This is a genomic window from Streptomyces sp. NPDC059373, from assembly GCF_042751495.1.
Taxonomy (GTDB): Bacteria; Actinomycetota; Actinomycetes; order Streptomycetales; family Streptomycetaceae; genus Actinacidiphila.
Genome location: NZ_JBHYXC010000022.1, coordinates 1 through 111,413, shown reverse-complemented (window position 1 = coordinate 111,413; position 111,413 = coordinate 1). Strand labels below are relative to the sequence as shown.

Annotated in this window: 107 protein-coding genes, 1 tRNA gene and 1 pseudogene (1 of these 109 running past the window's edge); 52 read left to right on the top strand and 57 right to left on the bottom strand. The window is 70.6% G+C overall.

Annotation, left to right across the window (positions count from 1 at the left end; all coding sequences use genetic code 11):
* The 6 genes from ACFXJ5_RS26355 to ACFXJ5_RS26330 form a co-directional block, all read left to right on the top strand.
* A protein-coding gene (locus ACFXJ5_RS26355; RefSeq protein WP_384635821.1) for an extracellular solute-binding protein crosses the window boundary here: on the top strand, positions 1 to 900 show its 3' portion. Its footprint begins 384 nt before the window's first position; only the last 900 of its 1,284 coding nucleotides appear in the window; its start codon lies off the left edge, out of view; it ends in the stop codon at positions 898 to 900.
* 44 nt (positions 901 to 944) lie between these two features.
* Positions 945 to 1,967, top strand: coding sequence for a carbohydrate ABC transporter permease (locus ACFXJ5_RS26350; RefSeq protein ID WP_384635819.1), 1,023 nt, complete (start codon positions 945 to 947; stop codon positions 1,965 to 1,967).
* 44 nt (positions 1,968 to 2,011) lie between these two features.
* A complete protein-coding gene (locus ACFXJ5_RS26345; RefSeq protein WP_384635899.1) occupies positions 2,012 to 2,782 on the top strand; it encodes a carbohydrate ABC transporter permease in 771 nt (256 codons plus the stop codon).
* A complete protein-coding gene (locus ACFXJ5_RS26340) occupies positions 2,779 to 4,266 on the top strand; it encodes a glycoside hydrolase family 3 protein (RefSeq protein ID WP_384635816.1) in 1,488 nt (495 codons plus the stop codon). Before ACFXJ5_RS26345 ends, ACFXJ5_RS26340 begins: the two co-directional genes overlap by 4 nt.
* Before the next feature lie 30 nt (positions 4,267 to 4,296).
* Positions 4,297 to 5,367, top strand: a complete 1,071-nt coding sequence (locus ACFXJ5_RS26335; RefSeq protein WP_384635813.1) for an SIS domain-containing protein — start codon at positions 4,297 to 4,299, stop codon at positions 5,365 to 5,367.
* Positions 5,368 to 5,751: 384 nt separating this feature from the next.
* Complete coding sequence (locus ACFXJ5_RS26330) at positions 5,752 to 7,212, top strand: sensor histidine kinase (RefSeq protein ID WP_384635810.1); 1,461 nt, start codon at positions 5,752 to 5,754, stop codon at positions 7,210 to 7,212.
* A gap of 127 nt (positions 7,213 to 7,339) precedes the next feature.
* On the opposite strand, the gene ACFXJ5_RS26325 is transcribed toward ACFXJ5_RS26330, so the two are convergent.
* Both ACFXJ5_RS26325 and ACFXJ5_RS26320 read right to left on the bottom strand, forming a co-directional pair.
* The gene (locus ACFXJ5_RS26325) at positions 7,340 to 7,597 is read right to left on the bottom strand and encodes a WhiB family transcriptional regulator (protein ID WP_018563321.1); all 258 of its coding nucleotides are present in this window, start codon (positions 7,595 to 7,597) and stop codon (positions 7,340 to 7,342) included.
* Positions 7,598 to 7,917: 320 nt separating this feature from the next.
* A complete protein-coding gene (locus tag ACFXJ5_RS26320) occupies positions 7,918 to 8,889 on the bottom strand; it encodes a diacylglycerol/lipid kinase family protein (protein ID WP_384635807.1) in 972 nt (323 codons plus the stop codon).
* A gap of 92 nt (positions 8,890 to 8,981) precedes the next feature.
* Here ACFXJ5_RS26320 and ACFXJ5_RS26315 point away from each other — a divergent pair, with 92 nt between their 5' ends.
* On the top strand, positions 8,982 to 9,401 hold the full coding sequence (locus tag ACFXJ5_RS26315; RefSeq protein ID WP_384635805.1) for a hypothetical protein: 420 nt from the start codon (positions 8,982 to 8,984) through the stop codon (positions 9,399 to 9,401).
* 27 nt (positions 9,402 to 9,428) lie between these two features.
* On the opposite strand, the gene ACFXJ5_RS26310 is transcribed toward ACFXJ5_RS26315, so the two are convergent.
* The 5 genes from ACFXJ5_RS26310 to ACFXJ5_RS26290 form a co-directional block, all read right to left on the bottom strand.
* Entirely contained in the window at positions 9,429 to 10,343 is a 915-nt protein-coding gene (locus ACFXJ5_RS26310; protein ID WP_384635803.1) for an RNA polymerase sigma factor SigF, read from the bottom strand.
* Positions 10,344 to 10,443: 100 nt separating this feature from the next.
* Positions 10,444 to 10,857, bottom strand: coding sequence for an anti-sigma regulatory factor (locus tag ACFXJ5_RS26305; protein WP_384635800.1), 414 nt, complete (start codon positions 10,855 to 10,857; stop codon positions 10,444 to 10,446).
* Between the two features lie 171 nt (positions 10,858 to 11,028).
* Positions 11,029 to 11,538 carry a GNAT family N-acetyltransferase gene (locus tag ACFXJ5_RS26300; protein ID WP_384635797.1) on the bottom strand — a complete coding sequence of 170 codons (510 nt, stop codon included), beginning with the start codon at positions 11,536 to 11,538 and terminating at the stop codon, positions 11,029 to 11,031.
* Between the two features lie 17 nt (positions 11,539 to 11,555).
* Positions 11,556 to 12,449: a 1-aminocyclopropane-1-carboxylate deaminase/D-cysteine desulfhydrase gene (locus tag ACFXJ5_RS26295; protein ID WP_384635795.1), complete on the bottom strand. Its 894-nt coding sequence runs from the start codon at positions 12,447 to 12,449 to the stop codon at positions 11,556 to 11,558.
* Between the two features lie 10 nt (positions 12,450 to 12,459).
* Positions 12,460 to 13,950 carry a hypothetical protein gene (locus tag ACFXJ5_RS26290; protein WP_384635792.1) on the bottom strand — a complete coding sequence of 497 codons (1,491 nt, stop codon included), beginning with the start codon at positions 13,948 to 13,950 and terminating at the stop codon, positions 12,460 to 12,462.
* A gap of 129 nt (positions 13,951 to 14,079) precedes the next feature.
* Between ACFXJ5_RS26290 and ACFXJ5_RS26285 the strand changes: the two genes are divergently transcribed.
* Both ACFXJ5_RS26285 and ACFXJ5_RS26280 read left to right on the top strand, forming a co-directional pair.
* Entirely contained in the window at positions 14,080 to 14,568 is a 489-nt protein-coding gene (locus tag ACFXJ5_RS26285; protein ID WP_384635789.1) for a BlaI/MecI/CopY family transcriptional regulator, read from the top strand.
* Entirely contained in the window at positions 14,565 to 15,482 is a 918-nt protein-coding gene (locus ACFXJ5_RS26280; protein WP_384635786.1) for a M48 family metalloprotease, read from the top strand. The genes ACFXJ5_RS26285 and ACFXJ5_RS26280 overlap by 4 nt, the downstream gene beginning before the upstream one ends.
* A gap of 15 nt (positions 15,483 to 15,497) precedes the next feature.
* On the opposite strand, the gene ACFXJ5_RS26275 is transcribed toward ACFXJ5_RS26280, so the two are convergent.
* Positions 15,498 to 16,082: a TIGR03086 family metal-binding protein gene (locus ACFXJ5_RS26275; protein ID WP_384635783.1), complete on the bottom strand. Its 585-nt coding sequence runs from the start codon at positions 16,080 to 16,082 to the stop codon at positions 15,498 to 15,500.
* Positions 16,083 to 16,122: 40 nt separating this feature from the next.
* On the opposite strand from ACFXJ5_RS26275, the gene ACFXJ5_RS26270 reads away from it, so the two are divergent.
* Positions 16,123 to 16,254 (top strand): hypothetical protein, encoded by a 132-nt coding sequence (locus ACFXJ5_RS26270; protein ID WP_384635781.1) that lies wholly within the window; start codon positions 16,123 to 16,125, stop codon positions 16,252 to 16,254.
* Positions 16,255 to 16,258: 4 nt separating this feature from the next.
* On the opposite strand, the gene ACFXJ5_RS26265 is transcribed toward ACFXJ5_RS26270, so the two are convergent.
* Positions 16,259 to 17,551: an RNA polymerase sigma factor gene (locus ACFXJ5_RS26265; RefSeq protein WP_384635778.1), complete on the bottom strand. Its 1,293-nt coding sequence runs from the start codon at positions 17,549 to 17,551 to the stop codon at positions 16,259 to 16,261.
* 54 nt (positions 17,552 to 17,605) lie between these two features.
* The gene (locus tag ACFXJ5_RS26260) at positions 17,606 to 17,965 is read right to left on the bottom strand and encodes a YciI family protein (protein WP_384635775.1); all 360 of its coding nucleotides are present in this window, start codon (positions 17,963 to 17,965) and stop codon (positions 17,606 to 17,608) included.
* Between the two features lie 169 nt (positions 17,966 to 18,134).
* On the opposite strand from ACFXJ5_RS26260, the gene ACFXJ5_RS26255 reads away from it, so the two are divergent.
* Together ACFXJ5_RS26255 and ACFXJ5_RS26250 are read left to right on the top strand one after the other, a co-directional pair.
* Positions 18,135 to 19,082, top strand: coding sequence for a ribose-phosphate diphosphokinase (locus ACFXJ5_RS26255; protein ID WP_384635772.1), 948 nt, complete (start codon positions 18,135 to 18,137; stop codon positions 19,080 to 19,082).
* A 118-nt stretch (positions 19,083 to 19,200) separates the two neighbouring features.
* Positions 19,201 to 19,596 carry a YciI family protein gene (locus ACFXJ5_RS26250; protein ID WP_384635768.1) on the top strand — a complete coding sequence of 132 codons (396 nt, stop codon included), beginning with the start codon at positions 19,201 to 19,203 and terminating at the stop codon, positions 19,594 to 19,596.
* A gap of 2 nt (positions 19,597 to 19,598) precedes the next feature.
* On the opposite strand, the gene ACFXJ5_RS26245 is transcribed toward ACFXJ5_RS26250, so the two are convergent.
* Positions 19,599 to 20,030, bottom strand: a complete 432-nt coding sequence (locus tag ACFXJ5_RS26245; protein ID WP_384635765.1) for a VOC family protein — start codon at positions 20,028 to 20,030, stop codon at positions 19,599 to 19,601.
* 130 nt (positions 20,031 to 20,160) lie between these two features.
* On the opposite strand from ACFXJ5_RS26245, the gene ACFXJ5_RS26240 reads away from it, so the two are divergent.
* Positions 20,161 to 20,853, top strand: coding sequence for a pyridoxamine 5'-phosphate oxidase family protein (locus ACFXJ5_RS26240; RefSeq protein ID WP_384635762.1), 693 nt, complete (start codon positions 20,161 to 20,163; stop codon positions 20,851 to 20,853).
* Here the strand turns inward: ACFXJ5_RS26240 and ACFXJ5_RS26235 are convergent.
* From ACFXJ5_RS26235 to ACFXJ5_RS26200, 8 genes are all read right to left on the bottom strand, one after another.
* On the bottom strand, positions 20,809 to 21,948 hold the full coding sequence (locus ACFXJ5_RS26235; RefSeq protein WP_384635759.1) for an MFS transporter: 1,140 nt from the start codon (positions 21,946 to 21,948) through the stop codon (positions 20,809 to 20,811). The genes ACFXJ5_RS26240 and ACFXJ5_RS26235 overlap by 45 nt on opposite strands.
* Positions 21,949 to 21,952: 4 nt before the next feature.
* Positions 21,953 to 22,444 (bottom strand): cupin domain-containing protein, encoded by a 492-nt coding sequence (locus ACFXJ5_RS26230; protein ID WP_384635757.1) that lies wholly within the window; start codon positions 22,442 to 22,444, stop codon positions 21,953 to 21,955.
* A gap of 6 nt (positions 22,445 to 22,450) precedes the next feature.
* Positions 22,451 to 23,455, bottom strand: a complete 1,005-nt coding sequence (gene cysK, locus ACFXJ5_RS26225) for a cysteine synthase A (protein WP_384635754.1) — start codon at positions 23,453 to 23,455, stop codon at positions 22,451 to 22,453.
* Positions 23,456 to 23,489: 34 nt separating this feature from the next.
* A complete protein-coding gene (gene epsC / locus ACFXJ5_RS26220) occupies positions 23,490 to 24,095 on the bottom strand; it encodes a serine O-acetyltransferase EpsC (protein WP_384635751.1) in 606 nt (201 codons plus the stop codon).
* Positions 24,092 to 24,964, bottom strand: a complete 873-nt coding sequence (locus ACFXJ5_RS26215; RefSeq protein WP_384635748.1) for a DMT family transporter — start codon at positions 24,962 to 24,964, stop codon at positions 24,092 to 24,094. Before ACFXJ5_RS26215 ends, epsC begins: the two co-directional genes overlap by 4 nt.
* A gap of 128 nt (positions 24,965 to 25,092) precedes the next feature.
* Positions 25,093 to 25,317 carry a tautomerase family protein gene (locus ACFXJ5_RS26210; protein ID WP_384635745.1) on the bottom strand — a complete coding sequence of 75 codons (225 nt, stop codon included), beginning with the start codon at positions 25,315 to 25,317 and terminating at the stop codon, positions 25,093 to 25,095.
* 32 nt (positions 25,318 to 25,349) lie between these two features.
* Positions 25,350 to 29,231 (bottom strand): amino acid adenylation domain-containing protein, encoded by a 3,882-nt coding sequence (locus tag ACFXJ5_RS26205; protein ID WP_384635742.1) that lies wholly within the window; start codon positions 29,229 to 29,231, stop codon positions 25,350 to 25,352.
* A 49-nt stretch (positions 29,232 to 29,280) separates the two neighbouring features.
* Positions 29,281 to 29,448: a hypothetical protein gene (locus ACFXJ5_RS26200; RefSeq protein WP_384635739.1), complete on the bottom strand. Its 168-nt coding sequence runs from the start codon at positions 29,446 to 29,448 to the stop codon at positions 29,281 to 29,283.
* A 295-nt stretch (positions 29,449 to 29,743) separates the two neighbouring features.
* Between ACFXJ5_RS26200 and ACFXJ5_RS26195 the strand changes: the two genes are divergently transcribed.
* Positions 29,744 to 30,625: a LuxR C-terminal-related transcriptional regulator gene (locus ACFXJ5_RS26195; protein ID WP_384635736.1), complete on the top strand. Its 882-nt coding sequence runs from the start codon at positions 29,744 to 29,746 to the stop codon at positions 30,623 to 30,625.
* A gap of 231 nt (positions 30,626 to 30,856) precedes the next feature.
* Here the strand turns inward: ACFXJ5_RS26195 and ACFXJ5_RS26190 are convergent, their stop codons facing one another.
* The gene (locus tag ACFXJ5_RS26190; RefSeq protein ID WP_384635734.1) at positions 30,857 to 31,558 is read right to left on the bottom strand and encodes a rhomboid family intramembrane serine protease; all 702 of its coding nucleotides are present in this window, start codon (positions 31,556 to 31,558) and stop codon (positions 30,857 to 30,859) included.
* Positions 31,559 to 31,750: 192 nt separating this feature from the next.
* On the opposite strand from ACFXJ5_RS26190, the gene ACFXJ5_RS26185 reads away from it, so the two are divergent.
* The 4 genes from ACFXJ5_RS26185 to ACFXJ5_RS26170 all read left to right on the top strand — a co-directional run bounded on the left by ACFXJ5_RS26185 (position 31,751) and on the right by ACFXJ5_RS26170 (position 37,265).
* Positions 31,751 to 33,661 (top strand): hypothetical protein, encoded by a 1,911-nt coding sequence (locus tag ACFXJ5_RS26185; RefSeq protein WP_384635731.1) that lies wholly within the window; start codon positions 31,751 to 31,753, stop codon positions 33,659 to 33,661.
* Positions 33,662 to 33,751: 90 nt separating this feature from the next.
* Positions 33,752 to 34,276, top strand: coding sequence for a PadR family transcriptional regulator (locus tag ACFXJ5_RS26180; RefSeq protein WP_384635728.1), 525 nt, complete (start codon positions 33,752 to 33,754; stop codon positions 34,274 to 34,276).
* Positions 34,273 to 34,995: an ABC transporter ATP-binding protein gene (locus tag ACFXJ5_RS26175; protein ID WP_384635725.1), complete on the top strand. Its 723-nt coding sequence runs from the start codon at positions 34,273 to 34,275 to the stop codon at positions 34,993 to 34,995. Before ACFXJ5_RS26180 ends, ACFXJ5_RS26175 begins: the two co-directional genes overlap by 4 nt.
* The gene (locus ACFXJ5_RS26170; protein ID WP_384635722.1) at positions 34,992 to 37,265 is read left to right on the top strand and encodes an FtsX-like permease family protein; all 2,274 of its coding nucleotides are present in this window, start codon (positions 34,992 to 34,994) and stop codon (positions 37,263 to 37,265) included. Before ACFXJ5_RS26175 ends, ACFXJ5_RS26170 begins: the two co-directional genes overlap by 4 nt.
* 96 nt (positions 37,266 to 37,361) lie before the next feature.
* On the opposite strand, the gene sodN is transcribed toward ACFXJ5_RS26170, so the two are convergent.
* Positions 37,362 to 37,757 carry a superoxide dismutase, Ni gene (sodN, locus tag ACFXJ5_RS26165; RefSeq protein WP_127358959.1) on the bottom strand — a complete coding sequence of 132 codons (396 nt, stop codon included), beginning with the start codon at positions 37,755 to 37,757 and terminating at the stop codon, positions 37,362 to 37,364.
* A gap of 151 nt (positions 37,758 to 37,908) precedes the next feature.
* On the opposite strand from sodN, the gene sodX reads away from it, so the two are divergent.
* Positions 37,909 to 38,331 carry a nickel-type superoxide dismutase maturation protease gene (sodX, locus tag ACFXJ5_RS26160; RefSeq protein ID WP_384635718.1) on the top strand — a complete coding sequence of 141 codons (423 nt, stop codon included), beginning with the start codon at positions 37,909 to 37,911 and terminating at the stop codon, positions 38,329 to 38,331.
* Here sodX and ACFXJ5_RS26155 read toward each other — a convergent pair.
* A complete protein-coding gene (locus ACFXJ5_RS26155) occupies positions 38,235 to 38,864 on the bottom strand; it encodes a CGNR zinc finger domain-containing protein (RefSeq protein ID WP_384635715.1) in 630 nt (209 codons plus the stop codon). The genes sodX and ACFXJ5_RS26155 overlap by 97 nt on opposite strands.
* A 79-nt stretch (positions 38,865 to 38,943) precedes the next feature.
* On the opposite strand from ACFXJ5_RS26155, the gene ACFXJ5_RS26150 reads away from it, so the two are divergent.
* Positions 38,944 to 39,693, top strand: a complete 750-nt coding sequence (locus ACFXJ5_RS26150; protein ID WP_384635712.1) for a class I SAM-dependent methyltransferase — start codon at positions 38,944 to 38,946, stop codon at positions 39,691 to 39,693.
* A gap of 75 nt (positions 39,694 to 39,768) precedes the next feature.
* Here the strand turns inward: ACFXJ5_RS26150 and ACFXJ5_RS26145 are convergent, their stop codons facing one another.
* From ACFXJ5_RS26145 to ACFXJ5_RS26135, 3 genes are read right to left on the bottom strand one after another with little or no spacing between them, the layout of a single operon-like run.
* On the bottom strand, positions 39,769 to 40,536 hold the full coding sequence (locus tag ACFXJ5_RS26145; protein ID WP_384635710.1) for an amino acid ABC transporter ATP-binding protein: 768 nt from the start codon (positions 40,534 to 40,536) through the stop codon (positions 39,769 to 39,771).
* The gene (locus ACFXJ5_RS26140; protein ID WP_384635707.1) at positions 40,533 to 41,483 is read right to left on the bottom strand and encodes an amino acid ABC transporter permease; all 951 of its coding nucleotides are present in this window, start codon (positions 41,481 to 41,483) and stop codon (positions 40,533 to 40,535) included. Before ACFXJ5_RS26140 ends, ACFXJ5_RS26145 begins: the two co-directional genes overlap by 4 nt.
* A gap of 27 nt (positions 41,484 to 41,510) precedes the next feature.
* Positions 41,511 to 42,455, bottom strand: coding sequence for an ABC transporter substrate-binding protein (locus ACFXJ5_RS26135; RefSeq protein WP_384635704.1), 945 nt, complete (start codon positions 42,453 to 42,455; stop codon positions 41,511 to 41,513).
* Positions 42,456 to 42,952: 497 nt separating this feature from the next.
* Here ACFXJ5_RS26135 and ACFXJ5_RS26130 point away from each other — a divergent pair, with 497 nt between their 5' ends.
* Both ACFXJ5_RS26130 and ACFXJ5_RS26125 read left to right on the top strand, forming a co-directional pair.
* A complete protein-coding gene (locus ACFXJ5_RS26130; protein WP_384635701.1) occupies positions 42,953 to 44,155 on the top strand; it encodes an NADP-dependent malic enzyme in 1,203 nt (400 codons plus the stop codon).
* 102 nt (positions 44,156 to 44,257) lie between these two features.
* Positions 44,258 to 45,220 (top strand): zinc-binding dehydrogenase, encoded by a 963-nt coding sequence (locus ACFXJ5_RS26125; protein ID WP_384635698.1) that lies wholly within the window; start codon positions 44,258 to 44,260, stop codon positions 45,218 to 45,220.
* On the opposite strand, the gene ACFXJ5_RS26120 is transcribed toward ACFXJ5_RS26125, so the two are convergent.
* The 4 genes from ACFXJ5_RS26120 to ACFXJ5_RS26105 all read right to left on the bottom strand — a co-directional run bounded on the left by ACFXJ5_RS26120 (position 45,210) and on the right by ACFXJ5_RS26105 (position 47,595).
* On the bottom strand, positions 45,210 to 45,527 hold the full coding sequence (locus ACFXJ5_RS26120) for a hypothetical protein (RefSeq protein WP_384635695.1): 318 nt from the start codon (positions 45,525 to 45,527) through the stop codon (positions 45,210 to 45,212). The genes ACFXJ5_RS26125 and ACFXJ5_RS26120 overlap by 11 nt on opposite strands.
* A gap of 58 nt (positions 45,528 to 45,585) precedes the next feature.
* Positions 45,586 to 46,467, bottom strand: coding sequence for a helix-turn-helix transcriptional regulator (locus tag ACFXJ5_RS26115; protein WP_384635692.1), 882 nt, complete (start codon positions 46,465 to 46,467; stop codon positions 45,586 to 45,588).
* Position 46,468: 1 nt separating this feature from the next.
* On the bottom strand, positions 46,469 to 47,323 hold the full coding sequence (locus ACFXJ5_RS26110; RefSeq protein ID WP_384635689.1) for a DUF4097 domain-containing protein: 855 nt from the start codon (positions 47,321 to 47,323) through the stop codon (positions 46,469 to 46,471).
* Positions 47,324 to 47,409: 86 nt separating this feature from the next.
* Positions 47,410 to 47,595 (bottom strand): DUF6104 family protein, encoded by a 186-nt coding sequence (locus ACFXJ5_RS26105; protein ID WP_384635686.1) that lies wholly within the window; start codon positions 47,593 to 47,595, stop codon positions 47,410 to 47,412.
* A gap of 147 nt (positions 47,596 to 47,742) precedes the next feature.
* Here ACFXJ5_RS26105 and ACFXJ5_RS26100 point away from each other — a divergent pair, with 147 nt between their 5' ends.
* The 7 genes from ACFXJ5_RS26100 (at position 47,743) to fxsT (ending at position 59,523) form a co-directional block, all read left to right on the top strand.
* Positions 47,743 to 48,153: a CU044_2847 family protein gene (locus ACFXJ5_RS26100; protein ID WP_384635683.1), complete on the top strand. Its 411-nt coding sequence runs from the start codon at positions 47,743 to 47,745 to the stop codon at positions 48,151 to 48,153.
* 7 nt (positions 48,154 to 48,160) lie between these two features.
* Positions 48,161 to 50,278 (top strand): VMAP-C domain-containing protein, encoded by a 2,118-nt coding sequence (locus ACFXJ5_RS26095; RefSeq protein ID WP_384635680.1) that lies wholly within the window; start codon positions 48,161 to 48,163, stop codon positions 50,276 to 50,278.
* A gap of 193 nt (positions 50,279 to 50,471) precedes the next feature.
* Positions 50,472 to 51,509, top strand: a complete 1,038-nt coding sequence (locus tag ACFXJ5_RS26090; protein WP_384635677.1) for an AAA family ATPase — start codon at positions 50,472 to 50,474, stop codon at positions 51,507 to 51,509.
* 6 nt (positions 51,510 to 51,515) lie between these two features.
* A complete protein-coding gene (locus ACFXJ5_RS26085) occupies positions 51,516 to 54,764 on the top strand; it encodes an SAV_2336 N-terminal domain-related protein (RefSeq protein WP_384635674.1) in 3,249 nt (1,082 codons plus the stop codon).
* 58 nt (positions 54,765 to 54,822) lie between these two features.
* The gene (locus ACFXJ5_RS26080; protein ID WP_384635671.1) at positions 54,823 to 55,047 is read left to right on the top strand and encodes a hypothetical protein; all 225 of its coding nucleotides are present in this window, start codon (positions 54,823 to 54,825) and stop codon (positions 55,045 to 55,047) included.
* A 154-nt stretch (positions 55,048 to 55,201) separates the two neighbouring features.
* Entirely contained in the window at positions 55,202 to 56,422 is a 1,221-nt protein-coding gene (locus ACFXJ5_RS26075) for an FxsB family cyclophane-forming radical SAM/SPASM peptide maturase (protein ID WP_384635668.1), read from the top strand.
* Between the two features lie 92 nt (positions 56,423 to 56,514).
* Positions 56,515 to 59,523 carry an FxSxx-COOH system tetratricopeptide repeat protein gene (gene fxsT, locus ACFXJ5_RS26070; protein WP_384635665.1) on the top strand — a complete coding sequence of 1,003 codons (3,009 nt, stop codon included), beginning with the start codon at positions 56,515 to 56,517 and terminating at the stop codon, positions 59,521 to 59,523.
* Between the two features lie 83 nt (positions 59,524 to 59,606).
* Here fxsT and ACFXJ5_RS26065 read toward each other — a convergent pair whose 3' ends face one another.
* From ACFXJ5_RS26065 to ACFXJ5_RS26045, 5 genes are all read right to left on the bottom strand, one after another.
* Positions 59,607 to 63,401, bottom strand: coding sequence for a multifunctional oxoglutarate decarboxylase/oxoglutarate dehydrogenase thiamine pyrophosphate-binding subunit/dihydrolipoyllysine-residue succinyltransferase subunit (locus tag ACFXJ5_RS26065; protein ID WP_384635662.1), 3,795 nt, complete (start codon positions 63,399 to 63,401; stop codon positions 59,607 to 59,609).
* 283 nt (positions 63,402 to 63,684) lie between these two features.
* On the bottom strand, positions 63,685 to 64,815 hold the full coding sequence (locus tag ACFXJ5_RS26060) for an ATP-binding protein (protein WP_384635659.1): 1,131 nt from the start codon (positions 64,813 to 64,815) through the stop codon (positions 63,685 to 63,687).
* Positions 64,816 to 64,833: 18 nt separating this feature from the next.
* The gene (locus ACFXJ5_RS26055) at positions 64,834 to 65,574 is read right to left on the bottom strand and encodes a response regulator transcription factor (protein ID WP_127356694.1); all 741 of its coding nucleotides are present in this window, start codon (positions 65,572 to 65,574) and stop codon (positions 64,834 to 64,836) included.
* Between the two features lie 71 nt (positions 65,575 to 65,645).
* Positions 65,646 to 66,338 carry a spermidine synthase gene (locus ACFXJ5_RS26050; protein ID WP_384635655.1) on the bottom strand — a complete coding sequence of 231 codons (693 nt, stop codon included), beginning with the start codon at positions 66,336 to 66,338 and terminating at the stop codon, positions 65,646 to 65,648.
* Positions 66,339 to 66,461: 123 nt separating this feature from the next.
* The gene (locus ACFXJ5_RS26045) at positions 66,462 to 67,319 is read right to left on the bottom strand and encodes an oxidoreductase (protein WP_384635653.1); all 858 of its coding nucleotides are present in this window, start codon (positions 67,317 to 67,319) and stop codon (positions 66,462 to 66,464) included.
* 243 nt (positions 67,320 to 67,562) lie between these two features.
* On the opposite strand from ACFXJ5_RS26045, the gene lon reads away from it, so the two are divergent.
* Positions 67,563 to 69,989 (top strand): endopeptidase La, encoded by a 2,427-nt coding sequence (lon, locus tag ACFXJ5_RS26040; RefSeq protein WP_384635650.1) that lies wholly within the window; start codon positions 67,563 to 67,565, stop codon positions 69,987 to 69,989.
* 81 nt (positions 69,990 to 70,070) lie between these two features.
* Here the strand turns inward: lon and ACFXJ5_RS26035 are convergent, their stop codons facing one another.
* Positions 70,071 to 70,895, bottom strand: a complete 825-nt coding sequence (locus tag ACFXJ5_RS26035) for a lysozyme (protein ID WP_384635647.1) — start codon at positions 70,893 to 70,895, stop codon at positions 70,071 to 70,073.
* Positions 70,896 to 71,187: 292 nt separating this feature from the next.
* On the opposite strand from ACFXJ5_RS26035, the gene ACFXJ5_RS26030 reads away from it, so the two are divergent.
* The gene (locus ACFXJ5_RS26030; RefSeq protein ID WP_384635896.1) at positions 71,188 to 71,610 is read left to right on the top strand and encodes a MarR family winged helix-turn-helix transcriptional regulator; all 423 of its coding nucleotides are present in this window, start codon (positions 71,188 to 71,190) and stop codon (positions 71,608 to 71,610) included.
* Here the strand turns inward: ACFXJ5_RS26030 and ACFXJ5_RS26025 are convergent.
* Positions 71,607 to 72,392 (bottom strand): hypothetical protein, encoded by a 786-nt coding sequence (locus ACFXJ5_RS26025; RefSeq protein WP_384635644.1) that lies wholly within the window; start codon positions 72,390 to 72,392, stop codon positions 71,607 to 71,609. The two genes, ACFXJ5_RS26030 and ACFXJ5_RS26025, sit on opposite strands and share 4 nt — an antisense overlap.
* A gap of 361 nt (positions 72,393 to 72,753) precedes the next feature.
* Between ACFXJ5_RS26025 and ACFXJ5_RS26020 the strand changes: the two genes are divergently transcribed.
* The 5 genes from ACFXJ5_RS26020 (at position 72,754) to ACFXJ5_RS26000 (ending at position 78,002) form a co-directional block, all read left to right on the top strand.
* A complete protein-coding gene (locus ACFXJ5_RS26020; protein ID WP_384635642.1) occupies positions 72,754 to 75,162 on the top strand; it encodes a nitrate- and nitrite sensing domain-containing protein in 2,409 nt (802 codons plus the stop codon).
* Positions 75,162 to 75,659 (top strand): roadblock/LC7 domain-containing protein, encoded by a 498-nt coding sequence (locus ACFXJ5_RS26015; RefSeq protein ID WP_384635639.1) that lies wholly within the window; start codon positions 75,162 to 75,164, stop codon positions 75,657 to 75,659. Before ACFXJ5_RS26020 ends, ACFXJ5_RS26015 begins: the two co-directional genes overlap by 1 nt.
* Positions 75,659 to 76,090, top strand: a complete 432-nt coding sequence (locus ACFXJ5_RS26010; protein ID WP_384635636.1) for a DUF742 domain-containing protein — start codon at positions 75,659 to 75,661, stop codon at positions 76,088 to 76,090. Before ACFXJ5_RS26015 ends, ACFXJ5_RS26010 begins: the two co-directional genes overlap by 1 nt.
* Positions 76,071 to 76,685, top strand: a complete 615-nt coding sequence (locus tag ACFXJ5_RS26005; protein ID WP_384635633.1) for an ATP/GTP-binding protein — start codon at positions 76,071 to 76,073, stop codon at positions 76,683 to 76,685. Before ACFXJ5_RS26010 ends, ACFXJ5_RS26005 begins: the two co-directional genes overlap by 20 nt.
* A gap of 75 nt (positions 76,686 to 76,760) precedes the next feature.
* Positions 76,761 to 78,002, top strand: coding sequence for a styrene monooxygenase/indole monooxygenase family protein (locus tag ACFXJ5_RS26000; protein ID WP_384635630.1), 1,242 nt, complete (start codon positions 76,761 to 76,763; stop codon positions 78,000 to 78,002).
* A 6-nt stretch (positions 78,003 to 78,008) separates the two neighbouring features.
* Here ACFXJ5_RS26000 and ACFXJ5_RS25995 read toward each other — a convergent pair whose 3' ends face one another.
* The 4 genes from ACFXJ5_RS25995 to ACFXJ5_RS25980 form a co-directional block, all read right to left on the bottom strand.
* Positions 78,009 to 79,151 carry an NlpC/P60 family protein gene (locus tag ACFXJ5_RS25995; protein ID WP_384635627.1) on the bottom strand — a complete coding sequence of 381 codons (1,143 nt, stop codon included), beginning with the start codon at positions 79,149 to 79,151 and terminating at the stop codon, positions 78,009 to 78,011.
* A 93-nt stretch (positions 79,152 to 79,244) separates the two neighbouring features.
* A complete protein-coding gene (locus ACFXJ5_RS25990; protein WP_384635624.1) occupies positions 79,245 to 79,511 on the bottom strand; it encodes a hypothetical protein in 267 nt (88 codons plus the stop codon).
* 4 nt (positions 79,512 to 79,515) lie between these two features.
* The gene (locus ACFXJ5_RS25985) at positions 79,516 to 80,247 is read right to left on the bottom strand and encodes a TetR/AcrR family transcriptional regulator (protein ID WP_384635621.1); all 732 of its coding nucleotides are present in this window, start codon (positions 80,245 to 80,247) and stop codon (positions 79,516 to 79,518) included.
* A 25-nt stretch (positions 80,248 to 80,272) separates the two neighbouring features.
* Positions 80,273 to 81,172, bottom strand: a complete 900-nt coding sequence (locus ACFXJ5_RS25980) for a diiron oxygenase (protein WP_384635618.1) — start codon at positions 81,170 to 81,172, stop codon at positions 80,273 to 80,275.
* A gap of 46 nt (positions 81,173 to 81,218) precedes the next feature.
* Here ACFXJ5_RS25980 and ACFXJ5_RS25975 point away from each other — a divergent pair, with 46 nt between their 5' ends.
* Both ACFXJ5_RS25975 and ACFXJ5_RS25970 read left to right on the top strand, forming a co-directional pair.
* On the top strand, positions 81,219 to 82,304 hold the full coding sequence (locus tag ACFXJ5_RS25975) for a ferritin-like domain-containing protein (protein WP_384635615.1): 1,086 nt from the start codon (positions 81,219 to 81,221) through the stop codon (positions 82,302 to 82,304).
* Positions 82,305 to 82,418: 114 nt separating this feature from the next.
* Complete coding sequence (locus ACFXJ5_RS25970; protein ID WP_384635893.1) at positions 82,419 to 84,911, top strand: ATP-dependent Clp protease ATP-binding subunit; 2,493 nt, start codon at positions 82,419 to 82,421, stop codon at positions 84,909 to 84,911.
* Here the strand turns inward: ACFXJ5_RS25970 and ACFXJ5_RS25965 are convergent.
* From ACFXJ5_RS25965 to ACFXJ5_RS25950, 4 genes are all read right to left on the bottom strand, one after another.
* Positions 84,908 to 85,777: an aminoglycoside phosphotransferase gene (locus ACFXJ5_RS25965; protein WP_384635613.1), complete on the bottom strand. Its 870-nt coding sequence runs from the start codon at positions 85,775 to 85,777 to the stop codon at positions 84,908 to 84,910. The genes ACFXJ5_RS25970 and ACFXJ5_RS25965 overlap by 4 nt on opposite strands.
* Complete coding sequence (locus tag ACFXJ5_RS25960; protein WP_384635610.1) at positions 85,774 to 86,574, bottom strand: putative protein N(5)-glutamine methyltransferase; 801 nt, start codon at positions 86,572 to 86,574, stop codon at positions 85,774 to 85,776. The genes ACFXJ5_RS25965 and ACFXJ5_RS25960 overlap by 4 nt, the downstream gene beginning before the upstream one ends.
* 156 nt (positions 86,575 to 86,730) lie before the next feature.
* Complete coding sequence (locus tag ACFXJ5_RS25955; protein WP_384635607.1) at positions 86,731 to 88,170, bottom strand: penicillin-binding transpeptidase domain-containing protein; 1,440 nt, start codon at positions 88,168 to 88,170, stop codon at positions 86,731 to 86,733.
* Entirely contained in the window at positions 88,167 to 89,510 is a 1,344-nt protein-coding gene (locus tag ACFXJ5_RS25950) for an FtsW/RodA/SpoVE family cell cycle protein (protein ID WP_384635604.1), read from the bottom strand. The genes ACFXJ5_RS25955 and ACFXJ5_RS25950 overlap by 4 nt, the downstream gene beginning before the upstream one ends.
* Before the next feature lie 82 nt (positions 89,511 to 89,592).
* Here ACFXJ5_RS25950 and ACFXJ5_RS25945 point away from each other — a divergent pair, with 82 nt between their 5' ends.
* Complete coding sequence (locus tag ACFXJ5_RS25945) at positions 89,593 to 90,270, top strand: pentapeptide repeat-containing protein (protein ID WP_384635601.1); 678 nt, start codon at positions 89,593 to 89,595, stop codon at positions 90,268 to 90,270.
* Here the strand turns inward: ACFXJ5_RS25945 and ACFXJ5_RS25940 are convergent.
* Positions 90,211 to 90,810 (bottom strand): GNAT family N-acetyltransferase, encoded by a 600-nt coding sequence (locus ACFXJ5_RS25940; RefSeq protein WP_384635598.1) that lies wholly within the window; start codon positions 90,808 to 90,810, stop codon positions 90,211 to 90,213. The genes ACFXJ5_RS25945 and ACFXJ5_RS25940 overlap by 60 nt on opposite strands.
* A 49-nt stretch (positions 90,811 to 90,859) precedes the next feature.
* Here ACFXJ5_RS25940 and ACFXJ5_RS25935 point away from each other — a divergent pair, with 49 nt between their 5' ends.
* Both ACFXJ5_RS25935 and ACFXJ5_RS25930 read left to right on the top strand, forming a co-directional pair.
* Positions 90,860 to 91,450 carry a pyridoxamine 5'-phosphate oxidase family protein gene (locus ACFXJ5_RS25935; protein WP_384635595.1) on the top strand — a complete coding sequence of 197 codons (591 nt, stop codon included), beginning with the start codon at positions 90,860 to 90,862 and terminating at the stop codon, positions 91,448 to 91,450.
* 78 nt (positions 91,451 to 91,528) lie between these two features.
* Positions 91,529 to 92,650 carry a transglycosylase family protein gene (locus ACFXJ5_RS25930; protein ID WP_384635592.1) on the top strand — a complete coding sequence of 374 codons (1,122 nt, stop codon included), beginning with the start codon at positions 91,529 to 91,531 and terminating at the stop codon, positions 92,648 to 92,650.
* 27 nt (positions 92,651 to 92,677) lie between these two features.
* Here ACFXJ5_RS25930 and ACFXJ5_RS25925 read toward each other — a convergent pair whose 3' ends face one another.
* Positions 92,678 to 93,082: an ATP-binding protein gene (locus ACFXJ5_RS25925; protein ID WP_384635589.1), complete on the bottom strand. Its 405-nt coding sequence runs from the start codon at positions 93,080 to 93,082 to the stop codon at positions 92,678 to 92,680.
* Between the two features lie 304 nt (positions 93,083 to 93,386).
* Between ACFXJ5_RS25925 and ACFXJ5_RS25920 the strand changes: the two genes are divergently transcribed.
* From ACFXJ5_RS25920 to ACFXJ5_RS25905, 4 genes are all read left to right on the top strand, one after another.
* Positions 93,387 to 94,247, top strand: coding sequence for a helix-turn-helix domain-containing protein (locus tag ACFXJ5_RS25920; protein WP_384635586.1), 861 nt, complete (start codon positions 93,387 to 93,389; stop codon positions 94,245 to 94,247).
* A gap of 3 nt (positions 94,248 to 94,250) precedes the next feature.
* Positions 94,251 to 94,514, top strand: coding sequence for a DUF397 domain-containing protein (locus ACFXJ5_RS25915; protein WP_384635583.1), 264 nt, complete (start codon positions 94,251 to 94,253; stop codon positions 94,512 to 94,514).
* Entirely contained in the window at positions 94,511 to 95,314 is an 804-nt protein-coding gene (locus tag ACFXJ5_RS25910) for an SAM-dependent methyltransferase (RefSeq protein WP_384635580.1), read from the top strand. The genes ACFXJ5_RS25915 and ACFXJ5_RS25910 overlap by 4 nt, the downstream gene beginning before the upstream one ends.
* Positions 95,315 to 95,454: 140 nt before the next feature.
* Complete coding sequence (locus ACFXJ5_RS25905) at positions 95,455 to 96,729, top strand: S1 family peptidase (protein ID WP_384635577.1); 1,275 nt, start codon at positions 95,455 to 95,457, stop codon at positions 96,727 to 96,729.
* Between the two features lie 54 nt (positions 96,730 to 96,783).
* Here ACFXJ5_RS25905 and ACFXJ5_RS25900 read toward each other — a convergent pair whose 3' ends face one another.
* A complete protein-coding gene (locus ACFXJ5_RS25900) occupies positions 96,784 to 97,254 on the bottom strand; it encodes an HD domain-containing protein (RefSeq protein ID WP_384635574.1) in 471 nt (156 codons plus the stop codon).
* 123 nt (positions 97,255 to 97,377) lie between these two features.
* Between ACFXJ5_RS25900 and ACFXJ5_RS25895 the strand changes: the two genes are divergently transcribed.
* Positions 97,378 to 97,605, top strand: a complete 228-nt coding sequence (locus ACFXJ5_RS25895; protein ID WP_384635571.1) for a chaplin — start codon at positions 97,378 to 97,380, stop codon at positions 97,603 to 97,605.
* 10 nt (positions 97,606 to 97,615) lie between these two features.
* Here ACFXJ5_RS25895 and ACFXJ5_RS25890 read toward each other — a convergent pair whose 3' ends face one another.
* From ACFXJ5_RS25890 to ACFXJ5_RS25875, 4 genes and pseudogenes are all read right to left on the bottom strand, one after another.
* The gene (locus tag ACFXJ5_RS25890; RefSeq protein ID WP_384635890.1) at positions 97,616 to 98,674 is read right to left on the bottom strand and encodes an NAD(P)H-dependent flavin oxidoreductase; all 1,059 of its coding nucleotides are present in this window, start codon (positions 98,672 to 98,674) and stop codon (positions 97,616 to 97,618) included.
* On the bottom strand, positions 98,674 to 99,378 hold the full coding sequence (locus ACFXJ5_RS25885) for a CoA-transferase subunit beta (RefSeq protein WP_384635887.1): 705 nt from the start codon (positions 99,376 to 99,378) through the stop codon (positions 98,674 to 98,676). Before ACFXJ5_RS25885 ends, ACFXJ5_RS25890 begins: the two co-directional genes overlap by 1 nt.
* A 267-nt stretch (positions 99,379 to 99,645) precedes the next feature.
* Positions 99,646 to 100,425 (bottom strand): annotated as a pseudogene (locus ACFXJ5_RS25880) (CoA transferase subunit A); the annotation flags it as partial.
* Positions 100,422 to 101,186, bottom strand: coding sequence for an enoyl-CoA hydratase family protein (locus ACFXJ5_RS25875; RefSeq protein WP_384635568.1), 765 nt, complete (start codon positions 101,184 to 101,186; stop codon positions 100,422 to 100,424). The gene ACFXJ5_RS25875 and the pseudogene ACFXJ5_RS25880, both read right to left, overlap by 4 nt.
* A gap of 60 nt (positions 101,187 to 101,246) precedes the next feature.
* Between ACFXJ5_RS25875 and ACFXJ5_RS25870 the strand changes: the two genes are divergently transcribed.
* Both ACFXJ5_RS25870 and ACFXJ5_RS25865 read left to right on the top strand, forming a co-directional pair.
* A complete protein-coding gene (locus tag ACFXJ5_RS25870; RefSeq protein ID WP_384635566.1) occupies positions 101,247 to 102,017 on the top strand; it encodes an SDR family oxidoreductase in 771 nt (256 codons plus the stop codon).
* A gap of 1 nt (position 102,018) precedes the next feature.
* Entirely contained in the window at positions 102,019 to 102,930 is a 912-nt protein-coding gene (locus ACFXJ5_RS25865; protein ID WP_384635563.1) for an SDR family oxidoreductase, read from the top strand.
* Positions 102,931 to 102,933: 3 nt separating this feature from the next.
* Here ACFXJ5_RS25865 and ACFXJ5_RS25860 read toward each other — a convergent pair whose 3' ends face one another.
* The 4 genes from ACFXJ5_RS25860 to ACFXJ5_RS25845 form a co-directional block, all read right to left on the bottom strand.
* Entirely contained in the window at positions 102,934 to 103,731 is a 798-nt protein-coding gene (locus ACFXJ5_RS25860) for an endonuclease I family protein (RefSeq protein ID WP_384635560.1), read from the bottom strand.
* A gap of 210 nt (positions 103,732 to 103,941) precedes the next feature.
* Entirely contained in the window at positions 103,942 to 105,099 is a 1,158-nt protein-coding gene (locus ACFXJ5_RS25855) for an acetyl-CoA C-acetyltransferase (RefSeq protein WP_384635557.1), read from the bottom strand.
* Positions 105,100 to 105,178: 79 nt separating this feature from the next.
* Positions 105,179 to 105,802, bottom strand: a complete 624-nt coding sequence (locus ACFXJ5_RS25850) for a TetR/AcrR family transcriptional regulator (protein ID WP_384635884.1) — start codon at positions 105,800 to 105,802, stop codon at positions 105,179 to 105,181.
* Positions 105,803 to 105,853: 51 nt separating this feature from the next.
* Positions 105,854 to 106,642 (bottom strand): SDR family oxidoreductase, encoded by a 789-nt coding sequence (locus ACFXJ5_RS25845; protein ID WP_384635554.1) that lies wholly within the window; start codon positions 106,640 to 106,642, stop codon positions 105,854 to 105,856.
* 47 nt (positions 106,643 to 106,689) lie between these two features.
* Here ACFXJ5_RS25845 and ACFXJ5_RS25840 point away from each other — a divergent pair, with 47 nt between their 5' ends.
* From ACFXJ5_RS25840 to ACFXJ5_RS25825, 4 genes are all read left to right on the top strand, one after another.
* Positions 106,690 to 107,832 (top strand): acyl-CoA dehydrogenase family protein, encoded by a 1,143-nt coding sequence (locus tag ACFXJ5_RS25840; RefSeq protein ID WP_384635552.1) that lies wholly within the window; start codon positions 106,690 to 106,692, stop codon positions 107,830 to 107,832.
* Positions 107,829 to 108,812, top strand: coding sequence for an acyl-CoA dehydrogenase family protein (locus ACFXJ5_RS25835; RefSeq protein ID WP_384635549.1), 984 nt, complete (start codon positions 107,829 to 107,831; stop codon positions 108,810 to 108,812). Before ACFXJ5_RS25840 ends, ACFXJ5_RS25835 begins: the two co-directional genes overlap by 4 nt.
* 99 nt (positions 108,813 to 108,911) lie before the next feature.
* Positions 108,912 to 109,694 carry a glucosamine-6-phosphate deaminase gene (gene nagB, locus ACFXJ5_RS25830; protein ID WP_384635547.1) on the top strand — a complete coding sequence of 261 codons (783 nt, stop codon included), beginning with the start codon at positions 108,912 to 108,914 and terminating at the stop codon, positions 109,692 to 109,694.
* An 86-nt stretch (positions 109,695 to 109,780) separates the two neighbouring features.
* A tRNA-Arg gene (locus ACFXJ5_RS25825) sits at positions 109,781 to 109,852 on the top strand.
* A 142-nt stretch (positions 109,853 to 109,994) separates the two neighbouring features.
* On the opposite strand, the gene ACFXJ5_RS25820 is transcribed toward ACFXJ5_RS25825, so the two are convergent.
* Both ACFXJ5_RS25820 and ACFXJ5_RS25815 read right to left on the bottom strand, forming a co-directional pair.
* Positions 109,995 to 110,771, bottom strand: a complete 777-nt coding sequence (locus ACFXJ5_RS25820) for a tyrosine-type recombinase/integrase (RefSeq protein ID WP_384635544.1) — start codon at positions 110,769 to 110,771, stop codon at positions 109,995 to 109,997.
* Entirely contained in the window at positions 110,755 to 111,180 is a 426-nt protein-coding gene (locus ACFXJ5_RS25815; protein WP_384635541.1) for a hypothetical protein, read from the bottom strand. Before ACFXJ5_RS25815 ends, ACFXJ5_RS25820 begins: the two co-directional genes overlap by 17 nt.
* Positions 111,181 to 111,413 lie beyond the last annotated feature (233 nt).

Below are 111,413 nucleotides of genomic sequence, written 5' to 3'. Positions count from 1 at the left end.
CTCAAGGCCTCGGGCTCGTACAACGGCAAGACCTACGGCGTCCCGTACTACGCCGGCGCCCGCGTGGCCACCTGGCGCACGGACATCGCCGCCGCGGCCGGGGTCAAGACGGTCCCGACCACATACACCGAGCTGACCGCCGACCTGGACAAGATCCAGAAGAAGGAAGGCGCGAAGTTCAGCGCCTGGTACCAGCCCTCCCGTGACTGGTACGCGGCCATGTCCTTCGTCTACGACGCCGGCGGCGCCATCGCCACCGACAGCGGCGGCGGCACCTTCAAGGCGAGCCTGTCCAGCGCCGAGTCCGTCAAGGGCCTGACCGCCTGGAAGACCGCCCTCGGCAAGTACATGCACGGCGACCTCACCAAGGACGAGTCGGACCGCTACATCGTCTTCGGCCAGGGCAAGTCCGCGCTGATCTACGGCGCGAGCTGGGAAGGCGGCGCGGCCGCGGACCCGAAGGTCGACAAGACCGGCGGCAAGCTCAAGACCGACCTGGCCCAGTTCGTCTTCCCGGGCCCGTCCGGCAAGAACATGCCGGTCTTCCTGGGCGGCTCCGACCTCGCCGTACCGGTCAAGTCCAAGGCGCAGGACCTGGCCTCCGAGTGGATCAACGACTTCAGCGGCACGTCCGGCCAGAAGATCCTGATCAGCAAGGGCAACCTGCCCAACAACAAGACCCAGCTCGCCCCTCTCAAGTCCGCCGAGGCCACCAAGGCCACCGCGACCGCCGCCGAGAGCAGCTGGTTCATCCCCGCCGCCGCAGGCTGGAGCAAGGTCGAGAAGGCACAGATCCTCCAGGACATGCTGCAGTCCATCGCCACCGGCAAGAAGACGGTCGCGCAGGCGACCAAGGACGCCGACACCGCGATCGACGCGGTTATCAACAGCACCAACTGAGGCCGGGCTGACGGAACCGAAGACGGATCGCTGAGGAGCACGTGATGAGTGCCGCCGAGACCACCACCCCAAAGGTGCCGCCGACGCGGCACTCATCACCGCCCCCGGGCACCGGGCCGGGATCCGGCGTCGAGCCGGCCCCTGCGCCAAGACCGGGCAAGCGCCGCGGGGGCCCCAGGGCCGGCAGCGCCGTGCCCTGGGCGCTGCTCGCCCCCACGATGCTGGTGCTCGGCCTCGTCATGGGCTATCCCCTCGTACGACTGGTCACCCTGTCCTTCCAGCAGTTCGGGCAGCCCCAGTTGTGGGGGTTCAAGCCCGCCGAATGGACCGGGCTCGCCAACTACACCTCGATCCTCGGGGACGGCGAGTTCTGGCAGGTCGTCTGGCGGACCGTGTGGTTCGCGGGCGGGGCGGTGGTGCTCACCCTCGTGCTGGGGATGCTGATCGCGCTGCTGCTGCAGCGGGTGTCCCCGTGGGTGAAGACCCTGGTGAACATCGCGCTGGTGGCCAGCTGGGCCATGCCCATCATCGTCGCCGTCACCGTCTTCAAGTGGATGTTCGACAGTGACTACGGCGTCCTCAACTGGCTGATCAGCAAGCTGCCAGGGGTCGACTACACCGGCCACAACTGGTTCGCCACCGGCCCGCAGGGCCTCACCGTCATCATGCTGCTGGTCGTCTGGGGCGCGGTGCCGTTCGTCGCCATCACCCTCGGCGCGGGCCTCACCCAGGTTCCCAAGGAGCTGGAGGAGGCCGCCCGCCTCGACGGCGCCGGGCCGCTGGGCATCTTCCGCTACGTCACGCTGCCGATCCTCAAGCCGATCATCGTGATGCTGACGACGCTCTCGGTGATCTGGGACATGGGCGTCTTCCCGCAGGTCTACCTGATGCGCGGCGGCCACCCCGAGCCCGAGTTCCAGCTGCTCACCACGTACTCGTACACCAAGGCCTTCGTCGTCAACGACTACGGCGGCGGCTCGGCCATCGCCGTGATCACCGTGGCCCTGCTGCTGGGTGTGGTGGCCGTCTACATGCGCCAGATGCTGAAGATCGGAGAGGTCGAGTGAAGACGAGCCGGCTCGGCTACAACGCTCTGGGACTGCTGGTCTTCATGACCATCGGCTTCCCCGTCTACTGGATGCTCAACACGGCCTTCAAGCCGTCCAAGGACGCCATCGACCCCACCCCGCACTTCATCCCGTGGCCCATGTCGCTGGAGAACTTCCGGCGGGCGCTCAGCATTTCCGACTTCTGGGGCCCGGTCGGCCGCAGCCTGATCGTGTCGCTGAGCACGGTCGGCATCGGTCTGGTGGTCGGCCTGCTGGCGGCGCTGGCGATCTCCCGCTTCGCCTTCCGGGGCCGGAAGATCGTGATCGTGGGCATCCTCGCGGTGCAGATGGTGCCGCTGGTCGCCATGATCATCCCGGTGTTCCTGCTGCTCAACGACCTTGGCCAGTACGACAAGCTGCCGGGTCTGATCCTCACGTACCTGACCTTCATCCTGCCCTTCACGGTCTGGACGCTGCGCGGCTTCATCGTCAACATCCCCAAGGAGCTGGAGGAGGCGGCCATGGTCGACGGCTGCAGCCGCACCGGCGCCTTCGTCCGCGTGGTCTTCCCGCTGCTTGCCCCCGGCCTGGTCGCCACCTCCATCTACGGATTCATCCAGGCCTGGAACGAGTATCTGTACGCGCTGATGCTGCTGAGCCAGCAGCATCAGACCGCGACGGTCTGGCTGAGCAACTTCACCACCCAGCACGGCACCGAGTACGCGCCGATGATGGCCGGTTCCACGATGATGGCGATCCCCGTGGTCATCCTGTTCCTGCTGGTCCAGCGCAAGATGGCCGCCGGCCTCACCGCCGGGGCGGTGAAGGGATGACCGACCTCGTGACGACCGACACGATCACGCGGGACGCGCTCGCGGTCCTCCAGCCCGGCTTCCAGGGCACGACCGCCCCCGAGTGGCTGCTCCGGCGGCTCGATGAAGGCCTCGGCTCCGTGGCCCTGTTCTCCCGAAACATCGAGTCGCCGGAGCAGCTGGCCAAGCTCACCGCCCAGCTGCGCGACGTACGCCCCGACGTGCTGGTCGCCGCCGACGAGGAGGGCGGCGACGTCACACGCCTCGAGGCCCGGGGCGGCTCGTCCTTCCCCGGCAACCTCGCCCTCGGCGCGGTCGACGACGCCGAGCTGACCCGCTCCGTCGCCGCCGAACTCGGCCGCCGCCTCGCCGCCTGCGGGGTCAACTTCAACTGGGCGCCCTCCGCCGACGTCAACTCCGACCCGGACAACCCCGTCATCGGCGTACGCTCCTTCGGCGCCGAGGCCTGGCGCGTCGCCCGGCACACGGCCGCCTACATCGAGGGCCTGCAGTCGGCCGGCGTCGCGGCCTGCACCAAGCACTTCCCCGGCCACGGCGACACCGCCGTCGACTCCCACCACGCCCTCCCGCGCGTCGACGTGCCGATGGCCACGCTGCGCACGCGCGAGCTGATGCCCTTCCGGGCGGCCGTCGCGGTCGGCACCAAGGCCGTCATGAGCGCCCACATCGTCGTCCCGGCGATCGACCCCGACCACCCCGGCACGCTCAGCCGGGCCGTACTGACCGGGCTGCTGCGCGAAGAGCTCGGCTACGACGGCCTCATCGTCACCGACGGCATCGAGATGCGGGCGATCGCCGACACGTACGGCATCGAGCGCGGCACTGTCCTCGCCCTGGCCGCCGGGGCCGACGCCATCTGCGTCGGCGGGGGACTGTCCGACGAGGAGACTGTGGTCGCCCTGCGCGACGCGATCGTACGGGCGGTACGGATCGGCGACCTCCCCGAGCAGCGGCTGGCGGAGGCCGCCGCCCGGGTCCGCGAGCTGGCCGAGTGGACCGCCACCGCCGCCGCCGTGCCCCTGCCGGCCCCGGACTTCGAGGTCGGCCTCACCGCCGCCCGCCGCGCCCTGCGGGTGATCCGCACCGAGGGGTACGTACCGGTCAAGGCGCCGCCGTACGTCGCCGCCTTCACGCCGGTCGCCAACATCGCGGTCGGGGACGTCACGCCGTGGGGCGTCGCGGCCGAGCTCGAGCGGCTGCTCCCGGGCACGGTGACGGGAAGTTTTCGGGAAGACGACGCTTTGACGGCAAATGTGCTGCGTCTGGCGGCTGACCGTAGGATCGTCGCTGTGGTTCGCGACGTCCACCGTTACCCCTGGATGGCCACAGCCCTCGGCGCCCTGATCGCCGCCCGGCCCGACACGGTCGTGGTGGAGATGGGGGTGCCGCAGGCCCTGCCCTCCGGCGCGCTGCACATCGCGACCCATGGCGCGGCCCGCGTGTGCGGGCAGGCGGCCGCGGAGGTCATCGCCGGCCGGGAGTGATCGCACGACCCAGTAACGGAGGCAGCACGAATGTCCGACCCGAATCCGGCCCTGCCCGTCCACACACCGGGTCGGATCATGTCCGGCGAGATGGCCGAGCAGCCCGCGGTACTCCGTCGCATTCTCGAAGAGGGCGCGCCCCACATCCGCGAGGTCGCCGAGCGGATCGCCGCCCGCAACCCGCGCTTCGTGCTCCTCTCCGCACGCGGCACCTCGGACAACGCCGCGCTCTACGCGAAGTACCTCATCGAGGTGCTGCTGGGTAAGCCGGCCGGTCTGTCGTCGATGTCGACGACCACGGCGTACGGCGCCAAGCCCGACCTGACGGACGTCCTGGTCATCACGGTCAGCCAGTCCGGCGGCTCACCCGATCTGGTCGCCTCCACCCAGGCCGCCCGCGAGGCCGGCGCGATCACCCTGGCGGTGACCAACAACCCGGACTCGCCGCTGGCGGAGGTCTCCGAGTTCCACATCGACGTCCTGGCCGGCCCTGAGAAGGCGCTCCCGGCGACCAAGACGTACACGGCGGAGCTGCTGTCCCTCTACCTGTTCGTCGAGGGCTTGCGGGGCGGTGACGGCAATCCCGCGAAGATCCTCCCCGAGCTGGCTGAGCAGATCCTCGCCCGCCAGGCCGAGGTCAAGGCCCTCGCCGCCCGCTACCGCTTCGCCGACCGGCTCGTCCTCACCTCGCGGGGCTACGGCTACCCGACGGCCAAGGAAGCCGCCCTCAAGCTGATGGAGACCAGCTACATCCCGGCGCTGTCCTTCTCGGGCGCCGACCTCCTGCACGGCCCGCTCGCCATGGTCGACAACGTCTCCCCGGTCATCGCCATCGTCACGGAAGGCAAGGGCGGCCAGGCCCTCCAGCCCGTCCTGGACCGCCTCCGCGGACGCGGCGCCGACCTCGTCGTCATCGGCAACCGCGAATCCGTCGAGGCCGCCTCCGCGGGCTTCGTTCTGCCCACCGAAGGCGTCGCCGAAGAGGTGCAGCCCATCCTGGAGATCCTGCCCCTCCAAATGCTCGCGTACGAGGTCACCATCGCCCGCGGCCAGGACCCCGACGCCCCCCGCGCCCTCGCCAAGGTCACCGAGACCCGCTGAGTGCCGGGCCGGGACCGTCAGGCCCCGTAAACGCACTTCGGGCCGCGGCGCCGGGACGGGACCCTCAACCCGTCCGGCACCGCAGCCCGGAGCTGCCGTCGGACCGTGGCGCGCGAGGTGTGCGGTTCCTCGCGGGCCCGTAGGGCCGACCGTGAGACCGGGGCGCAGTCAGGGCAGAGAGCGCCGGGGCCTCGCTCCGTCCTCCTGTGCGGGGAGGACGGAAGTCAATAGGAGTTGTCTGATTCAATTCTGGACTAGACCACTCGTCGCTGTCCACAAAATCCAGGGAACAACGCAGTCAGATCATAAGCTGTTCAACCCCCGCGTGGGGACTGGATGTGAGCGCTTGCCATGAGCGCGGGTACGCTCACATGTGTGCCCTCCATGAACGATCTCGTACACCAGCACACAGCACTCGATGATTCCGATCTCGAATGGCTGCACCTGCTGGTTTCGGAGTGGCAGTTGCTCTCCGACCTCTCCTTCGCGGACCTGGTTCTCTGGGTCCCGACCCGCGACGGCACCCGCTATGTCTCGGTGGCACAGATGCGCCCGAACACCGGGCCCACCTCCTACCAGGACGACATGGTCGGCCACCTGGTTCCGCGCGGCCGCCGGCCGATGCTGGACGCCGCGCTGGACGAGGGGCGCATCGTACGGGAGGGGGACCCGGAGTGGCGCGAGGAGGTGCCGGTACGGGTCGAGTCGATCCCCGTACGGCGTGAGGGCCGGGTCCTCGGGGTGATCGCCCGCAACACCAATCTGCTGACCGTACGGACGCCGAGCCGGCTCGAACTGACCTATCTCCAGAGCGCGTCCGACCTGGCACAGATGATCGCCGCCGGGTCCTTCCCCTTCCCGGCCGAGCAGATCGACATGGACGCCTCGCCGCGCGCCGGTGACGGCCTGATCCGGCTGGACGCGGACGGCGTGGTCCAGTACGCCAGCCCCAACGCGCTCTCCGCCTATCACCGCCTGGGCCTGGCCACCGACCTCGTCGGCCATCACCTGGGGGAGACGACCGCCGACCTCGCCCCGGCGCGCGGCCCGGTCCACGAGGGGCTGGTGAAGCTCGCGAGCGGCTGGGCGCCGCGCGAGACGGAAGTCGAGGGCAACGGCGGGGTGATCCAGATGCGGGCGATCCCGCTCAGCCCGAAGGGCAACCGGATCGGCTCGCTCGTCCTGCTCCGCGACGTGACCGAACTGCGCCGCCGAGAGCGGGAGTTGATCACCAAGGACGCGACCATCCGGGAGATCCACCACCGGGTGAAGAACAACCTTCAGACGGTCGCGGCCCTGTTGCGCCTCCAAGCCCGCCGGATCGACTCCGACAAGGGGCGTGAGGCCCTGGAGGAGGCGGTCCGCCGGGTCGGCTCGATCGCGATCGTGCACGAGACGCTGTCGCAGAACCTGGACGAGCGCGTCGAGTTCGACGAGATCGCCGACCGGGTGCTCGCCATGGTCGCCGAGATCTCGCCCGGCAGGGTCGTCACCCGCCGCAGCGGCCGCTTCGGCATCCTCACCGCCGAGGTCGCCACTCCGCTGTCCATGGTGCTGACCGAGCTGCTGCAAAACGCCCTGGAGCACGGCTTCGGCCCCGGCGAACAGGGCACCGTCGAGGTGACCGCCACCCGCGGGCCCGCCCCGGAGGACGGCCAGCTGACGATCACCGTGCGGGACGACGGGCGCGGCCTCCCCGACGGCTTCGAGCCGCAGACCGCGGGCAACCTGGGCCTGCAGATCGTACGGACCCTGGTGGTCGGCGAGTTGGGCGGCACCTTCGACATGGTGCCCGCCGAGGGCCGCGGCACTCAGGTCGTGCTCGAACTGCCGCTGGAGGCCTAGACAGCAAGAAGCCCCGGCTGCTCGGAGGAGCAACCGGGGTTCTGCGTCATACGTAGAGCTGTTTAAAGCTGGGTGCTGCGCGTATTAGGAGGTGCTGCGCGCTGCGGCTCGGGGGTAAGCGGGCGCGTCAGGCGCTGGCGTTACGGGCGCGGTTGCGGGCGGCGCGGCGCTTCATCGCGCGACGCTCGTCCTCGCTGAGTCCGCCCCAGACGCCGGCGTCCTGGCCGGTCTCCAGCGCCCACTGCAGGCACTGCTCCATGACGGGGCAGCGACGGCAGACGGCCTTGGCTTCCTCGATCTGCAGCAGCGCAGGACCGGTGTTGCCGATGGGGAAGAAGAGCTCGGGGTCTTCCTCGCGGCAAACGGCGTTGTGACGCCAGTCCATGGCTGCTCCATCTCCTTGTGTTGCATACAGGTTGCTTGTGAATGTGAACGCTTTCACGAATCCCCCGACACTGACACGGGACATCGCCCAGTCTCCTGGTGCGGTCCCGCTGGAGTGTTGGTGTGGATTCGGGCTCTCAAGGGGGCTCCGCTGAGGAGCCGTCCCGATCGCCAAGAAGAGACTCGCAAACCTGGGCTGCGGATACAACCCCTTCCGGAAACTTTTTTTTGATTCCTCGGTGTCGACTAGGTCACAGCCGTACTTCCATGGGGTGTGGGGCAGTCTAAACGTTCGAGTAAAAGGAATGTAAGTCGTTCTGCTTACACAATCACACGCAGTGCACGGCGTACGCCTGTGAAGGTTGCGCTCGTACGCAGCCCCAGGTGGTCTCCGTCCACCTGGAACGGCAGTGGCGCCTGGGAATGCAAGGTGAAGTCGGTCAGGTCGTGCAGGGAGGTGGCGTGCTTGCCGTGCGGCCCGCGTTCCGGGGTCGAACGCAGCAGCTGGGTGGCGTAGCGGGCCACGGCGGGGGTGGAGAGCTTCGACAGGGCGAGCACGTCGAGCCCCGTGTCGAAGGATGCCTGGGGCGATGCGTAGACCGGGCGGTTGCCCAGGAAGGTCCACGGCGAGGTGTTGCAGATGATCGCGAGGATCAGATCGGTGACCGGGTCCGCGTCCGGGCGCTCCAGGATGATCCCGCCGCCGGTGCGGCGGTTGGGCTCGGCCAGGAACTGCCGGAGGACCTGGCGTATATAGAGGGCGTGGGTTGACTTCCTGCCGTGCTCACGCTGCTGTTCCACCCGGCCGACCACGCCCGCGTCGAAGCCGAAGCCGGCGCAGAAGGTGAACCAGCGCGACGGCACGCCCTCGTCCTCGCTGCCCGGGGTGCCGCTGACCAGACCGAGGCCGACGGTGCGCGAGGTGCGGTCGCGCAGCGCGTCGAGAACGGCGCCGGTGGCCTCCACGGCGTCGTTCGGCAGGCCGAGGGCGCGCGCGAAGACATTGGTCGAGCCGCCGGGCACCACCGCGAGCTTGGGCAACCGCTCCGGGTCGGGGCCGTGGTGCAGCAGGCCGTTGACCACCTCGTTGACCGTACCGTCGCCGCCGAGCGCGACGACCAGCTCGATCTCGCCGCCCTCCGCCGCCTGGCGGGCCAGATCCCTGGCATGGCCGCGGTACGCGGTGGCGACGACCTCCAGCTTCAGATCACTGGCCAGCGCGTGCGCGAGCACGTCACGCGTCCGCGCGCTGGTAGTAGTGGCGGCAGGGTTGACCACAAGGAGAGCGCGCATGCCCGCCAGCGTACCTACCGGGCGGTACCGCCCGCTGCGGGGCGTCGGCCCCGGCTCCCGGCGGCCGGGCCCGGGCGGGCTACCCTGCTGGGGTGAGTGGTGAGCAGAGTTCAGCCGGGAAGCGCCGCACGCCGCGACTGACGGCGGCCGCCGCGGTCGCCGCCGCCGAGGGCGCCGCACTGGCCGCCTGGGGCGTCGCGATGCTGGTGCTCGGCCTGATCGGTTCCCCGGACAGCCCGCAGCAGGCGGAGGCCGGCGGGCTGACCGTCCTGGCGCTGGCGGCGATGCCGCTGGCGGCCGCGTACGGGCTGTGGCACGCGCGGCGGTGGAGCCGCGGGCCGGCGCTGATCATCCAGCTGGTGGCGCTGCCGGTCGCCTGGACGATGAGCCAGAGCGGCGGCCCGATGATCGTGGCGGGCGCCGCGCTGGGCGCCGCCGCCGTGGCCGAGCTGGTGCTGCTCGTCCACCCGGCGGCGACGGACGCGCTGGGCATCGGGCGCACGGCCCAGTAGTCCTTCTTCTTGGCCTGCTTGGTCTGCTTACTCTTCGACCAGCAGCTTGTCGCGCAGCTGCGCGAGCGTACGGGCCAGCAGCCGGGAGACGTGCATCTGCGAGATGCCGACCTCCTCAGCGATCTGCGACTGCGTCATGTTGCCGAAGAACCGCAGCAGCAGGATCTTCTTCTCGCGCGGCGGCAGCTGCTCCAGCAACGGCTTGAGCGACTCCCGGTACTCCACGCCCTCCAGCGCCTCGTCCATCGCGCCGAGGGTGTCCGCGACGGCGGGGGACTCGTCGTCGGTGTCCGGGACGTCGAGCGAGAGGGTGCTGTACGCGTTCGCGGATTCGAGGCCCTCCAGGACCTCCTCCTCCGTGATCTTGAGTTGCTCGGCCAGCTCGTGGACCGTCGGAGCCCGCCCGTGCCGCTGCGACAGCTCGCCGGTCGCCGTGGTCAGCGACAGCCGCAGCTCCTGCAGCCGGCGCGGCACGCGCACCGCCCAGCCCTTGTCGCGGAAGTGCCGCTTGATCTCGCCGACGACGGTCGGGGTCGCGTACGTGGAGAACTCCACCCCGCGGTCGACGTCGAAGCGGTCGACGGACTTGATCAGCCCGATCGTGGCGACCTGGGTCAGGTCGTCCAGCGGCTCCCCGCGGTTGCGGAAGCGGCGCGCGAGGTGCTCGACCAGGGGCAGGTGCATCCGCACCAGCTGGTTGCGCAGCTCGGCACGCTCGGGGGAGCCCGGCGGGAGCTTGTTCAGCTCCACGAACAGCGCCCGCGCGCCGGACCGGTCGTGCGGGTCGTGCTGCTCGTGCAGCTGTTCCTTGTCCATGGGTGCCTGCTCCGCCGCGTCCGTTCCGTCTCCGTCGTTGGGGGGCACGGGATGTTGCCGCGCAGCCTGCTGGGCAGGCACGACGTGGCCGCGCACATGGGATGCGCTGCTCTCAAGATCACTCATGGCGATCCCCCGTTCCGAGCACGGTTGTACCGTTACCGGTTCCGAAGGGAGCCGGGACACGCTGACCCCAGTGGCCGTGGGCTGCCTGCATCTGTGGACCTCACGCTTGTCCCGGGCCGGCACCGCGCTTCTTGTGCAGGCTGATGCTGACAGTTTTGTCCTCGGCCACCGTGGAGTCGACCTCGCCGGCCAGTGCGGACAGCACCGTCCAGGCGAAGGTGTCGCGCTCCGGCGCGCGGCCGTCGGTGGTGGGCGCCGCAACGGTCACCCACAGCGCGTCCCCGACCAGCCGGAACACGCAGCTCAGCACGCTGCCCGGGACGGCCTGCTGCAGCAGGATCGCGCACGCCTCGTCGACCGCGATGCGCAGGTCTTCGATCTCGTCGAGAGTGAAGTCCAAACGGGCCGCGAGTCCGGCGGTGGCCGTACGCAGCACCGACAGGTAGGCCCCCGCCGCGGGCAGCCGGACCTCGACGAAGTCCTTCGACCCGGGCTCGCCTGCGATCTGGGACACCCTCACCTCCACTGGATCTCTCGTTCTGTGGTTCTGGCGGTTCTCGCGGTTCTGCGGTTCGCGAGCGACGCTATCGCGATCTGCGGTCGGATGTCGCCCGGACGGAGCACGCCCGGCCTGTCACCCATGGTAAGCGTACGAGTACGCACCGTGGCTAGAGGGTGGGCGGTCTCAATTCGAAAGTGATGCCGCTTTGTTGACATCTGCCTGGTGGGCGAGCGTATGCAGCGCTTCACCGGTGAGTCGCTGGACCGTCCATTCATCCTGGGGGAAGGCTCCGATCGACCGGTAGAAGCCGATCGACGGCTCGTTCCAGTCCAGTACTGCCCATTCAAAGCGCTCGTAGCCGCGTTCGACGCAGATTGCCGCGAGTGTGGCGAGCAACGCCTTGCCGTGGCCGCCGCCGCGGGCGTCCGGGCGAACGAACAGGTCCTCCAGGTAGATCCCGTGCGTACCCGTCCACGTCGAGAAATTCCGGAACCACAGCGCGAAACCCACCGGGGCGCCCGTGCCGTCGTCCTCGGCGATCAGCGCGAACACGGCCGGCTCGGCCCCGAACAGCGCGTCGTGCAGCTGGGCCTCGGTGGCCCGCGCGCTCTCCAGCTCCCGCTCGTACTCGGCGAGTTCGCGAATCATCGCGTGGATCTCCGGTACGTCGGCAGGCAGTGCGGCTCGGATCATGCGCACAAGGCTAACCCCTAGCCGGTGATGACCGCCGCGACGGTCGTACCGGGGGCGAAGGCGCCCTCGTCGGCGAGGGTGAAGACGCCGAGGAGCATCTTGGCGACGTAGACGCGGTCCAGGGGGAGCCCGTGGCGGGCGGTGAAGTCGTCGGCGAAGGCGTTGAGGCGTGGGGTGGTGCGGGCGTAGCCGCCGCAGTGGAAGCGGTCGTCCAGGGACCAGGCGCCGGTGGGGGAGCCGAAGGCGGCGGTCTGGAGCCGGCGGACGTCGGCGGCGAGGAAGGCGCCGCCGCGCAGGACGGGGAAGCCGATGGCGCGCTGGGCGGGGGAGAGGCCGGCGGCGAGTCCGGCGAGGGTGCCGCCGGTGCCGCAGGCCAGGGTGACGATGTCGACGGCGCTGCCGGCGCCGCGCAGTTCTTGGCCGAGGCCGGCGCAGCCGCGGGCGGCGAGGGCGTTGCTGCCGCCCTCGGGGATGACGTAGGCGGGGCCGAAGCGGTCCAGAAGGGCGGCCAGGACGCCGGGTTCGGCCTTGCGGCGGTAGGTCGCGCGGTCGAGGAAGTGCAGCCGCATGCCGTCGTCGGCGGCGGTCGCCAGGGAGGGGTTCAGCGGGCGGCCGGCCAGCTCGTCGCCGCGTACGACGCCGATGGTGCGCAGGCCGAGCAGGCGGCCGGCCGCGGCTGTGGCCCGCAGGTGGTTGGAGTAGGCGCCGCCGAAGGTGAGCAGGGTGCCGTGCCCGGCGTCGGCGGCGGCGCGGAGGTTGAGGTGGAGCTTGCGGTACTTGTTGCCGGGCAGGTCGGGGTGGATGAGGTCGTCCCGTTTCAGCAGCAGCCGTATGCCGTGCCGGGTCAGCCGCTCGTCGTCGATCCCGGCGAGGGGCGAGGGCAGGGCCGCGTCCAGGGTCTCCGTCTCCACCGGGTCATTGTCACCGGGCCTGGGCGGAGGGGGAGACGTAGACCCGGTAGCCGTGGTGCGAGTAGAGGCCGGTCAGCGGGTGCGGGGCCCAGTGCCGGGCGTAGGACGGGACGTGGGTGTTCGGCGGGACGAACACGGCGACGGGTTCGGTGCGGGCGGTGGCCAGGATGTCGGCGCTGGTCGTGTTCTGGTTGTGCCCGGAGACGTCGACGGAGCTGCACCGGGCCTGGTAGGCGACCGGGATCGCCAGGTTGCCGGTGAGCAGGCAGGGCGGCCGGACGCCGTACGCGCGCAGGTCGGCGGCCATGCGGGCGTAGTCGCGGGTGCCGTTGTCGGCGACGTGGACGGCGTGGTTGAGGATCACGTTCTGGCTCACCAGCTGGGCCGCGACGACGAGGGCGACCCCCGCCGTGGCGTAGGGCTTCAGACGGGGGCGTACGGGCCGGGCCACGGCGACCAGGAACTCCGCGACGGGGATGGAGAGCAGGGCGTAGGCGGGCAGCAGGAAGCGGGGGGCCGCGTAGCCGATGAGCAGGAGGTACTGCACCGCCACCGACAGCCCGCACAGGGCGGGGAGCGCCGCACCGACGCGCCGCCGCAGCCGGGCGCCGACGTACACGCCGGCCGCCGCCGCGAGCGGCATGGCGAACCACCAGAGCGAGGCCTCGGGATGCCGCCAGGGCCCCGTGCACGGGCGGCAGAGCGAGGGGCCGCCGGCGAGGGTGCGGAGCTGGTCGTAGATGGCCACGTGCCAGCCGAGGCCGCCCTCGATCTGGCTGGAGCGGTGGAGGCGGGCGGCGATGCCGCCGTACGACATGTAGGCCTCGACGACCCACTGGGCGCCGCCCAGCGCGAGCCCCCCGACGACAGCGGCGAGCAGCACCGGGCGCCGCCACCGCCGTACGAAAAGCGCGCCGAGGACCATCGGGAGGGCGAGCCAGGCCGCGTCGGAGGGCCGGAACAGCGCGGCGGCGGCCAGGGAGAGGACGAGCCCGACGACGGCGCGGCGGTCGTCCCGGTCCGTGGCGGCCCGCAGGAAGCAGCCGGCGGCGGCCAGCCCGCACAGCGCGGTCCAGAGGTTCGGCATGGCCTGGAGACCGTAGAGCTGGGTGATCCACAGCCCCGCGAAGAGCACTCCGGCCAGGGCGAGTACGGGCACCGGGCGCAGCCGTCGCCAGACCCACAGGGCGAGGAACAGGCCCGCGCCGGACAGCACGGCGAGGTAGACGCGGAGCGCGGCCTCGGAGGAGGTCAGGAGGACGAGGGGGGCGACCAGGACCGGTACGCCACGGGCGCGCGGCGCGCTGAAGTAGGCGGCCGGGATGTGTGGGGCGACCTGGCTGACGTACACCGACTCGTCCCAGCCCAGGCCGAGGCCGGGCCCCACGAAGAGCAGCTGCGCGCCGGTGAAGGCGGCCGCCACTGCGGCGAGCCACCACACCGAGTGCCACCTTCCGGCGGTCGTCGCCCGGAGGCGGGGCAGCAGGCGAGGCGCTGCCACTTCCCCTGTCGTCGACATCGTTTCCCCATCCGGCATTAGGAGCACTACACGCTGTAGGGTACCGGGTGCCCTACAGGATGTAGGGGCAGGCACCCAGGAGGTGAACCCTACGGGCTGTAAGGTGCGGTTATGGCAGCCACGGAGCCCCAGGACAAGTCGGCGCGCCGCAACCCCGGCGAACTGGAGAGCGAGATCCTCGCCACACTGTGGGCGACCGACCGCGCGCTCACCCCGGCGGACATCCAGGCGGAGCTCGGCAGCGGCCTCGCCTACAACACCGTCCACACGATCCTCAAGCGCCTGTACGACAAGGGGATGGTCCGCCGCGACGCGGACGGCCGGCGCGGTGCCTACCGGCCGACCAAGAACGCGGCCCAGCTCACGGCCGAGGTCATGCACCAGGCACTCGACCGGGGCCCGGACCCGATCGCCGCGCTGCAGCAGTTCGTGACCGGCCTCAGCCCGGACGAGGAACAGGCGCTGCGGCTCTTCCTCACGGCAGGGGGAGAACTCACGGCGGGGGACGTACGCACGGCCGAGGACGAACTCACGGCGGAGGACGCACGCACGGCCGAGGACGAACTCACGGCGGAGGACGAAGGCGGCCTGGCCTCATGAGGATCGACGTCTACCTTCCGCTCGTCCTGTCCCTGCTGCTCGCCGCCGTCAGCCCGGCCGTCGGCCGCCGGCTCGCGCCGGCGCCCGCCGCCCGCGCGCTGGCCGTCTCCGCCGCCCTCACGGCCGCCGCCGCCGTATGGGGGCTGGTACTTCTCGCGGCCACCCTCCTCAGCGACTCCCCGCCGGTCGTCGACGAGGCCCGGGAGCACCGCTTCCACATCCCCGAGCCCGTGCCCTTCGCCATCGCCATCGCCGCGCTGCTCGCCCTGGCCGCCGTCGTCGTCCGGCTCTGGCGCACGCTGCGCGCCGTACGCGCCACCGGGCGGGCGCTCCGGCGGCTGTCCGAGTCCCACCCCGGCGGCACCGAGCTGATCGTCGCCGCCGCCGCGCAGCCGCAGGCCTTCGCCATCCCGCTCAGGGGCGCGGGCGCGCCCGGGCGCATCCTGGTCAGCTCCGGGATGCTCGCCGTCCTCGACGCTCCGGAGCGACAGGTCCTGCTCGCCCACGAGCGCGCCCACCTGGTGCACGGTCACTCCCGGCTGTCTCTCCTTGCGGAGGTCGCCGCCGCCGTCAATCCGCTGCTCATCCCGGTACGCGACACCATCGGCTTCCTCCTGGAGCGCTGGGCCGACGAGCGCGCCGCCGAGGCGGCCGGCGACCGCCGCGTCGCCGCCCGGGCCCTGGCACGGGCCGCGCTCGCCTCGCACCGCAGCCAGGCACCGCTCTGCGCGTCGGCGCTCGGCTTCTCCGAGCACGCCATCACCCGCCGGGTCAGCGCGCTCCAGCGGGCGCCGCTCCCGAACGTCCGGGCGGCCGTCCTCGCCGTCCTCCTGCTGGGCCTGGTCCCGGCGGTGGGGGCGGCCGACGCCACGCAGGACTTCCTCCGCATGATGGGCCAGTACCTGGCTCTGTAGCCGGGGGCGGCTCGTTCACGGCTTCCGGCCCAGCAGGCACAGCAGCTTCGTCTGGTCGTCGGCTCCCGGCGGCGGAGGCACGGGCGGCGCGAACAGGCCGCTGTTGTGCAGCCCGGAGGCGTACGGCTTCACCTCGCGCAGGGCGGCGGTGGCCAGCCCGTCCGGCATCCGCTCGTCCGCGCCGATCGCCCGCGCCAGGTCCCAGCCGTGCACGGCGGCGTCGGTCGTCATCTGCGCGCAGTAGGCGGCGCCCCGGGTGTCCGCGTACGACAGGTGCACGATGCGGTCGAGTGCCCCGGGCTCCTGGAAGGCGGCGCGCGCCTCCTCGGCGGCGCGGTCCCCGGTGCCGACCGGGTCGTCGCCGAGCTGATCACCGTCGAAGACGTCGCCGACCTGCGCGATGGTCTTCCCGTCCCGCACCAGGGGCGCGACCCAGAGCTGCTCGACGACGAGGTGATTGACCAGGTCCCGTACGGACCACTCCGTGTCGGGTGTGGGCCCGTCCCACTGGTCGTCGCGTACGGCGTGCACACCGGCCGAGAAGAAGTCGAGGGCCAGGTCGTGCATCCGCAGGATCTCGGTCTTGTTGTTGGCGGCCATGTCTCCATACTCGCCCCGGACACCGGCCGGACGCACCAGGATGATGACCAAGAGACCCCCGCACGCCGGAGCAGGAGCCGTTGCCGTCCTGCTCCTCGCCCTCGCCGGTACGGGCTGCGCCGACCGGGTGTCGCTGGAGGGCACCTGTCTGGAGGGCGACGGGGGCCACTGAGACGTTATGGCGCGGTCGCTTCCGCCGCCGCTGCCGCCCGCTCCGCCCGGCCGAGCAGCAGCGCCCGTTCGCGCTCGTTGCGGGTGAGGGAGGCGGCGCGCTCGAACTCGGCCTGTGCCTCGGTGTGCCGGCCGAGGCGTTGGAGGAGGTCGCCGCGGACGCTGGGCAGGAGGTGGTAGCCGCGCAGGGCCGGTTCGCCGGCCAGCTCATCGACGAGCTTGAGGCCTTCGTCCGGGCCGTACGCCATCGCGACGGCGACGGCGCGGTTGAGCTCCACGACCGGCGAGCCGACCTGCCGGGACAGGGCCTCGTAGAGCTGGGCGATGCGCTGCCAGTCGGTCTCGTCGGCGCCGAAGGCCCGCGCGTGGCAGGCGGCGATCGCGGCCTGGAGGACGTACGGGCCGGGCGGGCCGCTGAGCGCGTCGGTGCGGGCGAGGGCGGCGAAGCCGCGGCGGATGAGCAGCCGGTCCCAGTGGCGGCGGTCCTGGTCGACCAGCAGCACCGGCTCCCCGGAGGGCCCGGTGCGGGCACCCAGGCGGGACGCCTGGAGCTCCAGCAGGGCGACCAGCCCGTGCACCTCCGGCTCCTGCGGCATCAGCCCGGCGAGGACCCGGCCGAGCCGCAGCGCGTCCTCGCAGAGCGCCGGCCGCATCAGGTCGTCGCCCGCGGTCGCCGAATACCCCTCGTTGAAGATCAGGTAGATGACCTCGAGCACCGATGCCAGCCGCTCACCGCGCTGCGGCCCCTGCGGCACCTCGAAGGGCACGCCCGCCTTCGCCAGCGTCTTCTTGGCCCGTACGATCCGCTGCGCGACCGTCGCCTCCGTGACCAGGAAGGCCCGCGCGATCTCGGCGGTCGTCAGACCGCCCAGCAGCCGCAGGGTCAGCGCCACCCGTGCCTCGGTCGCCAGCACCGGATGGCAGGCGGTGAACACCAGCCGCAGCAGATCGTCCTCGATGTCGCCGTCGGCAGCCGCCTCGGCCGCCGCGAAGTCCTGCTCCGACGGGTCCTCCACCTCGAGCCGGTGGCCCAGCTCCTCGAGCTTGCGCGCGTAGCGCTCCTTGCGGCGTACGAGATCGATCGCGCGGTGCTTCGCCGTGGCCATGAGCCAGGCGCCCGGATTGTCCGGGACACCTGACTCCGGCCACTGTTCGAGGGCGGCGACCAGAGCGTCCTGCGCCAGCTCCTCGGCGATGCCGAGGTCTCGTACGATCCGCGCCACACCGGCGATCACCCGGGCGGACTCGATCCGCCACACGGCCTCGATCGCCCGGCGGGCGTCGTCGTCAGAACTCACAGCCACCCATCAGAGCAGCCGCTCCGGGCGGCGGCAAGCAGGGGGCCCTCAGGGCTAGAGCTCGGCCTCCTCGACCTGGCGGAGCTCACAGGTGAGGTCCCACGCGTCGCCGTGGATCTTCAGGAAGCGCGTGGTCCACTCGATCGCCTCTGCCTTCGACTTCGCCTGGACGATCGCGTAGCCGCCGATGAACTCCTTCGTCTCGGTGAACGGCCCGTCGGTCACGGTCAGCTCTCCGTGGTTCCAGTGCAGGCGCGTGCCCTCTGACGTCGGCCGCAGGCCGCCGGTGTCGAGCATCACCCCGGCCTTGGTCATCTCCTCGAGGAGCTTGCCCATCTCCTCCATGAGTTCCGGGCTGGGGCCGCCCTCGGGGACGTTGTCCTCGTTGATCCTGATCAGTGACATGAAGCGCATCGTCCTGTCTCCTTCTTCGCTGTGTTCCCTGCTTCTGCATACGCGTCGAACGGGAGCGGGGCGGATCGACACGAGGGCCGAAATTCTTTTCCCGGAGTCTGCGGATAGCATGCGAACGGCGCGGCGAACGATCAACGCGAGACGATCAACCCAACCAAAGGACCGGTCCGTGCGAGAGCGAGACATCGCCGTCTTCAGCGGCAGTGCCCACCCCGAGCTGGCCGCCGCCGTCTGCGCTCACCTCGACGTGCCCCTCCACCCGGTGCGCGTCGACCGCTTCGCCAACGACTGCCTCGAAGTGCAGCTCCAGGCGAACTGCCGCGAACGCGACGTCTTCATCGTCCAGCCGCTCGTCCGGCCCGTGCAGGAGCACCTCGTCGAGCTGCTGCTGATGCTGGACGCCGCGCGTGGCGCCTCCGCCGCCCGTACGACCGTCGTCATGCCGCACTACTCGTACGCGCGGTCCGACAAGAAGGACGCCCCCCGCATCTCCATCGGCGGACGGCTGGTCGCCGACCTCATGGTCACCGCCGGCGCCAACCGCGTGCTGGCCATGACGCTGCACTCGCCGCAGGTGCACGGCTTCTTCAGCGTCCCCGTCGACCACCTGCACGCCCTGCGCGAGCTGGCCGCGCACTTCGCGCAGTACGACCTCCGCAACGCCGTCGTCGTCTCTCCCGACCTGGGCAACGCCAAGGAGGCCGCCGCCTTCGCCCGGCTCCTGGGTGTCCCGGTCGCCGCCGGGGCGAAGCAGCGGTTCGCCGACGACCGGGTGAGCATCTCCGCGGTGATCGGTGACGTCGCCGGGCGGGATGTGATCGTGCTGGACGACGAGATCGCCAAGGGCAGCACCGTGCTGGAACTGCTGGACCGGCTCCGGGAGACCGGCGTCGCCTCCGTCCGGGTCGCCTGCACGCACGGCCTGTTCGCCGACGGCGCCCTCAAGCGGATCGGCTCCCAGCCGGACGTCCTGGAGATCGTCTGCACGGACACGGTGCCCGTTCCCCACGGCGAGCGGACGGACAAGCTGCGGGTGCTGTCCATCGCTCCCGCCCTCGCCGAGGCCATGCGGCGGATCCACAACGGAGAATCGGTGAGCGCTCTCTTCGACGCGTAGCGGCGCGTGGCGGCGCATGGCGACGCGTAGTGTCGAAAGCGAGCCGACGGCTCCGACGTCTCCTGCGAGCGGCACCCCACCCCCGGGGCGCCCCGAGCGCATGAGAGGTGCAGACGCCATGAAGTACATGCTCCTGATCTTCGGCAATGAGAAGGCCTACGACGAGATGGACACCTGGCCCGAGAAGGACCTCGCCGCGATGCGGGACTTCATGGGCCGGCTGAACGACGACCTCATCGCCTCCGGCGAGTTCGTCCAGGGCTATGGCCTGGCCCACCCCGGGCTCGGCCGGACGGTGCGGGCCACGGCGGAGGGTCTGCCGGCGGTGACCGACGGGCCGTACTCGGAGGGCAAGGAGGTGCTGGCCGGGTTCTGGATCCTGGACCTGGAGAGCATCGACCGGGCCACCGAGATCGCCGCCCGCATCTCGACCTCCCCGAACGGCCCCGGCGACACCGAGCCGTTCCCGGTCGAGATCCGGCCGGTGACGGGGGGCTCCGGGGCCGAGATGTGAGCTCAGCTGCCGGGCTGAGCCACGAGTTCGACCTCGAACCCGTCGCCGTTCTCCAGGTACACCGCGTAGTGGCCCCGCCCGCCGGCGTACGGACTCCGATCCGGGAACATCAGCCTCCAGCCGTGCCCCACCGCATCCCTGGCCAGTCCGGCGACCGCCTCCCGGCCCCCGGCATGGAACGCCAGATGGTTCAGCCCCGGCCGGCACCTGTCGTGGCCGGACGCGGTGAGCGCGGGCGACTCCTCGAAGACGAGATACGTCGCCCCGAGCCGCCAGCTCCGCCCGTCCGCCCAGTCCTGGAACGGCGCGTAGCCGAGCCGTTCCAGCAGCCAGCCCCACTGCTCGACGGCCCGCCGCAGATCGGGCACCCAGATTTCCACGTGGTGCAGGGTGCCGGTCTCCGCTTCGGGCGGTGCTTCTTCGCGATCGCTCACGCGGGTAGTCAACCGGAAAGCGGAAGTGCCGACTGGCGCCGGAATGCAAGAATCAGTTGTCAATGGCTTCTCTTGCGACGAATTCCGTTGATTCGTTGCTCTGAATAGAGTGAATCAGTAGCATCGCAGCATGACTACGACGCGTACGCTCCGCGAGACCGAACGCACGCGGCACCGGCGCCTGCGTGAGCAGGGCAGCCTGGACCGGGATGTGCTCGACGCCGTGCTGAGGGCGGGGTTCGTGTGCCATCTCGGGGTGATGGTGGATGGCGCGGTGATGGTCGTGCCGACGGTGTACGGCTCGGACGGCGAGACGTTGTATCTGCACGGGTCGGTCGCGAGCCGGAGTCTGGTGGCGTCGCCGGAGGCGGCGGTGTGTGTGACGGTGACGCATGTCGACGGGCTGGTGCTGGCGAGGTCGGTCTTCGAGCACGGGGTGAACTACCGCAGTGCGATGATCCACGGCGTGCCGCGGCCGGTGACCGATCCGGAGGAGAAGCTCGCGGGTCTGCGGTGCCTGACCGAGCAGGCAGCGCCCGGGCAGTGGGACTACGCGCGGCGCCCCAGCCGGAAGGAGCTGGCGGCGACGTCGCTGCTGGCCCTCTCCCTCGACGAGGCGGCGGTCAAGCTCCGCAGTGGGCCGCCGGAGGACGGCGAGGGCCCGGACGCGGCGCTGGGGCTGTGGGCCGGGGTGCTGCCGCTCCGTACGACGTGGGGGGAGCCGGAGCCGGACCCCGCGTTGCCGCCGGGGATGGCGGTGCCGCCGCACATCGCGGGGTCAGCCCGGCGAGCGGGCGGCGGTCAGGGAGAGCACCAGCAGTAGGGAAGCGGAGAGGAAGACCGCGCTGTCGCCGCCGGCTTGGGCGACGAGACCGCCGCCGGCCGCGCCGATGCCGGTGCCGGCGTCGAAGGCCAGATTCCAGGTGACGCTGCCGACGCCGAGGCCGAAGTCCCGGGCCCTGTGCAGGGTGACGACGAGCGATGCGTTCTGGATCACGCCGAACGCGGCTCCGAAGAGCGCCATGCCGGCGATCATGACCCCGGGATCGCCGGGCACGGCCCCCGCGGTCACACCGATCGCGGCGGCGAGGATCGCCGGGCCGAGCAGGCGCCCGCCGCCGTAACGGTCGATGACGCCGCCGGAGACCCAGCGGGAGACCGCGGCGGTCAGCTGGACGACCAGGAGGGCCGTGGGGGCCGTCCAGGCGGGGCCGTGGGCGGCGGCGAGCGGGAGGAAGGTGAAGATCACGCCGTACGCGGTGGTGCTCACCGCCTCGACCAGAAAGGGTGCGCAGAGCGCGCGCAGGACGCCGCCGACAGGCACCCGGCCCCGAGGACCGGACGCCGGGGTCACGCGGTCGGAACCGATGCCCACCGAGGCGACGACGACGAGCAGGGCCGAGCAGCCGGCCAGCAGGAAGGTCCACGGGTACGCCGCCCGGTGGGCCATCGCCAGCCCCAGCGGTGACCCGATGATGCCGGCGAGCCCGACGAGCGCCCCGTACAGGCCCATTCCCCGGCCCCATCGGCCCTCGGGGACGCGTTCCGCGACGAGGGTGACGCTCACGACGACGAAGATCCCGAAGCCCAGACCCCGTACCGCCCCCAGCGCGACGAGGAAGGTCAGGTTCGCCGACAGGGGCAGGAGAAGGCAGGGCAGCCCGAGCAGGGCACCGGCCGACGCGAGCGTCATCCGCCGCCCTGCCGTGGCGAGGAGACGGGGCGTCAGGGGCTGGACGGCGACCGTGGCGAGCATGAGCGCGCCGGTGCACAGGCCGGCTCCGGCCGGCCCGGCGCCACCGTCGACGGCGTACCGGGGGACGACGGACAGCAGGAGGTAGAAGCTCGCGAAGCCGCCGAACGCCGCGAGGACGGGGCCCCACAGCGTCCGGCTGCCAGTCGACAGGGTGGTCGTCACCCGCTCAGTGTCGGCCCCAGCCGGGAACCGTCCCGTCCAGGCTCAGCTCGAACTGGTCGTACCGCGCCATGAGGTCCAGCAGTTCTCCCTCGCTGGGCCGGTTGCCGTCCTGGTACAGCTCGGCGAGGCCCTTGAAGTACTCCTCGCGGTCCTTGGCGGGGGTGAAGATGATGAGCATGGTCGCCTGGTCCTGGTAGGGATTGCGGAAACCGTGCGCCATGTTCTCGGGGACGTTGACGAAGGTTCCGCGCGGCGCTGCGAAGGTCCGACCGTCGAGGTGCAGCTCCACCACGCCGTCCAGGACGTAGAAGGCCTCGAGCTGCTCGCGGTGTATGTGTGGTGAGGCGCCGGGCGCGCCGGGCTCCATCCGGTGCTCGAACAGGCCCAGCCGGTTGTCGGTCTCGGCGCCGACGGCCTTGAAGGTGGTGTGGGTGGTGGTGCCGATCTGTACCGACTGGCCTTCACCGGGAAGCAGGGTCGTGGGCAGCTGTGTCATCGGGACTTACTCCGTTGTCTCGTGGTCGGCGGGGGTGTCGGCGTCGATGTCGGCCTCGCGCTCGTCGGCGGCCTGGAGCCACGACAGATAGCGCTCACCGGTGTCGGGGAACAGGGTGACGATCGTCTTCCCGGCGTACTCGGGCCGGGCCGCGAGGATCCGGCAGGCATGCGCGGCCGCGCCGGAGGAGACCCCGACCAGCAGGCCGGCGGTACGGGCCAGGCTTCGCGCGGCCGTGAAGGCGTCGTCGTCGGAAACGGTGAGGACGTCGTCGATGACCTCCCGGTCGGTGGTGTCGGCGACGAAACCGCCGTTGAGGCCCGGGATCCGGTGCAGGCCGCCCCAGCCCTGGCTCAGGACGGGGGACCGTTCCGGCTCCACCGCCACCACCCGGATGCCGGGGTTCTGCTCCTTGAGGTAGCGGCCGGCGCCGCTGAGGGTGCCGCCGGTTCCGACGCCGGCGACGAAGACATCGACCCGGCCGTCGGTGTCGGCCCAGATCTCGGGCCCCGTGGTGGCGTAGTGCGCCTGTACGTTGTCGGGGTTCTCGTGCTGGCAGGCGAACCACGAGCCGGGCCGCCGGCGGTGGATCTCCTCGGCCTTCTCGATCGCGGCGACATAGCCCTTCTCGTGCGGCGTGAGCACGACCTCCGCCCCGAACGCCCGGAGCAGCTGGATTCGTTCGGTGGTCGCGTTGTCGGGCAGTACGATCACGCAGCGGTAGCCCCGCGCCGCGGACAGCGCGGCCAGCGAGATACCGGTGTTGCCGGACGAGGCCTCTACGACGGTGCCTTCGCCGGGGCGCAGCAGGCCACGCTTCTCGGCGGCCTCGATCATGTAGAGCCCGGTGCGGTCCTTCACGCTCGACAGCGGGTTGGCCATCTCCAGTTTCGCGAGGACGGTCGTCCCGCTGTCCCCGACGCCGAGGTCCAGCCGGACGGTCGGGGTGCCGCCGATCAGGTCTTCCAGCGAGGCGGCGGGCGGCCGCTTTTTCGTGGTCGTCGTGGTCACAGCGATGGACTCCCATTCGGTAGGTCGGGTCGGGTCACCAGGCGGGGAAGGCGACTGCGGCCAGGTGCTGCGGCCGGCCGGCCCGGCCCCGGTGTGCGGGTTTCGGCTCGGCGACCGGCGCCAGGACCCGGGAGCCGGGCCCCACGTCCCGTATGACGAGAGCCTGTGCGCCGATCACCGTGTCGTGACCGACGGTGATCGGGCCGAGCAGGGTGGCGTTGGCGCCGATCACGACCCGGTCGCCGAGCTCGGGGTGCCGGCGCGCGCCCGGGGGACGCCGCTCGTCGTGCCACCAGCCCACCGAACCCAGCGTCACCTGGTGGAAGACGGTGACGTCGGCGCCGATGACCGCCGTCTCACCGATCACCACGCCCGCGCCGTGATCGATGAAGAAGCCCCGGCCGATCCGGGCCCCCGGGTGGATCTCGATGCCGCCCGACACGACCCGGGCGATACCCGACAGCAGCCGGGCCGTCCGCCGCAGGCCGCGGCGGTGCAGCCGGTGCGAGACGCGGTAGCCCCAGATCGCCGGGACGGCGGGGTGCATCAGGGCCTCGCTGCGCGATGCCATCGAGGGGTCGCGGTCCCGGATCATGTCCAGGTCGCCGACCGCCGCGCGGTACAGGTGCCGCACGCTCACCGGGACTCCTCGACGGCGGGCGCCCGCGTGGGGGCCGGGGCCGGCGCCGGATCGGCCGGTGTCGTACGGAGCTGTCCCACGCGGTTCTCCGCCCAGGCCATACCGGCCAGCACCACGACGCCGCCGGCCACCAGGTTCCAGGTCACCGGCTCGCCGAGAGCCGCCACGCTGATCAGTACCGCGGCGACCGGGACCACGTAGTTGACGGCGGACGCGGTGGTCGCGCCGACATCACCGATGAGCCGGAAGTACAGCACGTAGGCCAGGCCGGTGCTCAACAGGCCGAGGACGATGATGCTTCCGGCCACCCTGCCGGTGAAGTGCGGGGTGTGCCAGGCCAGGAAGGGGGTCACCACCGCCTGGAGCACCGCGGCGGCCACGAGTTGGGACCCGGCGGCGGCCAGCGGGGCGAGGCCGCGCGGGGACAGGAACTTCCGTACGTACACGAAGCCGGTGGCGTAGCTCAGCGCGGCGCCCAGGCAGGCCAGCCGCCCACCGGTCGACCCGAGGGACTCGCTCCAGGGGCCGATCACCAGCACCACGCCCAGGAAGCCGATCACCAGCCCGATCGCCTTGCGAGGGGTGGCCCGCTCGGCAGGCAGCACCGCCGTGGCGATGGTCAGGGTCAGCAGCGGCGTGCCGCCGACCAGGACTCCGGCGATACCGGCGCCGGTGGTCTTCTCCCCGTACGACAGCAGCAGGAACGGAATGACGTTCCCGAACAACGCGGCGGCGGCGACATGGGCCCAGACGACGCCCGAGCGGGGGAGACCGACCTTGCGGATCGCGGCGATCACGAGGAGTACCGCGGCGCCGAGGAGCAGTCGGCTCAGTACCAGTTGACCCGGGGTCAGGCCTTCCAGGGACACCTTGATAAAGGTGAAACTGCTTCCCCACAACGATGCAAGCAGCAGGAATCGGACAACGGTCGCGTTCTTCATCAACCCTCCGTGGGGTGAGGACTTCGGCAGTTCGGCAGCGGATTCGGCGCCGAGGATCAGTAGTTCGGCTTCTTGACCAGGAGATTTCTGCGGTCGACGAGCTCCGGGAGGTAGACCTGCTCCTGCCAGGCATCGGTGTCGACGGGCTCCAGCGCGATGGAGATGACCCCTTCGTCACACCCGAGGGCCGCGGTGAGCGCCCCGGTGAGTGCGGCGACGAGTTCGGACTCCTGTTCCTCGCTGATCGCCACCGGGAAGTACTTGATGTTGACGTGAGGCATATGGGCCTCGTCTCCTTTCGCTGGACCGGATTTCAGTGGATCGGCAGCAGACGGATCCTGTCGACGAGTCCGTCCACGTGCGGGGGCTTGAGAATGCTGTAGTGATCCGCCTCGGTCTCGAAGACGGTCGGGCTGTGTGCGGAGTAGCCGCTGCTGCTCTCGATGAACGAGTAGTCGTCGCCCCGGGCCTTGAATATCGTCACGGGCGCGCTGATCCGCCGTTCCAGCAGTTCGTCGAAGGTGTACTTGAACCGGTAGGTGAGCTGCACGATCCTCATGACGCGCTTCACCAGATCGCGGTCGAGATGCCGGTACCGGTCCGCGATGTACGACGCGAAGGTGTCCTCGTCGCGGACCACTCCCAGGCACTCCTCCAGGGCCGGACCCGTGATCGTTCCGGCGAAGACGGAGAAGAGGATCGTCAGATAGGCCTTGTCGCGGTACGCCGCGTCGGGGTCGTGGGCGTCGGTCCCGGCAGGTGACCGCAGAGCCGGCGATCCCGGGGCGATCAGGAAGAGACCGGTGACCCGGTCACCCGCCTGTTCCAGCTGGTAGGCCGTCTCGAAAGCGACCCGGGCCCCGAACGAGTAACCCCAGAGCGTGTAGGGGCCCTCCGGATGAAGCCGCTTCATGGCCTTGATGTCGGCCGCGGCCATCTCCTTGATGGTGGGGTAGGGGGTTTCTCCCTCGTTGATCCCGTGGGCCTGCACCCCGTAGAACGGCTGCGCGCCGCCGACCGCGTCGGCCAGGGGTTTCAGATTCATCGTGTAGCCGCCGAGGCCGGGCCAGCAGAAGGCCGGACTCGCCTCCCCGCCGGGCCTCAGGAGCACGAGGCGCGAGGGCGGTTCGGCGGTCTCGTCGTCCACGCTGAGGGCCAGTTTTTCGACGGTCGGGGAGTCGAAGAGCACCTGGAGGGGAAGCGAGCTGCGGAATTCCCGGTTGATTCTGTTGATGATCCCGACGGCGATCAGCGAGTTGCCCCCGGACTCGAAGAAGTCGTCCAGAACCGAGACGTCCTCCCGTTTCATCAACGTCTTCCAGATCTCCCCGACGCGGCGCTCGGTCTCCGTACGCGGCGGCGTGTACGGCCGGTCGGCGGGCCGGATCGTGCCGCTGTCGGGGGCCTCCAGGGCCTCCAGCGCCCTGGAGTCGATCTTCCCGTTGGCGGTGAGGGGAAGCCGGTCCAGCACGGTGACCCGGTTGGGCACCATGTAGTCGGGCAGGAAGGCCGCCAGGTCGTCCTTGATGAGCTCGGCGGGGCCCTTCATGTGGACGACGTCCTCCTTCATGTCCTCGCCGCGGACCTGGTCGTCGCTCACGCGGCCGCCGACGAAGAAGTAGGAGGGACCGGCCTCCCGGCCGCCGGCCTCCAGGATGTGTTGCATCCTTTTGGCCGAGGGGAGGTCGTTTCCGGTCTTGGAGCTGTAACCGGACGACATGAAGCCGATGTTCAGGCCGTTCATCTGCAGATGCTGGAGTTTCCTGCCGAGTTCGACGTAACGCAGCCAGCCCCGGTCGGACCTGCTGATGACGGTGATGCCGAGGCTCGACCTCTCGTACACCTGCTGGTTGATGGCGATGACGTGCTTCTTCAGGACGAGTTCGTCGGAGATCCGCTCCAGGTCGCCGTCCCGGTAGAGGTATTGGCCGGCGGGCAGGCCGTCGACGCTCCCCGGATGCGGCTGGACGTATATCTCCAGGGAGTCGTCCGGGACCGGCGGGGCGTAGCGGACGATCTCGAACGTGCCGAGGTAGTAGTCCTCCTCGGCGCATTCCAGGTGGTCCCTGGCAGCGGGGGTGTGGTCGACAGGGACGATGCTCAGCCCGTGGCCGGGAAGGATCTCCTCGAAGAGCCCGACCATGTGGCCGGTCTCGATCTCCAGGACTTCCTGGATGTTGTTGCGGTAGACCGGCTCGACCGCCCGCTTCTTCCCCATGAAGTGGATCTTCACCCGGGGGCGGTCGGCGGCGGCCTTCGCCCTGATCAGCACCAGCCGGTGATGGACGGGGTGGTAGTAGTAGAAGCCCGGCTCCAGGCCGGCCAGACCGTCCAGCTCGAAGTACATCTGCGTCGCGTAGAGGGAACCGGGCGAGGCGTACCCGTACTTCGGCAGCAGTCGTTCCTCGCTGAGATACTGCCCGAAATACCGCAGGATCCGGCCCAGTTCGAAGCGGCTCAGGTCCTCCGGCCCACGGGAATCCGTGCCACGGACCCGTCTTCCGAGTAACCGCAGAATGTCGTCCCTGCCGACGGTGCCGCCCTCGAAGAAGCGGTACGTCTTGCGGCTGAAGGCCAGCCGCCGCTGCTCCGGGGTCGGCTCCCGGCCGGGAAGGTCCACCACGGTCTTCCCGTCGAGTTCCTCCGCGTCCCGGCAGCCCCGGTTGGACAGCTGGGCCTTGACCTGGAGTCTGCTCGCCTTGGACTGGTGGTGGGCGCCGTGGTTGCCCTGGTCCATCAGGGCCGCTTCCTTCGGGTTCAGCTCGACGAAGGACACCAGGTTCTGGAATCCGGTGCGGAGGTCCTTCTTGACGATGACCGCGGCGTTCTTGACCCAGTCGTGGGTCTCGATCCGCAGCCTTATCTCGTCCAGTTCGATCCGGAAGCCCCGCAGCTTCACCTGGGTGTCCACCCGGCCGACGTACTCGGCGTCGCCGTCGGCGTTCCAGCGGGCCAGGTCGCCGGTCCGGTAGAGCCTGTCGTGCCCGGCGTCCGAGGAGAACGGGTTGACCGTGAAGCGGGCGGCCGTCAGTTCCGGCCGGTGCAGGTATCCCCGCGCGAGCTGGATCCCGCTGACGTAGAGCTCGCCGGTCTCGCCCGGGGCCACGGGCGCCCGGTTGTCGTCGAGGATGTGGTAGCGGGTGCCGGCCACCGGAGTGCCGATCGGCACCGCGTGGGAGGCGTTGCCTGTCACGGCCCTGTCGACGGCGTACGCGGACGAGTTGATGGTGCACTCGGTCGGGCCGTAGAGGTTGACCAGCTCGCACCCAGGCAGTGCTTCGAGGCATTCGGCGGCCAGCGTCCCCGACAGGGCCTCCCCGCCGCTGAAGATCTGCGTGAGCGAGGCGCAGTCGCGCAGCTCGTCGGTGTCCACGAGGGCCTGGAGCAGCGTCGGAACGCATTGCAGGGTCGTCACCCGGTGTCGTACGACCGCTTCGATCAGCCTGTCGGGGTCCCGGTGGATGCCGGGGCTGCCCATGACGACCTTGCTGCCGCAGGCGACCGCGAGGATCTCCCATTGCGCCGCGTCGAAGCTCATCGGCGTCTTCTGCAGGACGGTCTTCCCCGGGCCCACGTTGTGCGAGTCCCGCAGCCAGCGCATCTGGTTGACGATGCTGCGGTGTTCGATCATCACCCCCTTCGGCTTTCCCGTGCTGCCCGAGGTGTAGATGACGTACGCCAGGCTGCGAGGGGCCGGCCCGCTGCCGGTCCCGGACCCCGCGGCCACGGCCGGCCGTGACCTGGCGAACGCGGCGGCGTCCTCCAGGGTCACGACCAGGGTGCCCTCCGGCGCCAGCTCCGCGAGCCGCGCGCTGAGCTTCTCCTGGGACAGGACCACCTTGGTCCCGGAGTCGGCGAGCATGTAGCGCAGCCGCTCCTCCGGGTAGTCGGGTGAGAGCGGCAGATAGGCGCTGCCGGCGAAGAGAATTCCCCAGGCGCCGATCAGTAGATCGATCGACGGTTCTGCGAAAACACCGACGCAGTCATCGCGAGCCATACCGAGATGGTGCAGATAAGCGGCCAGGTCGGAGCTGGTCCTGACGAGTTCGCGGTAGGTGACGGTTTCGTTCTCGTGAACAACCGCCGTATCGTCCGGGTTCTTTCCGAGCTGTTCCCGGAGCAGTTCAGGAAGGCACTCGCCGGCGGGGAACACGTCTTTTGTTTCGCCGAATTCCTTGAATTCCTTGGAGGTCAAGTCTTCTTCTCTTTCGGCTCGATGAAACGGATGCCCGGTGAGCTCCGAATCAGCCCCAGCCGCTGTCGCCCGGTGCTGTGGAGGTGCTTGTTTCGGCTGCTGCGGCCAGTTTCCCGACCGGGCCGACTTCCTTCTGGGAAATCACGCCGTCGGTCGCGATCAAGGTCAACGCCCAAGCCGCGAGGATTGCTGCGGCGGCGATCCGAAACGACTTCATGTTCTCCGGTCTCCCCGTGCTCGAATCGAGGCCGCTCGATTGGATTCGGCCACCTCAGGAGCATGTCCGGGGGCCCGTCTTGTCTTCAACCGCTCTCCGCCGCCATGATGATGCAAACAGTAAGCTGCAGGGGGGCGAAGTGGACAATAAGGGCGTTTTTGATGAGCCGGCGCCCGACTGGAGGCTCAGTCCGGCACAAATGAGGGTCTATAAATGGGCTGTCGCCCGGGGATTTGTTTCAGCAGATGAAACGGCAGATGTACTGGGTCTTTCGTACGACGAAGCGCGCGAGGCGATGGAGGCCTTGGTCGGCGTCCACCTGATGGAGCCACAGGACGGCGGCGGGGACGACAGCGGGGGCGCCGGCGAGGACGCGGGAATGCGGTGGCGCGTGCTCAACCCGCAAATCGCGGCGGCGCGTCTGGCGGCCACCGAGTCGAGGCTGCGGCAGTCGATAGTCGACCTGAACACGTCCCGCCAGGCTTTCGGCGAGCTGGCGGATCTCTATTCGGCCCTCGGTGACGCGCGGACCGTTCAGCATCCGGTGGAAGTCGTCGGATCGCTCTCCGACGTCCTTTCTCTGGTCGACGAGGCCAGCGCGCGGTGCAAGGTCGAGATGATCACCTGCCAGCCAGGGGGAGGCCGGCCGCCCGAGCAGCTCGAGCAGGCCGCGGCCCGCGACATCGAACTGCTCTGCAGAGGCGTACGGATGCGTACGCTCTACCAGCACTCCGCCCGCCACCACGTGGCGACCAGCGAGTACGTCGACCGCGTCACCGGCTCCGGCGCCGAGGTCCGTACCAGCCCCGAACTCTTCGGCAGAATGCTCGGATTCGACCGCTCCCTGGTCTTCATCCCGCACCACTCCATCCCCGGCGGCGCCGCCGTCATCCGGGACCCCTCGACCATCTCGTTCCTCTACGGCGCCTTCAACCGCGCCTGGGACCTGGCGCTGCCCTTCAGCGACAGCCGTCTGAACACCGGAGGCCTGACCGACGTCCAGCGCAACATCCTCCGCCTGCTCAGCGAGGGAGTGCGGGACGAGACCATGGCCCGCCGCCTCGGTGTCTCACTGCGCACCTGCCGCAAGTACGTCGCCGAGATCTTCGACGAACTCGGCGCGCAGAGCCGGTTCCAGGCCGGCTACCTCACCGGTGACCGCGCGCTGCTGAAGTAGTGCGGTGTGCCCCACACGCCCCAGGGGCAACAGGGGCCCCACCCGGGAGCGTTGGGTGGTGGCCCCGGCCCAGCGGCCGAGAATGGAGACATCCCCATACTGTTCCAGGGTCTGCATGGGGGGCGTGTGCGGCAGCGTCTCGTGGACGGCGCCCGGGATGCGGTCGGCGACGGCCGCCATGAAGTCGGCGCGGGCGCGGTGCCCGTACGTAGGCGAGCTGGCGCGAACTGATCAATCCAGCAGCCCCAGGTCGCCCAGCTCCTTGTGCAGGTCGGAGCGCGGATGGCCGGTTCCCGCGATCCGCGCCGGCCCCGCCGGTCGCGGGCCTCGCCGGTCGCGGAAGACCCACGCCCCGACCACGCCGCCGACCAGCCCGCCGAGGTGGCCGAGCCAGCTCACTCCGGGGGTTCCCGGCACGGCCACCGTGAGCATGTACGCGAAGGAGCCGGCCATGACGACGCCGATGAGCGTGTCGATCAGATGCCGGTCGAAGAGCCCGCGTACGACGACGTATCCGAAGTAACCGAAGATCAGCCCGCTGGCGCCGACCGTCTCGACATTCCCGCGCTCGAAGAACCACACCGTCAGCCCGCTCGTCATGGCGACCAGCAGGGTCAGGCCCAGGAAGCGGGCCACGCCCCGGTAGGCGGCGAGGAAGCCGAAGACGAACAGCGGCCCGGAATTGCTCTCGATGTGGGCCCAACTCCAATGCAGCAAGGGCGCGGTGAGGAGGTCCGGCAGCGTCCCGAGGCTGCCGGAGACCAGACCGTAGTCCCGGGAGAGGCCGTACTGCTGCGCCCAGTTGGCGAGCTGCAGCGCCCACACGACCGCCAGGAAGCCGAACATCACGAAGAACGCCTTCCGCGCCTCCGCGATCATCTGCTCCGCGCCTTCCGGCCCACCACCCGCCGGTCTCCGACTCTCATCACTCATCACGCGCGCACTCTAGACGCAGCCACCGACGCCCCGGGGTCGCGGGTGGGCTGCGGGGCTGCGGGTATGGGCCGGGCCGATTTCTGTCATGTCAACGGACAATCTGTGGATCTCCACCTTCGCCCTGTTGGTCAACTCCGCCGGTTGCTTCACTCGTCGGCGACTGTTGGCCCATCTTCGCGGAGGCACGCAATGACGCAGTTCACCCGACGCTCGGTCCTCGCCGCAGGGGGCGCCGCCGCCGCGGCGACCGTGCTGTGGACCCCGGCCGGCACCGCCGCTGCGGCCACGGCCACAGCCACGGCCCGCAAGATCTCGGTGGGGGCGGGGGAGACCAGGGAGATTGGCGAGACCACCCGCGTACAGCTCCTGACCATCGCCGAGGGCGGCGCGCTCACCGCCCCGGACGGCTACAGCCTGACGATGACCGTCAACGGCGTCGAGACGGGTTCGGTCCTGCCCTCGACCTTCGCCGCCGCCACCACGATCGCGCCCGGAACCTATTGGGGCGACATCGTGCTCACCGTGGCCACCGAGAACCCAGTGACCTGGTTCTCGCTCGTCTTCCCCCTCCGCCAGGGCCTGTACGTCGGTTCCGAGGGCGTCGTCAGGGGCAGCTCCGCCCTGGCCGGGGTGGTCGGCGGCAGGGTGACGGACACGTACGCGAAGGACATCGGCATCACCTCCGACGGCCAGGCCTACAACGGCGTCTACGTCAAGGACGGCACCTACACCCTGGTGCGTCCGCGGATCGCCTTCGACGGCAACGGCCGTTGCGACTTCGTCGGTTACGGCGCCGGCATCGTGGGCACCGGCACGGGCACCACGCTGGTCGTCGACGGCGCCGATATCAGCAACAGGGGCGCGGTCCGGCCGGCCGTCGTCGCCGACGACGGCGCCAACGTGATCGTCAAGAACTCCCGGATCCGGACCCGGAACGGCGTCCTGCCCGACGACTACCAGGCCTCCGTCTTCCCGCTCTACATGGAGTCGGCGCCCTGGATGCTCAGCATCTCCGGCAACAACCGCGCCACCAACTGCCTCGGCGCCAACACCAAAGCCACCTACATCAACTCCTCCATCACCTCGGAGGACTGGGGCGTCCTGTCCACCGACTCGGACACCAAGGCCCAGCTCACGGCCATCGCCAGCTCCCTCACCAACTCCGGCGACGACGGCTACGGAACGTACGCCGACGGCACCGCGACCGTCCGCTTCTACGGCTCCACCTTCGACGTCGCGACCTACGCGGCCATCAGCACCGGCGGCGGCGTCGTCTTCGGCGACAGCACCCACGCCACCGTCTCCCAGCTCAACGACGACCTGGAGCTCGGGCTGACCTCCCGCGAGCTCGCCGCCATCCCCGTCCGACGTACGACCATCAACTCCCGGCGCTTCGGCGTCATGTGGCACAGCAAGGGTGGCGGCTCCGTCGACATCAGCGGTGGCACCGTCCTCAACTCGGCGGAGACCACCTTCCTCGCCAAGGGTCAGCAGGTGGCCATCACCGTCGACGGCTCCGACGGTGCCCGCCTCAACCCCGGCAACGGCGTCCTCGTCCAGGTGATGGAGAACGACGACCCGGGGCCGGTCGTCACCGACGGCGTGCCCTACAACACCGGCGTCTACACCGAGCCCACCGGCGACCCCGACCGCGTGGAGAGTTTCGACGTCAGCGCGGTCCACGACGCCGACGTGACCGCCGCCTTCACCGACATCGCGCTGAAGGGCGACTTCTACAACGCCATGCGGAGCGGCAAGAACCTGGTCGTCACCCTCGCCAACTCCAGCCTCAGGGGCGTCATCACCGCCTCCCGGTCCCAGCACGCCGTCAGCCCCATCACCTCTGCGGAGTACCGGCAGCTGGGCGAAGTCACCAACATCCCGCAGGCCGCCGTCAACAACGGCGCTCTCGTCACCCTCGCCTCCGGCTCCCACTGGACCGTCACCGGCACCTCGTATCTCACCAAGCTCGTCATCGCCTCCGACGCCGCCCTCGACGCACCCGCGGGCCGCACCCTGACCCTGACGGTCGACGGCACCGCCACCGCCGTCACGCCGGGCAGCGGCCACACCGGCGCGCTCGTCCTGACGGTCGCATAGCGCTGCGCCCGGCTCCCGCTCCGGCCCGCTCCAGCATCGTAGCCACTCAGTGTATAGACGCGGGGTATACGCTGAGGGTACGTTGACGTCATGAGTGTTCCCCTTACCCTGCTGGGCCTGCTCGAGCGAGAGCCGAGCCACGGCTATGACCTCAAACGCGACTACGACGCCGTGTTCGGGCGCGGCAAACCACTCCCGTCCGGGCAGGTCTACGCGACCCTCGGCCGACTGGCCCGGGACGGAAAGGTGGTGGTGGGCGAGGCGGAGGCGGGAGCCGGCCCCGACCGCAAGCGGTACGTCATCACCGAGCAGGGAGCGACCGAGTTCGAGGCCTGGCTCACCGAGCCGGTGGAGGCCGAACCGCACCTGCAGACGGTGCTGTTCGCCAAGGTCGTGCTGGCGCTGATGCTCGGCCGCGACGCGGCGCGCTACCTCGACACCCAACGGGCCGCCCACCTGCGCCGGATGCGCGAGCTGATGGAGGTCAAGCGGGCCGGCGGCATGGTCGACGCGCTCCTCGCCGACCACGGCCTGTTCCACCTCGAATCGGATCTGCGGTGGATCGACCTGACCGCCGCCCGTCTCGACGCCCTCGCGGAGGCGGTGCGGCCATGAACGCCGACAGCCTTCCCGCGGACCCCGGTTCCCCGAGCCATGTCTTCGAGGCGCGTGACGTCGTGCTGTCGTTCGGCCAGACCCCCGCGCTCCAGGGCGCCGGCCTGACGGTGGCCGCCGGAGAGATCCTGGCCATCATGGGCCCGAGCGGTTCGGGCAAGACGACGCTGCTGCACTGCCTGGCCGGGATCCTCACCCCCGACTCCGGTGAGATCCACTTCGCGGGCCGCCGGCTCGACACCATGAGCGAGACCGAGCGCAGCGTCCTGCGCCGGGACCGCTTCGGCTTCGTCTTCCAGTTCGGGCAGCTCGTGCCCGAGTTGACCGCCGAGGAGAACATCGCGCTGCCGCTGCTGCTCGGCGGCACCCGACGGACGGCCGCGCTGAAAGCCGCCGGAGAGTGGTTCGAGCGGCTCGGCCTGGAAGGCCTGCAACGCCGCCGGTCCGGGGAGCTGTCCGGGGGGCAGGCGCAACGCGTCGCGCTCGCCCGGGGCCTGGTCGCGCGCCCGGAGGTGCTGTTCGCCGACGAGCCGACCGGATCGCTCGACTCCCTCACCGGCGAGCACGTCATGGACCTGCTGGTCGCCGCCGCGCGTGAGCAGGGCACCACCGTCATCGTGGTCACCCACGAGCCCAGGGTGGCCGCGTACACCGACCGCGAGGTCATCGTCCGCGACGGAAAAGTGAGTTCGTTCTCGGCCGACCGGGTGGGTTCATGATCTCCTTCGGCCTGCGCCTCACCCTGCGCGGCGGCAGAGAGGCCGTCGCCCGCCTCATCGTCACCGCCGCCGCCGTGGCCCTCGGAGTCGGCCTGTTACTGGTCACCCTGGCGGCCGTCAACGGCGTCAACACGCAGAACGCCCGCTACGCCTGGCTCAACTCAGGCGCGCGCGGAGCCACCGCCGCCGGCGTCAAACCGTCACCCGATCCGCTGTGGGGCACACTCAGCGCCGACCTCTACGACGGCAAGAGCATCATCCGGGTCGACGTCGCCGCCACCGGGCCCGAGTCACCGGTCCCGCCGGGCATCCCGCGGCTGCCCGGGCCAGGGCAGTACTACGCCTCACCGGCCCTCAGCGCACTGCTGCGCTCCGCGCCGGCCGCCGAACTCGGCGACCGATACGCCGGAAGCCAGGTCGGCACGATCGGCGCGGCGGCGCTCCCGGGCCCGGACTCCCTGATCGTCATCGTCGGCCACACCGTCGACGAGCTGTCGCACCTACCCGACGCGGCGCTGGTCACCAGCATCGCCACCCAGTCCCCCGGCAGTTGCTCGAATTGCCAGAACGGCACCCGGGCGTCCGGCATCGACCTGATCCTCTCCGTCACCTCGGCAGCGCTGCTCTTCCCCGTACTCATCTTCATCGGCACAGCCACCCGGCTCGCCGCCGCCCGCCGGGAGCAGCGCTTCGCCGCGATGCGCCTGGTCGGTGCGACGCCCCGGCAGGTCTCCGTGGTCTCGGCCGTCGAGTCGACCGTCGCCGCCGTCGCCGGTACGGCCATCGGCTTCGGCCTGTTCTTCCTCTTCCGGGTGCCGCTGGCGGCGGCTCCCTTCACCGGCGTGCGGTTCTACCCGGATGACCTGTCGCTCAACCCGGCCGACATCCTGCTCGTCGCCGTCGGCGTCCCGCTGGCGGCGGCGGCCGCTGCGCGGCTGGCGCTGCGACGCGTACGGATCTCCCCGCTGGGCGTGAGCCGACGGGTCACGCCGCGCGCTCCCCGGGCGTACCGGCTGATCCCGCTGGCCGCCGGGATCGGCGAACTCAGCTACTTCGTCGGCAGGCATCCCGCCACCACCGACGGCCAGATCCGGGCGTATCTCAGCGGAATCTTCCTGATGATGGCCGGCCTGGTCATCGCCGGACCGTGGCTCACCATGATGGGCGCCCGGGTCATGGCCCGCCGCACCAACCGGCCCGCGACGCTCATCGCCGGGCGGCGCCTCGCGGACAACCCGCAGGCCGGCTTCCGCGCCATCAGCGGGCTCGTCCTCGCCCTCTTCGTCACCAGCACAGCCGTCGGGGTGATCACCACGGAGGTCGCCGAACGCGGCGTCCCGCACGGCACCGCGGCCGCCAGGAGCACCGTGATGGCCGACTTCTCCCGCGGCTGGACCACCGTCCCGGGTGTGCCGAGGTCGTCCATCCCGCCGATCGCGGACCCGGTCCTGGCCGGGCTGCGCTCGATCCCCGGCGTCAACGGTGTGCTGCTGATCCACACCAATCCCCTCGGCACCAAGATCGACCTCGGCGGCCCCGTGCCCACCGTGGCCGGACTCGTCTCGTGCCGCCAGCTCACCGCCATACCGGACTTCGGCCACTGCGCCGCCGGGACCGACGTGGCCTCGGTCCCCCCGAACTTCGTCTTCGACTCGGAAACCGCCCCCGACCAGTACCCCTCGGGCTGGCCCGCCGCCCGCCTCTCCTCCGCGGCACTCGACAAGATCCCGGTCCAGACGCTCATCGTCGGCACGAACGGATCGACATCGGTGATCGAGCAGGTGAGAACCGCCCTCACCGTCGCCTTCCCCCACCAGCAGCAGCCACCCGCCACCACCGCGGAGCGCCGGGCCTCCACGGACACGGCCCAACTGCTCAACGGCTACCAGCAACTGGCCGGCGTCGTCATCATCGTCAGCCTCTGCATCGCCGGCTGCAGCCTCGCCGTGAGCGTCGTCGCCGGCCTCAACGACCGCAAACGCCCCTTCAGCCTGCTGCGCCTCACCGGCGTCCAACTCGGCACGCTGCGCCGCATCATCGCCCTGGAGACCGCCGTTCCGCTCCTCGTCAGCGCGGTGGTCGCGACCACCAGCGGCTTCCTGGCCGCCAAGCTGTTCCTCAAGTCCCAGCAGAACTACTCGCTCCGACCACCAGGAGCCGAGTACTACATCACGGTCCTCGCAGGCCTCGCCGTCTCCCTCGGCGTCATCGCCCTGACCCTCCCCCTGCTCAAGCGGATCACCGGGCCGGAAACCGCCAGGAACGAATAACCACAGGAACGAATGACAAAAGCCCGCGCCCGGCTCGTCAGGACTCCGTGGTCGGTGTCCTGCGGGCCGGGCGCGGGCCCGCGTTCTCTGCCGGAATCAGGCCTTCTTGGTCTCCCAGAAGATCTTGTCGATTTCGGCGATCAGGTCGAGGGCCTTCTGGCCGGTCGCCGGGTCGGTCGACGCCTTGGCGGCGCTGAGCGCCTTCAGGGTGTCGTTGACCAGCGTGCTGAGCTGGGGGTACTTCTCGAAGTGCGGGGCCTTGAAGTAGTCGCTCCAGAGCACCGAGACGTGGTGCTTGGCCAGCTCCGCGCGCTGCTCCTTGATGACGATGGCGCGGGCGCGGAAGTGCGGGTCCTCGTTGGCCTGGTACTTCTCCTGGACCGCCTTGACGGACTCGGCCTCGATACGGGCCTGGGCCGGGTCGTAGACGCCGCAGGGCAGGTCGCAGTGGGCGCTGACCTTAACCTTGGGCGCGAACAGGCGAGTGAACATGGCTGTCCTTCCTCGTGATCGTCTTTCCAGATGGGAGATTACTCCCTGCCGGAGTCGTTTTCTCGGGTGCCCCTGGGTGCTTAGGACAAAAGTCTGGTGTCACTCTGGGTCTGGTGGAGGAAGGGACGAGGCAGGCGTGAGGAGGCGCGGCATGCGGGAGGGCAGGGCCAGGCTGCCGTTCCAGCTGGTCGAGGTGACGGGTCCGTCGATGCTGCCGACGCTGAAGAACGGCGACTGGCTGCTGATCCAGTACGTGAAGAGCCCGGATGTAGTCCGTGAGGGTGATGTCGTGGTGCTCCGGCACCCGCTTCAGCAGGATCTGCTGATCGTCAAGCGCGCTGTGGAGCGACGCGACGGCGGCTGGTGGGTGCTGGGGGACAACACGTTCGCGGAGAGCGACAGCCGTCAGTTCGGGACGGTGCCGGACGAGCTCGTACTGGCCCGGGGGCTGGGGCGGTTCAGGCCGCCGCTCGAGGTTCAGCGGTCGGTGGCCGGGGTGGCTTCGTGGGCGGTGTCGTGCGTGAGACCGCTGAGGGCGGACCGGTCGTTCTCGAGGCGTTTGCGGGCGCGGTAGGCGGCGACGTTCGCGCGGGTGGCGCAGCGGTCGGAGCAGTAGCGGCGTGAGCGGTTTGTCGATGTGTCGACGTACGCGTTCCGGCAGGGCGCGGCCTGGCAGATGCCGAGGCGGTCGACGCCGAGGTCGGTGAGCTGGAAGGCCAGGCCCATGCAGGCGGTCGCCGCGTAGGCGGCGGTGGCGTTGGCGGCGTGGTCGGCGAGGTGCATGTGCCAGTCGGGGCGGCCGCTCGCGTCCAGGTGCTGGTGGCCGGAGACCTGTGGGCTGACCGGGAATTCCAGGAGCAGGGCGTTGAGGAGGTCGACGGCCCGGACCTCGTCGCCCTCGGCGGCGGCCTCGAAGACCCCGCGCAGGCGGGTGCGTACGGCGCGCAGGCGGTTGACGTCGGAGTCGACGGCGCGGGCGGCGGCCTGGGTGGACGGGCCGAAGAGGGCGCGTACGGCGTCGACGCTGGTGAGGGCGTCGGTGCCGCGAGCCGGCTCCTCGCTGTTCACCAGGCGCACAGCGTAGTCCGAGTAATAGGCCAGTTCCACTTGTAGTCCTTACGGGCGCGCTCTAGGGTGAGTAATGGCTGCTGTGGCTTTAAGGGTATTACGGCTGGAGGGGATCGTCATGCATGTCGCCGACTGGAAGACCTGGCAGGACAGCTGGGACCGGCAGCAGGAGTGGTACCTGCCCGACCGGGAGGAACGCTTCCGGGTGATGCTCGACATGGTGGAGGCCCTCGCCGGCCCCGAACCCAGGGTGCTGGACCTGGCGTGCGGCACCGGCAGTATCTCCGACCGGCTGCTGAAGCGCTTCCCGGGCGCCGTGTCGACCGGCCTCGACCTCGACCCTGCGCTGCTGACCATCGCGAGCGGCTACTTCGCGGGGGACCGGCGGGTCACCTTCGTCACCGTCGACCTGCACGACCCGCAGTGGCCGTCGAAGCTCCCGTACGGGACGTACGACGCCGTGCTGACCGCCACCGCCCTGCACTGGCTCAAGCCGGAGCCCCTCAAGGCGCTCTACGGACAGATCGCCGGCGTGCTGCGGGACGGCGGGGTTTTCATGAACGCCGACCACATGCCCGACCCCTCCACGCCACGCCTGAACGCCGCCGCCCGGGCGCACGACCGGGCCCGTCAGGAGCGCGAGAAGGCCGCCGGAGTCCTGACCTGGGAGGAGTGGTGGGCGACGGCCAAGGCCGACCCCGTGCTGGCCGAGCCGACGGCCCGGCGGTACGAGATCTACGGCGACCACGCGGACGGCGAGACGCACTCGGCGCAGTGGCACGCGGCGGCGCTGCGCGAGGCGGGCTTCGCGGAGGCGCGGCCGGTGTGGCGGTCGGTGACCGACGCGGTGGTGCTCGGGCTGAAGTGACGTAACGGGTAAGGGGCGGCACCCCATAGGTGCCGCCCCTTCATGCGCTTCTTTTCGCGCCGGATTCCTTGCGCGCTACAGGACCTTCGACAGGAAGGACCGGGTGCGGTCGTGCTGCGGGTTCGTCAGCACGTCGCGCGGATTGCCCGCCTCGACCACGACGCCGTCGTCCATGAAGACCAGGGCGTCGCCGACCTCGCGGGCGAAGCCCATCTCGTGGGTGACGACGACCATGGTCATGCCGTCCTCGGCCAGACCGCGCATGACGTCCAGGACGTCACCGACCAGCTCCGGGTCGAGGGCCGAGGTCGGCTCGTCGAAGAGCATCAGCTTCGGCTCCATCGCGAGCGCGCGGGCGATCGCGACCCGCTGCTGCTGGCCACCCGACAGCTGCGAGGGGTAGCTCTGCGCCTTGTCGGCCAGGCCCACGCGGTCCAGCAGCCGCTGGGCCCGCTCGCGGGCGACGGCCTTCGACTCGCGCTTGACCATGACCGGGGCTTCCATGACGTTCTCGAGCGCCGTCATGTGCGGGAAGAGGTTGAAGCGCTGGAACACCATGCCGATGTCCCGCCGCTTCGCGGCCACCTCGCGGTCCTTGAGCTCGTAGAGCTTGTCGCCCTTCTGCCGGTAGCCGACCAGCTCGCCGTCGACCGACAGCCGCCCGGAGTTGACCTTCTCCAGGTGGTTGATGCACCGCAGGAAGGTGGACTTGCCCGACCCCGAGGGGCCGATCAGGCAGAACACCTCCCGGGGTGCGACCTCCAGGTCGATCCCCTTGAGGATGTGGGCCAGGCCGAAGGACTTGTGCACGCCCTCCGCCTTGACCATGGGCTGAGTGCTCATGCGACGCCCCCTGCCGGACCAGTCGGACGGTTGCCCATGCCGAGCAGATTGACCTTGATGCGCTGGAGCGGAGTGGGCGGCAGGCTGCGCAGTGAGCCGCGCGCGAACCGGCGCTCCAGGTAGTACTGGCCGACGCTGAAGATGCTGGTCAGGATCAGGTACCAGACCGACGCGACGAAGAGCATCTCCATCACCGCGCCCGAGGTCGAGCCGATGTTGGAGGTGGCGCGCAGCAGCTCCACGTACTGCACGGCGGACACCAGCGACGAGGTCTTCAGCATGTTGATGAACTCGTTGCCGGTCGGCGGGATGATCACCCGCATCGCCTGCGGCAGCACGACCCGGCGCATGGTCTGACCGGCGGTCATGCCCAGGGCGTGCGAGGCCTCCGTCTGGCCCTCGTCGACGGACTGGATGCCCGCCCGGACGATCTCCGCCATGTACGCGCCCTCGTTCAGCCCGAGGCCCAGCAGGGCCACGACGAACGGGGTCATGACGTCGACCATCTCGTTCTTGTAGATGGGCCCGAGGTTCAGGTACTGGAAGATCAGCGCCAGGTTGAACCACATCAGCAGCTGTACGTACACCGGCGTGCCGCGGAAGAACCAGATGTACAGCCACGCCACTGCGCCCGTCACCGGGTTCTTCGACAGCCGCATCACGGCGAACAGCACGCCCAGCACCAGGCCGAGCAGCATCGAGGTGACGCTGATCAGGACGGTGTGCCAGAGGCCGGTGAGCACGGAGGTGTCGAAGAGCTTGTCCCCGACGGTCCCCCAGATGACGTTGCCCTGGGAGAAGGCGTAGACGAGCCAGGCGAGGAGGACGACCACGATGACGCCGCTGACCCAGCGGCCGTAGTGGCGCACCGGAATGGCACGGATGTCCTCGTAAGGCGTCGGGGCGTCGGCGGCGGGCCCAGGCGCCTTGTCGATCTTGTCAGTCACAGTGACTGCCCTTCTGCGGAACGCGGATCAGGAGCCGCCGTTGATGGCTGCCTTGGTGACGGCGCTGTTGGCCACGTCCCACTTCGCGAGAACCGCCTTGTAGGTGCCGTCGGCGATGATCGCGTCAACGGCGTCCTTGAGGGCGTCGCGCAGCTGGGTGTTGCTCTTGCTGGTCGCGATACCGAAGGGGCCCGCGCCGATCTGGTCACCGACGACGTCGAAGTCCTTGCCGCCGCCGGAGGTCTTGGCGAGGTAGGCGGCCACCGGATAGTCGTTGAGGTCGGCGACCGCGCCGCCGGCCTTGACCCGGGTCTGCGCCTCGGCGTCCGTGTCGTACGACTCGACGGTGAGCTTCTTCGAGCCGCACTTCTTGGCCTGGTCCTTGAAGGTGGTCTCGTAGATCGTGCCGCGCTGCACCGCGACGGTGTGGCCGCACACGTCGGCGAGGGCGTTGATGCCCGACGGGTTGCCCTTCTTGACCAGCAGCGAGACGCCGGACTCGAAGTAGTCGACGAAGTCGACGCCGGTGCCGATCTTCTTGCCGCTGTCGTCGAGGCCCTGCTGGCGTGCCTTGGTGTCGCTCATCGCGGACATGACGACGTCCTGGCGGCCGGTGTTCAGCGAGGTGATCAGGCCGTCGAAGGTGCCGCTCACGAACTCGAACTTCACGCCGAGCTGCTTGCCGAGCGCGGTGGCGATGTCGGGGTCGATACCCACGATCTTGCCGCTCTCGGTGTACTCCATGGGGGCGTAGGTGGCGTCGGTGCCGACCTTGATCACGCCGGACTTCTGGAACTTCGCGGGCAGCTTGCTGAACAGCGGAGCGTTCGAGGAGGAGGCGCTGGAAGTCGAGCTGCCCTTGTTGGTCTGGTCACCGCAGCCGGTGAGCAGCAGGGCACCTGCGACCGCGATGGCTCCGACCGCGGCGAAGCGGGGTGTGGCGGTCGAGCGACGGGTGGTGCTGGCGGTCATGCTGGTTCCTCCTGCGGAGTGGGGTAGCTCCCTGTGTCTCACACACGCGTTCGGGGTTCGCGACACCGTGTGATCTCAGGCATCTTGCCATCCGGACATGGGCGTTTAGGCGACCGGTTGTGTCAAAATCGGATAACGGGCGATCCCCGGGCTCCCGCCAGGCCGGTACACCAGGGCCGGACCGCGGTGGGGCCGTGTTGACAAGTTACGCGTATCACGTGCCGTATCCCGCTATTCGGACGCTTTGTCCCGCCAAGCGGCAATCCTCCCGAACTGCTCGTGCCGTCCTCGCGCGTTTACGACTCGTCAGCGGAAACGGTCTTCCGGTAGAACAGACCCTTACCCCTCATCCGGGGCCCAGGGCGTGCGTGCGGCACGCCTGGCAGTGCGCGTCGCGGGACCACTCGCATTCCTGTGGCTGTGCTTGCCGAGCCCACCTATCCCCTGTCGTAGGGGGTAGTACCCTCAGAGAGAATTTTAGACAAAGGGGTCAAAAAGTGGCAGCGGAGATTGTCAATCCTCGCACCGACAGCGACGGTCCTGAGAGCCCCGTCGATCCGGTGTTCGCCCTGCACCGCGGCGGCAAGATGGAGGTGTCCGCCACGGTGCCCGTGCGCGACGCCGACGACCTGTCGCTCGCCTACACGCCGGGTGTGGCCAAGGTGTGCAGCGCCATCGCCGAGCAGCCGGAGCTCGTCCACGAGTACACCTGGAAGTCGAACGTCGTGGCGGTCGTGACCGACGGCACCGCGGTGCTGGGCCTGGGCGACATCGGTCCCGAGGCCTCGCTTCCGGTGATGGAGGGCAAGGCGATCCTCTTCAAGCAGTTCGGCGGCGTCGACGCGGTGCCGATCGCGCTGGCGACGACCGACGTGGACGAGATCGTCGAGACCGTGGTGCGGCTCGCCCCGTCCTTCGGTGGAGTGAATCTCGAGGACATCTCGGCGCCGCGCTGCTTCGAGATCGAGCGCAAGCTGATCGACCGCCTGGACATCCCGGTCTTCCACGACGACCAGCACGGCACCGCCGTCGTGACGCTGGCCGCCCTGCGGAACTCCGTGCGGCTGACCGGGCGGTCGCTGGGCGAGCTGCGCGCGGTGATCTCGGGGGCCGGCGCGGCCGGGGTCGCGATCGCCAAGATCCTCGTCGAGGCCGGCATCGGCGACGTCGCCGTCACCGACCGCAAGGGCGTCGTCCACGCGGGCCGCGAGGACCTGAACTCCGCCAAGCGTGAGCTGGCTTCGTATACGAACCGGGCCGGCCTCACCGGCTCGCTCGAGGCCGCGCTGGACGGCGCCGACGTCTTCATCGGCGTCTCGGGCGGCACCGTGGCCGAGGAAGCGGTGGCCGGGATGGCCAAGGGCGCGTTCATCTTCGCGATGGCCAACCCCACGCCGGAGATCCACCCCGACGTCGCGCACAAGTACGCCGCCGTCGTCGCGACCGGACGCAGCGACTACCCGAACCAGATCAACAACGTGCTGGCCTTCCCCGGCATCTTCGCCGGCGCGCTCCAGGTGCGGGCGTCCCGGATCACGGAGGGCATGAAGATCGCGGCGGCGGAAGCCCTGGCCGCGGTCGTGGACGGCGAGCTGTCGGCGGACCGGGTCATCCCCTCGCCCTTCGACGAGCGGGTCGCCCCGGCGGTCACGGCGGCGGTCGCCGCCGCGGCCCGGGCCGAGGGCGTGGCCAGGCGCTAGGTGTTTTGACCCTGCGGGTCAAAACACCTAGCCGGGTGACGTACGTCGCTTCGCGGGGCGGGGCCTTCACGGGCACCGCTCCGCGCGGCTACGTTCAAGGTCATGTTCGCTGCCTACGCTGCCCGCATCGACCGTGACCAGCCGCTGAACGGCCTTGAGCTCGGGGAGCGTCCCGAACCCGGGCCCCGGCCCGGCTGGACGACCGTGAACGTCAAGGCGGCCTCGCTCAACCACCACGACCTGTGGTCCCTGCGCGGGGTCGGGCTGGGCGAGGAGAGCCTGCCGATGATCCTCGGCTGCGACGCGGCCGGCATCGACGAGGACGGCAACGAGGTCGTCCTGCACTCCGTCATCGGCCAGTCGGGCTACGGGGTGGGGCCGGACGAGCCCCGGTCCATTCTCACCGAGCGGTATCAGGGGACCTTCGCCGAGAAGGTGTCCGTGCCCAGCTGGAACGTACTGCGCAAGCCCAAGGAGCTGTCCTTCGAGCAGGCCGCCTGCCTGCCGACGGCATGGCTGACCGCGTATCGCATGCTCTTCACCAACGCCGGGGTACGGCCCGGGGATTCGGTCCTCGTGCAGGGCGCCGGCGGCGGCGTCGCGACCGCCGCGATCGTGCTGGGGAAGGCCGCCGGGCTCCGGGTCTTCGCGACCAGCCGCGACGAGGCGAAGCGCGCCCGGGCGGTCGAACTCGGCGCGGAGGCCGCCTTCGAGGCGGGTGCGCGGCTGCCGCACCGGGTCGACGCGGTCATCGAGACCGTCGGCGCGGCCACCTGGTCCCACTCGGTCAAGTCGCTGCGGCCGGGCGGCACGCTGGTCATCTCCGGCGCGACGTCCGGGCCGAGCCCGAAGTCCGCGGAGCTGAACCGGATCTTCTTCCTCGAGCTGAAGGTCGTCGGCTCCACGATGGGTACGAAGGACGAGCTCGAGGACCTGCTCAGCTTCTGCGCGGCGACCGGCGTCCGGCCCGTCATCGACTCCGTCTTCCCGCTCGACCGCGCCCGCGAGGGCTTCGAGAAGATGGAGGGCGGCGACCTCTTCGGAAAGGTCGTCCTCACCCTGTGAACGGCGGGGTGGGCAGCTTCCGGCGGCGTGCGCGCTGACCGGCCCAGCTGAGGCCGACGCCGACCACCACGCCCACGGCCCCGATGCCGGACAGCACCAGGCGCGTGCCCGGAGCGATGTGGACGGCCCGGGCGTAGGCCTGGAAGAGGACCATGAGCCCGAGCGGCAGCTGCCCGAGGCCCCACAGCCGGGGGCGGGGGGTCTGGCCGACGAGCCAGGGCAGCATCCGGCCGCTGGTCGCGGCCACCAGCCCGAGGCCGAGGACGAGCAGCGCGACGGCGCCCAGCAGAGCGGTCAGGATGTCCACGGGCTGATCATCGCACCGGGCGCCGGGGAGCTGTCCCCGGCGCCCGGTCAAGGGTCGGTCAGGATTTGCGCGTCCGCAGTACGACGCCGATGTGCGCCGCGGCCGTCGACAGATGGCGGCGGGCCTCGCGCAACTGCTCGGCGGTGACGCCGTGGTCGCGGGCGGCGTCACGTACGTCGTCGCGGAAGCGGTCGAGCAGCCGCTCGAGGTCGCGGGCCGGGTCGTCGCTCACCGGGGCGTCCTCCGAGGCCCAGTCGGGGGCCTCGGCGCCGGCCGGGTCGGGCTTCACATACCCCGGCCAGGGCGTCGAGCGCCCGAACTGGCCCAGCTCCCGGCTGAGTTCGGCCAGGCCCTCCTTGAGGCCGCCCTGCCAGTCGCCACGCTGGACGTGCTCCTGCACCTCGTCCTGCACCCGGCGGGCGATCCGCTGCACCTCGTCGCGTGCGAAGTCCTGCGCCTCCTTGGCCTGGCGCCGGGCGCTGCGGGCCTCCTCCTTGGCGCGGCGGGCCTGCTCCTTCCACTCCTGGTGGTCGGATGCCGGGCCGGGCTTCGTACGGGCCTGCTGGGCGGCGGCGCGGATCTCGCGGCGCAGGTCGCCGGCGGCGCCGCGTACGTCCTCGCGGATCTCGGCGGCGAGGAGGGAGACGGACTCGCGGATCTCGTTCTCCAGGTCGTCGATCTCGCCGGCGCGGGAGGCGAGTTCGGCGCGGCCGGCGTCGGTGATCGCGTAGACCTTGCGGCCGCCCTCGGTGGAGTGGGTGACCAGGCCCTCCTGCTCCAGCTTGGCCAGCCGCGGGTAGACGGTGCCGGCGGAGGGTGCGTACAGGCCCTGGAAACGCTCCTCCAGGAGCCGGATGACCTCGTAGCCGTGGCGCGGGCGCTCGTCGAGCAGCTTGAGCAGGTACAGGCGCAGGCGGCCGTGGGCGAAAACGGGGGGCATGTCAGGCGTCCTTCCGGAACGGGTCCGTATCGGCGGCGTCTTCGATCGGTGGCCGGCGCAGCAGCGCGATCGCCCCGGACACGGTCGTGGCCTTCAGCCGCGCCCCGCCCGACCCGATCCGCCCGGTGATCCGCTTGGCCCCCCACTGCCCGGTCACCCGCAGCTCGTCGAAGGCGCAACTCACCGCTCCGCTGGTGGTGTTGGCGTCCACCTCCGCGTCCCCCGGCTCCGGGATCCGGATCGCGATCTCCCCGGACACCGTCGTCAGCCGTACGTCGGCGGCGCCGCGCGGGTCCAGGTCAAGCACCATGTTGCCGCTCACCGAGTCCGCCTTGACGGCCGCCCCGCTGCCCTCCACCACGGTCAGGTCGCCGGACACGGTGTTGACCTTCAGGTCCCCGGACACGGCCTGTGCCTCCACGCCCCCGTTCACCGTCTCCGCGCTGGCCGGCCCGCTCAGGCCGACCAGCGCGATGTCCCCGTTCACCCCGCGTACCTGCGTACGTTCGGCGATCCCGGAGATCACCGCGCTCGCCCCGACGACCCCCACCGACACATGCGTCCGCTGCGGCACCGCCAGTGACACCACGGCGTGCCGCCGCCACCCCTTGCGGTCCAGCCACTTGAAGAGGCCCTTCCACGGCAGGTCCTCGTACGTCACCGTCAGCGTGCCGCCCTCGAGGCTCACGATCAGCGGCGGCCCCTCCAGCTCACTGACCTCCAGCCGCGCCGGACCCTCGTCGACACCGACGACGTTCACCGCACCGTTGACGATGCGGACGTGCAGGGTGTCGACCCCGCCCTCGAAGACCAGCTTGTCCGGCTCGGTGACGGACCATTCCGACGTGCCGCTCATTTCGCCCCTCCACGGGATGCGCCGACAACACAACATATCGCGTCTCTGATAGACACGATATATCGCGTGCGGCGGAAGTCAAGCGGCTACTCGTCGTCCTCGTCCTCGTCGTCGAGCCGGGCCAGCCAGGTCGCCAGCCGCTCCACCGGGATCTCGAACTCGGGGTTCAGGTCCACGAACTCCTGCAGACGGGCGGCCAGCCACTCGAAGGTGACCTCCTCCTCGCCACGCCGGCTCTCCAGCTCCTCGATGCCGCGGTCGGTGAAGTACAAGGGGTGCTCCGGAAGGGGTGGAAGGAAGACGTTTCGCCCGGTAAGGATAGGTGTAGTGGAGAACCTCTCGCGCCGTGCCGTCGCCGGGTCTAACCTGATCGTCCATCAGTGGGATCGGGGGATGTCATGGGGAACCGGGTGCAGAGGGTGCAGCTGCCTGGCGGGGCCGATGTACTGGCGAGGGTCACCGTCCTCGACGAGTACGAGACGGCGGGAGTCGACCGGGAGTACGGCGAGTACGAGGACGTGAGCGTCCTGGACGCGGTGGCCGCTCGTGTGGAGGGTCTGAAGGATTTGGTCACCGGGGTCGGCGAGGCTCTGCACCGGGCGGCGAGGGCGGCGGCTCCGGACGAGGTCAGCGCGACGTTCGGGATAGAGATCGGGCTGAAATCCGGGGTCGCCCTGGCTCTCCTGGCCGACGGAGAGGCCAAGACATCGATCGAGGTCACCCTCACCTGGCGGGACCGCCTGCGAGCGCCGGTCCCCCAGGAGCCCCCGTCGGAGCTCGAACAGACCCCCGCGCCGGGGCCTTTGGCGGACCCCGCACTGAACGCCTGATTCCCGCATGACGTTGAACGACCTGGTCAAAGCAGCGACAGTCAGTATCGGCCCGGCAGAAGGCGACAGCCTGCAGGGGCCGATGTGGGGGAGCGGGTTTTTTGTCGCGCCCGGGTGGGTGCTGACCTGCGCGCATGTTCTGCGGTGGCGCGGCGGCTGGCGGGGTGATCGGGAACTGCTGGTGTCCAATGGCGAGTTGACCGCCCGAGCTCGGGCAGCCTACTGCCTTCCGCACCCCGATGAGCATGACGCGGTCGCCGGCGAGCCGGACCTCGCGCTGTTACGGCTGCTCGACCCGGTGCCCGAACACGAATGTGTGTGGCTGTCCGACCGGACAGATCCGCCGCTCGGCGAGGCCGACGTCAAGGTCATGGCACACGGCTGGTACCCCGGCGAGGCGAAAGGCGGCTCGGGCAAGCCGCTTCGATGGAGCGGTGTGTGCGAGATCAACGGCAACGAGGGGGACTACGGTCTGGGGCTCGGCCCGCAGCGCGAGATCCCGCACGGTGCCTCCGGTGGCCCGGTCGTCGACCTGGTCCGCGGCGCGGTGGTCGGCGTGGTGAGGAAACAGCGCGCGAACCGGGATGGCGGGCTGTCGGTTGCCACGACCGCCCTCAGGGAGCTGTCCTCGGCCGCTTCCCTGGACGGGGAGGAGTGGCTCGGCCCCGATCCGTACCAAGGCCTCATACACGCGCACGACACCTGGCATCACCGGGACAGCTCACGGAACGCCTGGGGCACCGTGCAGGCGGGACTGCCGGGCAACCGCCTGGCGGACAACCCGTTGCTGTGGGCGCCCGCTGACCGGATCACCGCATTCGGCCTGCTCGCCGCGCTGCCCCCGCCCCGTTCGCCGAGCGAGGTCGTGCGGGCCCTCGACTCGGCGCGGGGCGAGGTACAACCCCGCCCCGCGGTTGCGCCGCGCGCGTGGCGGGACGGTCACGGGCTCCTGTACGAGCGGCAGCATCCGGTGGAGGCCTTCGCCTTTCTGCTCTATCTGTGCAACGCGGCGGCGGCATCGGGCCCGCACAGCCCTCATGCCACCAGGTCGGTCGAGCTCTGGGTACGCAAGCGGGCGAAAGGACTTCCCACGGACATGCGGCAGTTCCTGTGGGCCCTGGTCCCGCGGACCGCCCCCGTGCCGGTACCCGCACCCGCCTCCGAATCGGCGCCCGGGCCGGAGCCCGCACCCGTGGTCGCTCAGCGGCGGCCGGTGGTGGGAGTCGCCCTGGGCATTGCCGTACGGGACGAGGAGCCGCCGTACACGGGACCAGCGGTGGTGCTCGAACTGGAACAGGTCTGGTGGCAGACGTCCGGTCACGTCTACTGGCACATCTGGGTGCTGCGAGACGGGGACGATCCCGAACTGATCACCGCCAGGACGACCGGCGAAGGGGTGGCGATCGAAGACCTGCCGGGCGATCTGCGACGGCCGCTGTCCAGGCTCTTCTTCCTTCTGGACCAGGGCAGCGGGCGGCCGTGCCCGCTCCATATAGCACTGCCGGTAGACCATTTCGACACGCCGGTGCACCTGTGGCAGCTCGCCGACGTCGTGCGCACGTTCCGGCGCGGCGACCTCTCCCATCAGCCGCTCGGCGTGCAACGGCCGGTGACGGTGCGCAGAGCCCCGGTGCGCGGTGCGCCGGTCAGCGCGTCCGTCCCCGGCCCCAGGCCCGAGCGGTGGCCGGCCGTGGATCCCGGCAATCTGCGGGCCCTCGCTGTGCCGCCGCCGGGCCATCGGCTGAGCTATCGCGAGATCGAGGGAGCTCCCCCGGCAGCTGTTCCGGTGCTGTGCCGCCCGGTGAGCCGCGGACCGGGGCGCGAGGCGCTGAACCTGCTGCTGGAGGCCGGGCACCGCGTTGCCCTCTGGCGTATCGAGCCACATCCGCCCGGTGACTGCGGGCCCGGGTGTGACGACTTCCGCAGGGGAACCACCGAACTGCTCAACCGGGCCACCACCCTCAACGCTCTGCCCGAATTCGTGCGCAGCCTCAGGGAATTGGTGTATCGATCCGATGGACAGGACGGTGAGAGCAGCCATTGGGTGGACGGTTTGGCGCTGATGTTCGACGACCCGGGGCGAGCGATTCCGGTACTTCCGGGCGGCACCCTGGACTCGCCATGAGAACGTCGATCGCGCGGTTGTGGACAGGCCCGTGGGCAGGCCCGTGGGCAGGCCGAAAACGATCCTCAACTGAACTGGGCTCCGGTACAGTTGGAAGGTCGCCCACAAGTACGTTCCGCCCCGTCATCGCGCTCAGGCCCAGTCGAACGATCCGTATCACGACCCCTGACCACACTGCGACGAGGAGCGATAAGTGAACGAGTGGTTGATCTATCGAGGATCGGGCGAGCCCCATGACGGAATCTCCGACCTGCCCGCTCCACCGCCGTGGCGCCAGTTCGACGGTGGCCCCACCGTGAACGCGGCCGACCCGGTCGACACCACATCCACTCGGCGTCTCGGCAGCTACCTGGCCCAACTTCACCGCCCCGACTCCGATGAGGTCGAGCTCATCAACGCCGCCCTCTACCTGCGCCGCCCGCTCCTCGTCACCGGCGAACCGGGCTCCGGGAAGAGCACGCTGGCCCACGCCGTCGCACACGAGCTGAAACTCGGGAAAGTGCTGCACTGGCCGATTGTCAGCCGTACGACACTCCACGACGGCCTGTACGAGTACGACGCCATCGGCCGGCTCCAGGATCTTCAGCTCAGCCGGGACGGCGCGGAGGGCGACGAGCCCGACGGCGCCGGGGCGGCAGGCGCACGGTCGGCGCCCGACATCGGCCGCTACATCCGACTGGGCCCGCTGGGCACCGCGTTGCTCCCCACGGAGCGGCCGCGCGTCCTGTTGGTCGACGAACTCGACAAAAGCGATATCGACCTGCCCAATGACCTCCTCAACGCCCTGGAGGAAGGCGAGTTCAGCATCCCCGAGCTGGAGCGCCAGGCCGAGCGGGTGCCCGAGGCCACGGTGCTCACCCATGACGGGCACCGTGTCGTCATCCGCGGCGGCCGGGTGCGCTGCCGGGCCTTCCCCTTTGTGATCTTCACCAGCAACGGGGAGCGGGACTTCCCCGCGCCGTTGCTGCGCCGTTGCCTCCATCTCCAGCTTCAGCGTCCTGACGAAGTCCGGCTCGGCGCGATGGTCCAAGCCCACTTCGGCGAGGGATCGGCCGAGCGCCACACCGAACTCATCCGCCAGTTCCTGGACCGGGCACCGGGTGACGTGCGGGCAGCCGACCAGCTTCTCAACGCCATCTACCTCACGATGCACGCGGCCCCCGAGGAATTCGGCAGCCGGGAGCGACTCGCGGAGCGGCTCATGCGTCCGCTCGACAGCGGCCAACGGTGATCCGCGGTGCCGGCCGAGAGGGATCCACTCGTCGTGCTCGTGTCCCGGTTGCGGGGCGCGGGACTTGAGCCGACCCCCGAGGAACTGGCCGACGCACTCTGGTTGTCCCGCTGGTCCGCTCCTTCGGTGCCCCTGAACGGCCCACGCGTGGCGCTCGACCGACGTGATCCGGCCGTTCTGGCGGAGGAGGAACCGGCGCCCCAGGACCGTCGGCGTCCGTCCGACGCGCCGCCGCAGCGTCTCGTCACGGCCGAGGGTGATCTTTACGCTGTGCCGTCTCCCGGCGACACCGAGCTGACCGGCCTCCCGCCCGGCGGACTGATGCCCGTACGAGTCCCTGTGGCCTCCGCGCTGCCCGGACTGCTGCCGCTGCAGCGTGCTCTGCGCCCTCTCCAGCGGTACCGGCCGCCGCTCAGGCCTGTGCGCTACGAGATCGACGAGACCGCGACCGCCGAGGCCACCGCGGAATCCGGGATGATCATCCCGGTCGTGCGCGGCATTGTCCGCCGTGAGTCGACCATGCAACTGCTGATGGACGTGTCGTCGTCGACGGCCGTCTGGGAGCAGATGCTCGAAGAACTGCGCCAGGTCTGTATCGGCACCGGCGCCTTCCGTGACGTCCAGGTGCACTTCCTGCACGAGGGCAGGGACGGCACCCCCGGAATCAACAACGCCGCCGGCCCGCAGTCGGCGTTGCGCCACCCGGACCAGTTACGGGATCCCACCGGGCGGCGGCTGACCCTGGTGCTCAGCGACTGCGCTGGTCCCATGTGGCGCAGCGGACGGCTTCAGCGGCTGCTGCACCACTGGGCGACCACTGCCCCGGTGGCGGTCGTACAGCCGCTGCCGCAGCGCATGTGGGGGCGTACGCATCTGCCTGCCGCGCCCGGGGTGCTGCGGCGCCGCGACGGGCTCGGCGGACGTCTGGAATTCTGGCCTGCCGGGGGTCAGGGGATGGGACGGCCCGCTTTGCCGGTGCCGGTACTGGCTCCCACGCGGGCGTCGCTGGGTTCCTGGGCCCGGCTGGTCTCCGGCACGACCGGGCTGTCGCTCAACGCTGCCGCAGCCTGGGTGCTGCCCGGCCATCCGGAGGCCGCCGCACGTATCCGCCGGGTCACCGTCGACGCGGGGGAGCTGACGCGGACTTTCCGGATGTCCGCCACACCGGAGGCGTCGCAGCTCGCGGTCTATCTTTCGGCGGCTCCGCTCGTCCTGCCCGTCATGCAGCTGGTCCAGCGCGCGATGCTGCCGCACACCAGCCCGTCGGTGCTGGCGGAAGTGCTGCTCAGTGGTCTGGTGATCCGTGCGGGCGACGGCTTGTCCATTGAGCCGGGCGGTCCCTGGTACGAATTCGCACCAGGCGTACGCGACCTCCTCATGCGCAGGCTCAGCATCGGAGACGCGTCGCTCGTGCTCAAGCACTGCTCTCAGTACGTCGAAAGGAACTTCGGGCGACGGGCGCGCAACTTCCCAGCGCTGGCCGCCGCGTACCTGTCCGGCTCGGCGCTGCCCGCCACGCGGGACGACGACGCCCAGCGGGCGGCCCGGACCCCGCAGCCATTCGCCCGCGTATCCGAGAAGGTGCTGCGCCGCTTCCTCCCGACCGCTCCCACGGCCTCGCCCACGGCGCTGCCGCCGCAACTCACCGGCAGCGGTCCGGACGCTCTCGCCGACCGCTACGAGTACCACCTCGCCCGGTTCCGAGCCGAGGGGACGGTACGGGACCTGGCCGAGGCGATCCAGCTGCTGCGAGCGGCCGTCACGCTGGAGCAGCGTGAGGCACGTCGGTCGGAGCTGTGCACGCAGCTGGCAGAAACGCTGGTGCTGCGCTGGACCACCCGACACGACCTGGACGTGCTGCGGGAAGCGCGCGAGGCGGCCGAGCAGGCGGGGACGGCACACGCGGCCCGGGCCGCGGCGGTACGCGGCCGGGTGTATCAGGAGCTGGCATTCGAAGCGGCTGCCGTCTCCTGGGCCCCGGTCGCGGAGGGCATCAGGGACGCAGCCGGACTGCCACGGCACACGGACGACAGGGACCTCGGCGGCGAGGACGTCGTGCTCACCCTGCTCACCCTTGCCGACGAGGCGTTCGCGGAGGTGACCGGCACCGCGGCTGCCCCGTCCGAAGCCGATGCCCTCCTCGACGCGACGCTGCGCCGGGTCGTGGTGCTCCGGGCCATCGGCGAGCGTGTCGTGGCCCGCGACACGTTACGGGAAGCCCTGATCGCCCTCGACGCCTATCTCGATCGCACGCCGTCCGACCCCGGACGGCCAAGGCCTCCCGAAGCGTTGCTGGAACGCGGCCGGGTGTTGCTCGATCTGGCCCGCCGCGCCGACGGTCAGGAGGCCGCGGACCTCGCCCGCCAGGCGGAACTGGACCTGGCAGCCGCCACCGAGTCGGAACTGCCCCCGGCCACCCTGTCCAGGGCCACGCTGGACCACGCGGAGGCCCGCTACCTCGCCACCGGACGGTATGGCGACGCGGTTCTGGACATGCTGCAGAGTGCCCGGTATCTGGCTGCCGGGGCCCGAGCTCTGGAGGCCGAGGCGCTGAGCAGGCTCGGCCAGGCCCACCACGCGCGCTACGCGCTCTCCGCGGAGGCCGGCGAACTCGACCTCGCGGAGCGGGCATTCGCCGCCGCCCAGCGGCTCGTACCGCCGGACGACGCGGCGCACGCCGAACTCCTCACCTCTTGGGGCGATGTGCTGATCGAGCGAGCCGCCCTGGAAAACGGTGCGTTCGCCGCCGACGAGGCGGTGCGTGTGCTGCGCGAGGCGGTTGCCGAGACGGGCACGCACCACCCCCGGATAGCGGGACGCCTGCTGTCCTTCGGCCGGGCACTGCTCAGCCGCTACGACCACGCGGGAGCCAGCGCCGACCTCCACGAGGCCGACTGGATACTGAGCCGCTCCGCGCGATCCGCCTCCGACCCCCGGCTGGCCGCCACGGCCTGGCTGGCGCGTGGAGACTGCGCGGTCGCACTGGCCGCCCGCACCGGGGCCCGCAGCCGCAAGGAGTCCGCAGCCGACAGCTACCGGCTCGCCGCCGAGAATGCCATCCTTGCCCAGGCTCCGCTGCTTGCCGCTCAGGCCCACCACAAGCGCGGGGAGATCCTGGAGACCACCGCGGGGCGCCGCCCGGCTCTGGAGGCGTACAGACTGGCAGCGCAGCAGTGGGAGCGTGCCGGCACCGCGGCGGAGTCCGACGCGCACCGGACGCTCGACCGGATCAGGGCTTTGGAGCGGCACGGTTGAGGGCAAGGACAGAGAACCCGCTGACAAAGCGGGCACCAGCGTGTGTGAGGAGTGCAGCGTGACGAACTCCCCGGCCGACGGGCAGGCGGGGCAGCACGGCGGGCCGCTTCCCGACTTCGGTCTGGTCGATCCGGCGGCGCTGTCGGAGACGGTTGGGCATCCGGTGCTGCTCGGTGTTCTGGAGGAGTTGGTACGGCAGCCGCGCGTTCGGCATGACACCGTCGCCTACTACGACGACAGCCCCAAGTTCACGGTGGCCCGGTACGACGACACCCCTCCGTAGCCCAGGGAGGGCCGAGCGGCGGTAGAGCTGGTTTTCGGGCAGAAATTCGACGTTACAGGTCAATCCGTGACAGTGGAGTTTCGTTTCTGCAGCGCGGAGCCATGGAGCAGTCAGCGTGTGACCGTTGCGCCGACGATGCCCTGGAGGCGGAAACGTGCCGGAGGAACCGCTGTGGCCGCACCAACTGCTGGACATATCCGCGCTGCGGCGCTCCGGCGTTCGGCCCGTCCCTTTGCGTCAGTTCGTACTGAAGGTGCACAGCCGCTGCAATCTCGCGTGCAGCTATTGCTATGTCTATGAAGGGGCGGACCAAAGCTGGCGGACCCGCCCCTCCCGGGTACCCACCAAGACGATGCAGTGGGCCGCACGGCGTATCGCCGAGCATGTCCGCGAGCACCGGCTGCGAGAGATCCGCATCGAGATGCACGGTGGCGAGCCCTTGCTGTCCGGGCCCGCGCTCCTGGTCGAGTACGCCGACCTCGTACGGTCCGCGGTCCCCGCCGGCTGCACCGTCCATGTGTCGGTGCAGACCAATGGGACACGGCTGACCCAGCGCACCGTGGCAGTCCTCGCGGCCGCGCGCATCCGGGTCGGACTCAGCCTCGACGGCGGCACCGCCGCACTCAACCGGCGGCGGACCACTCGCAGCGGCCGCCCCGCCTGGCCCGCCGCCGCCCGGGCGGCGCGGCTGCTGACCCGGCATCCGGAGGTCTACGCGGGCCTGCTGTGCACCGTGGACCTCACGGCCGACCCCGTCGAGGTCTACCGCTCCCTCCTTTCGTTGCGTCCGCCGTCCGTTGACCTGCTGCTGCCCCACGGCAACTGGACCACGCCGCCGCCAGGCCTGCCCGCGGCGCCGGAAACTCCCTATGGAGACTGGCTGGCGACGGCATTCGACCTGTGGTGGCACGGTGACTCCGGAACAGGCCCCCCGGTCCGGGTGAGGCTGTTCAACGAGATCGTCGCCCTGCTTCTCGGCTCACCCAGCGCAACCGAAGCGGTCGGCCTCTCGCCGATGGCCGCGGTCGTCATCGACACCGACGGCGCCATCGAGCAGGTCGACTCCCTCAAATCCGCTTATGAGGGGGCACCCGAGACCGGTCTCGATGTCGTCTTCGATTCTCTGGACAGGGCACTGGACCATCCGGGCATCGCCGCCCGGCAGCTGGGTGCTGCCGGACTGGGCGCCGAATGCCGGGCCTGTCCGGTGGTCAATGTGTGTGGCGGAGGCAACTATGTCCACCGGTACCGGGCCGGCACAGGCTTTCTTCACCCCTCTGTGTACTGTGCCGATCTCGAACGGCTCATTCGGCATGCCGCGACCCGCCTCCGGGCGGAACTTCCCGGCTCCGCCGAGGTAACTCCCGTACTGTGACCACTACCTGACGCTACGTTGTCTGACGTGGCGTCGGGTGGTATACCGTGCGTTTACTCTGCGCCCACTCGCACTGTTAGGGAGACGGCCCCATGCCGACAGCCGAGCCGGTCCGGATCAGTGATTCCCCTGAGACATTCCTCATCAGTTACGCGGGATTCAACCGGCCCTGGGCGACATGGATCGCCGACCAGCTGGAGGACCTCGGCCACGAGGCCAGTCTTCAGCGGTGGGATCCGCCCCTGACGACTTCCCTGGCCCGCGCCTTGCAGGACCTGCTGGCCGCTCAGGGGCGCGTGCTTCTGGTACTGGATGACTGGTATTTCACTCTCGGGCCGCGCACGGCAGAGGAATGGGACGACGCGCTGCGTGCGGTCATCCATCCCAACTCCGACCGGTTCGCGGCAGTCACGGTCGCGACGCGTGCCCTGCCCACCGCGGCCGCTCCCCTCAGGGCCGTCGACCTGCGCGATCTGGCCGTCACCGAGGCACGCAGGTCGATTCTGCGCCGCCTCGGGCTCAACCCGTCCTCTCCGTCCCGCCCCGATGCCGACACCTCCGGACCGCGATTTCCCAACAATCCGCCCGTCGTGCGGGACATCCCGCGCCGCAACAGCCGGTTCACCGGACGGGACGTCATCCTGGAGCATCTGCACGACAGGTTCGCCACGGGGGGCCAGTTCGGCACCCACTGTGCCCTCTTCGGGCTCTCGGGCGTGGGCAAGAGTCAGATCGGGATCGAGTACGCCCACCGCTTCGGCAATGACTACGACATCGTCTGGTCGATCAATGCCGCGTCCCGGGCCACCGCCCGGGAACAGCTCGCCACACTCGCCGATCCGCTGGGTCTTCAGGTCGGCGACGAGTTGGGCAGTCGCATCCGCGCGGTCCAGGAAGCGCTCCGGATCGGCAAGCCGTACCGGCGTTGGCTGCTGGTGATCGATGGCGCGGACGAACCCGATCAGATCCAGGACCTGGTGCCCGAGGGCCAGGGCCACGTACTGATCACCACCCGCAGCACCGGATGGGCCTCGGAGGGCGCGGAGCAGATCGAAGTCGGCCCCTTCCGAAGGCCGGAAAGCATCGCCTTCACCCGCCGCAGCGCACCACGCCTCACGGTCAGCGAGGCGGACGCACTCGCCGAAGCGGTCCAGGATCTGCCGCTGCTGCTCGCCCAGACCTCCGCCTGGCTGGACGTCAATCCGATCATGCAGGTCACGGAGTACGTCGGCCGGATCCGCAGCGGCGAGACCGAGCGCTTCGAGATCGAGACGTCCGAGGACTACCCCAAGGGTTTCCAGACCACCTGGGCCATAACGCTGAACACGCTGCGGAGCCGCAATCCCGCAGCCGCCGAGCTGCTGAAGCTCTTCGCCTTCTTCTACCCCGACGCCATCCCGGTCCGGATGGTCCAGTCCGCCCGCGCCGGAGATCTCCCCGACCCCCTGGCGGATCTCGCCGCCGACCCCAACAGCTGGCACACGGCGCTGCGCAGCTTGCGTGAGTTCGCCATGGTGCGGCTCAACTACCAGCAGTCCCAGACCGCAACCGGCCAGGCCGAGAGCCCGGCGGTGGAAACCGTACAGATGCACCGGCTCTATCACGCTTTCGTGCGCAGTGAACTGCCGGAGGAAGAAAAGGAACTCATGGCGGCCACGGCCTGTCGGGTACTGGCCGCGGCCGATCCGCGCCGCCCCACCGAACCTCGCGAGTGGCCGCGGTACGCGGAACTCATCCCTCACCTCACAGCGTCCGGCGCCCTGGACAGCACCGACCCCGCCGTCCGTGAACTCGTCCTCAACTGCATCGAATACCTGCGTGTGCGTGGCGAATACCGCGACGGTCTGGAACTGTGCGAATCGGTCCTGGAACGCTGGCGCCCGAACCTGGCACCCGACGACCGTTCCCTGCTCATCGCGATCCACCAATTCGCCGGTATGCTGCGGCGCTCCGGACGCTACCAGGAGGCCGAACTGGTCAACCGGGACGTGGTCGAGCAGCTGGCCGCCGTCCGCGACGCGCAGAACGTGGACCTGTTGCGCGCCAAGAACGGCCTCGGCGGTGCGCTGCTGGCGCTGGGCCACTACGAGGAAGCGCGGGGCCTGTTCGAGGAGATCTGGCAGGCGTTCCTGACCATCGTCGGACCGGAGGACCCCCGGACGCTTCAGGCCCGCAACAACCTCGCGGAAGCCCTTGGTCTGGTCGGCCGCTATCAGGAAGCCCTGCTGACCCACCGGGAAATCCTGCACGTTCGTGAACGGGTCATGGGGCCACGAGCCCAGCTCACCCTGTCGTCGGGCATGCGGTACGCGTGGATGCAGCGGCTGCTGGGCAATTACCGTGGGGCCCAGTCCCGGCAGGAGCTCAACGCCCACGAGCACCGCGAAGTACTGGGCCGCTTCCATGTGGAAACCCTCCGGGCCGAGCTCAACCTGGCACTGTGTCTGCGTCGACAGGGAGACCTGACCGCGACCAAGGACCTGATGAAGGACATCCTTGAACGCTCGCGCCGGATCCACGGCAGCAAACACCCGGAGACCGTACGGGTCACCGCCTACTACGCCACCTTCGTTCGCGAGCACGGCAACCTGGAGGAGGCCCATGGACTCGCTGCCGAAGCCGCTGACAGGTTCGAGGAACTCCTCGGCCCGGCCCACCCGAACAGCATCGGTACCCGGGGCAACCTTGGCCTCGCGCTGTGGGAGTTGGGCGAGTACGACGAGGCGCTGGTAGTCGCCGAAAGGGCATTCAGCGGCATGACCGAAGCCCTCGGAAAGGATCACCCGTGGACGCTCGGCTGCGCTCTCAACGCGGCCGCAGGCCGGATCCGCACCGAGGACGAGGAACGGGCCCTGGAGCTGGACCGGGACACCCTGGCCCGTGCCAAGCGGATGCTCGGTGACGCCCATCCGCTCACGCTCTCCACCAAGGCGGCCATCGCCGAGGACCTGCGGGCACTGCGCCGCAACACCGAAGCCTCCAAGCTGTACCAGGAGGCCGTGCAGCAGCTCTCCGAAGCCCTGGGGCGGGATCACCCGCACACCCGCTCCGTACGCAGCCGCGAGCGACCGTACTGGGACTTCGAGCCACAGCTGATCTGAGCCGCGCGTACGCAAGGCGAAGGGGGCCCCGCACTCGGTGAGTGGGGGCCCCCATCGCGTACTGCTCAGGTTGCGCAGACAGCTCAGATCTCGAAGACCTCGGTGAGCAGCTGCTCCTGCTGCTGCAGGTGCCGCTTCGCCGAGCCGACGGCCGGCGAGGAGGACGACGGACGCGAGACGCGGCGCAGCCGGTCGGCGTTGTCGGGGGCGGCGCCCAGAACCAGGTCGAGGTGGTCGATCAGGTTGAGGGCGATGAACGGCCAGGCACCCTGGTTGGCGGGCTCGTCCTGGGCCCAGACGTACTTCTGGGCCTTGGTGAACGGGGCCAGGGCGGCCTGGATCTCCTGACCGGGCAGCGGGTAGAGCCGCTCGATACGGATAATGGCGGTGTCGGTGTTGCCGCGCTTCGTACGCTCGGCGATCAGGTCGTAGTAGACCTTGCCGGAGCAGAAGACGACCTTGCGGACCGCCTCGGGCTCGACCGTGGAGTCACCGATGACCGGCTGGAAGGAGCCGGAGGTGAATTCCTCGGTCTTCGAGGCCGCGGCCTTCAGACGCAGCATCGACTTCGGGGTGAAGACGATGAGCGGCTTGTGGTTCGGGTTGTGGACCTGCCAGCGCAGCAGGTGGAAGTAGTTCGCCGGGGTGGTCGGGACCGCGACCGTCATGTTGTTCTGCGCGCACAGCTGGAGGAAGCGCTCGATGCGGGCCGAGGAGTGGTCCGGGCCCTGGCCCTCGTAGCCGTGCGGGAGCAGGAGCGTGACGCCGGAGGTCTGGCCCCACTTCTGCTCGGCGGAGGTGATGAACTCGTCGACGACGGTCTGCGCGCCGTTGACGAAGTCACCGAACTGGGCCTCCCACATCACCAGCGCTTCCGGGCGGGCGAGCGAGTAGCCGTACTCGAAGCCCATCACGGCGTACTCGCTGAGCAGCGAGTCGTAGATGTTGTAGCGGGCCTGGTCCTCGGCGAGGTAGAGCAGCGGGGTGTAGTCCTCGCCGGTCTCGCGGTCGATGAGGACGGCGTGACGCTGGCCGAAGGTGCCGCGGCGGGAGTCCTGGCCGGTCAGGCGGACGGGGGTGCCCTCCAGGAGGAGGGAGCCGATGGCGAGGGTCTCGCCCATGCCCCAGTCGATGGTGCCGTCCTCGACGCTCGCCGCCCGGCGCTGCAGCTGCGGCAGCAGGCGCGGGTGGACGGTGACGCGGTCGGGGATGTTGACCTGGGACTCGGCGATCCGCTTGACGACCTCCTGGGATACCGCCGTGTCGACCGGCACCGGGAACTCGGGGCCCGAGGGCTCGGCGGTGTCGATCTGCGGGGCGGCCGGGGCGGTCGCCTCGCGGACCTCGGTGAAGACCTTCTCCAGCTGGCCCTGGTAGTCCTGAAGGGCCTGCTCGGCCTCTTCCAGGGTGATGTCGCCACGGCCGATGAGGGACTCGGTGTAGAGCTTGCGCACCGAGCGCTTCTTGTCGATCAGGTCGTACATCAGCGGCTGGGTGAAGGCCGGGTTGTCGGACTCGTTGTGACCACGGCGGCGGTAGCAGACCAGGTCGATGACGACGTCCTTGTTGAACGCCTGGCGGAACTCGAAGGCGAGCCGCGCGACGCGGACCACGGCCTCCGGGTCGTCGCCGTTGACGTGGAAGATCGGCGCCTCGATCATGCGGGCCACGTCGGTGCAGTACATCGAGGAGCGGGACTCGGCCGGGGCGGCGGTGAAGCCGACCTGGTTGTTGATGACGATGTGCACGGTGCCGCCGGTGCGGTAGCCGCGCAGCTGCGACATGTTGAGGGTCTCCGCGACGACGCCCTGGCCTGCGAAGGCCGCGTCACCGTGCAGCTGGATCGGCATGACGGTGAAGTCGGTGCCGGCCTTGCCGATGATGTCCTGCTTGGCGCGGGCGATGCCCTCGACGACCGGGTCGACGGCCTCCAGGTGCGAGGGGTTGGCGGCCAGCGAGACCTTGATCTGCTCGCCGTCCAGGCCGGTGAAGGTGCCCTCGGCGCCCAGGTGGTACTTCACGTCGCCGGAGCCGTGCATCGACTTCGGGTCGAGGTTGCCCTCGAACTCGCGGAAGATCTGGGCGTACGACTTGCCGACGATGTTCGCCAGCACGTTGAGGCGGCCGCGGTGGGCCATGCCGATGACGACCTCGTCGAGCCGCGACTCGGCCGCCGCGTCGATGACGGCGTCCAGCAGCGGGATGACGGACTCGCCGCCTTCGAGGGAGAAGCGCTTCTGGCCGACGTACTTCGTCTGCAGGAAGGTCTCGAAGGCCTCCGCCGCGTTGAGGCGGCGCAGGATCCGCAGCTGCTCGTCGCGCTCCGGCTTGGAGTGCTGGCGCTCGATACGGTCCTGGATCCACCGGCGCTGCTTCGGGTCCTGGATGTGCATGAACTCGACGCCCACGGTGCGGCAGTACGAGTCGCGCAGCACGCCCAGGATGTCGCGCAGCTTCATCATCGTCTTGCCGGCGAAGCCGCCGACCGCGAACTCGCGCTCCAGGTCCCACAGGGTGAGGCCGTGCTCGATGACGTCGAGGTCGGGGTGCTTGCGCTGGCGGTACTCCAGCGGGTCGGTGTCGGCCATGACGTGGCCGCGGACCCGGTAGGAGTGGATCAGCTCGAAGACGCGGGCGGCCTTGGTGACGTCGTCGTCGTGGGATACATCAATGTCCTTGAGCCAGCGGACCGGCTCGTACGGGATGCGCAGCGCCTCGAAGATGTCGTCGAAGAAGCCGTTCTCACCCAGCAGCAGCTGGTTCATGATCCGCAGGAACTCGCCGGACGCGGCGCCCTGGATGACCCGGTGGTCGTAGGTCGACGTCAGGGTCATGACCTTGGAGATGCCCAGCTTGTTCAGGGTGTCCTGGGAGGTGCCCTGGAACTCCGCCGGGTAGTCCATCGAGCCGACGCCGAGGATCAGGCCCTGCCCGGGCATCAGGCGCGGCACGGAGTGCACGGTGCCGATGCCGCCGGGGTTGGTGAGGGAGGCGGTGACGCCGGAGAAGTCGTCCATCGTCAGCTTGCCCGTGCGGGAGCGGCGGACGACGTCCTCGTAGGCCTGCCAGAACTCGAAGAAGTTCATGGTCTCGGCCTTCTTGATCGCCGCGACGACCAGTTGCCGGTCGCCGTTCGGCTTGACCAGGTCGATGGCGAGACCGAGGTTGACGTGGTCGGGCTTGACCAGCGTCGGCTTGCCGTCGCGCTCCGCGAACGAGTAGTTCATCGACGGCATGATCTTCAGCGCCTGCACCATGGCGTAGCCGATGACGTGCGTGAAGGAGACCTTGCCACCCCGGGCGCGCTTGAGGTGGTTGTTGATCACGATCCGGTTGTCGAACAGCAGCTTCACCGGGATCGCACGGACGGACGTGGCCGTCGGCAGCTCCAGTGAGGCGTTCATGTTCTTCGCCACGGCGGCGGACGGGCCGCGCAGCACGACGTACTCCGGACCGCCCTCGGCCGTCGCGGCGGCCTCAGCGGCCGGCACGGCCTTGGCCACCGGCGCCGCCTTGGGGGCGGGCGCGGGGGCCGGGGCGGGCTTCACCGCAGGGGCCGGAGCCGGAGCAGCGGCAGGGGCCGGCGCCGGTGCGGGCGCCGCCGGAGCGGCGGCCTGCGGCTGGGCCGGAGGCGCGACAGGAGCGGCCGGGGCCGGCGGTGTCGCGGTCGCGGCCACCGCGGAACCGGTGTCCGCTCCTGGCTTGTAATCGGCGAAGAAGTCCCACCAGGCTCGGTCTACCGAGTTCGGGTCCTGGAGGTACTGCTGGTAGATCTCATCGACGAGCCACTCATTCGGTCCGAAACCGGCGGCAGGGCTCTGGCCCTGCCCGTCGGTGTCGGTCGAGACGCTCGAGCTATTGGGGGACTGTGGCGACACGGCGGCAACCGCCCTCTTCCGCTTCACAAGGTGATGGACAGCGGAAATAAAGGCTACGCCTACCGGCGCCGATCACGCAGGCCTGGGGGTCAGTCGTCGCCTAAGTCACATCGGAAGGCTGGTTTCGCGGCAACTTTTGGCGGGAATGGGGTGCCGAATCGGCTGCGCCGGGTATACGTGACACTCCGCCGTGGGCACGCCCCCGCTGACCTGCTCAGGCCTGCTCGGCCGGGTCTCCTGCGACCGGGATGCGGTGCCGGGGCGCGTGAGCAGCCCCCGGGGGTCAACTCGGCGCCTGGCCCGAGCCCGGGAGGGTGACCCGGATACGGCAGCCCCGAGGGGATTCGGCCACTTGGATCGCGCCGCCGTGGAGATCGACGGCCCAGCGGGCGATGGCGAGGCCGAGCCCGGTGCCGCCGTCGCCCGAGGCGCCCGCGCCACCGCGGTTGAAGCGTTCGAAGACGCGGTTGCGCTCGGATGCCGGGATGCCGGGGCCCTCGTCGAGCACTTCGAGGTCGAGGCTGCCGGGACCGGTGCCGCGCCGGGCACGGACGGTGACGCGGCCGCTGGGCGGGCTGTGCTTGATGGCGTTGTCGACGAGGTTGGCGACGACCTGGTGGAGCCGTTCCGCGTCCGCATGAGCGGTCAGCTCGGGCGGGGAGACGTCCAGGTGCAGATGGACGTCGGCGCGGGGCCGGTGGCCTGCGCCGGGGCCGCCCTGGAGGCCGAGGCTGGCGGTCTTGATGACGGCCGAAAGGTAGGGCCAGACCTCGAAGCGCTTGGCGTCCAGCACGACGACCCCGCTGTCGAGCCGCGACAGGTCGAGCAGGTGGCTGATCAGCCGGCTCAGCCGCTCGGTCTGCTGCAGAGCGGTGCGCATCGTCTCCGGGTCGGCCTCGACGACCCCGTCCACCACGTTCTCCAGGACGGCGCGCAGCGCGGCGACGGGCGTACGCAGCTCGTGCGAGACATTCGCCACCAGCTCCTTGCGGTGCCGGTCCACGGCCTCCAGGTCGGCGGCCATGTGGTTGAAGGTGTCGGCGAGATCGCCGACCTCGTCGCGCCGTACGGCGGTCACGCGGCGGCTGTAGTCGCCGTTGGCCATCGCCCGGGCGACCGCGGTCATCTCGCGCAGCGGGGAGGTGAGCCCGTGCGCCACGAACTGGGTGATCAGCAGCGAGGCTATGACCGAGAAGATCGTGATGATGCGCATCTGGGTCTTGGACGCCACCGCCACGAAGATCAGCAGCGTCGTGATGAGCACCGAGACCACCACGAGCAGCTGCAGCGCCGCCTTGATCGACCGGAAGGGGTCGTAGGGCCGCAGCCCGGCCCACAGCTGCTCCCGCCAGTTGGCCCGCGGGGCGCGCGCGGCACGCGGTGCGACGCGCGCCGCGGGCTCGGTTCTGGCCATGGTTGTCCCCCCTCAGAGTTACGGGGCAGGTGTCTCCAGCGCGTAGCCCACCCCGTGCACCGTACGAATGCGCTCGGCGCCGATCTTGCGGCGCAGCGCCTTCACATGGCTGTCGACAGTACGGGTGCCGGAGGCGTCTGCCCAGTCCCACACCTCGGCGAGCAGCTGCTCGCGGGAGAGCACGGCGCGCGGCTGCTGCGCGAGGCAGACGAGCAGGTCGAACTCGGTCGGGGTGAGGTGTACGTCACTACCGCGCACCCGCACCCGGCGCTGCGCGTTGTCGATCTCCAGGTCGCCGAGCTGGAGGTTGCCGCCGCGGGGGTCACGGGCGGCGATCGTGGCGCGCTCGACGCGGCGCAGCAGGACGTGCACCCGGGCGGCCAGCTCGCGCATCGAGAACGGCTTGGTCATGTAGTCGTCGGCGCCGACACCCAGCCCGACCAGCATGTCGGTCTCGTCGTCCCGGGCGGTGAGCATCAGCACCGGCACGGGCCGGGACGCCTGGACCCGGCGGCAGACCTCCAGGCCGTCGTAGCCGGGCAGCATGATGTCGAGTACCAGCAGATCGGGCTGCCAGGCCAGGGCCAGGTCGACGGCGGTGGGGCCGTCACCTGCGGTGCGCAGCTGGAAGCCTTCGGCTCTGAGCCGGGCCGCGATCGCGTCGGCGATGGTCGGGTCGTCCTCCACCACCAGCACCCGCCGCTGCGCGCCGGGCGTGACCGCGCCGGCGTCGCCGTGCGTCGGGTTGGTGCTGTCCATTCGCGTCCCCCATGGTGACTGTCGTCTGTGTTTGCTGACCACGCAGCGTACGGGGCCTACGGTGGCCGAGGCTACGCGGGCTTCGTCGCGAGGTGTACGACATCCGGAACGCCCCGTTTCACGGGGATCTCAATGGTCCGGACCTGCGTGAATCCCGCCGCCGGCAAGGATTTTTCGAAGGTCGCCGACGGCTGCGCAGACCATACCGCCAGTACGCCGCCCGCTGACAGCCGCGTCCGGCAGGCCACGAGCCCCTCCGCCCCGTACAGCCCGTTATTGCCCTCGGTGACCGTCCAGTCGGGGCCGTTGTCGATGTCCAGGCACAGCGCGTCGTACGTCTCCGTGGCGTTCTTCACGTACGCCACCAGGTCGGCCTCGATCACCTCGACGCGCGGGTCCTCCAGCCCCTGCCCCGAAAACGCGGCGAGATGCCCCTCGCGGTGCCAGCCCACCACCGCCCGCTCCCGCTCCACGACCGCGATCCGTCCCCAGCGCGGCTCGCCCACCGCCTGAGCGAGGGAGAAGCCTACGCCCAGGCCGCCGATGAGCAGCGAGGGGGCCTCGCGGTCGGCCGGGAGCGCGGCGAGCGCCGTGTCGATCAGCAGCCGCTCCGAGCGGCCGTCGGAGGTGTCCATCAGGAAGCAGCCGTTGGCGATGATCTCGTACCGCTCGCCACGCCGCCGCAGGACCACCTCGCCGAACGGGCCCTCCCGGCGGTCGATCGTCTGCGGGCTCTCGTCCTCGTCGTCGTACATGAACACCATGAGTACACAGCTTGACGTGCTCCCCGGCCCGAAGTCCGGGGATTCCTCCCACGGTCGAGTGACCGTCCGGGTGGTTCGAACCCCTCCGCCGGAGGCCCCGCCGGGCACTGCTGCGTGCAGGGGTCAGCGGAAGGCGGTATCCGCTCCGATCGCCTGCACCGCGTCCAGCTCGTCCAGCCGGGACTGCAGGTGAGCGCGGATCCAGCCGAAGGCCTCCGCTCCCAGCGGGAGGCGGAGTGGCGGAGCGTCGAGGCCGACCGCAGCGATGATGGCCTCGGCCCCGCGATAGGGGTCGCCCGGCTGGGTGCCGTGCGAGGCTTCGAGCGCCTTGCGGGCCGGAGCGATGAGCTCGGCGTAATCCTCCATCGGCTCGCCCCACCGCAGCGATCGTCCGCTGGCCTCGGTGCGGAAGGGGCCGGGTTCCACGATCGTGACGTGAATGCCGAGATGGGCGACTTCGGCCGCGAGGGCCGCGGACATCCCTTCCAGGGCGAATTTCGTCCCGACGTAGGCGGTGCCGCCGGGCCCCGGCACCACACCGTTCACCGAAGACAGTTGAACGATGTGGCCCGAGCGCTGTCGCCGCAGACCCGGCAGGACGGCGCGGGCGACCGCCATCGCGCCGAAGACGTTCGTCTCGAAAATGTGGCGGAGATCACTCTCGCTCAACTCCTCGAACGCGCCCAGCAGCCCGTACCCGGCGTTGTTCACCAGGACGTCGATCCGGCCGAAGGCGCTCTCGGCTTCGGCCACGGCACGCCGAATCGATTCGGCGTCGGTGACATCAAGTCGTACGGCCCTGACCCGGTCCGGCGCGAGCGTCACGAGATCGGCGATGGTCGAAACGTCCCGAGCGGTGGCCACCACCCGGTCGCCATGAGCGACCACGGCTCGGGTGAGTCCCCGCCCCAAGCCGGAACTGGTCCCGGTGATGAACCAGACCCGGCCGCCGCCGGGCGCTTCAGCGTGCTGCTCGGTCATCGTGCTCCCCCGTACGTGCTTCGGATTTCCTGCGGCACCTGCGCCCCGCACGCGGACCTCTGCCAACGCGCTCACGGGTCGTCGTGCTCCGAGAGCACCCTAGAAGCCCTCTCGCGACCGTGAGGAATGGTTTTCCGGTGGACGCCGCAGGTGATCGCTCACAGCGAACGCCGCCAGGGGAACACCAGGGCCCTCAGAAGCATTGAGTCTGCATAGCTCAACTTGATTGCTTAGGGAGAGATCATGGCTGTTTCGCATTCGTCGTCCGCGCCGCTCACCCTGCCCGTGCTGCCCCTCGATGACGCGGTGGTGCTGCCGGGCATGGTGGTGCCGCTGGACCTGACCGACACCGAGGTGCGCGCGGCGGTCGAGGCCGCTCAGGCCGCGCAGCGGGCCGACGGCAATCGCAACAAACCGCGGGTTCTGCTCGTTCCACGTGTCGACGGGAACTACGCGGCCGTAGGCACCCTCGGCACCGTCGAGCAGGTCGGACGGCTGTCGGACGGCGATCCGGGCGCCGTGATCCGTGGCGTGAGCCGGGTCCGTATCGGTGCCGGGACGACCGGGCCCGGCGGGGCGCTCTGGGTCGAGGGCACCGAGGTCGTGGAGCCGACGCCCACCGAGGCGCCCGGGGCCGTGGCCGAGCTGGTCAAGGAGTACAAGGCCCTGGCCACCAGCTGGCTGCGCAAGCGCGGCGCCTGGCAGATCGTGGACCGCGTCCAGCAGATCGACGACGTCTCGTCGCTTGCCGACAACTCCGGGTACTCCGGCTTCCTCACCACCAAGCAGCGCGTCGAGCTGCTGGAGACCACCGACCCGGTGGCCCGGCTCAAGCTCGCCATCACCTGGCTGCGTGACCACCTCGCCGAGCAGGACGTCGCGGACACCATCCGCAAGGACGTCCAGGAGGGCATGGAGAAGCAGCAGCGCGAGTTCCTGCTCCGCCAGCAGCTCGAAGCCGTCCGCAAGGAGCTGGCCGAACTCAAGGGCGACCCGGAGAACGAGTCCGAGGACTACCGGGCCCGCGTCGAGTCCGCCGACCTGCCGGAGACGGTGCGGGAGGCCGCGCTCAAGGAGGTCGACAAGCTGGAGCGGTCCAGCGACGCGTCCCCCGAGGGCAGCTGGATCCGTACCTGGCTGGACACCGTCCTCGAGCTGCCCTGGAACACCACCACCCAGGACGCCTACGACATCCCCGGCGCCCGGGCCGTCCTGGACGCCGACCACGCGGGCCTGGACGACGTGAAGGAGCGGATCACCGAGTACCTGGCGGTGCGCAAGCGGCGCGCCGACCGCGGCCTCGGCGTGATCGGCGGCCGCCGGGCCGGTGCCGTGCTGGCGCTGGTCGGGCCGCCCGGCGTCGGCAAGACGTCGCTGGGCGAGTCCGTGGCCCGCGCCATGGGCCGCAAGTTCGTCCGCGTCGCCCTCGGCGGTGTGCGGGACGAGGCGGAGATCCGGGGCCACCGGCGTACGTACGTCGGGGCGCTGCCGGGCCGTATCGTCCGGGCGATCAAGGAGGCCGGGTCCATGAACCCGGTGGTCCTGCTGGACGAGATCGACAAGGTCGGCTCCGACTACCGGGGCGACCCGGCCGCCGCCCTGCTCGAAGTCCTCGACCCGGCGCAGAACCACACCTTCCGGGACCACTACCTCGAGGTCGAGCTGGACCTGTCGGACGTGGTCTTCCTGGCCACGGCCAACGTCCTGGAGGCCATCCCCGAGCCGCTGCTCGACCGCATGGAGCTGGTCAGGCTCGACGGCTACACCGAGGACGAGAAGGTCACCATCGCCCGTGACCACCTGCTCCCGCGCCAGCTGGAGCGGGCCGGCCTCGCCGACGGCGAGGTCACGGTCGAGGACGGCGCGCTGCGCAGGCTCGCCGGCGAGTACACCCGCGAAGCGGGCGTCCGTACCCTGGAGCGCTCGCTGGCCCGCATCCTGCGCAAGCTCGCGGCCAAGCACGAGCTGGGCGACCAGGAGCTGCCCTTCACCGTCACGCCCGACGACCTGCGCGGGCTGATCGGGCGGCCCCACCACGTCCCGGAGGCCCTCCAGGACCCGCAGGAGCGGCGCACGGCGGTGCCGGGCGTGTCCACCGGGCTCGCGGTCACCGGTGCCGGGGGCGACGTCCTCTACATCGAGGCATCGCTCGCCGATCCCGAGACCGGCGGTTCCGGGCTCCAGCTCACCGGGCAGCTGGGCGAGGTCATGAAGGAGTCCGCGCAGATCGCGCTGTCCTTCCTGCGCTCGCACGGCGCCGAACTGGAGCTGCCGGTCGCCGACCTGAAGGAGCGTGGCGTCCACCTGCACGTCCCGGCGGGCGGCATCCCCAAGGACGGTCCGAGCGCGGGCATCACCATGACGACCGCGCTGGCCTCGCTGCTGTCGGGCCGCCGGGTCCGCACCGACGTGGCCATGACCGGCGAGGTGTCCCTGACCGGCCGCGTGCTGCCCATCGGTGGCCTCAAGCAGAAGCTGCTGGCCGCTCACCGGGCGGGCATCACGACCGTGGTGATCCCGAAGCGGAACGAGGCCGACCTGGACGACGTCCCGGCCGAGGTCCTGGAGAAGCTGGAGGTCCACCCCGTGTCGGACGTCCGGCAGGTGCTGCAGCTGGCTCTCGAGCCGGCGGCGGCCGACGCGGGCCTGGAGGTTCAGGTCGCGGCGTGAGCACGTGAGCACGTCAGCACGTGAGCAGTAAGGCTTGAAACAGGGCCCCTTCCGCACTGCCGGGAGGGGCCCTGTCGTGCGTCAGCCGTTGGCGAGTGCCTGCAGGCGGTCGTACGCGCCGTTGAAGTAGTCCTGGTCCCCGGGGAAGGTGCCGGAGGAGGCGTACTGCCAGATCGTGTAGTACGACCAGCCGCTGGGGAGGGTGCCCACCGAGGAGCTGTAGCGGGCGATCCAGAGCGGGTTGTTGGCCGCCAGGGCGCTGCTGTTGCCCGTGCAGCTGGTCCACCAGCTGGTCGACGTGTAGATCGTCGGATAGCGGCCGGTGAGTGCGTGGACCTGGTTGCTGAAGGCCTGGATCCAGCTCACCATCGCGCTCTGGCTGAGCCCGTAGCAGGTGGCCCCGTACGGGTTGTACTCGATGTCCAGCGCCGGCGGCAGCGTCCTGCCGTCGCCGGACCAGCCGCCGCCGTGGTTCACGAAGTACGTGGCCTGGGCGGAGCCGGAGGAGTTGTCGGGGAGCGCGAAGTGGTAGGCGCCGCGGATCATTCCGACGTTGTACGAGCCGTTGTACTGCTGGGCGAAGTAGGGGTTCGTGTACGAGGTGCCTTCGGTGGCCTTGACGTACGCGAACTTGGCGCCGTTCGACCAGGCCGTCGACCAGGCGACATTGCCCTGGTAGCCGCTCACGTCCATACCGGGGGTCTGGGTCGCCTCGGCGGTGATCGGCACGTTCGCGGGGTCGCCGCCCTCGTGGGCGAGGATGGTCGAGCCCATCCAGTCCAGCTCCGGGTGCGGGATGGGCTGTTTGGCGCGGGCGGCGGCGGACGGGGCGGTGAGTAAGGCGAGAAGGAGCGCGACCAGGATTCCGGCCGCGATGACCAAAGGCCTGGATCTGTGCACGGACATGCGTGCCTCCATGGGCAATCTTGGTGTGACCATGTCATCCTCACCGCGAAGGTAGGGGCCCGCGGAGCCGCCGCGAAAGGCCATCCGGGGACGCCGTTGGTCTATGCCTGCGAAATACTGGGGCAGCTGCGGTAACCGCGGCCCGTGAAGGAAACTTTCACGTCTGAAAGCCGGGAAAGCGCGTGATGACGTGGACAAAGCCCAGAACGCCAGTGCGACCCGACCCGGAAACGGAAGTGGTGTGGACCAGAACGCAGGCCGGGAGGGCCGGAAAACGGCCCAGGACCCGGTGATGGACGCGCTCGAACGCGAGCTGACCGTCCTCCTCCGGCGGGCCCGGGCGTCGTCCGGCGAGATGGCCCGCGAGGTCCACCCCGAACTCGAGCCCGCGGCCTACGGACTCCTGGCCCGGCTGTACGAGACCGGCCCCGAGCGAGCCACCCTCCTGGCCGGCTACTTCGGCGTCGGCAAGGCCACCATGAGCCGCCAGCTCCGCGCCCTCGAGGACCTCGGCCTCATCCGCCGCGAGCCCGACCCCGCCGACGGCCGCGCCTTCCTCGTCCAGCTCACCGACGAGGGCCACGCCCGCTTCACCCACGTACGCGACGCCCGGCGCCAACGCTACGTCCGCCGGCTCGCCGGCTGGGACCCGGCCGAACTCGGCGACCTCGCCCGCCTGCTGCGCCAGCTCAACCAGTCCCAGGAGGGCTCTTAGGGCCGGTCCCGGTCGAGTTCCGCCAGGACCGCGGTCGCGTCGTCGTGCGTCTTCCAGCGCGGGAAGCGGGCGCCGTCCGGATCGGCGGTCTCGGTCGCCCGTACGCGGCGGATGAGCTCCTCGGGGCCGTGCTTGCGCAGCAGGGCGAAGGTGCCGGCCCAGTCGTCGTCGCCGAAGCCGTCCACGAGCCGGGTGGCGCCGTCCGTCAGGGCGGCGAGGGCCCGTACGCCCGCCCGGGGGGAGCTGCCGGTGACGGCGCGGGCGGCGACGCCGGGGTCGGCGGCGGCGGTGAAGAAGCCGCCGACCGTGTTGCGCTGGGCGTTCGTGACCGGGCCGAGGGCGCGGAGCCGGTCGAGGCGGTCGTCGAGGACGGGCCGTACGACCCCGTCCGCGCCCTCCACGAGAAGCACGGAGTCGGAAAGCACCAGATGGTCGACGGTGTCCGCATTCCACCGGACTGCGACGGCAGTTGCCTGCGGGGTGAGGTGGTGAGAAAGGTCACACGTATAACGGTGCAGTTCGGCGGTGCGTTCAATCGCGGTCGCGAGGCAGTCGGCAAGAACCAGGTCGGGACGCGAAACGGACAGTTCGATCATGGCGCCGCCCAGTGCGGCGACAAACCAGGGCACCGAGTGCACGCAGCCGCCACCGTCCGGCGGCGGGGTGACACCGTCGAGCAACACCAGAGATCCACAGGAATTACCGGCAGGGAGTGCGACCGCGACGAAGTCCTCGTTGGGGCGGTCGGGGGTTCCGGGCTCGGTCGAGGTCTCGATGCGCATGGGGCCCAGTATCGCGGCATGTTCGGTAGGTAATCGGTCGGCCCCGCGCAGCGAAGGCGCGCATCCTGCCAGGATCGGACGCGGGACGCCAAACCCGGCTACCGCATATGCCCGTGGCCGCAAAAACCAACCCGTCGGTGGGGTTGAACGTCAACTTGTCGGTGCGATTCACTCGTTCGGGTGTCGAGGTGGGGGACGCACATCTCCGCCCCAACATGGGCTGAGATGGTCGAGCCACATGCCGGGGTGGGATCAGTCGTTGCCGTGCTCGGCCGATGTGTCGTCATCTCGGGACAAGTGACCAGGCGAGACGGGATAGCGAACACCGGTGCGAACACGACGTAATCCACGTGAGAAGCGTGTGCGGCAGCGGCTGCTTGCCACGCTGCTGGTCAGCGCTGTCACGGTGCTGGCCGCTTCCGCGCCCGGGGTGGCCGTCGCGGCGGACGACCTGTCGGAGTCCCAGCGGCTGGTCGACATGGCGCAGTTGGACATCCAGGCCGTCTCCCTCGCGCACTCCCTCGCCGACGAGCGGGACGACATGGCCGCCTTCGTGGCCGGCGGCCGCAGCACCGCCTCCGGCGCCGGGGTCTCCGAGACGGAGCGCAGCCAGGTCGACCGGCAGGTGCAGGAGGTCACCACACAGGCGACCGCCGTCGACACCACCGACGCACCGGCCCTGGCCGCCGCCGTCGGCGAGGTCGTCCAGCGGCTCAGGGAACTCGCGCAGGTCCGTCAGAAGGCCCTGTCGGGGCCCGAGTCGGTGCAGGACACCGTCAACGCGTACAGCGCGGTCACCGACGCCCTCGACGGCATCGGCGCCGCCATCGCCCGCTCCCTCCCGGCCCGGGGCGCGGCCGCGGACTCCACGGCCCTGCCCGTGCTCACCCGGGCCGTCTCACAGGCCTCGGCCGAACGCGGGCTGCTGGTCGGCGCGCTCACGGCGGGCGGCAGCCAGTCCGCGCTGACCACCGCCGCGCAGACCGCCGACGTACGGCAGCGGGCGGCGCTGGCCGACTTCCGGCAGACGGCGTCGACGGGTGCACGCAAGCAGTACGACGAGACGGTCACCGGCTCGGACGCCGAGGGGGCCGAGAGCGAGCTGGCGAAGCTCACCGACCGGACCTGGCTGTCCGCCTCGGACCAGGCGCTCAAGCCGTCCTCCGTGGCGTCCGCGCTCTCCGCCCGGATCGACCTGATGCGCAGCGTGGAGTCCTCGCTCGTCGCCGCCGAGGCGGAGCGCCTCGCGTCCCTGCGCGACGACGATGTCACCGCCCTCGAACTGCACATGGCGCTCACGGCGGTGTGCTTCCTGCTGGCCCTCGGCGTCGGCGTCTCCACCGCCCGCTCCATCACCCGCCCCGCAGCCGCGCTGGCCCGCTTCGCACGCGGCTACCCGCACGACACGACCGAGGCCAAGGTGGTGGGCAACGACGAGTTCGCCGCCACCGCCCGCGCCATCAACGCCCTCGTCGCCGCCACCGCCGCCCTGCGCGAGCGGGCCGCCGCCCTGGACTCCGAGCACACCGCCCTGCTCGGCGTACGCGACGCACTGGCCGCCGAGCGCGACAGCCTGCTCGGCAAGCAGGACACGCTGACCTCACAACTCGGCTCGCTGCAGGGCACGGTCCACTCGACGTACGTCAACCTCTCCCTGCGTACCCTCGGGCTGGTCGAGCGGCAGCTCACCCTCATCGAGCGCCTCGAGGATCTCGTCCACGACCCGGAGGAGCTCCAGCAGCTCTTCAAGCTGGACCACCTGGCCACCCGGATGCGCCGCAACAGCGAGAACCTGCTGGTGCTCGCCGGGGCCGAGCACCCCACCGGGCAGCACGCCAAGTCGGTCCCGCTGGTGGACGTCGCGCGCGCCGCCATGTCGGAGATCGAGAACTACGAGCGGGTACGCATCCAGTTCCTGCCGGCCGGCCGGATCGTCGGCTTCGCGGCGGACGACACCAGCCACCTGATCGCCGAACTGCTGGAGAACGCCGCCGTGTTCTCCCCGCCGCAGGACGACGTGCACCTCAGCGGCTGGCTGCTGGAGAGCGGCGAACTCATGCTCTCCATCGAGGACCAGGGCATCGGCATGCCCGCCACGCGGCTCACCGAGCTCAACGCACTGCTGGAGCGCCCCGATCCGGCCGCACCGGCCTGCGACACCACCGGCATGGGCATGTACGTCATCGCCCGCCTCGCCGCCCGGCACGGCATCCGGGTCCAGCTCCGCGACCACAAGCGGGGCGGCGTCGCCGCGGTCGTCGTCATCCCCGCCGCCCTCGTGGCGCCCGCCGACGACCCCGACGGACCGCAGAGCCCCGTCGAGGCGGCCGCGGCCGGGGAGCCGCTGCGGCGGCGTCTGCCCGGGCCACGCAAACCCGAGCCGGAGGCGAAGCGGGAGCCTTCCCGGGTACCGCAGAAGGCGCCGGAACCGAAGGACCCGGAGCCCGTCGAGCACGCCCGGCCCGCCGACGACAGCCCGGCGCTGACCGCCAAGGGGCTGCCCCAGCGGGTACCCAAGGCGACCGGGCTGGAGGGGGAACCGGCCGCGCGGGAAAGGGAACGCGCGACGGCGCCCGTCGACGCGGAGGCACTGCGGCGCAGGCTCGGCGGCTTCCAGCAGGGGCTGATCGAAGGCCGGCGGGACGCGAACGCCGAGACGCAGGAGATCAGAGCAGAAGCGACAGCAGACGTATCGGAATCACGTCCGGGGGGACCAGGCGACAGCGAGAGCGACAGCGAAAGCGAAGGCGTCGAGGAGGCACGCGGTTAATGGCGGCGAGTACGGACAGCACCGAGAGTACGGACAACCGCAGACTGAGCCAGGAGGCCCGTAGCCTCCAGTGGCTGCTGACCAACTTCGTGGACGAGGTGCCGGGCGTACGTTCGGTGGCCGTCGTCTCCTCGGACGGGCTGATGCTCCTCACCTCCGAGGCGGACGCTCCCGAGGCGGCCGACGACGCGAAGGGCCCGGCCGGTTCCACCGCGGACCTGGCGACCGTCGTCTCCGGCATCGCCTCGCTCACCGACGGCGCCGCGCGCCTGATGGACGGCGGTGGCGTCCGGCAGACCGCCGTCGCGATGGAGAACGGCAGCGTCTTCGTGATGTCGATCAGCGACGGCTCCCTGCTGGGCGTGCACGCGACCGCCGACTGCGACATGAGCGTCGTGGCGTACCACATGGCCATGTTCGTCGGCCGGGCCGGACACGTCCTGACCCCCGGGCTGCGCGACGAGTTGCGCCAGGTGATCGAGGGGGGCGGTCGTTGATGCCCCGCCACGCGAGCCCGCTCTCCGACGGCATGGCCGCCGCCGCGCTGCCCAGCCGGGGCGCGGGCCGCCGCTCCGCCCGGGTACGCCCGTACGCGCTCACCGGCGGCCGCACCCGCTTCGGGCACGTGCTGCTCGTCGAGACCTTCGTCGCGGCGGTCGACGGTCCCGAGGACCGGCTGGAGATCCTCTCCGGCGACTGGGCCGAACGCGTCATGCCGGAGATGCGCGCCATCGTCGAACTCTGCCGCCGGATGCGCTCGGTCGCCGAGATCTCCGCGCTGCTGCGTATGCCGCTGGGCGTGGTACGCGTCCTGCTCAGCGATTTGGCCGATCAGGGACGGATCCGCGTGTACGGAACCGGGCACGCGCCCGGCGCTCCGGACCACGCGCTGCTCGAAAGGGTGCTCAGTGGACTTCGCAGGCTCTGACATCTCGGAGGAGGACGGCTTGCAGCAGTGGCAGCTCGACCGCAGCCAGGCGCCGACCTCCACCAAGATCGTCGTGGCGGGGGGCTTCGGCGTCGGCAAGACCACCTTCGTGGGCGCCGTCTCCGAGATCACCCCGCTCACCACCGAAGCGGTGATGACCCGGGCCAGCGAGGACATCGACGACCTCGGCTCGACCCCGGACAAGACCACCACCACGGTCGCCATGGACTTCGGCCGCATCACCCTCGACCAGGAGCTGGTGCTCTACCTCTTCGGTACGCCGGGGCAGCAGCGCTTCTGGTTCATGTGGGACGACCTGGTGCGCGGCGCGATAGGCGCGGTCGTCCTCGCCGACACCCGGCGGCTGGCCGACTCCTTCCCGGCGCTGGACTACTTCGAGAGCAGCGGACTGCCGTACACCGTGGCCGTCAACCAGTTCGAGGGGACGACGGCCTACGACGAGGAGGACGTCCGCGAGGCACTCGCCGTCCCTTCGCACATCCCGGTGCTGATCTGCGACGCCCGCAAGCGGTACTCGGTGATCGAGGTGCTGCTGGCGCTGGTCGCCCAGGCCCTGACGGTGCAGCCGGAGTAACCGGGCCCGTCTCCCGGGGGCCCGCCCCCGGACAACCGTCACCATCCCGTACGAGGTACAAGAGAGCGTGCTGCCATGCGCAAAATCCTGATCGTCGGAGCCGGCCAGGCCGGCCTCCAGCTCGCCCTGGGCCTGCAGTCCACGGGCTACGAGGTCACCCTCATGTCCAACCGCACACCCGACGAGATACGCAACGGCCGGGTCATGTCGACTCAGTGCATGTTCCACACCGCCCTGCAGCACGAGCGCGACCTCGGCATCAACTCCTGGGAGGACCAGACCCCCCGTATCGAGGGCCTCGGCGTCTCCGTCGCCGCCCCGGACGGGTCCCGGCCCATCGACTGGCTCGGCCGCCTCGACGCGTACGCCCAGTCCGTCGACCAGCGGGTCAAGATGGCCGGCTGGATGGAGACCTTCGCCGCGCGCGGCGGCCGCCTGGTCATCCACGGCGTCGCCGTCTCGGACCTGGACTACTTCTCGCGTACGTACGACCTCGTGCTCGTCGCCGCCGGCAAGGGCGAACTCGTCTCGATGTTCGGCCGCGACGACTCCCGCTCCCCCTACGACAGCCCGCAGCGCGCCCTCGCCGTCAGCTATGTGCACGGGCTGGCCCCGCGCCCCGAGCACCCCGACCTCCACGCGGTGCGGCTCAACCTGGTCCCCGGGGCCGGCGAGCTGATCACCATTCCGGCGCTGACCACGTCCGGCCCCTGCGACATCCTCTTCTGGGAGGGGCTGCCGGGCGGGCCGCTGGACGTCTTCGACGGCGTCAAGGACCCGGCCGAGATCCTCCGGACCACGCTCGACCTGATCCGCCGTTACCTCCCCTGGGAGTACGAGCGGGTCCGCGACGTCGAGCTGACCGATGCGGGCGGCACCCTCACCGGACGGTTCGCCCCGGTGGTCCGCAACCCGGTCGGCGAGCTGCCGTCCGGCGGGCTGGTGCTCGGCGTCGCCGACGTCGTCGTGGCGAACGACCCCATCACCGGGCAGGGTTCCAACAGCGCGGCCAAGTGCGCGGCCTCGTACCTCGACTCGATCACCGAACACGGTGACAAGCCCTTCGACCGCGAGTGGATGCAGTCCACCTTCGACCGCTACTGGGACGACGCCCAGCACGTCACCAAGTGGACCAACGCGCTGCTGGGCCCGCCGCCGGAGCACGTGCTCGGCCTGATCGGCGCGGCCGGCCAGCTCCCGGCGGTGGCCAACCGGTTCGCCAACGGCTTCGACGACCCGGCCGACTTCGAGCAGTACTTCTTCGAGCCGGACAGGACCGCGGCGTACCTGGCGGAAGCCGCCGCTGCGCAGTCCTGAGGCGGATCAGGAACCGGTGTCGCCGATCGGGGTCGGGTCCGTCGCGGAGTCGGGCGCCTGGGGCGCCACGTACTCGTCCATCGAGCCGGCGTCGGGGTCGGGGCGGACCGCGCCGAGGATGGGGTTGCCCGCGATCGGGGAGATCTTGACGACGGCGCCGGGACGCGGGGCCTGGATGACCTTGCCGTTGCCGATGTAGATGGCGACGTGGGAGGCGCCCTCGTAGTAGACGACGAGGTCACCGGGCCGCAGCAGGCTCAGCGGGATGCGGGTGAGCCGCTTCCACTGCTGCTCGCTGGTCCGGGGGATCGTCACGCCCGCGTCGGCCCAGGCCTTGGAGGTGAGCCCGGAGCAGTCGTAGGACTTCGGGCCCTCCGCGCCCCAGACGTAGGGCTTGCCGAGCTGCGCGTAGGCGAACGAGATCGCCTGGGCGCCGGCCTCCGAAGGGGCCAGATCGGTCGAGCTGAGCTGGTTGGAGCCGAGGAAGAGCTGCTGGGCCTTGTCGATGCCCGCCTCTTCGAGCCGCTGGAGCTCGCGCAGCTCCGTCCCGGTCAGCCCGGCGACGATCTTCTCGACGTTGGCGAGCTTGTCCTCCACGTTCTGCTTCGCCTCGCGCTGCTGCTTGGCGAGCTTCTGCGAGGAGTCCAGGGAGTGCTGCGCGGCCCGGTTGAGGGTCGATATCCGGGTCTCGCCGGTCTTGAGCCGTTGGACGACCTCGGCCTGCGTCCCGGCCGCGCGCTGCAGGATGTGGCTCTGCGAGAACAGGTCCTCGGGAGTGTCACTGAGCATCAGATTCAGATACGGCTCCACCGAGCCGTCCTTGTACTGCTGCCGCGCTATCGCCCCCGCCTGCGCCTTCGCCTCGGCCAGTGCGATCCGCTCGTCCGCGAGCTGCTTGTCGAGCCGCTCGGCGGTGCCGCTCTGCTCCTTGAGCTGTGACTTCGCCTCGTCGTACGACTCCGTGGACTCCTCGGCCTGGAGGTACAGCTCCTGGAGCCGGTCCAGCAGCGCGCTCAACTGCGCGGTGGAGCGGTCCGGCTCGGCCACGGCCCGGGGCGTGGGGACGGCGAGGGTGGCCGTGGCCAGCAGCACCCCGCAGACGAGCGCCCTGAGCACCTGCAGACGGGGGCGGTGTACCGCGCCTGACATCCCCTCACCTCCCGATCGGCCATTGATCACGTACTGCGTTAGATCCTGGCATGATCGGATGATCGGCGACAGAGGAAGCTGCCCGTCCGGGTGTCAGCTCGGCTTGGACCAGGGCCACGTGGGTCCCCGGTCGGGCCGGTTGCCCTCGGGGTCGTAGACGAAGACAAAGCGCGTACGGCGCTGCGCGCGCGGTCCCGGGCTCGGCTCGCGGTGGTAGACGTGCACCACGGGCGGCGCGTCGTCCTCCTGCGGCACCGGCACCTCGTAGACCTTCGGGGGCTGGCCCGTCATGCCGGTCAGGACGCCCAGCACCCTGCCGTCGAGCGGGCCGCCGACGAATTCCGTGTCCTCGTGTCTCACGGCCTCAGGGTAGCGGCGGCAGCAGATGTGCGACCGCTTCCGCCAAAGGCATCACCCGGCGCGCGAGGTCGCCCGCCGGGGAGCCCTTGTTCTCCTGGGCGAGGGCGGCCCGGGCGACCTCCGCGGTCTCCTCGTCGGTGGTGGACGAGACGAGCAGCAGGGCGATGAAGTGGTCGACCAGCCAACCCCGCAGCTCCGCCGCCGGCGGCCGCTTGCCCTCGTCGATCCAGGTGAGGGAGACCGCCTCGACGGAGGCGATCCACGACCTGACCATCATCGCCAGCCGCGGCCCGGGCGCCGGTGCGCCCAGGTGCCCGAGGATCTCCTCGGCGGCCGCCCGCCGGACCTCGTCCACTATGGCGTTCGTCCGGCTGGTCTCGGCGACGCTGCCGCCGCGCAGCAGCGCGGAGTACGCGGCGTCGTGCTCGTCCACGAACCGCAGATACCGGTCTATGGCGTTGGACAGCCGCTGCGTCATCTCGCCCTCCGGGGGCTCCACGAAGCACATGCGCAGCTCGTCGGCGGCATTGCGCAGCGCGGCCTCGTACAGCTGCTGCTTGCCGCCGGGGAAGTAGCGGTAGACCAGCGGCCGCGAGACCCCGGCGGCCACCGCGACGTCGTCGACCGAGACGTCGTCGGGGTTGCGGTGCCCGAAGAGGTCGATCGCGGAGGCGAGCAGCTGCGTACGGCGTTGCTCAACGCTCAGCCGGGTGTAGGCGCGCCTGCTGCTGTCCATGTGGGCAGCGTATCCGCCCCACTGATCAGCCCAGCAGACCGGAGGCACGCCACAGGGGCAGCGCCGGCCCGCGCAGCAGGCCGATCTCGTCCAGGAACTCCATGAGTCCGGCCGCCGCCTGCCGCATGACGTCGCGGCGGTGCGGGCTGCTGCGGGCCAGCTCGGCGGCGTACGCGGGGTCGAGCCCTAAGGAGACGTAGACCTTGGGGCTGACCAGGGAGCGGGCGATGACGCGGGCGGCCTCGGCGGAGGCGATCCGGGTGAGGTGGATCTCCCAGCGGGGGGCGGTCCGCATCTGGCGGGTCAGCTCCTCGCGGGCGTAACGGATGTGCCGGGACTCCTCGACGACGTGGATGCGGGTGACGCCGCGCACCAGCGGCTGGACGCGCTCGTCGGGGAAGGTCAGCCGCTGCATCCAGTCGAGGATCTCCTCGGCCAGCAGGGTGCCGGTGAAGGATCCCGGGGTCGTGGACACCGTCTTCAGGACCCGGCCGAGCTGGTGGTCGACCCGCGTCGGCCGGTAGACGGGGGTGCCGAGCCGGGTCACCAGTCGGGCGAACATCTTGGAGTGGCGGCACTCGTCGGCTATCTCGGTGAGCGCGTACCGCACATGGCCGCTGGTGGGGTCGAGATCGTACGAGTGCCGCAGCAGCAGCTGCATGAGGATGATCTCGAACCAGATGCCGATCGAGGCGAGCGAGGCCGCCTCGTGTCTGCTCAGCTCGATCCGCTGCTCCTCGCTCATGTGCTTCCACAGCGGGGTGTCGTAGAGCGAGCACAACTCCGGCGGCCAGAACCACGTGCCCTCCTCGAAGGGCGCGTCCCAGTCCAGCTCGGTGTCAGGGTCGAAGGAGTGTTTGGCGGAGGCGTCGAGGAGACGTTCCGCTATCTTTTCGCGCGACGCAAGGGGGCTTACAGCGGCCATGCCCTTATGAGACTCTGTGTCAGCAAGCCCGTCAATACCCGAGGGGATGCCAATGCCCGAGAACGTGTGGAAGGTCGAGGCCACCGGAGCGGCCCGCTTTTCGTGGGACTACGACGACGGCCGTGACCGGCTGCTCGCCCTCTATCAGAAGGGCAAGGACAAGCAGTGGGACGCGGTCACCCGCATCGACTGGGACATCGAGGTCGATCCGTACGACCCGCTGGGTGTCCCGGACCAGAACCTGACGGTCTACGGCACCCCCTACTGGGACAAGATGTCGGAGCGCGACCGCCGTGAGCTGCGCCGGCGCTACGCCTCCTGGCAGTTCAGCCAGTTCCTGCACGGCGAACAGGGCGCGATGATCTGCGCCGCCCGCATCGTGGAGTCCGTCCCCGACCTGGACGCCAAGTTCTACTCCGCGACCCAGACCATGGACGAGGCCCGGCACGCCGAGATCTACGCCCGCTTCCTGCGCGACAAGATCGGCATGACGTATCCGATCAACGACTCGCTGCAGTCCCTGCTCGGCGACACTCTGCGTGACTCGCGGTGGGACATGCCCTACCTGGGGATGCAGGTGCTCATCGAGGGCCTGGCGCTGGCCGCCTTCGGCATGCTCCGGGACACCACCGACAAGCCGCTGCCCAAGCAGATCCTCACCTACGTGATGCAGGACGAGGCCCGGCACGTCGCCTTCGGGCGGATGGCGCTGCGCGACTACTACAAGCAGCTCACCGACGCCGAGCTGCGCGAGCGCGAGGAGTTCGTGATCGAGGGCTGCTACCTCATGCGCGACCGGCTGCGCGGTTCGGAGGTGCTGGAGGACTTCGGTATCCCGCGCGCCGAGGCGGAGGAGCTCAGCGAGCGCTCGGAGTATCTGCAGCTCTTCCGGCGGCTGCTGTTCAGCCGCATCGTGCCGTGCGTCAAGGACATCGGGCTGTGGGGCGAGCGGCTGCAGCGCGCCTATGTCGACATGGGCGTCTTCGAGATGGGCGACTCCAGCCTGGACCTGCTCATGGCCCAGGACGAGGAGATCGCCGAGAAGCTCGACGCCGAGCGCTTCGCGGCGGAGGAGCAGGCGCGGGTGGCGGAGGTCGCGGACGCCGTCGCGAGGGGCGCGGAGGAGGGCTGACCTGCATCTATCGCCCGAGGCTCGCGGCGGTGCGAGGCTGGAACACGTACGCGCGCGCAAAGCGCTCCCAGCCGGCCCCCGCACTAAGCGAAGCCGAAGGAGAAGCCGCAGATGATGCCGCTCGGATCAGGACGTAGCGACCCGTTCGCCGAACTTTTCAACCGATTTCTCGGGCTGAGCCCGATGTCCGCACCGCCCGCCGTTCAGCGGGTCCCCATCGGGCGGCTGCTCAGCGACTCCGCCCGCCAACTGCTCGCCCTGGCCGTGCAACGCGCCACCGAGGACGGCAGCGACGACCTCGACACCGACCACCTGCTCTGGGCCGCCACCCAGGTCGAGGCCACCCGCGACGCCCTCGCCAAGGCCGGCGCCGACCCCGACCAACTGGCCGGGGAGCTGTCCGAGATCCTCCCGAAGGGCAGGCTGGAACAGGGAGAGGAGCCGCAGCTCACACCGGCCGCGAAGCGCACCCTGCTCAACGCCCACGCCCTCAGCCAGGCGACCGGGGTCTCGTACATCGGCCCCCAGCACATCCTGCAGTCCCTGGTCGAGCAGCCGCAGAGCGCCGCCGGGCAGGCCCTGGCCAACCACGTCGGCTCCCCGGACCAGCTGCGCCGGGCCGCCGAGGCCGAGCAGGCGCAGGCCCCGGTGGGGCCCAAGAGCGAGACCCCGACGCTGGACGAGTACGGGCGCGACATCACCGAGGACGCCAAGGCGGGCAAGCTGGACGTCGTCGTGGGCCGGGCGGAGGAGATCGAGCAGACCGTCGAGGTGCTGTCCCGCCGCTCCAAGAACAACCCCGTCCTGATCGGCGAGCCGGGCGTCGGCAAGACCGCCATCGTCGAGGGCCTCGCCCAGCGCATCATCAACGGCGACGTCCCGGAGTCCCTGGCCGACAAGCGCGTGGTCGCCCTCGACCTGGTCGGCATGGTCGCCGGCTCCCGCTACCGGGGCGACTTCGAGGAGCGCATCAAGAAGGTCATCGACGAGGTCAAGGCCGCCGAGGGCGACCTCATCCTCTTCGTCGACGAACTCCACACCGTCGCCGGCGCCGGCGGCACCGGCGAGGGCTCCATGGACGCCGGCAACATCCTCAAGCCGGCCCTCGCGCGCGGCGAACTCCACCTCGTCGGCGCCACCACCATCGACGAGTACCGCAAGAACATCGAGAAGGACGCCGCCCTCGAGCGCCGGTTCCAGCCCATCCTCGTACGTGAGCCGACCGTCGACGAGACCATCCAGATCCTGGAGGGCCTGCGGGACGCGTACGAAGCCCACCACCAGGTCCGCTTCCACGACGACGCGCTGGTCGCCGCCGCCGAGCTGTCGGACCGCTACATCTCCGACCGCTTCCTGCCCGACAAGGCCATCGACCTCATCGACCAGGCCGGCGCCCGGGTACGGCTGCGCTCGCTCGGCCGCAGCACCGAGGTCGTCGCCGTCGACGACCGGCTGACCAAGCTGCGCCGCGAGAAGGACGAGGCGGTCGCCCAGGAGGACTACCAGCGGGCCGAGGACCTCAAGGTCGAGATCCGCAAGGCCGAGGAGGAACTGGCCCGGCTCGGCGAACGCCGTGAAGGCGTCGCCGCGGTCACCGCGTCGGACATCGCCTCCATCGTCTCCTCCCGCACCGGCATCCCCGTCGACAAGCTCACCGAGGGCGAACGCGAACGCCTGATGAAGCTCGAACAGGCCCTTCACGAGCGCGTCGTCGGCCAGGACCAGGCCGTCACCGCCGTCGCCGAAGCCGTCCGCCGCAGCCGCTCCGGCCTCGGCGACCCCGACCGCCCCGTCGGCTCCTTCCTCTTCCTCGGCCCCACGGGCGTCGGCAAGACCGAACTCGCCAAGGCCCTCGCCGAACTCCTCTTCGGCGACGAGGACCGGCTCATCCGCTTCGACATGAGTGAGTACCAGGAGCGCCACACCGTCTCCCGCCTCGTCGGTGCCCCTCCCGGCTACGTCGGCCACGAGGAAGCCGGCCAGCTCACCGAGGCGGTGCGCCGCAAGCCGTACAGCGTCCTGCTCTTCGACGAGGTCGAGAAGGCCCACCCCGACGTCTTCAACCTGCTCCTGCAGGTGCTCGACGACGGCCGCCTCACCGACGCGCAGGGCCGCACGGTCGACTTCCGCAACACGGTCGTCATCATGACCAGCAACGTCGGCGCCCCCACCATCATGAACATGTCCGACCGCCCCGTCGCCGAGATCCGCGATGCCATCCAGCCCGACATCCAGGCCCAGTTCCGGCCCGAATTCCTCAACCGCATCGACGAGATGATCGTCTTCCATCCCCTGACCCGGGAGAACCTCTCGGTCATCGTCGACCTGATGCTGGAGCGCAGCCGCCGTCGCCTGAAGGCCCAGGAGCTCAGGCTCGAGCTCACCGACGATGCCAAGGAATGGCTCGCCGACGCCGGCTACCAGCCCGAGTTCGGCGCCCGTCCCCTCCGCCGCACCATCCAGACCGAACTCGACAACCGCGTGGCCAACCTCCTCCTCTCCGGCGCCGCCCAGCCCGGCGACACGGTCTACGTCGACGTCGAGGACGGCCAACTCGCGTGCTCCATCCACCGCACCGACGAGCCCGACAAGGAGTCGGACGCCTAGCCGGAGTCCTGGGCGGCGTTCCGGGCGGCGTCCTGGGCAGCGGCCACCACCGCTGCGGCCCGTTCGTACCGGCGGAGTTCGCCGAGGGTGTCCTCGGAGCCCTCCGCCCGTCGGGCCCGTACGCGCTCGCTGGTGGTGACGAGCCGGTAGACGACGGCCCGGGCCACATACCGAACGAAGGTGGGTCCGCGATCTCGCGCCGCCTCCGCCGGCAGGTCGCTGCCGGCGGCGTGCCGGATCAGGGCGTCGCCCACGACCACCGCCTCGCCGAAAGCAGGCGGGCGCCAGTAGGGCGAGAAGTCGATGACCGCCGGGGCCAGGCCGGGAGCGAACAGTACGTTGCCCGTCAGATCGCCGTGGATCAGCTGGGACCGGTCGTGCGGCGGGGGACCGAGCAGGGCCGCCAGCGTGTCGTACGGCGCGCGAAAGCCGGGCAGGAGGTCGGGTTCCCGTTCGCCCCAGGCGACCTTGTCGCCGGTCTCCCACCAGCTGGTCCGGCGGTCCAGGAAGCCCGGGCGGGGGACGCCGGCCAGCGCGCGGTGGAAGGCGCGGCCTGCCGCGATGATCTCCGGCCAGCGCGGCGCGGCGGCGTGGTCGGGCTCAGTTCCGGCGACGCGGCGGGAGGCGGTCCAACCGCTGTGGCTCCAGGCTCCGTCGGCGGTGCGCAGGTGGCGGGCGACCCGGAAGCCGTCCTCAGGGAGCGACGCCATGATGCCGGCCAGCCAGTCCGCGATCTCCCGGTCGGGGTCGGCCGGCTTGAGTACGGCGTCACCGACGCGGACGCTGCGGCCCTCCCCGCCGGGGAGGACGACGGGATCTCCGGTGAGGCCGAAGGCGTCCAGGACATCTCGTCCGGGGACGGTCATGGCCGTCCTCCGCCCACGCGGGTGCCGATGACGACCGTGGCGTAGAGCTCGTCGGAGGTGACCACGCGGGCGGCCAGGCCGGCGCCGGCGACGGTCTCCACGGCCCGGGGGGCCTGTCGCTCGCTGGTCTCGAAGAGGAGGTGGCCGCCGGGGGCGAGCCAGTGCGGGGCGTCGGCGGCGACCCGGCGGAGGGTGTCGAGGCCGTCGGCGCCGCCGTCGAGGGCGTGGCGGGCTTCGTGGACGCGGGCCTCGGCGGGGAGCAGGGCGATGTCGCGGGTGGGTACGTACGGGGCGTTGGCCACGAGGACGTCGACGCGGCCGCGCAGGGCCGGGGGCAGCGGATCGTAGAGGTCGCCCTCGTGGACGTGGCCGCCCGTGGCGGCGAGGTTGCGGCGGGCGCAGCGGACGGCGGCCGGGTCGATGTCGGAGGCGTGGAGGTCGATGCCGTCCAGGGTGGCCGCGAGGGCCGCGCCGAGGGCGCCGGAGCCGCAGCACAGGTCGACGACGACCGCTCGCGGCGGGGCGAGGGCGGCGGCCTGGTGGACGAGGAACTCGGTGCGGCGGCGGGGGACGAACACGCCGGGGTCGAGGGAGACCCGGAGGCCGCAGAACTCGGCCCAGCCGAGGACGTGTTCGAGGGGGAGGCCGGAGGCGCGACGCTCGACCATGGCGGCGAGGTCGGCGGGGGTCTCAGCGGCGGAGATGATCAACTCGGCCTCGTCCTCGGCGAAGACGCAGCCGGCGGCGCGGAGTCTGGTGACGATGACGGACAAGGAGAGCGATGCGACAGACGACACGTGAACCCTTCGGGATGCCTGATGGGGCTCCCGGCGGTTCACCTAGGTCGTAGGGACCGCGTGGCTTCGGGAGGGGAGCACCCACGCTGATACAGCGGTAATGGGTCTCACCTCCTCGGTCGGTCCGGTCCAGCAGTGCTGGAGACGGCAGCAACACTACAGCACGGCCCGCATCACGGCACGGGCGATCGGGGCCGCGACGCCGCCGCCGCTGATGTCCGCGCGGTTGGCGGCGGCGTCCTCGACGACGACGGCCACCGCGACGGCCGGGGTGCCGGAATCCTTCGGGCGGGCCCAGGAGATGAACCAGGCGAAGGGCGTCCCGCGGTTGTTCTCGCCGTTCTGGGCAGTGCCGGTCTTGCCGCCGACGACCGCGCCCGGGATAGCGGCGCGGCGGCCGGTGCCGTCGGTGACGACGGCGGTCATGAGGTCCTGCATCTCGGCGGCGACGGCGCCGTCCATGACCTGGCGGTAGACGGAGTCGTAGGTGGTGGCGACGGGCGTACGGTCCACCAGGTGCGGCTGCATCAGCGTGCCGCCGTCGGCGACGGCGGCGGCGACCATGGCCATCTGGAGGGGCGTGGCGGCGGTGTCGTACTGGCCGATGGAGGACAGCGCGAGCTGAGCCCTGTCCATGTCGGTGTCGAAGACGCTGGTGGCGGCGCGGGACGGGATCCGCAGGGCGGGGTCGTTGAAGCCGAAGGCCTCGGCGGTGTCGGCCATCGCCCTGAGCCCGACGTCGTCGCCCAGCTTGCCGAACACGGTGTTGCACGAGATCTGGTAGGCGACTCTGAGGCTAGCGTCGCGGCAGGCCTCTGCGGAGGACTCGTTGGTGAGCCTGACCGTCGAGCCGGGCAGCGGATAGGGGTCGGGGGAGTGGGTGGGCTCGTCGACGTCCGTGATGGTGCCGCTGGTGAGCGCGGCGATGGCGGTCACCGTCTTGAAGGTCGAGCCGGGCGGATAGGTCTGCCGCAGCGCGCGGTTGACCATCGGCTGGTCGGGGTCGTCCAGCAGGCCCGACCAGGCGGTGGTGGCGGCCGGGCCGGTGCCGGCGATGTCCCCGGGGTCGTACGAGGGCGTGCTGACGAGGGCGAGAATCCGGCCGGTCGCGGGGTCGAGGGCGGCGACGGCGCCCTTCCTGCCGCCGAGGCCCCGGTAGGCGGCGCGCTGGGCGGCGGGGTCGATGGTGGTGCGTACGTCGCCGCCGGGCTGCTGCTCGCGGGTGACCGCGTTCCACAGGGGGAGGGCGGTGAGCTGGGGGGCGGTGCCGGACAGGACGTCGTCCTCGGCGGCTTCGAGGAGCGTGGCGCCGTAGGTCTGCGAGGCGAAGCCGGTGACGGGGGCGTAGAGCGGCCCGTCGGTGTAGGTGCGTACGTAGGTGAGCTGGCTGTGCGTCGCCCGGGAGCCGGTGACGGCGTGGCCGCCCACGAGGATGTCGCCGCGCGGCTGGGAGTAGCGGGTGATGGCGAGGCGGCGGTTGGCCGGATTGCCGTCGTAGGAGGGGGAGTCGAGGACCTGGACGCGGGTGGCGCCCAGCAGCAGCGCGAGGAGGAGCAGCAGGCAGAAGGCGGCGGCGTGGCGGCCGTGGCGGGTCACAGGTCGAGGCCTTCGTCGGCGCTGCGCGCGGTGTCGCTGAGCAGCATCAGCAGGGCGACGATGATCCAGTTGGTGACGACGGACGAGCCGCCCTGCGCCAGGAACGGCATCGCCATGCCGGTGAGCGGGATCAGGCCGGTCACGCCGCCGGTGATCACGAAGACCTGCAGCGCGATGATCGAGGCGAGGCCGATCGCCAGCAGCCGGCCGAAGGGGTCGCGCATGGCCAGCCCGGCGCGGTAGCCACGGGCCACGAGCAGGGCGTAGAGCAGGATGACCGCGCCGATCCCGGCCAGGCCCAGTTCCTCGCCGGCCGTGGCGAGGATGAAGTCGGACTTGACGGCGAAGCCGATGAGGACGGAGTGCCCCTGGCCGAGTCCGGCGCCGAGTGCGCCGCCGGCGGCGAACGCGAAGAGGGACTGGGCGAGTTGGCCGGGGCCCTGGCCGGCGTCGATGCTGGCGAAGGGGTGCAGCCAGTCCGTCACCCGGCTGTGGACGTGCGGTTCGAGGGCGCCGGCGGCAAAGGCCCCGGCGGCGGACAGGACCAGGCCGACGGCGATCCAGCCGGTGCGGCCGGTGGCGACGTACAGCAGGATCACGAAGAGGCCGAAGAAGAGCAGCGAGGTACCCAGGTCGCGTTCCAGGACCAGGACGCCGACGCTGATCGCCCAGATCGCGAGGATCGGGCCGAGGACCCGGCCGGTGGGGAGCTGGAGCTTGCGGATACGGCGGCCGGTGTACGCGAGGGCGTGCCGGTTGTCGGCGAGGTAGGCGGCGAAGAAGACGGCCAGCAGGACCTTGGCGAACTCGCCGGGCTGAATGGAGAATCCCGCGTACAGGATCCAGATCTTCGCGCCGTTCACCGCCGGGAAGAAGATCGGGACGATCATCAGGACCAGGGCGGCGGCCACGCTGACGTACGCGTAACGGGCCAGCACGCGGTAGTCGCGCAGCAGGACGACGACGCCGATGAAGAGCGCCACCCCGAGGGCCGACCAGATCAGCTGGGCGGGCGCCGCGGTGTCCGGGGTCTGCAGGTCGAGGCGGTAGATCAGGACCAGGCCCAGGCCGTTGAGCAGGACCGCGATGGGCAGCAGGAGCGGGTCGGCGTAGGGGGTGCGGATGCGGACCGCGATGTGCGCGAGGAGGGCGAGGCCGCCCAGTGCCGAGCCGTAGCGGACCGCGTCGGGCGGGACGGCGCCGTACCTGGCCAGGCCGACGGCGCAGTAGCCGTAGACGGAGATCAGGACGGCCGCCACCAGCAGGGCCAGCTCCACGCCACGGCGCTTGGGCAGCCGGATGGCGGGTGGGGGCGGCGCGTCCACCGTCGATGTGCGCATGCGACGCAACGTAGCAAGCCACGCCCGATAAATTGCTTATGTCCGCATCCCCGGGGCGTTGTCAGTGGCAGGCCCTAGCCTGATGACCGTGACCAGCAAACTGCCCGGGAGCCCGGAAGAGCTTGCCGACCTGCCGTACGCGGACCTGCTCCAGCCCCATGAGGGCGGCGGGCTCGCCATCGAGGTGCGGTACGACACGGTCCACTTCGACCGCCTGGACTTCGAGGACGAGGAGGCGGCCGGCGCGAGCTTCCTGGAGTGCGCGATAACGGACAGCTCCTTCACCGGCGTGAGCCTGCGCCGGTCCCGGCTCAACGACGTCTGGCTGCGCGGCGACCGCTTCGTCGGCACCCGCTTCGCCGAGTCCGACTGGCTGGACGTCACGGCCGACTCCTGCGTGCTCGCCGGCGTGGAGGCCTTCGGCGCGGTGCTGCGGCGGGTGGTGTTCCGGCGCTGCAAGTTCGACTCCGTCAACCTGCGCGGCGCCGAGCTGTACGACGTCGTGTTCGAGGACTGCGTCCTGCTCGACGTCGACCTCGGCGGCGCGAAGCTGGACGGCGTCTCCTTCCCCGGCACCGCCGTGGAGCGGATACGGCTCGGCAGGGCCACCCTGAAGCGGGCCGACCTGCGGGGGGCGACCCTCCTCGACCTCGCCGACGGTTACGAGTCGCTGCGCGGTGCGGTCATCAGCACCGGGCAGCTACTGGAGCTGGCGCCGGCCCTCGCCGTGACCATCGGCATCACCGTCAAGGACGACTGAGCCGAGCAGCAGCGGCGGCCGGTCGGCGTAGGCGAGCCGGGTCACGCCGTCGTTGGCGTCCGCGAACTCGCCGTAGTTCTTGAAGCCGAGGCGTTCGGCGACCCGCCGTGAGGCCTCGTTGTGGTCAAGGATCCAGGCGAAGACCGGCACATCGGGATCGACGGCGCTCGCGGCCTCGACCGCGGCGTTGGACATCTCGGTCGCGTAGCCCTGCCCCCAGGAGGAGGGTGCGAAGCGGTAGTACAGATTCCAGCCGCCGCTGGCGTGCCGCTGCACACCGCCGACACCGATCGTCGATCCGTCGGAGCGCAGCCGCACGCTCCAGTAGCTCAGGCCGTCCGTCCGCCAGCGGGCGGCCGCCCGGTCGATCCAGACCCGGGTCTGGTCGGCGGTCGTGTGCCGCTCGTCGGGCGCGTGCCGCCAGGCGTCCGGGTCGGAGTTGATGGCGAAGAGCGGGGCCAGATCCGCCATCGAGACGGCGTGCAGCTCGAGGCGTTCGGTGAGCACGCGCGCGAAAGCGTTCGGACGATCTTCGTTCATCACTCAATACTCACACGGATCCGTGAGGACAGCACGGATAATTCTTCTCATGGCAAAGGTCTACGAGCGCATCGACGGCCGCCTCCGGTCGTTCATCGAAGAGCAGAAGGTCTTCTTCACGGCCACCGCACCCCTGTCCGGCGACGGCAGGGTCAACCTCTCCCCGAAGGGCCTCGCCGACGGCTCCTTCGCCGTCATCGACGGTCTCACCCTGGCCTATCTCGACCTCGGCGGCAGCGGCGCCGAGACGATCGCCCACCTCAGGGAGAACGGCCGCATCACACTTATGTGGTGCGCCTTCGACGGCCCGCCCACCATCGTGCGCGTCCACGGCCGGGGCGAGCCGGTCTTCCGCGACGACCCGCGCTGGGACGGCCTGATCACCCACTTCGGCGACGACTTCCGCAAGCGGACCGACTGCCGCGCGATCATCCTCGTCACGGCGGAGCGGATCAGCGACTCCTGCGGTTACGCCGTGCCCTTCATGGAGTACGTGCAGGACCGGCCGCTGCACACACAGCGCTTCGGCCGCGAGACCGACGAGAGCTTCAACGAGTACTGCGAAAAGAAGCCGTACGTCGCCACCAGCCTCGACGGACTGCCCGCACTTCCGCTTCCGCTGCCCGCCCGGACCTCGTAACAGGCAGTACTTCAGGGGGTCTTGTGACCTGAAGATCCATCTGCGCTAATTGCTCGGAACGGAGAGGACGGTCCCCCCATGCCCGTAATCGGCCGCCGCCCGCCCCAGCCGAGCCGGCTGAACCGAATATCCGTCGCCGTCACCGCGGCCGGCGGCGCGGGCATAGCCCTGCCGCTGGTCAGCGCCACCGGCGCGAGCGCGGCATCGGTCAGCACCTGGAACAAGGTCGCCGACTGCGAGAGCAGCGGGCACTGGAGCATCAACACGGGCAACGGCTACTACGGAGGACTGCAGTTCAAACAGTCCACGTGGAAGGCCTACGGCGGGACGAGATACGCGGCCCGAGCCGACCTCGCCACCAAGCAGGAGCAGATAGCCGTCGCCGAGAAGGTCCTCGCCGGCCAGGGCCCCACCGCTTGGCCGGTGTGCTCGGTGAAGGCCGGGCTGACCCGTACGACTGCGGACACGGCTGCCGGCAACACGGCGGACAAGACCCCGGCCAAGAAGGCGGACGTCGCGGTCCACACGTACACGTACACGAAGAAGTACGAGGTCGTCAGCGGCGACACCCTCTCCGGGATCGCCGACGAGCACGCCGTCAAGGGCGGCTGGCACAAGCTCTACGAGGCCAATCGCAAGACCGTCGGCTCCGACCCGGACCGTATCTACCCCGGTCAGAAGCTGGCCCTGCCGGGCGCCAGGACCACCACGACCGCCAAGCCCGCGGTCAAGCCGGCCACCACCAAGCCGAAGACCGGCGCCGCCGCCAAGCCGGCCACCACCACCCACACCACCTACGTGGCCCCGGTGAGCGCCGGCTACCGGCTCGGCACCGCCTGGGGCACCCCCGGCTCCCTCTGGGCCAGCGGCCACCACACCGGCCAGGACTTCGTCGTCCCCACCGGCACCTCCGTCAAGGCCGTCGCCGCCGGCACCGTCGTGACCGCCGGCTGGGGCGGGGCGTACGGCTACCAGGTGGTGATCCGGCACGCCGACGGGATGTACACCCAGTACGCCCACTTCTCGTCGCTCACCGTCCGCGCGGGCCAGACCGTGCGCGCCGGCCAGCAGATCGGCCGCTCCGGGTCGACCGGCAACACCACGGGCCCGCATCTGCACTTCGAGGTCCGTACGGGACCGTCGTACGGGTCGGACGTCAGCCCGCTCGCCTACCTCCGCAAGCACGGAGTGAGCGTCTAGACCCGGGTCCGGGTCCAGGTCATGGCACTAGCTCAGCGGCAGGGCCGCCCACACGGCGTGCCCGCCGCCGCCCGGCCGGTTCGACCCCGAGCCCCAGCGCACCGCGAGGTGCTCGACCAGCATCAGCCCGCGCCCGCACTCGTCGTCGACGGCGGCCTGCCGTGGCGTCGGCGCGTCGCCGCCGGTCGGCCCCCGGTCCGTGACCTCGACGTACAGCAGGTTCTCGGCCGTCCACAGGGCCACGTCTATCCGGTCGCCGCCGCTGTACCGGATGGCGTTGGTGAACAGCTCACTCACGATCAGGACCATGTCGTCGCCCCGGTGGTCCACGCCCCAGCCCCGCAGTATCGCGCGGACACGACGACGCGCCTCGCCCACGCGCGCGTCCTCGGCCGGCAGCTGGAAGGCGTCATGGCAGAGCCGGTGAGTCAAGCGCACATCGGGAGCCGGAGCCATGATGTCTGCCTTCCATGTGCCTGTGGGGGGACACGTCGACGGGAGTGCGGGCCGGGGCGGAGCCCAACTCCCGTGAATGCGCGGCCTCATGGGCTGGATCACTCCTCAACTATCGCTGCCGTCACCACCACCTGGCAAGAGACACTTTGCAGAATGCAGATATCGGGCTGCAGGATGTCTCCCGCAAGAGGGCCATGGCACACTGCTGGGGGATGAAGGCCGCCCCCGGCTGCCGCAGGACGAAGAGCAGGACGCAGAGGCAGAAGCAGAGGTAGACGGCATGAGTGAACCGCGGTCAGCTCCGACCGTCGGCCAGATCGTCCTCGGCAAGCGCCTGCAAGACCTGCGGGAGAAGGCCGGACTCTCCCCGGACCAGGCCGCCCGCGCGCTGCGGGTCAACCAGACCACCGTGCGCCGTATGGAGAAGGCCGAGGTCGGCCTCAAGCTCCTCTACGTCGAGAAGCTGCTTCAGACGTACGCGGTCGCGCGCGAGGAGATCGAGGCCTTCCTCAGCCTCGCCGAGGAGGCCAACCGCCCCGGCTGGTGGCACAACTTCCGCGACGTACTGCCCGACTGGTTCAGCGTCTACGTGTCGCTCGAAGGCGCCGCCAAGCTGATCCGGGCCTACGAGCCGCACTACGTACCCGGGCTGCTGCAGACCGAGGACTACGTCCGGACCCTGCTGAGCGTCGGCTTCCCCAACGCGACCTCCGACGAGCTGGACAAACGGGTCGCCCTGCGCATGGAGCGGCAGGCGCTGCTCACCCGCCCCGGCGACGCCCCGCACCTGTGGGCCGTCATGGACGAGACGGTGCTGCGCCGCAACGTCGGCGGCCCCCAGGTCATGCGCCGTCAGCTCGAACGGCTGCTGCGTGCCACGGAACTGCCCAGCGTGACCCTTCAGGTCCTGCCCTTCTCCACCGGCCCCCACCCGGGCACCTTCGGGCACTTCCAGCTCTTCCGCTTCGAGATTCCCGAGCTGCCGGACATCGTCTACACCGAGGGGCTCACCAGCGCCGCGTACCTGGACGAACGTGCCGACGTGGCCACGTACCTCCAGACCCTGGACCGGATGTGCGAGCAGGCGGCGACCCCGGAAGGCACGCAGGCCCTCCTCCACGCTCTGCTCAAGGAGATCTGAACGATGGATCGCGATCGCGATGAGAACCGCATACGCAACGGGATGCCGGCCCGCAACCTCGGCACCGAAGGCTGGCACAAGCCCTGGAGCGGCACCAACGGCGGCGCCTGCGTCGAGGCGAAGAAGCTCAACGACGGCCGGGTCGCCCTCCGGCAGTCCACCGACCCCGACGGGCCGGCGCTGATCTGCAGCAACCAGGACATGACCCAGTTCATCCTCGGCGCCAAATCAGGCGCCGCGGACTTTCTGATGGGAGATCTCGCATGACTCCGGGCCGTATCGACACGACCAAGCCGCACCCGGCCCGGATGTACGACTACTACCTCGGCGGCAAGGACCACTACGAGGTCGACGCACAAGCCGCCCAGCAGGTCCTGAATCTCAACCCCTACGCCGCCCACGGCGCCCGCGCGCTGCGGCTGTTCATGCAGCGCAGCACCCGCTACCTGGCCGCCGAGGCCGGTATCCGGCAGTTCCTCGACATCGGCACCGGCATCCCCACCGAGCCCAACCTCCACCAGATCGCCCAGGGCGTGCACTCCGACGCACGGATCGTCTACGCCGACAACGACCCGATCGTGCTCACCCACGCCCGCGCGCTGCTGCGCAGCGTCCCGGAGGGACGTACGGCCTATCTCGACGCCGACGTACGCGAGCCGGGGAAGATCCTCGACTCCGCCGAACTGCACGACACGATCGACCTTGCGCAGCCCGTCGCGCTGAGCCTCAACGCGCTGCTGCACTTCGTCCCCGACGAGTTCCACGCCTACGACCTCGTCCAGGCCTACGTCGACGTGCTCGCGCCGGGCAGTTATCTCGTCATCTCCCATGTCACCGGCGACTTCGACCCGGTGACCCTGGCCAAGGTCATCGAGGTCTACCGCGCGGGTGGCATCCCCGCGCAGACGCGCACCGAGGGCGAAGTCGCCCGCTTCTTCGACGGCCTCGAACTGGTCGAGCCGGGGGTCACGCCCGTCCACCGCTGGCGGCCGGAGGCCGGCGACGCGAGCAGCGGCTACACGGACGCGCAGGCCGCGAGCTGGGTGGGCGTCGCGCGCAAGCGTTGACGGGAGGCCGCGCGTGAGCGTTGACGGAGGCCGTGCGTCAGCGCTGACACGCCGTCTCGTCGGTTTTTACCAAGCTCGTTGAGTCCCTTGGCATGGGCACCGCGTATTTACCGGGTGAACCAGGCCGAGGGAGGTCTCAGTTGAGTCACGCAAGGCAACGCAACGTCCGCAGGATCGGCATCTTCGCCACCGCGGGCGGACTGGTCTGCGCCGGGGCGGTGGTCGCGGGAGCGTTCGCGAGCCAGCCGTCCCCGACCGCGCCGACCACGGACGCCGCCACGCTCGCCCGTACGCTGGTCACGCAGCTCGGCACCGACAACACGGCGGGCAGCTGGGTCGGCACGGACGGCAAGCCCGTCGTGGCGGTGACCGACGCCGACGCGGCCTCGGCTGTCGAGGCCGCGGGCGCCACCGCCAAGATGGTGACCCGGAGCAGCGATCAACTGGCCTCTGCCACCGCGGCGTTGAAGGCCGCACCGACGGTGGCCGGCACCGCGTGGTCCGTCGACCCCAAGACCAACCAGGTCGTCGTCCTCGCCGACAAGACGGTCTCGTCGGCCGACTGGACGACTCTGTCCGCCACGGCGGCCGCGCAGGGCGGCGCGGTCACGATGGAGCGCACGGCCGGCACCTTCACCACCCGGGCCGCGATATCCGGGGGCGACGCCATCTTCTCCGACGTCGCCCGCTGTTCACTCGGCTTCAACGTGACCGATGGGACCAGCAACTTCATCCTCACCGCCGGCCACTGCGGCGCGGTCGGCACCCCCTGGGCCGCCGACCAGGCCGGCGCCCAGACCCTCGGGTCGACGGTCAAGGACACCTTCCCCGGTGACGGCGACTTCTCGCTGATCGCGACCGACGGCACGGCGATCGACCAGCCCAGCCAGGTCGACCTCGGCAACGGCCAGGTCCAGGCCATCGCCGCCCCCGCCGAAGCCGTCGTCGGCGAGACCGTCACCCGTAGCGGCAGCACCACCGGCGTCCACGACGGCCAGGTCACCGCCCTCAACGCCACGGTCAATTACCCCGAGGGCACCGTCACCGGCCTCATCCAGACCACCGTCTGCGCCGAACCCGGCGACAGCGGCGGCCCCCTCTTCGACGGCGACGCCGCCATCGGCCTCACCTCCGGCGGCGACGGCGACTGCACCGTCGGCGGCACCACCTTCTTCCAGCCCGTCACCACCGCCCTGACCGCCCTCGGCGTCCAGATCCCGGGAGCGGGCGCCTCGGCCTCGGCTTCGGTCACCGATACGGCGACGGCGACCGATACGGCCACGGCGACCGATACGGCGACAGCCACTGACACGGCGACGGCCACGGATACCGCGACGGCCACGGATACCGCGACGGCCACCGACACCGCGGCCCCTACCGGCACCGCGCAGGGGCACCACCGCCGTCACCACTGACGCCCCGCCCTCCTGAACCGCCGCGCCCCGCCCTCCAGGCTGCGGGGCGCGGCATCACTCCGCCGGTGGTGCCGGTGGCGGCGCCTGGATCCCCAGGAGCTCCCGTACGTGTGCGTACTTCGCCGCGAGCCGCTCCCGGGTGGCCTCCGGGAGCACGGCGAGCCGCTGCGGATCGGCGTTGTGGGCCAGGTCCGCTTCCTTGATCAGCACCGCGCCGGGAGTGGCCAGAATCCGGGCCGTGTAGTCCTCGGGTGGCTCGCCGGGGTGTTTGGTGACGGCGAGGATCATGTCCTTGGTCGCCGGTGGCAGGTCGGACCCGGCGAGCCATTCCGGCGAGAGGACCCCGTCCTCCACGGCGTCGTGCAGCCAGGCTGCCGCGATCTGCTCGTCCGAGCCGCCGCGTTCGGCCACGCCTATGGCGACGGCCGCCAGATGCTCGGTGTACGGGCGTCCCGCCTTGTCGACCTGCGCGGAGTGGGCGAGGCGTGCGAGGGCTTCGACCTGGGCCAGGTTCAGAGACGTCACCGCTCAATGCTACGAGCCTGGGCGCGGCGCGCCGTCGTAGGCCGTCCGGGTGACTGGGCGGGCCGGGGGTGGACGACGGTCGTTGAGCAGGGCCCGTGCACTGACCAGGACAGGAAGATCCACGTGAACCGTATCGCCCGGGCGGTCGCCACGACCGTCGTGGCCGGCGCAGCTGTCCTCGGTGCGGCGGGCGGCGCCACCGCCCAGAACCAGGACCACGGCCAGGGCCAGGGTCACGGCCAGAGCCGCGAGCACGGCCACCGCCACGGCACCGAGGGCGGCGGGGTGTGCGCCTCGGCGCTGGTGCCGCTGGGGCTGGGCAACGGAGGGCTCGGCAACGTCTGCACGTAGCCGTACGGCCCTACGGCAGCCGGGCCAGGGTGGCGGCGGCCTCGGCCATGACGCGTTCGACCAGTTCGGCGCAGGACGGCAGGTCGTCGATCAGGGCGGCGACCTGGCCGGAGGCCATGATGCCCAGGTCGGGGCGGCCGTCGACCATCGCGGCCCGGAGCATCATGGGGGTGTTGGCGGCGAGCAGCACCTGGCTCCAGGTGAACTGCTTCCCGTGCTTGCCCTCCTTCCCGTGCTTCATGGCGAGGCCGTCGCGGACCATGGCGGGCCAGGTCATGCCGGACGTGCGCCGGAAGGCCGCCGCGTGCCGGACCGCGCGCAGCAGGGAGGCGGCCCGCCCGGAGCGTTCGAGCGCCGTGACCAGATCCGTACGCAGCATGCGGTGGGGGAGGCCGTCCACCCGGTCGGTGACGGTGATGTCCTGGCCGGTGGCGGCGAGGTAGCGGGCCTTGACGGCGTCCGGGACCGGGCTGTCGGAGGTCAGCAGGAAGCGGGTGCCCATGCCGATGCCGGCCGCTCCGAACGCGAGGGCGGCGACCAGGCCGCGTCCGTCGTGGAAGCCGCCGGCCGCGATGACCGGGATGTCGACGGCGTCGACCACCTGGGGGAGTAGGACGGTGGTGGCGACCTGACCCGTGTGGCCGCCCCCTTCCGCACCCTGGATGAGGACGGCGTCCGCGCCCCACGCGGCGACCTTCTCGGCATGGCGGCGGGCCCCGACGGAGGGGATCACGACGACACCGGCATCCTTGAGGCGCACGATCAGCTCGCGGGAGGGCGCGAGGGCGAAGGACGCGACCCGTACGCCCTCGTCGATGATGACCTGTACGCGCTCCGCCGCATCGGCCGCGTCGGCGCGCAGATTGACGCCGAAGGGGGCGTCGGTGCGGGCCCTGACCTCGCGGACCGCCGAGCGGAGCCGGTCGGGGGACATCGTGGCGGAGGCGAGGATGCCGAGCGCCCCGGCGTTCGCGGTGGCGGACACCAGGCGCGGCCCGGCGACCCATCCCATGCCGGTCTGGACAAGGGGATGGTGAACGCCGGTCAGTTTGGTGAGCGGCGTTTCGATCATGATATTACCTCGCGGTAACGCAGCCCCACCGGGTCCAGCACTTCGCGGATCAGGTGAAGTTCGGCTGGGGTGGGCTCGCGGGTGTACGGGACCGGGCCTTGCGGTGCGGCGAGTTCGAAGCCGGTGGCCTCGCGGACCTCGTCCAGGGTCACTCCGGGGTGGAGGGAGCGGACGCGCATCGTGTGGTCCGGGGTCCCGAAGTCGAAGACGCCGAGGTTGCTGACGACCCGGCGGATCTCGTGGAAGCGGGTCGCCGAGGGCCCGGCCTCGGCCGCGCGGGCGTAGCCGACCCCGCAGACCATGTCGACCTGCTCGACGAAGACCCGGGGGGAGTGCTTGGGGATCCAGTAACTGGTCGGGTTGTTGAGGGTGTTGACGGGTGCGCCGCGCACACCGAGGAGCTGGCGGGTGGGCCGGGCCCAGTCGCCGACGCAGGAGATGTTCTGGTTGCCGTGCCGGTCGAGCTGGCTCGCGCCCATCATCACGTGCCGCCGCCCACCGGTGACCAGCGCGAGGTGCCGGCGGTAGGGCAGCCAGCCCTCGACGGCGCCGTCCGCGTCGACCAGCAGCGCCTCCCCGTCGGTGAGCAGCAGATCCGGCGCGAAGGTGAGGCGCGCGAGGCGTGCGCCGATGGAGGGGACGGCGCCCATCGGGCTGGCCAGGATCTCCCCGTCGCCACGCCAGACGTCGGCGCAGGCTATGACGCAGTACGTGGCGCGGTCGGGGGAGTGGGGGGACTGCGAAGCGTCGGGAGCTTCCGGGGCTCGGTGGGCCGGGTCGGTGCCGTCTTTCTCCTTTTTTTGAGCGGCTCGGTTCGCCTCCGTTGCGCTGAGTCGCTGTCGACGGTCGATCGTGCTCGCCCGCTCGTTCCTCGCGGCCTGCGCGCGTTCTCTCCCCCAGCGCTTCCGCTGGGAGGTGCCCCCATTTCGACAGCGACCGCTCCACTTCGGCTCACTCGCCGGTGGGGCACCGGAGAGGAAGGGGGTGACGTCCTGGGTGTACGCGAGTTGGGCGGCTTCGTCGCGGTCGTAGTCGGGGGCGCAGGAGGTGAAGTGGGCGCCGCCGGGGGCTTCGATGACGCCGGTGACGAAGTGGCGCTTGACGAGCAGGGACTGGGGGGCGGCAGCCTTGAGGAGGTCGGCGGTGTCGACGACGCGTTCGCAGGAGACGTACGCGGTGTCCGCGGCCTCGCAGAAGAGGTCGTCGAAGTACGGGTCGGGGCCGAGGTATTGGCCGTTGCCCTGGGGGTCGGCGCGGTTGAGGTGGACGAGGGCGGCGTCGAGGTGCAGGGCGGGGACGGCGACCAGGTCCTCGGCGTCCTGGTAGGGCGAAGTGACAGTGCGGAGGTGGGGGTTGACGCGCATGACGTCGGAGCCGAGGCCGGCGCGGATCGGCATGAAGGGCAGGCGGTGGACGGCGGCGGTCAGGCCCCACATGATCATGGCCTCGTCCAGCTCGACGAGTTCGAGGGTGCCTGCCTGGCGGGCGGCGCGGAAGTGCGGCTCCAGCGGGATCGAGTCGAGGGTGACGAAGGCGGTGACCAGTTTGCGTATCCGGCCCGCTGCGGCGAGCAGGCCGATGTCCGGGCCGCCGTACGACACGACCGTCAGGTCCTTCACCTCGGAGCGGAGGATGGCGTTGACCAGGGCCATGGGCTTGCGGCGGGAGCCCCAGCCGCCGATGCCGATGGTCATGCCGGAGGTCAGGCGGGAGGCCACCTCGTCCGGGGTCATGAGCTTGTCCGTCACCGCTTCTCCTTTGTCGACACGAACGCGTCGCGGTGCTTGTCCGCCAGGCCGCTGAGGTTGGCCTCGAAGGTGAAGCCCTGCTCGAAGCGGTAGCTGCGGCGTACGTCCACCGGGTCGATGCCGTTGATCGCGGCCTTGGCCAGGCGGATCAACTCGCCGTCCTTCGCTGCGATTTCGCCTGCTACTTCCAGGGCGGCCGCTTCGAGCCCGGCGCGTGGCACGACCTGCCAGACCGAGCCGTGCCGGTGCAGCTCGGCGGCGGTGACCGTGCGGGAGGTGTAGTAGAGGGTGCGCATGAGGTGCTGCGGGACGAGGCGGGCCAGGTGGGTGGCCGCGCCGAGGGCGCCGCGGTCCAGCTCGGGGAGGCCGAAAGTGGCGTCGTCGGCGGCGACGATGACGTCCGCGTTGCCGACCAGGCCGATGCCGCCGCCCAGGCAGAAGCCGTGCACGGCGGCGACCACCGGGACCTCGCACTCGTACACGGCGGCGAAGGCCTCGGAGCAGCCCCGATTGGCCCCGATGAGCGCGGAGTGGCCGTGGCCCTCGGCGCGGGTGCGCTGCATCTCCTTGATGTCGACCCCAGCGTTGAAGCCCCGCCCGGCCGCCGCCAGGACCACGCAGCGCACCGCCGGATCGGCCCCGGCGGCGCGGACGGCGGCGGCCAGGTCGTACCAGCCCCGGACGGGGAGGGCGTTGACGGGCGGGAAGTCGACGGTGACGACGGCGATGCCTGGTTCGGGGTTCGAGGTGGAGACACCCATACGAGAATCAGCTACCTTTCCACCAAACGTTTGTTAGGGAATATGGGGAAGGTACTCCGTGTGGCTGTGACTGTCGATCTGTCAGAACGCGTCGCCGTCGTGACCGGCGGCACGCGCGGTGTGGGCGCCGGGATCACCCGCGCGTTCCTCGAAGCCGGCGCGCGCGTCGTCATCTGCGCCCGGCGGCCCCCGGAGAAGCCCTTCGGCGACGCCGAGTTCGTATCCGTCGACCTGCGCGATCCGGACGCGACCGGCGCCTTCTTCCAGCAGGTGGGGGAGACGTACGGCCGGCTTGACGTCCTGGTCAACAATGCGGGCGGGTCGCCCTATCGGCTGCTGGGCGAGGTGCCTGCCGTCCGGCATGCGCGGGTCGTCGAGCTCAACCTCATCGCGCCGCTCAACGCCTCGCTGGCCGCGTACGAGCTGATGAGCCGTCAGCCTGGTGGCGGGGCCATCGTCATGATCGGCAGCGTCAGCGGCACCCGGCCCTCGCCCGGGACGGCCGCCTACGGTGCCGCCAAGGCGGGGCTGGAGAACCTCGCCCGGTCCATGGCCGTGGAGTGGGCGCCGCTGGTGCGGGTCAACACCGTGGTCGTCGGCATGGTGCGTACGGAGCTGTCGCGCCTCCATTACGGCGACGAGGCGGGCATCGCCGCCGTCGGCCGCACCGTGCCGCTGGGCCGGCTGGCCGAGCCCGACGAGGTCGGTGACGCCTGCGTCTACCTTGCGTCTGACCGCGCGCGGTACATCAGCGGCGCCGCCCTGCAGGTGCACGGGGGCGGGGAGCGGCCGGCGTTTCTGGATGCGGCAACTGCCAACAAGGAGGCCTGAGATGACCGGTATCTGCGCCGGGCGCGTCGTCATCGTCACCGGCGCGGGGCGTGGCCTGGGCCGTGCACACGCGCTGGCCTTCGCCGCCGAGGGGGCCAGGGTCGTCGTCAACGATCTGGGGGTCGGGCCGGACGGCGGGGGAGGATCGGCGGGGCCCGCGCATCAAGTGGCCGAGGAGATACGTGGGTTGGGGGGCGAAGCCGTCGCCCACGGTGGGGACGTTGCCACCGCCGAGGGTGCCGCCTCGCTCGTCGCGACCGCCCTCGACACCTTCGGGCGGCTGGACACCCTGGTCAACAACGCGGGCTTCCTGCGGGACCGCATGCTCGTCACCCTGGAGGAGGACGACTGGGACGCCGTCATGCGGGTGCACCTGAAGGGCCACTTCCTCCCCCTCAAGCACGCCGCCGCGCACTGGCGTGCCGAGGCCAAGGCGGGGCGTACGGTCGACGCCCGCGTCATCAACACGACCTCGGGCGCCGGGCTGCTGGGCAGCGTCGGTCAGGGCAACTATGCGGCGGCCAAGGCCGGCATCGTGGGCCTCACCCTCGTCGCCGGCGCCGAACTCGCGCGCTACGGAGTCCGCGTCAACGCCATCGCCCCCGCCGCCCGCACCCGGATGACCGAGCACACCTTCGCCGCCGCCATGGCCGCCCCCTCCGGCGACTCCTTCGACGCCATGGCCCCGGAGAACGTCTCCCCCCTCGTCGTCTGGCTCGGCTCCGCCGCCTCCGCCGCCGTCACCGGCCGCGTTTTCGAGGCCGACGGCGGCCGCGTCACCGTCATGGAAGGCTGGCGCCCCGGCCCCACCGCGGACAAGGGCGCCCGCCTCACTCCCGCGGAGGCGGGGGAAGCGGCCCTGAAACTGCTCGCGGAGGCGGAGCCGGGGCTGCCGGTGTACGGGGCGCGTTGACCGCTACCAGATCGAGTCCACCCACTCGGGGTGGTCGATGAACGGGTTCCGGTTGTGCTGGTAGGTGTTGTATATGACGTCGTTGCGGTTCTCCTCGAAGGAGCTCGGCGGGTCCTCGTCGTTCCACTGCTTGAGTACGGAGAGCTTGCCGATGTACGGGGCGCTGCCGTTGCTGACCTTGTCGTTGGGCTCCAGGTCGGCGAAGCCGTCACCGCCGTCGTAGCGCACCGCCATGTAGAGGATCATGCGGGCCACATCGCCCTTGTCCGCGTCGCGGGGCTCGAAGGAGTCCGAGTCGGTGTAGCTTCCGGTCGCCCCGCTGACGGCGCTGCCGCCGTCGTCGAAGTCCTTGTCGCCGCGCGTGCTGTTGACCTGTACGTCCGCGGGGCGCAGGTGGTGCAGGTCGGTACCGGGGCCGGTCGCGGTGCCGAAGTCGCCGTGCGACTTGGCCCACACGTGCTCGCGGTTCCAGTCGCCCACGTCGCCGCCGTTGAGGGACTTGGCGCGCGAGGTGCCGCTGTAGAGCAGGATCACGTTGTTGCTGTTGTTCGGGTCCTGGTCGGTGACCTTCAGCGCGTTCCAGACCGCGTCGTACGAGATCTTGGTCTGGCTGCTGATGATCGTGTGCAGCGAGGACTTCAGGCTCGTGCCGGTCTTTCCGACCGCGTTCTTGTAGTACGTGCTGTCGTACGACGTGGTCGTCGCATCGGCGGCCGGCGGCATGACGACGCCGGTCAGCACGGCGACGGTGGCTGCTATCAGGGCCAGCGGTTTCCAGCGGCTTACGCGCGGGGCGGGCATGTGGGGGTCCTTTCCCGGAGGCTCGCGAATGGCGCATCAGCCCAAGGGGCCATGCGTTCTACGCGGGTTGATAAAGTGGCCTCCGGGAGCGTCGCACGGATGCGCTGGTGGCTGGGTGACGGTCGCGAGTCGGTTGTGTGACGTTGTCATGAACGCGACGACTTTACGCGGGATGCGGCGGGGGGTGCCGTGTGGCCCGTACGCCGCAGGTCAGAGCCGTTCGATGATGGTGACGTTGGCCTGGCCGCCGCCCTCGCACATCGTCTGCAGGCCGTAGCGGCCGCCGGTGCGCTCCAGTTCGTGGAGGAGGGTGGTCATGAGCTTGACGCCGGTCGCGCCGAGGGGGTGGCCGAGGGCGATGGCGCCGCCGTTGACGTTGACGCGGTCGGGGTCGGCGCCGGTGTCCTTGAGCCAGGCCAACACCACCGGGGCGAAGGCCTCGTTGATCTCGACCAGGTCGATGTCGCCGATCGACATGCCGGACTTCTTGAGCGCGTACGCCGTCGCCGGGATGGGGGCGGAGAGCATACGGATCGGGTCCTCGCCCCGCACCGACAGGTGGTGGACGCGGGCGCGGGGGGTGAGCCCGTGCTCGCGGACGGCGCGCTCGGAGGCGATGAGCATGGCGGAGGCGCCGTCGGAGACCTGGGAGGAGAGCGCGGCGGTGAGCCGGCCGCCATCGACCAGCGGCTTCAGCCCGGCCATCTTCTCCAGGGTCGTGTCGCGGCGCGGGCCCTCGTCGGTGGACACGTCGCCGTACGGGGCGAGTTCGCGGTCGAAGCGGCCCTCGTCGATGGCGTGGACGGCGCGCTGGTGGGAGCGGTAGGCGAAGGCCTCCATGGCCTCGCGGGTGATGCCCCACTTCTCGGCGATCATCTCGGCACCGTAGAACTGGCTGACGGGCCGGTCGCCGTAGCGGGCGGTCCAGCGCTCGGAGCCGGCGAAGGGGCCCTGCGTCATGCCGAGGGGTTCGACGGCCTTGTGGTTGGCGTAGCCGATGGGGATGGCGGACATGTTCTGGACACCGCCGGCGACGACGAGGTCCTGGGTGCCGGACAGGACGCCCTGGGCGGCGAAGTGCACGGCCTGCTGGGAGGAGCCGCACTGGCGGTCGATGGTGACCCCCGGGACCTCCTCGGGGAGGCCGGCGGCCAGCCAGGAGGTGCGGGCGATGTCGCCGGCCTGGGGGCCGACCTGGTCGAGGCAGCCGAAGATGACGTCCTCGACGGCGGCGGGGTCGACGCCGGAACGTTCCATCAGGGCGGAGAGGATGTGCGCGCCGAGGTCGGCGGGGTGGACCTGGGACAGACCGCCGCCGCGCCGGCCGACGGGGGTGCGGACCGCTTCGACGATGTAGGCCTCGGCCATGTGACGACTCCTTCGTAAGGTAGTTAACTAACTCGTAAGGTAATTAACTAACGAACCACGAACCACGAACTTCGAACCACTACGACTCGCTGACGGCGATGCCGTCCAGCACCATCGACAGATACTGCCGGGCGATCTCCTCCGCGCTGCGCTGCCCGCCCGGCCGGTACCAGGACGCGGCCACCCACACCGTGTCCCGTACGAAGCGATACGCGAGCCGCAGATCCAGGTCGGCCCGGATCACCCCGGCGGCCGCGCCCCGCTCCAGCGTCCCGAGCCAGACCCGCTCGAACCGCTTCTGCGAATCCGCCAGATAGCCGAACCGCGGCTGGGCGGACAGATGCTTGGCCTCCTTCTGGTAGATCGCGACGGCGGCGTGGTGCCGGTCGATCTCCCGGAACGACTCGGTGACGAGGGCCTCGATGGTCTCCCTGGGGCCCAGACCGCCCGCGAGCACGGCGTCGTACCCCGCCCACAGCTCGTCGAGGAAGGCCGACAGGATCTCGTCCAGCATCGACTCCTTGGAGTCGAAGTGGTAGTAGAGACTGCCCGCGAGCATCCCGCTCGCGTCCGCGATCTGCCGCACGGTGGTGGCGTTGTAGCCCTGCGCGGCGAACACCTTGGCGGCGGTCGCGAGGAGCTCGGCGCGGCGGTCGGGGGGCGGGCTCACCGCTGTCGTCTTCTTCGGCACGTTGCCCGGCACGTTGCCCGGCGCGTTCTTCGGCACGTTTTTCTGCACGGTCCCATTCTCGTCTCACGGGTGCTGGCTGCTGACGGAGACGATCTCCCCGGTCATGTACGACGAATAGCCCGAGGCCAGGAAGACGATCACATTGGCCACCTCCCACGGCTCCGCGTGCCGCCCGAAGGCCTCGCGGGCGGTCAGTTCGGCCAGTAGTCCGGGCGTGGTGACCTTCACCAGGTGCGGGTGCATGGCCAGGCTCGGCGCGACCGCGTTGACCCGCACCCCGTACGCGGCCGCCTCGAGCGCGGCGCACCGGGTGAGGGCCATGACCCCGGCCTTGGCGGCCGCGTAGTGGGCCTGGCCCGCCTGGGCGCGCCAGCCGATGACGGAGGCGTTGTTGACGATGACGCCGCCGCCCGTGCCGGCGGTTTTCATCCGCCGCAGCGCAGCCCGCGTGCAGCGGAAGGTGCCGTTGAGGGTGACGTCCAGGACCCGGTCCCACTGCTCGTCGGTCATCTCGGTGAGCTCGGCCGTGCCGCCCAGGCCGGCGTTGTTGACGACGACGTCCAGTCCGCCGTGCTGCTGCTCCGCGAGGTCGAGGAGGGCGCCGACCTGCCGTTCGTCGGTGACGTCGCAGGGCAGCCCGGCGACCCGCTCGGCGCCGAACTCGTCCACCAGCTCGGCTTCGTACTCCTTGAGGCGGCGCGCGTGGGCGTCGCCGATGACGACCCGGGCCCCCTCCTCCAGCAGGCGGCGGGCGGTGGCGCCGCCGATGCCCGCGCCGGCGGCGGCGGTGACGACGGCGCTGCGGCCGGAGAGGAGTCCGTGACCGGGGACGTACGAGGGTGGTGGAGTCACGACACCGACGTTAATCTACCAAACACTTGTTAGGGAAGGGGGTTCGGGTGGATCTTGACTTCACCGCCGACGAGGAGGCGTTCCGGCGCGACGCCCGTGCCTGGCTCGCCGCCAACGTCCCCGACGCCCCCCTCCCCTCCCTGGAGACCGGACCCGGATTCGCCGCCCACCGCGCGTGGGAGGCGCGGCTCGCCGCCGACCGCTGGTCGGTGGTCTCCTGGCCGGAGGCCTACGGCGGGCGCGGCGCGTCGCTCCAGGAGTGGCTGATCTTCGAGGAGGAGTACTACGCGGCCGGGGCGCCCGGGCGCGTAAGCCAGAACGGCATCAACCTGCTCGCGCCCACGCTCTTCGCGCACGGCACCGAGGAGCAGCGCGCCCGCGTCCTGCCGCCCATGGCAAGCGGCGAGGTCATCTGGGCCCAGGCCTGGTCGGAGCCCGAGGCCGGCTCCGACCTCGCCTCGCTCCGTTCCACCGCCCGGCGGGTGGACGGCGGCCGGCTGCTGAACGGCCACAAGACCTGGTCCTCGCGGGCCGCGTTCGCCGACCGGGCCTTCGGCCTCTTCCGGGGCGAACCGGGGAGCGAACGGCACCACGGCCTGACCTATCTCATGTTCCCCCTCGACGCGGACGGCGTGACCGTACGCCCCATCGGCCGCCTCGACGGCAAGCCCGCCTTCGCGGAACTGTTCCTGGACGACGTCTTCGTGCCCGACGCCGACGTCATCGGCGAACCCGGCCAGGGGTGGCGCGTCGCCATGAGCACCGCCGGCAACGAGCGCGGCCTCACCCTCCGCAGCCCCGGCCGCTTCACCGCCGCCGCCGGCCGCCTCGCGGAGCTGTGGCGTACGTACGGCGACCCGGCGGACACCGCGCTGCGCGACCGGGTCGCCGACGCGGTGATCGGCGCGCGGGCCTACCAGCTCTTCACCTACGCCAACGCCTCACGGCTCGCCTCCGGCCACCCGATCGGCGCCGAGTCCAGCCTCAACAAGGTCTTCTGGTCCGAACTCGACATCGCGCTCCACGAGACCGCCCTCGACCTCCTCGGCCCGGACGGCGAACTCGCCGAGGGGGAGTGGGCCGACGGCTACGTCTTCGCGCTCGCCGGCCCCATCTACGCTGGTACGAACGAGATCCAGCGCGACCTCATCGCCGAACGCCTGCTCGGCCTCCCGAAAGGCCGCCGATGAGATTCCTCCCGGACGACGAACAGCGCGAGTTCGCCCGCACCCTCGACCGCATGCTGACCGCCGCCGACACCCCCTCCGCCGTACGCGCCTGGGCCACCGGCGACCACACCCCCGGCCGTGCCCTCTGGACGCGCCTCGCCGACGCCGGCGTCCTCGCCCTCGCCGTCCCCGAGGCGTACGACGGCGGACTGGGCCCGCTGCCTGTCGAACTCGCCCTGGCCTTCGTCGAGTTGGGCCGCCACGCGGTGCCCGGGCCACTGGTCGAGACGGTGGCCGCGGCCGCCCTGCTGGACGCACTCGGCGACCCCGGCGACCCCGGCCTGGCCAAGGAGTGGCTGCCGCGCATCGCCTCCGGCCGGGCCATGGTCACGCTCGGCTCCGGCCCGTACGTCCTCGACGCGGACGCCTCCGACGCCGTCCTCGTCGTCGACGGCGACCGGCTGCTGCTCGCCGGCGCCCCCGGCCCCGTACGCCCCGGCCTCGACCCGGCGCGCCGCCTCTTCCGCCCCACCGGAGGCACGGTCCTGGCCTCCGGCCCCGCAGTCCTGGCCGCCGCCGACCGCGCCGCCGACCGGGCCGCCCTCGCCACCGCCGCCCAGGCGCTGGGGGTGGGCCTCGCCCTGCTGGCCCGCACCGTCGAATACGTCAAGCAGCGCCGCCAGTTCGGGGCCGCCATCGCGTCCTTCCAGGCCGTCAAGCACCGCCTGGCCGACACCCTCCTCGCCCTCGAATTCGCCCGCCCCCTCCTCCACGCCGCCGCCCTCACCGGCACCGCCCCCGACCTCGCCGCCGCCAAGGCCGCCTGCTGCGACGCCGCCCACGCCGCGGCCCGCACCGCCCTCCAGCTCCACGGCGCCATCGGCTACACCGCCGAGTACGACCTCTCCCTCTGGATCACCAAGGCCCGCGCCCTCCGCTCCGCCTGGGGCACCCCGGCGCAATGCCGCGCGCGGGTGCTCGGCGGGCCGCGTACGGGCTGAGCGTGCTCAAAAACACTCCCACGCCTGCCGGTGGCAGACCCCGATCCGCTAAATTGGTCTACACCACCACACGCACTCCTTCAGATCGGCAGGCCCAGCGTGGAAGTTGTCATCGTTCCGGACGCCGCCACCGCCGGCGAACTCATCGCCGACACCATCGCCGCCCTCCTGCGGCGCACCCCCGACGCCCTCCTCGGTGTAGCCACCGGATCGACCCCGCTGCCCGTCTACCAGGCCCTGGCCGCCAAGGTCCGCGCCTCCGCCCTCGACGTCTCCCGCGCCCGCATCTGCCAGCTCGACGAATACGTGGGCCTCCCCGCCGGCCACCCCGAGTCCTACCGCTCCGTCGTCCTCCGCGAGGTCGTCGAGCCCCTCGGCCTCACCGAAGGCTCCTTCCTCGGCCCCGACGGCTCCGCCGCCGACGTCCCCGCCGCCTGCGCCGCCTACGACCGCGCCCTCGCCCAGGCCGGCGGCGTCGACCTCCAGCTCCTCGGCATAGGCACCGACGGCCACATCGGCTTCAACGAGCCCTGCTCCTCCCTGGCCTCCCGCACCCGCATCAAGACCCTCACCCCCCAGACCCGCCAGGACAACGCGCGCTTCTTCGACACCCCCGACGAGGTCCCCCACCACGTCATCACCCAAGGCATCGGCACCATCCTCGACGCCCGCCACCTCATCCTCCTGGCCACCGGCGAATCCAAGGCCGAAGCCGTCTCCCTGGCCGTCGAAGGCCCCCTCTCCGCCCTCGTCCCCGCCTCCGCCCTCCAGCTCCACCCCCACGCCACCGTCATCCTCGACGACCCCGCCGCCTCCAAGCTCAAGCTCGCCGACTACTTCCGCACCACCTACGCCTCCAAGCCCCTCTGGCAGGCCCTCTAACCCCCACCCCGGCCCGGAAACCCTGTACGCCCCCACCCTCCCCGAGCTGGTAGTGTTTCCCCCGTCGCCGCCACCGCGGCCGACACGCCCCCGTAGCTCAGGGGATAGAGCAACGGCCTCCGGAGCCGTGTGCGCAGGTTCGAATCCTGCCGGGGGCACTCACCGGGAACCAGCGAAAATAGGTCGCTGACCTGCGAAAGTGCCACACATGAAGAGCCGGGCTCAGTCCCACTGAGTCCGGCTCTTTGTCATTGCTACGCACTGATCCCGTGTGAGGAGCGTGTGAGCCACACGGGCGGTTTACGGGCCTTCCTGCTCCCACCCCCTCGCCTTTTCGATCTTCTTGTTGTTCAGCTCCTCGTGACCGTCGATGCAGCCCTCATAGCGGCGGTGGATGACCTCGGGAGAGTTGCCCGCGCGGCGTGCCACCTCAGCTACCGGAACGCCGGCCTTCAGCCAGTTGGTGACGCAGGTGTGCCGCAGGTCGTACGGCCGGTGCGCGAGTGGAGAGTCCACCCTGTCCGGAGGGATCGCGATGGGCCGCGCTTCCCGCCACACCCGCCAGTAGCTGGAAGTACCCAGCACGTCCCCACGCTCGTTGGCGAACAGCCTCCCGTCCTTAGCCGTGCTGAACTCCTTCAGGTGCGCCAGGAGGATCGCCACGAGCAGCGGCGGGAAGCGGACCGGGCGGTCCGTATTCGCCTCTCTCGCCTTCAGCCCCCGCTTGTCGTGACGCTGCCCCGAGTCGGTCCACTTCTTACCGGAGACAGGGCGCGTCTCGCGAAGGGTGAGCGTGCCCCAGCCCTTCTCAGGCAGGTAGCAGTCCGCTCCCTTCAGGCCGACGGCTTCCGTCGGCCGCAGTGCGGCGTACAGCTGGCAGGCGAAGAACGCGACCAACCGTCGCCCACCGTTGCGGTGGACAGAGCCGACGTAGGAGACGGCGGTGAGGAGCTGGGTGCACTGTATGGAGTTGGCCAAGACCCGGGAATCCACCTTGTCGCCGGTGTTGGACGCGGTCCGTTTCACCCCGGCGAGCGGGTTCTCGTCCAGGTATCCCTCCTCAATGGCGTACTCCATCGCCGTGTTGAATCCACGGCGCCGCCGCTTGTACGTCGCGGGAGAACAGCCAGTTTGCCGTGGTGTCACCCAGCTCCATCGCTGCCTCGTACCGGCCGTTGGCAAGCAAGGCGTGCGTTCCGGAGCGCGCGGCAGACGCCAGTACGAGGGGGTCATCGGACGCGTCCGCAGCTTGCATGGCTCGCTCTGCCGCAAGCCATGAGATGTCTGACTCCCCGATTTTCGCGAGGGTTGTAGCCGCAAGATGGAGCGTCCGGGCCGACACTGCCCAACAGTCGTGCCGATCCTCTTCGCGACGTGCCGCGCGATCCTCCAGCTCTTGTGCGGTCTGGAGAAGCGCCGGGAGTGCGGCAATCACGCTGCCGAGCCGACCGCCCTGATAGTCGTTCCATGCCTTCTCGATGCGCACTGCGGCCGGGGCCGGGGCGGGAGCTGAGCCTCCACCTCCGATCCGAAGAGGAGACGGGAGAGCCCCCGCGGGCTCATGAGCGTGTCACGCACCGCCGACACGTCGTCCTGCTGCTTCTCGTCCTCGACGAGCACGGACTACTGACCTTGAATGCGTGGTGTCGTGGGGGCTGACGGGTGGTGATCCCTGCGGTATGCCGTGTGTATGAGGTACGCGCAGGGCGGTGGCTTGAC

Excerpts from the sequence above, each read along its gene's own strand:
- fxsT (WP_384635665.1), top strand. The coding sequence starts at position 56,515 with ATGCCGACAGCCGAGCCGGTCCGGATCAGTGATTCCCCTGAGACATTC.
- ACFXJ5_RS26190 (WP_384635734.1), bottom strand. The coding sequence starts at position 31,558 with ATGAGTGATGAGAGTCGGAGACCGGCGGGTGGTGGGCCGGAAGGCGCG.
- lon (WP_384635650.1), top strand. The coding sequence starts at position 67,563 with ATGGCTGTTTCGCATTCGTCGTCCGCGCCGCTCACCCTGCCCGTGCTG.
- ACFXJ5_RS26015 (WP_384635639.1), top strand. The coding sequence starts at position 75,162 with ATGGCGGCGAGTACGGACAGCACCGAGAGTACGGACAACCGCAGACTG.
- sodN (WP_127358959.1), bottom strand. The coding sequence starts at position 37,757 with ATGTTCACTCGCCTGTTCGCGCCCAAGGTTAAGGTCAGCGCCCACTGC.
- ACFXJ5_RS26280 (WP_384635786.1), top strand. The coding sequence starts at position 14,565 with ATGAGGATCGACGTCTACCTTCCGCTCGTCCTGTCCCTGCTGCTCGCC.
- ACFXJ5_RS25965 (WP_384635613.1), bottom strand. The coding sequence starts at position 85,777 with ATGACCGTCCCCGGACGAGATGTCCTGGACGCCTTCGGCCTCACCGGA.
- ACFXJ5_RS25875 (WP_384635568.1), bottom strand. The coding sequence starts at position 101,186 with ATGGGTGTCTCCACCTCGAACCCCGAACCAGGCATCGCCGTCGTCACC.
- ACFXJ5_RS26320 (WP_384635807.1), bottom strand. The coding sequence starts at position 8,889 with ATGCGCGCTCTCCTTGTGGTCAACCCTGCCGCCACTACTACCAGCGCG.
- ACFXJ5_RS26180 (WP_384635728.1), top strand. The coding sequence starts at position 33,752 with ATGAGTGTTCCCCTTACCCTGCTGGGCCTGCTCGAGCGAGAGCCGAGC.
- ACFXJ5_RS26250 (WP_384635768.1), top strand. The coding sequence starts at position 19,201 with ATGAAGTACATGCTCCTGATCTTCGGCAATGAGAAGGCCTACGACGAG.
- ACFXJ5_RS25860 (WP_384635560.1), bottom strand. The coding sequence starts at position 103,731 with ATGCCCGCCCCGCGCGTAAGCCGCTGGAAACCGCTGGCCCTGATAGCA.
- ACFXJ5_RS26195 (WP_384635736.1), top strand. The coding sequence starts at position 29,744 with ATGGAGGCCTTGGTCGGCGTCCACCTGATGGAGCCACAGGACGGCGGC.
- ACFXJ5_RS26240 (WP_384635762.1), top strand. The coding sequence starts at position 20,161 with ATGACTACGACGCGTACGCTCCGCGAGACCGAACGCACGCGGCACCGG.
- ACFXJ5_RS26110 (WP_384635689.1), bottom strand. The coding sequence starts at position 47,323 with ATGAGCGGCACGTCGGAATGGTCCGTCACCGAGCCGGACAAGCTGGTC.
- ACFXJ5_RS26335 (WP_384635813.1), top strand. The coding sequence starts at position 4,297 with ATGTCCGACCCGAATCCGGCCCTGCCCGTCCACACACCGGGTCGGATC.
- ACFXJ5_RS26340 (WP_384635816.1), top strand. The coding sequence starts at position 2,779 with ATGACCGACCTCGTGACGACCGACACGATCACGCGGGACGCGCTCGCG.
- ACFXJ5_RS25970 (WP_384635893.1), top strand. The coding sequence starts at position 82,419 with ATGCCGCTCGGATCAGGACGTAGCGACCCGTTCGCCGAACTTTTCAAC.
- ACFXJ5_RS26145 (WP_384635710.1), bottom strand. The coding sequence starts at position 40,536 with ATGAGCACTCAGCCCATGGTCAAGGCGGAGGGCGTGCACAAGTCCTTC.
- ACFXJ5_RS26000 (WP_384635630.1), top strand. The coding sequence starts at position 76,761 with ATGCGCAAAATCCTGATCGTCGGAGCCGGCCAGGCCGGCCTCCAGCTC.
- ACFXJ5_RS25945 (WP_384635601.1), top strand. The coding sequence starts at position 89,593 with ATGACCGTGACCAGCAAACTGCCCGGGAGCCCGGAAGAGCTTGCCGAC.
- ACFXJ5_RS25915 (WP_384635583.1), top strand. The coding sequence starts at position 94,251 with ATGGATCGCGATCGCGATGAGAACCGCATACGCAACGGGATGCCGGCC.
- ACFXJ5_RS26275 (WP_384635783.1), bottom strand. The coding sequence starts at position 16,082 with ATGGCCGCCAACAACAAGACCGAGATCCTGCGGATGCACGACCTGGCC.
- ACFXJ5_RS26095 (WP_384635680.1), top strand. The coding sequence starts at position 48,161 with ATGACGTTGAACGACCTGGTCAAAGCAGCGACAGTCAGTATCGGCCCG.
- ACFXJ5_RS26200 (WP_384635739.1), bottom strand. The coding sequence starts at position 29,448 with ATGAAGTCGTTTCGGATCGCCGCCGCAGCAATCCTCGCGGCTTGGGCG.
- ACFXJ5_RS26270 (WP_384635781.1), top strand. The coding sequence starts at position 16,123 with ATGATGACCAAGAGACCCCCGCACGCCGGAGCAGGAGCCGTTGCCGTC.
- ACFXJ5_RS25910 (WP_384635580.1), top strand. The coding sequence starts at position 94,511 with ATGACTCCGGGCCGTATCGACACGACCAAGCCGCACCCGGCCCGGATG.
- ACFXJ5_RS26285 (WP_384635789.1), top strand. The coding sequence starts at position 14,080 with ATGGCAGCCACGGAGCCCCAGGACAAGTCGGCGCGCCGCAACCCCGGC.
- ACFXJ5_RS25935 (WP_384635595.1), top strand. The coding sequence starts at position 90,860 with ATGGCAAAGGTCTACGAGCGCATCGACGGCCGCCTCCGGTCGTTCATC.
- ACFXJ5_RS26260 (WP_384635775.1), bottom strand. The coding sequence starts at position 17,965 with ATGCGCTTCATGTCACTGATCAGGATCAACGAGGACAACGTCCCCGAG.
- ACFXJ5_RS25930 (WP_384635592.1), top strand. The coding sequence starts at position 91,529 with ATGCCCGTAATCGGCCGCCGCCCGCCCCAGCCGAGCCGGCTGAACCGA.
- ACFXJ5_RS25855 (WP_384635557.1), bottom strand. The coding sequence starts at position 105,099 with ATGGCCGAGGCCTACATCGTCGAAGCGGTCCGCACCCCCGTCGGCCGG.
- ACFXJ5_RS26175 (WP_384635725.1), top strand. The coding sequence starts at position 34,273 with ATGAACGCCGACAGCCTTCCCGCGGACCCCGGTTCCCCGAGCCATGTC.
- ACFXJ5_RS26135 (WP_384635704.1), bottom strand. The coding sequence starts at position 42,455 with ATGACCGCCAGCACCACCCGTCGCTCGACCGCCACACCCCGCTTCGCC.
- ACFXJ5_RS26010 (WP_384635636.1), top strand. The coding sequence starts at position 75,659 with ATGCCCCGCCACGCGAGCCCGCTCTCCGACGGCATGGCCGCCGCCGCG.
- ACFXJ5_RS26035 (WP_384635647.1), bottom strand. The coding sequence starts at position 70,895 with ATGTCCGTGCACAGATCCAGGCCTTTGGTCATCGCGGCCGGAATCCTG.
- ACFXJ5_RS26210 (WP_384635745.1), bottom strand. The coding sequence starts at position 25,317 with ATGCCTCACGTCAACATCAAGTACTTCCCGGTGGCGATCAGCGAGGAA.
- ACFXJ5_RS25835 (WP_384635549.1), top strand. The coding sequence starts at position 107,829 with ATGAGATTCCTCCCGGACGACGAACAGCGCGAGTTCGCCCGCACCCTC.
- ACFXJ5_RS25820 (WP_384635544.1), bottom strand. The coding sequence starts at position 110,771 with ATGGAGTACGCCATTGAGGAGGGATACCTGGACGAGAACCCGCTCGCC.
- ACFXJ5_RS26025 (WP_384635644.1), bottom strand. The coding sequence starts at position 72,392 with ATGCGCATCGAGACCTCGACCGAGCCCGGAACCCCCGACCGCCCCAAC.
- ACFXJ5_RS26310 (WP_384635803.1), bottom strand. The coding sequence starts at position 10,343 with ATGAGTGATCTTGAGAGCAGCGCATCCCATGTGCGCGGCCACGTCGTG.
- ACFXJ5_RS26055 (WP_127356694.1), bottom strand. The coding sequence starts at position 65,574 with ATGGACAGCACCAACCCGACGCACGGCGACGCCGGCGCGGTCACGCCC.
- ACFXJ5_RS26060 (WP_384635659.1), bottom strand. The coding sequence starts at position 64,815 with ATGGCCAGAACCGAGCCCGCGGCGCGCGTCGCACCGCGTGCCGCGCGC.
- ACFXJ5_RS26230 (WP_384635757.1), bottom strand. The coding sequence starts at position 22,444 with ATGACACAGCTGCCCACGACCCTGCTTCCCGGTGAAGGCCAGTCGGTA.
- ACFXJ5_RS26050 (WP_384635655.1), bottom strand. The coding sequence starts at position 66,338 with ATGGTGTTCATGTACGACGACGAGGACGAGAGCCCGCAGACGATCGAC.
- ACFXJ5_RS26325 (WP_018563321.1), bottom strand. The coding sequence starts at position 7,597 with ATGGACTGGCGTCACAACGCCGTTTGCCGCGAGGAAGACCCCGAGCTC.
- ACFXJ5_RS26150 (WP_384635712.1), top strand. The coding sequence starts at position 38,944 with ATGCATGTCGCCGACTGGAAGACCTGGCAGGACAGCTGGGACCGGCAG.
- ACFXJ5_RS25980 (WP_384635618.1), bottom strand. The coding sequence starts at position 81,172 with ATGGCCGCTGTAAGCCCCCTTGCGTCGCGCGAAAAGATAGCGGAACGT.
- ACFXJ5_RS26350 (WP_384635819.1), top strand. The coding sequence starts at position 945 with ATGAGTGCCGCCGAGACCACCACCCCAAAGGTGCCGCCGACGCGGCAC.
- ACFXJ5_RS26345 (WP_384635899.1), top strand. The coding sequence starts at position 2,012 with ATGACCATCGGCTTCCCCGTCTACTGGATGCTCAACACGGCCTTCAAG.
- ACFXJ5_RS25940 (WP_384635598.1), bottom strand. The coding sequence starts at position 90,810 with ATGAACGAAGATCGTCCGAACGCTTTCGCGCGCGTGCTCACCGAACGC.
- ACFXJ5_RS25985 (WP_384635621.1), bottom strand. The coding sequence starts at position 80,247 with ATGGACAGCAGCAGGCGCGCCTACACCCGGCTGAGCGTTGAGCAACGC.
- ACFXJ5_RS25920 (WP_384635586.1), top strand. The coding sequence starts at position 93,387 with ATGAGTGAACCGCGGTCAGCTCCGACCGTCGGCCAGATCGTCCTCGGC.
- ACFXJ5_RS25975 (WP_384635615.1), top strand. The coding sequence starts at position 81,219 with ATGCCAATGCCCGAGAACGTGTGGAAGGTCGAGGCCACCGGAGCGGCC.
- ACFXJ5_RS26030 (WP_384635896.1), top strand. The coding sequence starts at position 71,188 with ATGGACGCGCTCGAACGCGAGCTGACCGTCCTCCTCCGGCGGGCCCGG.
- ACFXJ5_RS25865 (WP_384635563.1), top strand. The coding sequence starts at position 102,019 with ATGACCGGTATCTGCGCCGGGCGCGTCGTCATCGTCACCGGCGCGGGG.
- ACFXJ5_RS26045 (WP_384635653.1), bottom strand. The coding sequence starts at position 67,319 with ATGACCGAGCAGCACGCTGAAGCGCCCGGCGGCGGCCGGGTCTGGTTC.
- ACFXJ5_RS26125 (WP_384635698.1), top strand. The coding sequence starts at position 44,258 with ATGTTCGCTGCCTACGCTGCCCGCATCGACCGTGACCAGCCGCTGAAC.
- ACFXJ5_RS25995 (WP_384635627.1), bottom strand. The coding sequence starts at position 79,151 with ATGTCAGGCGCGGTACACCGCCCCCGTCTGCAGGTGCTCAGGGCGCTC.
- ACFXJ5_RS26300 (WP_384635797.1), bottom strand. The coding sequence starts at position 11,538 with ATGATCCGAGCCGCACTGCCTGCCGACGTACCGGAGATCCACGCGATG.
- ACFXJ5_RS25950 (WP_384635604.1), bottom strand. The coding sequence starts at position 89,510 with ATGCGCACATCGACGGTGGACGCGCCGCCCCCACCCGCCATCCGGCTG.
- ACFXJ5_RS26170 (WP_384635722.1), top strand. The coding sequence starts at position 34,992 with ATGATCTCCTTCGGCCTGCGCCTCACCCTGCGCGGCGGCAGAGAGGCC.
- ACFXJ5_RS26115 (WP_384635692.1), bottom strand. The coding sequence starts at position 46,467 with ATGCCCCCCGTTTTCGCCCACGGCCGCCTGCGCCTGTACCTGCTCAAG.
- sodX (WP_384635718.1), top strand. The coding sequence starts at position 37,909 with ATGCGGGAGGGCAGGGCCAGGCTGCCGTTCCAGCTGGTCGAGGTGACG.
- ACFXJ5_RS26330 (WP_384635810.1), top strand. The coding sequence starts at position 5,752 with ATGAACGATCTCGTACACCAGCACACAGCACTCGATGATTCCGATCTC.
- ACFXJ5_RS26185 (WP_384635731.1), top strand. The coding sequence starts at position 31,751 with ATGACGCAGTTCACCCGACGCTCGGTCCTCGCCGCAGGGGGCGCCGCC.